Genomic DNA, 115,343 nt, shown 5'->3' with positions numbered 1-115,343 from the left:
AATATGTGAGTGGCTTGGAACTTGGAAGTGATGTAACAGTTGGTTATATTAGCGCTGGTCAGGAAAAATCTGCGGACGGTAAGATTATCAAATTGTCTAATGGAAAAAACGGAATAGGCATCACTCTCGTAGATCATACAGAGGTTCAAAGTTCGATTCCGATTGATTTTCAAACGGGAGATATTGGTGGTCCAAGTGCTGGTCTGATGTTTACACTTGCCATCTATACTCAACTCGCAGAGCCTGATTTACGTGATGGTCGAATTATTGCTGGTACGGGGACTATCGAGCAGGATGGAAAAGTAGGTGACATTGGTGGGGCTGATAAGAAGGTTATTTCAGCAGCTAAGTCAGGTGCAAGTATCTTTTTCGTACCAAATAATCCAGTTGATGTGGAAGTTTTGAAGGAAGATCCAAAGGCTAAAAACAACTATGAGGAAGCTAAAGAAGCTGCGGAGAAAGCAGGGTTGGATATTGAGGTAGTTCCTGTGAAAACTGTTCAAGAGGCTATTGATTATTTGAAGAAAACGAAGGGCGAGTAAATCGTCCTTTTTTGCTAGAGAATAATATTATAATTGTCAGAAATTTCTCCTAAATGGTAAAGTAGAAGAATTTCCAGATAAATCGTGTTATAATGATAAGGTTAAGTGTGAGAATTTAGATTCTGACCAGATAGATTATTAATCAAATGATTTTTACGTATGAAGATTTTATAAGATAGGAGGACAAATGAAAAAAGAAATTTCACCTGAGATGTATAACTATAATAAATACCCTGGTCCGAGTTTTGCTCGTGTCGGAGATAAGGTTGTATCTGAAAATATTGAATTGGACCTTTTGGAAGATTACAAGAATGCTTTTGACCAGACGATTTTTGGTCAACGTTTTTCACAACTCATGCTCAAGTTTGATTATATCGTGGGAGATTGGGGCAATGAGCAGCTGAGATTAAGGGGATTCTATACAGACGATAAAAATGTTAAATCAGACTTAAAAATCAGTCGCTTGGATGACTATTTGACGGAGTATTGTAATTTTGGTTGTGCTTATTTCGTCTTAGCCAATCCAAATCCACAAGACTTGCCTGCTGAGGAGGAGGATAGACCGCGTCGCAAGCGGAGTCGTTCTCGCAATCGGAACAGAAATCAGCAGCGGACGGAGCCTATTGCGCCAAAAGAAAACAAAAGTAATCGCAATGACCGTCAGAAAAAAGGGAAGCAGCAGAACAAACAGTCGGAACAGCGTCATTTTACTATGAAGAATGCTGGTGTTAAGGCGAGTCAAACGGAGCGTTCTCAAAAACGTGAGCGTAAGCAGAGCAAGCGTGAGATGAATGAAGTGAAGCGTAACTTTGTTATCCGCCAGAAATAGGGAGAAATATGAAACCATCAATTTATGCATTTAGTCAAGCCAATCTGGTTGATTGGATTTTAGAAAACGGAGAGAAGAAGTTCCGTGCCACTCAAATTTGGGAATGGCTTTACCGTTCTCGTGTCCAATCCTTTGCGGAAATGACCAACTTGCCAAAATCTTTGATTGAAAAGTTGGAAGAACATTTTGTAGTTAACCCGCTCAAACAACGGATTGTACAGGAGTCTAAGGACGGTACTATCAAATACCTCTTTGAACTGCCAGATGGCATGTTGATTGAGACAGTTCTCATGCACCAGCACTATGGCCTTTCTGTCTGTGTAACGACACAAGTTGGCTGTAATATCGGCTGTACATTCTGTGCCTCTGGTTTGATTCCGAAACAACGGGACTTGACCAGCGGTGAAATCGTGGCTCAGATTATGTTGGTACAGAAATACCTAGATGAGCGCAATCAGAATGAGCGTGTCAGCCATATCGTTGTGATGGGGATTGGTGAACCATTGGATAACTATGACAATGTTATGACCTTCCTACGTGTGGTCAATGATGATAAGGGCTTGGCAATCGGAGCTCGTCATATCACAGTGTCAACATCAGGTTTGGCACCGAAAATCCGTGATTTTGCTCGTGAGGGTGTTCAAGTTAACTTGGCAGTATCCCTTCACGCACCAAATAACGACCTTCGTTCCAGCATCATGCGGATCAACCGTCGCTATCCAATTGAAGTCTTGTTTGAAGCGATTGAAGACTATATCAAGGTGACCAACCGTCGTGTGACTTTTGAATACATCATGCTCAATGAGGTCAATGATGGAGTGGAACAAGCTCAGGAATTGGCTGACTTAACCAAGAACATCCGTAAATTGTCTTATATCAACTTGATTCCATACAATCCTGTAAGTGAGCATGACCAGTACAGCCGTTCAACTAGAGAACGGACCTTGGCTTTCTTTGATGTCTTGAAGAAAAACGGGGTCAACTGTGTCGTTCGTCAGGAACATGGTACAGATATCGATGCAGCTTGTGGTCAATTGCGTTCCAATACCCTCAAAAAGGACCGTGAAAAAGCGCGTGCTCGTATTGCAGCAGCCAAAGCCAAGGCAGGTATTGGAGCATGAGAACATTCTTCCAAGCAGATGGAAACTTGACCAAGCTAGGAAGACAGATTTGTAAGACCTTAGCTGGAGCCTATGCTCTGGCTATTGTTTTACTCTGTTTCCTACCTCAGTCTTGGTATCCTCAATACAAGGATTTCTCCACACCAGGAATTATTCAGATTGGACGGCTCTATCTTCTGCCTACCCCTTTCAACAGCATTGTCAATGGGGATAAGGTGGATAGTCTGGCGGACCTTGGCTGGATTTTCCTGCAGAACATCACCAATATTTTTCTGCTCTTTCCTCTTATTTTTCTTCTCTTATTCCTTCGGGAAGAATGGCGGAGCCTTCGAGCAGTTATTCGCTATAGTTTTTGTATGAGCTTGTTTATCGAGTCTACTCAGCTCTTGCTAGACCTGCTCATCGATGCGGGGCGAGTGTTTGAAGTGGATGACCTCTGGACCAATACTCTAGGCGGTGTCTTGGCTTATCTATTATTTACCTATCTTCAAAAAGGAATTGGCATCCTATTATCTAGAACAAGAGACGACAGATAGAAAGATAGGTGTAATTGAATGAATTTTCAAATTTTTTAGAAAATTTCAAAAAATCTATTGACAATCTTGAGTAGATACCGTATAATCTCTTTAAATCAGAAGAAGTAGTAAAGCAGAAGTCTTCAGGGAGCCTGTGGTGCTGAGAACAGGTGGCGGAGTTTTATGAAATGGGCTGATACCAAATGTAGGAAATACTTTCAAAATCGTTTTCTGGTTTACGTTTGGGTAAGTGAATTCGAAACAATGAGAATTCGGTCCGCACCCCTTATCGTGCATCTCCTTGTCAGAGGAGAAAGAGTTATGGATTTTCTAGTCGAATCCATAAGTGAGGTGGCACCGTGTCATTGACGCCCTCGCAGGTTGTTTTTTCCTGCGGGGGCTTTTTCATTGTCTTTGTAGATTGCTTTTATATTTTGTCACGATCAGCTTGTCTAACTTGATTTATGTCTGGCCTTGGTCTCTTATCAAAAAAGTAATCTATTTCGATGATGATAGATATTACGAGGTAAGCAATATGAAACGATGGCGTAGCAATTTTTAATAAATGATGGATGTTGTTAGTAGAAAAATCTCAGAATAAAGGAAATAGAAAGAGGGAATTATATGACAGAAAAAGGTTATTTTGGACAATTTGGTGGAAGTTTTGTACCAGAGCAAATTCAGGTTTTGTTGGATCAGTTGGAGGAAACGTTTGAACAGTACCGCAATGATCCAGAATTTTTGGCGGAATACCAAGCTTATCTGAAAGATTATGCTGGTCGTGAAACGCCATTGTATTTTGCGGAATCATTGACCAAGGAGCTTGGTGGAGCGAAAATTTATCTCAAACGGGAAGATTTGAATCACTTAGGTTCTCATAAGTTAAACAATGTGCTGGGGCAAATTTTGTTGGCAAAAAGAATGGGGAAAACTCGAGTGATTGCAGAAACTGGTGCTGGTCAACATGGGGTTGCGACTGCTGCTGTTGCGGCACGATTTGGTTTGGGCTGTGATATTTATATGGGGGCAGAAGATGTCAAACGCCAACGCCTTAATGTTTTCCGAATGGAGATGATGGGGGCGCGTGTTCATGCTGTAACGGATGGAACTCAAACCTTGAAAGAGGCCGTTGATGCGGCATTCGGTGCTTGGATGGCAGATTTAGATGCCTTCTATGTTTTGGGATCAGCAGTCGGTCCTCATCCCTATCCGACGATTGTCCATGAGTTTCAAAAGATTATTAGTCTAGAATCTCGCCGTCAGATTTTAGAAAAAGAAGGTCGTTTGCCAGACTACGTTATTGCCTGTGTGGGTGGCGGTTCCAATGCCATCGGTGCATTTTCTCAATATTTACCAGATGAGTCAGTCAAGCTTATCGGTGTAGAAGCTGCTGGTAAAGGTGTTGATACAGAGCTACATGCAGCGACTATGACTAAGGGAACAGTTGGTGTTGTTGACGGGATGAAGACAATCTCCCTCTTTGATGAAAATGGTGGAGTAGCACCTGTTTATTCCATTTCAGCAGGCTTGGACTATCCAGGTGTTGGCCCAGAACATGCCCACTATAAGGAAACTGGGCGTGTTAATTATGTCGCAGCAACAGATGATGAAGCTGTCAATGCTCTTTTAACACTTAGCCGTACAGAAGGAATTCTTCCAGCCATTGAATCTTCTCATGCGATTGCAGAAGCTATTCGATTAGCACCACAACTAGATAAAGATAAAATCATTATTATCAATGTATCCGGTCGAGGAGACAAGGATGTCGCAGCGATTGCGGATTATTTGGAGAGTAGATAAAAGAAATCCCCTGACGGTTGCATATCGTCAGGGGATGTTTGTTATTTCCAAAAATCATCAAAAATAGTAATTGGCAGGTGGCGTTTATGGGCTGTTTTGTTCCACCATCCTTCGATAATGGTTTGGGCTTGAGGGTCGATGGTTTTGCCTTCAAGATAGTCGTCGATTTGGTTATAGGTAACACCGAGAGCGACTTCGTCAGCAAGGCCAGGTTTGTCTTCTTCCAAGTCCGCAGTAGGAACTTTGAGGTAGAGTTTTTCATTTGCCCCCAGTTCAGCTAGAAGCTGTTTTCCTTGGCGTTTATTGAGGCGGAAGAGGGGGAGAATGTCTGCACCGCCGTCTCCGTGCTTGGTAAAGAAGCCAGTGATATTTTCAGCTGCATGGTCAGTTCCAATAACAGCCCCCTTGCGTTCACCAGCAACAGCATATTGGGCAATCATACGCATGCGGGCTTTAGCATTTCCCTTATTAAAATCAGACATAGTAAGCCCATTTGCATTGACTGCAGCCACCATTGCATCTGTTGATTCCTTGATGTTGATGGTTAAGCTGACATCTGGTTGAATAAAGGCTAGGGCTGCTTGGGCGTCAGACTCGTCAGCTTGCACACCGTAAGGGAGGCGGATAGCGATAAATTGATAAGAATCGTCACCTGTTTCCGCCCGCATTTCTTCCATAGTCAGCTGAGCCAAACGACCAGCCAAGGTCGAATCTTGTCCACCAGAAATCCCCAAGACATAGGTTTTCAAAAATGGGTGTTTTTTCAGGTAGTCTTTGAGAAAGTCGATGGAGCGACGGATTTCTTCTTTGGGGTCAATATGTGACTTGACACCTAATTCTTTGATGATTGTTTCCTGTAGGGTCATAACATACCTTTCTTAGATGGATTTGGTCTGAGTTTGTTTGCGAATACGATTGATGAGGTTCATCTTATTATCCCAAACATCTTGTGCCAAGTCGACTGGATAGAGCTGTGGGTTGAGCACACGTTTGTATTCATCCCAGAGCTTATCAAATTCTTGATTGGCATAGGTTTGAATTTCCGCTAGGCTTGGAAGTTTATAGACCTGTTTTCCTTTTTCGAAAATAGGAACTAGGAGAGGACGTGCATCAAAGTTCTCGATGGTTTTATTGATGTAGGTGTAAGTTGGATGGAACATATAGATATTATCCATCTGTGTGACGTCAGTGTCCGCAAAGGTGATGTAGTCCCCTTCTGATTTCCCTTTTTCTTTGGAGGTGATGCGCCAAACCTGTTTCTTACCAGGAGTGGAGACTTTTTCCGCATTAGAAGACAGCTTGATGGTGTCACGCATATTTCCATCTTCATCTTCGATGGATACAATCTTGTAGACAGCGCCCAAGGCAGGTTGGTCGTAGGCGGTGATGAGTTTGGTACCAACTCCCCAGACATCAATTTTTGCCTTTTGCATTTTGAGGTTGAGGATGGTATTTTCATCCAGGTCATTAGATGCGTAAATCTTCGCATCTGTAAAACCTGCATCATCTAATTGCTGACGAACTTTCTTGGAAATATAGGCCATATCGCCTGAATCAATCCGAACCCCTTTGAAGTTAATCTTATCTCCCATTTCTTTGGCAACCTTGATGGCTGCTGGAACACCAATACGAAGCGTATCATAGGTATCAACGAGGAAGACACAGTCATGATGGGTTTCAGCGTAGGCTTTGAAAGCCTTGTAATCATCTCCGTATGTTTGAACCAAGGCGTGGGCATGGGTACCAGCGACAGGGATGCCGAAGATTTTGCCAGCTCGAACATTGGAAGTCGCAGATGCTCCACCAATAAAGGCTGCTCGAGTCCCCCAGATAGCAGCATCCATTTCTTGGGCACGGCGAGTGCCAAATTCCATCAAAGGCTCATCTTCAATGACAGCCTTGATACGGCGAGCTTTTGTAGCAATCAGGGTTTGGTAGTTGACGATGTTTAAGAGGGCAGTTTCGATTAGTTGGCATTGTGCCAATGGTCCTTCGATTTGAAGAATGGGTTCGTTAGCGTAGACCAGGTCGCCCTCCTTAGCCGAACGGACAGTGAGAGTCATTTCCAATTGGGACAAGTAATCAAGGAAATCCTTAGGATAGCCTAATTCAGTCAAATAGTCAATATCTGTCTGGCTAAAGCTGAGATTGTTGAGGTAGTTTACAACGCGTTCCAAACCGGCAAATACAGCGTAGCCATTTTTAAAAGGTTGTGAACGGAAATAGACTTCGAATACAGCGTGTTTATTGTGGATGTTTTGGTCAAAATAGACCTGCATCATATTGATTTGATAAAGGTCGGTATGCAGGGTTAAACTGTCATCCTTAAATAGTGTCATAACGTTTCTCCTTTTGCCTTCCGATCAAGGAGGCACTCCAATTATTTTGATGGAGTTGAACTCTAATATGCCTTCTATTATAACAAAAAAATCGAGAAAAACTCGATTTAGATGCACAGAATGATAGGAATACTTGAAAGAAAAAGGAGTGGTACGTAGGGAATAGACTTGGGTTTGAAAATGGCGAAGACAAGAAGCCCTAGGAGGGAACTAATCTGGATAATCCAGAGGAGTTCTGTAAATCCACATATTAAGGCCAAACTTGCCAGATAGAGAAAGTCACCAGAACCAATACTGATTTGCCATTTTTCAGTCAGATAGGCCAAGAGTAAAAAGCCACAGAAGAGCCAGTTGAGCTGGGAGAGTACCAGAGCTATAAAAGTAAAAACAAGCCAAACAGCAAAAGGATATTCCTGATGTTTGATGTCGTAAATGGTCAAAACTAGTCCTGCCAAGATGAGAATGGTTTCGGTCAGGTTTAGGATTTGAAAATGGCAGAGCAGGACAACTAGACCAGCTAAGAATTCTAGTCCCAGATACCAATAAGGTATCTTCGCCTTGCAGTAACGGCATTTGGATTTTGTCGAAAGCTGGGATAGGACTGGAATTAAGTCCCAGGCCTTGAGCCGTCGCTTGCAGGCATTGCAGTGACTAGAGGGGGCGATAATGGACTGTTCAGGGAAACGGTCGATGACTAATCCCAAGAAGGAGCCGATAGAAGCTCCAAGGAAAAATAGAATAATTGTCTTCATACCTATTTATTCGTAAATGGAAGAAGAAAATGAGTAGATTTTAAAAAATTTTTTGAAGATGGAAAGTATGCTATACTAGATGTGATAGATTTTATGTATTGATGATAATTAGGAGAAAGTATGCTTAGACCTTTACACATGGCCCATGCCTTTTTAGATGAGATTTTAACTGACCAGGACCTAGCGGTCGATGCGACTATGGGAAATGGCCATGACACGCTATTTTTAGCCCAGAGAGCAGGAAAAGTTGTGGCCTTTGATATTCAGGAACAAGCCCTGACCACAACGGCTGAAAAACTAGAAAAAGCTGGCTTGACCAATGCCCAATTGGTTTTGACAGGACACGAAAACCTAGACCAGTATGTAGAGGAATGCAAGGCAGCGATTTTCAATCTGGGTTATCTACCTTCGGCGGATAAGTCAGTCATTACCCTGCCTGCAACCACCCTTCAGGCCATTGAGAAAGTCCTGGATAGATTGGTGGTTGGAGGTCGCTTGGCTATCATGATTTACTATGGTCACGAGGGTGGAGCTCTTGAGAAGGATGCAGTTTTAGACTTTATCAGCCAGTTAGACCAAACCGTCTTTACAGCCATGCTCTACAAACCGCTCAACCAAGTTAATACCCCACCATTTTTGGTCATGGTGGAACGATTAAAATCCAGCTCAAACTAGGGCTGGATTTGTTTTTTATAATACAGGCTTAATGAACAATCTTCCCTCACCCAAGTCAATCAATTCCACCTGATTGCCATAAAAATCGCTGAGGAGTTCAGGTGTCAGGATATCTTGTTTTGCTCCCTGTGCCAAGACTTTCCCATCTTTGAGCAGGAGGACATGGGTGAAATTGTCAGTGATTTCTTCAGCGTGATGGGTGACGTAGATAATGGCAGGAGCTGTTGGGAGCTGGCAGATGTGGTCGATGTGGTGGAGTAAGCGTTCGCGTGCCAAAAGGTCCAAGCCTACAGTAGCTTCGTCTAAAATCAAAATAGCCGGCTCTTCCATCAAACTTCGGGCGATCAGCAGGAGTTGGCGTTCTCCTTGTGACAAACTAGCATAGGTACGACCAATCAAGTGCTCGGCCTTAATGGTTTTGAGCATGTCTATGGCTTCATCCAAATCAGCTCGACCGTATTCACGGTAGAGGATGGAGGATTTGTACTTTCCAGTCAGGACAATCTGCTCAGCTGTCAAATCAATGGGAAATCGCTCTGCCAAAAAGGATCCGACCACACCAATCTTAGTGCGTAGGCTAGGAATATCTCCCTTACCAAATTCCACCCCCAGAACAGTCAGGTCACCAGATGTCTTCCAAAATTCAGCCATTAAAATACGAAGGAGGGTTGACTTTCCAGCTCCATTTAGCCCTAAAATAGCCCAACGCTCGCCTTTTCTAAATTCCCAGTTGATGTCTTCTAAAATAGTTTTACCTTGTCGTTTATAGTGGACATTCTTCATCGAAATAATCATAGTTGCTCTCCTATTCCTTTTGATTATTGTAACATAAACAGACATGAGGGACTAATTATAACAAGAAATATGTTAAATTTTAGAATTTGTGGTATAATGGAAATGTTATTAATTTTATTATAGGAGAACATCATGGAAGACCCTGGTAGTCAGACCATCTATTTACAATTGTTAATTTTATTCTTATTGACCCTGTTCAATGCCTTCTTTTCAGCCTCAGAAATGGCCCTTGTATCCCTCAATCGTTCTCGAGTGGAACAAAAGGCCGCAGACGGTGAGAAGAAATACATTCGCTTGCTTCAAGTTTTAGAGAATCCTAACAATTTTCTATCAACCATTCAGGTCGGTATTACCTTCATCTCCATCCTTTCAGGTGCCAGCTTGGCTAATGATTTGGGAGCTGTATTTGCCAAATGGATGGGGAATTCAACAACAGCGCAAACCGCAGGATACTGGCTTGCACTGGCTATGTTGACCTTCGTTTCAATCGTTCTTGGCGAATTGTACCCTAAGCGGATTGCCATGAATATGAAGGAAAATCTGGCAGTAGTCACTGCACCAGTGATTATTTTCCTTGGAAAAATTGTTAGTCCGTTCGTGTGGTTATTATCAGCTGCAACGAATCTTATCAGCCGTATTACTCCTATGAATTTTGATGATGCGGATGAGCAAATGACACGGGATGAAATTGAATATATTTTGACAAAGAGTGAGAAAACCTTAGATGCCGAAGAAATCGAAATGCTTCAAGGTGTGTTCTCTTTAGATGAGCTGATGGCACGTGAAGTAATGGTTCCCCGTACGGATGCTTTCATGGTGGATATTGAGGATGATACAGCAACCATCATGGCAGCTATCCTCAAGCAGAATTTTTCACGTATCCCTGTTTATGATGGCGATAAGGACAATATCATTGGTCTGATTCATACCAAGAAAATTTTGTCAGAAGCTTTCAGTAATGGCTTTGACAATCTCAACATCCGCCGAATTATGCAGGAGCCTCTCTTCGTTCCTGAAACGATTTTCGTGGATGATTTGTTGACATCGTTGAGAAATACCCAAAATCAAATGGCCATCTTGTTAGATGAGTATGGTGGAGTTGCAGGTCTCGTTACCTTGGAAGATTTGCTGGAAGAAATTGTCGGTGAAATTGATGACGAAACGGACAAGACAGAAATTTTTGTCCGAGAAATTGCTGACAACACCTATATCGTCCAAGGAAATATGACCTTAAATGACTTCAATGAGCATTTTGAGATGGAGTTGGAAAGTGATAACGTTGATACGATTGCTGGTTATTATCTAACAGGAGTCGGTACCATTCCGAGCCAAGACGAGAAAGTTTCCTTTGAAGTGGATAGTAAAGATCACCACCTGGTTCTTATTAACGATAAGGTAAAAAATGGTCGCGTAACAAAATTAAAACTCTTGATTACACCACTGGAGAAAGAAGAAACCGATAAGGACTAGGGCAACCTAGTCTTTTAGCTTTTTTCTTAAGGAAGGTGATAGTTATGAAAGAAAGTAAATGATAGAAGCGTTTTCATTTTTGTGGTATACTATTCATATTAAGTGATGAGGTTGAGATGATGACAGAAATTGATTATCGTAAGGTTACTGGATTGGTTCATTCCACAGAGAGTTTTGGTTCTGTTGATGGACCTGGTGTGCGTTTTGTGGTTTTTATGCAAGGCTGCCACATGCGGTGTCAGTATTGCCATAACCCAGATACTTGGGATTTGGTCAATCCTGTTGCAACAGAGAGGACTGCAGAAGATGTGCTCAATGAAGCCCTGCGTTTTCGTATGTTTTGGGGAAAAGAAGGTGGTATCACCGTTTCTGGTGGCGAGGCGACCATTCAGATAGATTTTTTGATTGCTCTCTTTACCTTGGCCAAAGAAAAAGGTATCCATACAACCTTGGATACCTGTGCTTTAACTTTCCGCTCGACTGAGCGTTATTTGGAAAAATACAATCGCTTGATGGAAGTAACAGACTTGGTGCTTTTGGATATTAAGGAGATTAATTCTGATCAGCATCGAATTGTTACTGGTCATAGTAATAAGACCATCTTAGAGTGCGCCCGTTACCTATCAGATATCGGCAAACCTGTATGGATTCGCCATGTCTTGGTGCCTGGCTTGACGGACAGAGATGAAGACTTGATTGAACTTGGTAAGTTTGTTAAAACATTAAAAAATGTCGAACGTTTTGAGGTACTACCTTATCACAATCTTGGTGAATTTAAGTGGCGTGAGCTTGGCAGACCCTATCCGCTAGAGGGGACTAAGCCCCCAACGAAGGCTCGAGTGGAAAATGCAAAGGCCTTGATGGAGACAGAGACCTATCAGGAGTACTTGAATAGAATTAAGGGATAATAGTGAGAGGTCGGAGATTGCTGCGAAAAAGATTTAATGTGTTAGGGACAAGTATCATATAGTCAAAAAATCTGAATGAGTTCATATCTCATTCAGATTTTTGTCTTTTATAGTTCGTCATCCTTAACTGCATTTAACCAATCGGCAGCAGCCTTGGCTGTGCTTTCGAGGGCCCCTTCTTTGAACGGTGATTGGAGGTTTGCAGCTTCAACCACTTGCAAGAAGGACTTGGTGCCACCCAAATCACAGATACGGATGTAGTCTTCCCAAGCATTTTCATCGTGATCTACCTGCGTGCGTTTCCAGAATTGGAGGGCACAAACTTGGGCCAAGGTATAGTCGATGTAGTAGAATGGACTAGCAAAGATATGACCTTGACGATACCAGAAGATACCGCGGTTGAGGGCTTCTGACTCGGAATAGTCACGGTCTGGCAAGTAGAGATCTTGGAGTTTTTTCCAAGTCGCCTTGCGTTCAGCTGGTGTCATCTCTGGATGTTCATAGACTTCGTGCTGGAAGTGATCCACCAAGACACCGTAAGGCAAGAAGAGAAGGGCACTTGCCAAGTGGGTGAATTTATATTTATCAACTTGTTCCTTGAAGAAACGGTCCATCCAAGGCCAGGTCATAAATTCCATAGACATGGAGTGGATTTCACAGGTTTCGTAGGTTGGCCAAACAACTTCTGGACTTTGAATCCAACGCGAACGATATACTTGGAAGGCGTGACCTGCTTCGTGGGTCAAGACATCAATATCACCGCTGGTTCCGTTGAAGTTGGAGAAGATGAATGGGCTCTTGAAGTCAGGGATATAGGTACAGTAGCCACCGCTGTTTTTACCTGGTTTTGCAACCAAGTCCAAGAGTTCATGCTCAATCATGAAATCGAAGAACTCGCCTGTTTCTGCGGACAATTCGCGGTACATGTCTTGGGCTTGGCTGACGATAAAGTCAGGGTCACCTTGTGGCACCGCATTGCCGTCTAGGAACTCAAGATTGAGGTCGTAATGTTTGAGGCTTGGTACCTGCAAGCGTTTGGCTTGGCGTTGACGCAGATTTTGTACAATTGGTACGATGTGTTTGAGGATTTCTTCACGGTACACCTTGACCATGTCACGATTGTAGTCGAAACGGTTCATCTTGAGGTAGCCGTATTCTACATAGTCCTTGAAGCCAAGTTTGTGGGCGATTTCCGTGCGGACCTTGACTAATTCATCGTAAACACGGTCAAAATCAGCTTCCTTGCTTTCAAAGAATGCAGTTGTGGCAGCAGAAGCAGCCTTGCGGACTTCACGGTCGGTTGATTGACCAAATGGTCCCATTTGTGCCAAATTGTAGGTCTGACCTTGGAAATCAATCTCTGCACCCGCAATCAGTTTGCTGTATTCATCAGATAATTCATTTTCTTTTTGCAGTAATGGAATGACGTCTGATGAGAAGGTTTTGAGCTTGTTCTCAGCCTGCATGAAGAAGGTTTGAGGCAAGATGTCAGACAACTCTTCCTTGTAAGGCGTCTGGACGATGACACGGTAGTAGTTGGTGGTCAATTCTTCAAAAAGTGGCGAATATTCATTCCAAAACTTGGTTTCTTCATTGTAGAACTCATCGTTCATATCGATGGTGTGGCGGATCATCCAGAGATTGTACTGGGTATCGACCAAGCTGAGCAATTTGGTAATATCTGCAACAAGTGTGCGAGTTGTTTCCAAGTCACTTGCTTGAGCTAACTGGTCGGTTAGGTCAGTAAATTGAGCCTTGATGGCTTCATAATCGGGACGGACATAGGTATAGTCTGAAAATTTCATAACTTTCTCCTTTTGCATTGTTACCTACTATCTTACTCTTTTTGAAAACGTTTGGCAAATCCTGACCCGTCCATGTTCACATTGGGCTTTGTTTATGGTAAAATATAGGAGATTATTAGAAAAAATGAGGTTGTAGACATGTCTAAATTTTTAGTTTTTGGTCACCAAAATCCTGATACAGATGCCATTGCATCATCATACGGCTGGGCTCACTTGGAGCGTGAAGTGTTTGGTCGTGATGCGGAAGCAGTTGCACTTGGAACACCAAATGAAGAAACAGCGTTTGCGCTAGACTATTTTGGTGTTACTGCACCGCGCGTGGTTGAGTCTGCTAAGGCAGAAGGCGTTAGCCAAGTCATCTTGACTGACCACAATGAATTCCAACAATCAATCGCAGACATCAAGGATGTGGAAGTAGCAGCTGTTATTGACCACCACCGTGTTGCAAACTTTGAAACGGCAAATCCATTGTACATGCGTTTGGAGCCAGTAGGTTCAGCATCTTCAATCGTTTATCGTGCCTTCAAAGAAAATGGTGTGACGCCTCCAAAAGAAGTAGCTGGACTTCTCCTATCAGGTTTGATTTCAGATACCCTCTTGCTTAAATCGCCAACCACTCATACAACAGATCCACAAGTAGCAGCTGAATTGGCTGAAATTGCTGGTGTGAACTTGGAAGAATACGGCTTGGCACTCTTGAAAGCAGGAACTAACCTTGCCAGCAAGTCGGCAGAAGAATTGATTGACATCGATGCCAAAACCTTTGGTTTGAACGGAAATGACGTGCGTGTAGCCCAAGTCAACACAGTGGACATTGCAGAAGTCTTGGAACGTCAAGCAGAAATCGAAGCAGCTATGACAGCAGCATCAGTAGCAAATGGCTACTCTGACTTTGTTTTGATGATTACAGACATCGTTAACTCAAACTCTGAAATCCTTGCCCTTGGAAGCAACATGGACAAGGTGGAAGCAGCCTTCAACTTTAAGTTGGAAAACAACCATGCCTTCCTTGCTGGTGCCGTTTCTCGTAAGAAGCAAGTGGTACCACAATTAACAGAAGCATTCAACGCATAAATACCTAGCACCTTCGGGTGCTTTTTTACTAAAGGAGAAACAATGTCCTATACAGTTAATTTCAAAGAAGTCGAAACGACAGGCTTAGAAACTAGTCCAGTCGCAGAAGTTTTGGCAGGTCTGCGTGCCAACGAAGCCCGCTATTTCTGGAACAAATACAAGCAGGAGTTCGTGGTCTATACACCAGAAGAGAAGCCTGAAATCCTGCCCTTCATCGAGAAGGTCCTGGCAGAGCGGGACATGGCTTTTTCCTACACTCCACTCAATGTAGCTCAGCTTGAGGTAGATGGCATTCTCTGGTCTTTTGTCTTTTATGACAATGGCCTGGCTGTCAATGTCCTTTATACGCTAGAAGAAGGAGGCAAACGAGCGGTCGGTTTCAAATTGTCAGACGGCATTGACATTCCCAAGGAATTTGAAGGCAAATTCAAGTTTGCCCGCCAACGCTCTAAACTAGCAGGCGAGATTCGTGGCACTTTTTTTGTTGTCAAGGGCGAGTATTTATAGGATGGCAAATCTGGGGAAACCCAGATTTTTTATATAATGACTTGACCTGGAGTGGACTTCAAAGTGTATAATAAGCGAAAACAAAGAAAGGAGCCTGGAATGAATATCAAAGAAGTTAGTGATGTAACAGGTCTATCAGCAGATACCATTCGCTACTATGAGCGGATAGGACTTATTCCCAAAATTGCAAGAAAATCTTCTGGAGTAAGGAACTTTTCGGAAAGTGATGTAGCCATTTTGGAATTTATCCGCTGTTTTAGGAGTGCTGGTATGTCTATTGAGCGCTTGATTGAGTATATGGGCTTGGTGCAGGCAGGAGATAGTACAGTGGAAGCTCGGATTGATTTACTAAAAGAAGAGCAGGAAGAACTGCGGTCACGCTTGTCGGAAATTCAGCAAGCTCTAGATCGTTTAGATTATAAAATAGAAAATTACCAGACTATATTAAGAGGCGCAGAGAATCAATTGTTCACAGACGGCGGTAGTTCATTCAAAAAAGGCAGAGGATAACTTCTCTGCCTTTATACTTCATTATTCATTTTTTCTTATAACTTGTTTGGGTTTAAATTTCTTCTTTAGCCCAATTTGAACCAAACGTAGTCCAAGAAAACCCGTCGCACTTGCCAATATGATGGCAACAAAAACAGGAATGCCTACGGATAGATAGACATAACTAGCGATGACTGTTATCAAACTAAAAAATGCGATATTAACAAAAAACAACAATTCCTTTAGACGTTCTTTATTGGTATTTTTTGCCTGATAGGTTTGAAAATTAGCCTTTTTCTCTTTCGGGATATACTCTTCGTACTGGTACTCATGGGACTGATAGTGTCTTAATGCCATATCGTCTCCTTTTCTGCTCCTTAAAGAGTACCATAACATTGCTGAATTTTTATGTCATTTATATTACAATAATGTTACAAGAGAAAAATTAGAAAAGTCTGAACATTAAAATACGGGTGGTCACTTATCAGATATTTCTCTTTTTGATATAATTATCTTTATGGAAAAAATTATCATTACAGCAACAGCTGAAAGTATTGAGCAGGTCAAAGAACTGCTTGCAGCAGGAGTTGACCGTATTTATGTTGGGGAAGAGGATCATGCCCTTCGCATCCCAACAAATTTTACCTATGATGAACTCAGGGAAATAGCAGAGCTAGTTCATAGCGCTGGGAAGGAATTGACGGTCGCTGCCAATGCCCTCATGCACCAAGATATGATGGACAATATCAAACCGTTTATGGAGCTAATGAGGGAAATCAAGGTTGATTATCTGGTTGTCGGAGATACTGGAATTTTCTATATCAATAAACGTGATGGCTACAATTTCAAGCTAATCTATGATACATCTGTCTTTGTGACTTCCAGCCGTCAGATTAACTTTTGGAAAGATCATGGAGCAGTAGAGGCTGTTTTGGCAAGAGAGATTCCATCAGAAGAACTCTTTGATATTGCTAAGAACTTGGAAATGCCAGCGGAAATCTTGGTCTACGGTGCCTCTGTTATTCATCATTCCAAGCGGACCTTGTTACAGAATTACTACAATTTTACAAAGGCTGATGAGACAGATTTGTCACGTGGACGCGGACTTTTCTTAGCTGAGCCGAGCGACCCAGATAGCCACTATTCTATCTTTGAGGACAAACATGGTACCCACATCTTTATTAACAATGACATTGATATGATGACCAAGCTGTCAGAATTAGATGAACATGGTTATCATAATTGGAAACTTGATGGTATCTATTGCCCTGGTCAGAACTTTGTTGAAATTGTTAAGCTTTTTGTTCAAGCAAGAGATTTGATTGAAAAAGGCGACTTCACTTATGATCAGGCCTTCCTTTTGGATGAACAGGTTCGCAAGCTCCATCCAGCTGAACGTGGTTTGGATACAGGCTTCTACGAATTTGACCGCAATAAGGTTAAATAACAATATTTATAGTAGAATTTATTTACTTTAACCTGGCAGAGTTAGCTCTGTCACTTACTATGTAAGGTCAGAGCACGAAAATGCCTTTGGGCGATATTCTAAACTCTGCACTAGGTCTCCACATGAAAAAATATCGTTTCATGTGGAAACCGTCGCAAATAGAGGAGATTTTACATGATGTCAAAAACATTAAAGCGTCCCGAGGTCTTGTCACCTGCTGGAACTTTGGAAAAATTAAAGGTTGCTATTGATTATGGTGCCGATGCTGTCTTTGTCGGCGGTCAGGCCTACGGTCTGCGTAGCCGAGCTGGTAACTTTACCATGGACGAGATGCGGGAAGGGATTGAATATGCCCACGCCCGTGGCGCCAAGGTCTATGTTGCTGCCAACATGGTGACCCACGAAGGCAATGAAGAAGGAGCAGGAGCCTGGTTCCGTGAATTGCGTGACATGGGCTTGGATGCCGTTATCGTATCTGACCCAGCCCTCATCGTTATCTGTGCTACTGAAGCGCCAGGCCTTGAAATCCACCTGTCTACCCAGGCTTCATCAACCAACTATGAGACCTTCGAGTTCTGGAAGGAATTGGGCTTGACTCGTGTCGTCCTGGCCCGCGAAGTGACCATGGAAGAGGTGGCTGAAATCCGTAAACGGACAGATGTTGAGATTGAGGCCTTTGTTCACGGAGCCATGTGTATTTCCTACTCAGGTCGCTGCGTTCTCTCCAACCACATGAGCAAACGCGATGCCAACCGTGGCGGATGTTCCCAGTCTTGCCGCTGGAAGTACAACCTCTACGACCTCCCATTTGGCGAAGAACGCCGTTCGATTAAGGGGGAAATACCAGAGGAGTTCTCTATGTCTGCGGTGGATATGTGTATGATCGACCATATCCCAGACATGATTGAAAATGGGGTTGATAGTCTGAAAATCGAAGGTCGAATGAAATCTGTCCATTACGTATCAACAGTGACCAACTGCTACAAGGCTGCGGTAGATGCTTATCTTGAAAGCCCAGAAAAGTTTGAAGCGATCAAGCAAGACCTGATTGATGAAATGTGGAAGGTTGCCCAACGGGAATTGGCGACAGGTTTCTACTATAGCCCACCGAGTGAAAATGAGCAACTCTTTGGAGCTCGCCGTAAGATTCCAGAATACAAATTCATCGCCGAAGTAGTGGCCTTTGATAAGGAAACCATGACAGCCACTATCCGCCAACGCAATGTCATCAACGAAGGTGACCAAGTGGAGTTCTACGGACCAGGTTTCCGTCATTTTGAAACCACTATTAAAGAGCTTCGTGATTCGACAGGTGAGAGGATTGACCGAGCCAATAAGCCAATGGAACTCTTGACGATCAAACTAGACCGCGAAATCTATCCTGGCGATATGATTCGTGCCTGTAAATCTGGCCTCATCAACCTCTACCAAGAGGACGGGCAATCCCTAACTATTCGTGCATAAACATAAAAAGGCTGAAATTTCAGCTTCAGAACGTAGATAAACTCTTAAAAATATAAAAATTGAAGAAGTTTGCGAAAGATAGCAAGTCATTAAACTCTTAGAAACATTGATATTTCGGTGTTTCTGAGAGTTTTTAATTTTCAATATAAAGAAAAAAGATTGAAGAAAATTGTCCAAAATGGACTTTTTCTTCAATCTGCAAGGCTGAAATTTCAGCCTTTTGTTTGTTGTTGAGAAGTCTTGATGCTATCTGGAACCAAGGTGACTTTATTGATGTCCTCGATTTTTATAATGCTGGTAACCTGACGTTTGAAATTTTTCATGATGATTCGTTGACGTTCCTTATCGTATTTGACAATATCGCCTGTAAAACTGCGGTCGTTGTAGATAACATGAATGGCGGCTTTCTTATAAAGGGCTAGTTCCAAATTATTTTTAATCTCTTCCTTGCTGTCAGGCTCAATGGTCTTAGGAGCTTTGCTATTGCCCAAAAAGATATTGACTTGCTCTAAAATGACTTCCAAAAATCTCTTCATGGCATTATCCTTTCAAACTTGGTATAATTATAGTAACGAATTTTCGCAAAAATGACAAGTTTTTTCGAATAAATAAGTGAAGGAGGTAACAAATGGCAGAATTTACATTTGAAATTGAAGAAAAACTCTTGGTGCTATCTGAAAATGAAAAGGGATGGACCAAGGAACTCAATCGTGTATCCTTTAATGGTGCACCGGCCAAGTATGACATCCGAACTTGGAGTCCCGACCATACCAAGATGGGTAAAGGAATCACGCTCAGCAATGAAGAATTCCAAGTTCTCTTGGATGCGTTTGCTAATAAATAAATGAAGGAAGCCTAAGAAAAATAGGCTTCTTTTTTGATAACAGGTTGCAATAAACGATGACATATCATGACTAGTGTAATTTTAGCTAAATCAGGAAGAATGAAAGGCAGAACAGTCCATCCGATAGTGTCAGTCCAACTGGCACCTGAAACTAGCTTAAATACAAAACAGCCTATAAGGAAGCAACTTGCAGTTCCTAGTAGGCAGGCTAGAAAAATTGTGACTGGTGAGGAGTCTGATTTAGTGAGGGCAGAAGTGATGATAGTGTAGAGTAGAAACCCCCATAGAAAGCCAGATGTCGGTCCTGTGAGTGCAGCAAAGCCACCAGAAAAACCAGCAAAAACAGGTAAACCGATAGCGCCAAGAACTAGATATAAGCTGACACTTGTAATTGCCTCCTTGGGTTTGTATAGACAAGCTACTAAGCCGATAGCTAGGGTTTGTAATGTAAATGGTACAGGCCCGATAGACAGACTGATTTGTGAAAGGGTGGAAATTAAGGCTGTTCCAATAGCGATATAAACAAGTGATTTGATAGAAGTTGTTTTCATCTGTTATCCTCTTAAAATTTTATGGTTAACAAAAATTATAGTGAGATTGGATAAGAAAGTCAATGCTCTTTCATCGGATGTAACAACTCTATAGGTGATTTTTATAACAGCTAATAAGAAACTTATATAGTAAAAAACAACAAATTATATGTAAAACAACCTATACTTATGCTAGAATAATAAAAAAAGAAAGTGAGAATTTCTATGACAGAATTACTTGATATTTACCGTACTCTTAAATCTAAAACTTGGGTAGACTTGACTCACCAAATCAATGAAAAGAGCCCGCATTTCCCTGCGCTACCAGCTCTCGAAAAGAAAGCCCTATTTACTCATAAGGATGGTTTCTTTGTCGAACAATTTACGGTTGTGGGGCAGTATGGAACCCATATTGATCCTCCGATTCATTTTGTAGAAGGAGGTCGTTATCTTGATGAGATTGATTTGAAAGATTTACTCCTGCCACTCTACGTTATTGATAAATCATCTGCTGTTATAGAAAATAATGACTATGAGATAACTAAGCAGGATATTTTAGACTTTGAGGCTGAATATGGTCCGATAGCGCCAGAATCTTTTGTTGCCTTTCGTTCGGATTGGTCAAAGCGCTGGCCTAGTCAAGATGCCATTCGTAATCTAGACGAAGATGGAGTTCAACGTACACCAGGATGGAGTCATGAAGCTCTAGAATATTTGATTGAAGAACGTCAGGTGAAAGCAGTTGGCCATGAAACATTGGATACCGATTCAGGAGTATCTGCAGCTAAACACGGAGGAAGTTTACCAGAAGAATACTATCTCCTATCAAAAGATATTTATCAGTTGGAAGTATTGGCAAACTTGGATCAGGTACCACCTACAGGCGCATTGATTTCAATCGCTTTTCCCCATTGGAAGAAGGCTTCGGGTTCACCAGTGCGAGCAATTGCTATATTACCATAAGAAAAAGTCCAGACAGTGCTGACCTTCATGTCTGGACTTTTTCAATTGAGTTAACGCATAGTAACAAATTCTTCAGAACCTGTCGGATGGATGGCGACAACGGCATCAAATTCTTCTTTTGTAGCTCCCATTTTGATAGCAACTGAGAATCCTTGAATCATTTCATCGACACCATAGCCAATGCCGTGCAGTCCAACGACTTTTTCATTTTCTCCCACAGTTACTAATTTAAACTTAGCCATTTGGCGATTATTTTCTAGGGCAGTGTACATAGAAGTAAAGGCTGAAGTATAGACTTTTACATTGTCCTGACCGTATTGGGCAATCGCTTCGTCCTCAGTTAGACCAACGGTTCCGATAGCGGGGTGAGAAAAGACGACAGTTGGGATGGTTGTGTAATCCATTTTTGCGGTTGGTTTATTGTTAAATAAACGTTCTGCCAAAAGGCGACCTGCCTTGATTGCAACGGGTGTTAATTCTTTTTCACCAGTCACATCACCGAGGGCATAGATGCCTGGTACAGCTGTTTCTTGGTATTCATTGACAGAAATATGTCCTGAAGAAGTAAGTTGAACACTAGTTGCTTCTAGGTTGAGTTTGTCAATATTTGGTTTACGTCCAATTGCCCAAAGGACCTTCTGAGCAATATGGTTACTACCGTCAGCAAAGTTAATCTGGATTTGTCCATCATCAGTTTTTTCAAGACTGACAGGAGTTTTCCCAGTATGGAGTGGAAGGTTGGTACGTTGCATTTCTTCCATCAAGGCATCAATAATGTAGGTATCAAAGCTACGAAGAGGGCGATTTCCACGAACAAAGAGGTCTGTTTGGACACCGAGTCCATGTAGGAGACCAGCCATTTCTACAGCGATATAACCAGCACCAATCACAGCCACAGAAGAAGGTAATTCTTCCCATGCAAAGACATCGTCAGATACAATCCCTAGCTCACTACCAGGAATAGCAGGGACTACCGGTTTGGCGCCAGTTGCGATAACAATGTGTTTTGCACGAATCAGCTCACCATTGACTTCAACTGTTTGATTATCCACAAAACGTGCGAAACCCTGGATAACTTCTACTCCGTTATTGTTAAAAGTATTACCGTAGGATGCGCGTGAACGCTCAATATAGGCTTCGCGATTTTTACGCAAGGTGGCAAAATCAAAGGTCACTTCTTGGCTAGTAAATCCATATTCAGGGCCATAGTGGTGAATGGCTTCAGCCACTTGAGAACCGTACCACATGATTTTTTTAGGAACACAGCCAAGGTTAACACAGGTTCCGCCAAGGTGGCTTCCTTCGATCACAGCAGCCTTAGCCCCATAGATAGCAGCACGGTTCATAGTAGCAATACCGCCGCTGCCTCCACCAATGGCAATAATATCAAATTCTTTCATGAGTTTTTCTCCTCTAAATGATAATTATCTTCATTCTATCGTTTTTTTACTTATCAATCAAAAATCCGCTACGTTCTCTTACAAAATTGTAAGTAGGAAAAATACCGAACTTTTTGTAAAATAATTAAGAAAACACTTGCAAAAAAACGTGTATTTGTGTATTATAAAGACAATACAAAATAAATATGTTTTGAATTAGAAAAGGAGTATCATATGTTAAAGACAAAGAAGGCTAAAATTGCTTTGTTCAGTGGTCTCAGTGTTGCGGCTGTCGCCTTAATTGGTGGTGCCTTGGTATTTGGAGGTGTATTAGGTGGTTCCTCACCGACTTCTACAGAGCAAGTTGCGACCAGTTTGACCTATACAGTAGCTAAAGAGGGCTCGATTGCTTCATCGACCTTATTGACAGGAACGATTTCTGCAGCAGATGAACAATACGTTTACTATGATCCTTCAAAAGGAGATTTGAGCGAGGTCTTAGTTGAGCCAGGAACTCAGGTTGAAGTAGGAACACCATTGATTCGCTATGATGCAACAGAATTGCAGTCTGCTTTGGATACTGCTGTTCGTGGGCGTGATAAGATTGGACGTCAGATTTATGATTTGAGAAACAATGGTCAGACTGTTCAAACAACGGGTGATGCTGCAACAGATGAAGCGGCAACAGCTGCAGCTCAACGTTCAGTAGATATGCAGTTGGCAGACTTGAATGATTCGTACGCAGATGCACAAGCTGCTGTGGATAAAGCGTATACAGCCTTGCAAGAAGCTACAGTTACAAGTACAGTAGCTGGTACGGTTGTTGAAGTAAATAAATCAGTTTCGAAGAGTTCAACTTCTAGTCAGACCGTTGTTCATATCGTCAACCAAGGTAGCCTACAAGTGACAGGAAATTTGACGGAATATGATTTGGCAAATATTGCAGTTGATCAAGAAGTAAAATTGACCAGCAAGGTATATCCTGATAAGTCTTGGACTGGAAAGATTACCTATATTTCAAATTATCCAGCAACAGATCAAACCGCAAGTGCAGTAGCAGGTGCAGGTGGTGGTTCAGGTGCCAAATATCCTTTCAAGGCTGCCTTGACCAGTGAATTGGGTGAATTGAAGCAAGGTTTTACTGTGAATATTGAAGTGGTCAATACTACCAACCATATTTTAATTCCTGTAACAGCAGTTGTACCAGAAGGCGATAAAAACTTTGTGTGGACCATTGTTGAAGGAAAAGCTAAAAAAGTGGAAGTAACGTTGGGAAATGCTGATGCTCTCAACCAAGAGGTGACAGGAGGTATTGCAGCAGGAGATCAGGTCATCACCATTCCAACTCCAGACCTTGAAGAAGGAAAAGAGGTTGAAGCCTATGAAGAACCAGCTAATTAGATTAACCAATATAAACAAATCCTATAAAAACGGTGACCAAGAACTTCGTGTCCTTAAAGATATAGATCTCGAGGTGGAAGAAGGTGAGTTTCTTGCTATTATGGGACCGTCTGGTTCAGGGAAATCAACCTTGATGAATATTATCGGTCTTTTAGATCGTTCCAGTTCAGGGAACTATTGGTTAGAAGGTGAAGAAGTCAGTCAACTGTCTGAGAAGAAATTAGCCTCCGTTCGTAATGACCAAATTGGTTTCGTCTTCCAACAATTCTTCCTGCTATCAAAACTCAATGCCCTTCAAAATGTTGAATTGCCTTTGATTTATGCAGGAGTTCCAGCCAATCAACGGAAAAAATTAGCTAAACGTTATTTGGAAAAAGTGGAGTTGGCTGAGCGGATGACTCACCTGCCATCTGAGCTATCAGGTGGACAGAAACAAAGGGTGGCTATTGCGCGTGCCTTGGTCAATACACCAGCTATTATCTTGGCGGATGAGCCAACAGGTGCCTTGGATACTAAAACAGGTGAGCAAATCATGGAACTCTTGACAGAGTTGAATAATGAAGGAAAGACCATTATCATGGTTACACACGAACCTGAAATTGCTGCCTATGCCAAACGTAAAATAGTCTTGCGTGACGGTGTCATTACAGAAGATAGTAGAAGGGAGGAGGTATAGATGGAAAACTGGAAATTTGCCCTCAAGTCTATCCTAGCCCATAAGATGCGTTCTCTTTTGACTATGTTAGGTATTATCATCGGTGTGGCCTCTGTTGTGATCATTGTAGCAATGGGAACAGGTATGTCTAAGAGTATTGAAAAGTCTCTGGCTGGTGATCAGAATAATGTTCAGGTCTACTTTACTCCCTTTGTTGGAACTGAAGAACGAACTCAGGGTGCATTTACGTACACAGTTCCTGGCGAGGCTTCTGAAGAACAGGAGCCAGATGTAACGGACACAATGTTAAAGGGGCTTTTGGAAATCGATGGGCTCAGTGGCTACTACATTAGTGCTTCAAGTACCTCTACTGTAGCAGCGGGCAATGCGCAAGCTGATAATGTCTTTATTACTGGTGTTAGTCAATCCTATTTTGACATAAAGGCATTAGAAATCTTGGCTGGCCGTCGTTTCACAGCTAACGATTACAGCCGATTTTCCCGTATTATCATGTTGGATGTTGCCTTGGCTGAGAAGCTTTTTGGTTCAACCGATGCAGCCCTCAACCAAATCGTCAATGTCAATGCCAATTCTTACCTTGTAGTTGGTGTTTACAAAGATCCCAAAGCAGGTACTTCCCTCTATGGTTTCAACTCAGGCGGAAATGCCATTATGACCAATACGCAACTAGCTGCTGAAATGGGTACCAAGGAAAATAGTGGCCTTTATGTCCATGTAGAAGATGTGAGTAGAGCTGCTGAGGTTGGTCAGGCTGCCGCAGCATACTTGACCAACATTACAGGTCTAAAGGAAGCCCGTTATGATATCTATGATATGTCAGCTATGTTAGATGATTTTAAGAACCAAATGTCAGGTGTCACTACGTTTATCGGTGCTGTTGCAGGAATTTCACTTCTTGTAGGTGGTATCGGTGTTATGAACATCATGTTGGTATCTGTGACTGAGCGGACACGTGAAATCGGTCTTCGTAAAGCTCTGGGGGCAACCCGAGGAAATATCTTGATGCAGTTCTTGATTGAAGCTATGGTCTTGACCACTTTAGGTGGAGCAATCGGTTTAGCTATCGCTCAAGCCATTGTGTTTATTCTCAACGCCACAAAGGTTATGGGAGAGATGACAGCTGAAATATCAATACCGGTTGTATTAGGAAGTTTAGCCTTTTCAGCAGCAGTCGGAATTGTCTTCGGCGTTCTTCCTGCTAATAAGGCTTCTAAGCTTGATCCAATTGAGGCATTACGTTACGAATAATATGATGAAACGATTAGGTTTTCCTAGTCGTTTTATTTTTTGAGCAAATCAATTGATTTTATCACTAGTTAGTGATAAAATAATACCATCAAATAAGTAAAATATGTAAAGGAGAACACATCATGGTAGAATTAGGTATTTCAACATTTGGTGAAACAACACCACTAGAAAAAACAGGTGAGACATACAGCCACGACGAGCGGATTCGTCAACTAGTCAAAGAGATCGAGCTAGCAGATGCGGTAGGGCTTGATGTCTATGGGATTGGAGAACATCACCGCGAAGATTTTGCGGTTTCTGCACCTGAGATTGTGCTGGCAGCTGGTGCCGTCAATACCAAGCATATCAAGCTAACATCAGCAGTTTCTATCCTTTCCTCCATGGACCCTGTAAGGCTCTATCAGCAGTATACCACCATTGACGCTTTGTCAAATGGCAGAGCGGAAATCATGGCGGGTCGTGGTTCCTTTACGGAGTCATTCCCCTTGTTTGGTTATGATCTCCATGACTATGAAGAACTCTTCGATGAAAAGTTGGATATGCTTTTGGAAATTGACAAGGAAACCAATCTCCAGTGGGATGGGCATTTTACCCAGTCAGTCGATAATAAGCCAGTCTATCCACGTCCTGTTCAGGAAGATTTTCCCATTTGGGTGGCAACAGGTGGTAATGTAGAATCCACTATCAAGATTGCTAAGAAAGGCTTGCCGATTGTGTATGCAGTCATTGGTGCAGGTGCCCATCGCTTTAAACCTTTAGTCGATGCTTATCGCAAGGTTGCCCGCAATTCAGGTCATGATCCAAAGAAAACGAAAGTTGCAGCCCATTCTTGGGGCTGGATTGCAGACGACCATGACAAGGCTGTGGAAGAATACTATCATCCAACCAAGGTAATTACGGACAATATCGCTAAAGACCGCCCACATTGGAGCGAGATGACCAAGGCGCAATATCTCTACTCTCTGACAGACGAAGGTGCAACCATCGTCGGAGATCCAAAACGAGTCGCTGAAAAAATTATCAAGACTATTGAAACACTTGACTTGGACCGTTTCTTCCTCCATCTCCCAACCGGCTCAATGCCACATGAAGATGTCCTCCGTGCTATCGAACTCTACGGAAAAGAAGTTGCGCCAATTGTCCGAGATTATTTTGCAAAAAAAGAAGAGAATCAGTCCCAAGACTGATGAGATAGTTGATAGGATGAGCTATACTATAGTCAATCCTAAATATTTTTCATAATCTCCTGAAAATCCTGACCATATGGTTGGGATTTTTTGCATGCAAAAACACTCTTGGAATTTCCAAGAGTGTTTTACGTATCGGTGTTAAACAGTTTGTAATTTTTATTTCATCATAGGGAGTGAAAAGGTCTAGTAGACCTTTTCAGCCAATCGCTAAGAAACTGGAGAGCGATTGGTACATTCTAGTGAAAACAATCCTAGCAAGCTACTCTTGCTTATTTCATCGTCGGAAATAGGAGTACGTCCCGAATAGTAGTGGTATCTGTCAGGAGCATGCAGAGGCGGTCGATACCGATTCCAAGTCCACCTGTTGGTGGCATACCGTATTCGAGGGCTTCGATGTAGTCGTAGTCAACGCCTGTCGCTTCGTCGTCACCGAGTTCTTTAGCTTTGGCTTGGGCTTCAAAGCGTTCCAATTGGTCGATTGGGTCGTTGAGCTCTGTAAAGGCGTTTCCGTATTCTTTGGTCATGATGAAGAGCTCGAAGCGGTCTGTGAAACGTGGGTCTTCATCGTTTTTCTTAGCCAGTGGAGATACGGCTACTGGGTGACCATAGACAAAGGTTGGTTGGATAAGAGTTGCTTCAACGTATTCTTCAAAGAAGCTGTTGATGATTTGCCCCACTTCTGTATGGTGTTTTTCCACAGGGACCTTGTGCTCAGCTGCAAGGGCTTTTGCTTCTTCGAAGCTCATCTCTTGCCAGAAGTCCACGCCAGTTTGTTCCTTAATGGCATCAACCATGTGGATACGCTTGAATGGCTCATGGATATTGATGACAGTATCCTGGTAAGTCACAGGGCCGTCGCCGACAACTGCCTTGGCAGTATGCTGGATAATGCCTTCTGTCAAGTCCATGATGTCCAAGTAATCCGCATAAGCTTGGTAGACCTCGATGGAAGTGAACTCAGGGTTGTGGGTCGCATCCATACCTTCGTTACGGAAGATACGGCCGATTTCATAAACGCGTTCCATACCGCCGACAATCAGGCGTTTGAGGTGGAGTTCTGTCGCGATACGAAGGACCATGTCAATGTTTTGGGCATTGTGGTGGGTGATGAATGGACGGGCTGCAGCACCACCAGCTTCGTTGTGAAGGACAGGTGTCTCCACTTCCAAGAAACCAAGTCCGTCAAGGTAACGGCGGATTTCTGAGATGATTTTTGAACGAGTCACAAAGCGATCAAAGCTCTCGCGGTTGGTAATCAAGTCCAAATAACGCTTGCGGTAGCGGGTCTCGATGTCTGTCAAACCGTGGAATTTTTCTGGCAATGGGCGGAGCGCTTTAGAAAGGTGAGTCAACTTGCGAGCATGGATAGACAACTCACCAACGTTTGTCTTGAAGACATCTCCCTCGACACCGATAAAGTCACCAAGGTCTGCTTTTTTGAAGATTTCATAATTTTCTTCGCCAACATCATCCTTACGAACGTAGATTTGAATCTGGCCTTCGCGGTCTTGAATGTGAGCAAAACCTGCCTTACCCTTACCACGCTTGGTCATGATACGACCTGCGATGATGGCTGTTTGCCCTAATTCTTCCAAGTCTTCTTTTGATTTGTCTTCGTACTGGGCCTTCAATTCAGCTGAATTTGCAGAACGCTCAAAACGTTTTCCAAATGGGTCAATGCCCTGTTCAGCAAGAGCCGTCATTTTCTCACGACGGACAATCTGTTGGTCATTTAATTCTTCAAAATGTTCAGTTGACATAAAAATTTTATTCCTCCAAAGTCTGTTCCTTCTATTTTATCATAGAATAGGTAAAAAATCAGCAAAAAAGAAAGCAAGAAACTGCTTTCTTAGTGAGATTTGTAGCGGGTATCATTCCAAGCCAGTTCGGTAAAGTGTTCAAAGTCTCTCGTTTCCAAAATGGAAATGGAAGCATTATCCAAACCACCTCGGTGACGCAGTTGGGCAGGTGGAAAACCAAGCAGGCGATGAATAGAGGCAGTTAGAAAGGCACCATGACTGACGATGAGGACTGTTTCCAGGTTTTCTTCTTGAAGAGACTGGATAAAATCGACCATTCTCTGTGTGACCTGATGGACAGATTCGGCATCAAAGACATCGTGTTTAAATCGTGCTAGATTATGTTTGAGTGCCCAGGCCTGTTTGGGGTAGATGGCACGAAAAATTGCCATCTTGCTTCCTTCTAGTCTTCCAAAATTCCATTCACGTAGTTGTGGCGTGGTTAGAACGATTTGGCAATGGTGATTGGCTTTGGCAATTTCTACGGCAGTGTTATGTGCGCGCTGCAAATCACTAGAATAAATAGCATCAAAGGGAATTTCAGCAAGGTATTTGCCGAGTTTTTCTAAATCCTGATAAGATTCGGGCAAGAGAGCTGAATCACCAGAATAGCCTTGAAAGCGCCCCTCCAAATTCCACTCGGTCTTTCCATGTCGGACAAAGTAGATTTTCAAGTTTAGTCCCTCCCCTCGATCAAATCAGCAAAGTCAGCTTTTACAAAATCAGCTAAAACCTGGCTATCAATTTTAATCGAGCGACCAATTTCACCAGCAGAGACAATCAAGTGACCGAGTTCAAGGGCAGATTGATCAATGTAAATTGGGAAATTATGCTTCTGACGAATACCCACGGGATTGTTGGCACCGTGAACATAGCCAGTTGTCTTTTCCAAGTCCTTTTGCGGAATCATGCTGACCTTTTTATTGCCAGAGATTTTGGCTAATTTTTTCTCAGACAGGTGCTCATTGATTGGCACGATTCCAATGACAGGTCCAGTTTTATCTCCAGTTAATACCAGTGTTTTGTAAATTTCGTGTTCTTCAATTCCTGGTGGAAGTTGACCTTCGAAAGCATTTAAAACAAGGCTATCATGATCGATCTTAGCCTTGTCTAATATTTGGTCCACCAAGGTTTTCTTTATTTTAACCTTTTTTGCCATTATTTATATTTTTCCTCAAGTTTACTCATCCAAAGGCCTAACCATGCTCCTAGTATAAATAGGACAATAGCAGCAATCCATGTAACAAAATTCGCGCCAGCATATGAAATTGACTCTTTATTACTTGCTTGTGGAATCAGAATCAAAAGAGTGGATGATGAGACGATACCAATAATAAAGTGATAAACACGTGAATGGTATACTTTCAGAGCGTGGTCCATTGCTTTTGAAAAGGCCACCATTGCAAGAACGCCACCGATTGCGATTGGTAGGAAGGTACCGAATAGATCAAGTGATTTGAAACCATTTAGCATTGGCGTGTAGATACCCAAAATCAATAGTAAGTTTGAAGGGCTGAGTCCAGGAACAAGTACCCCTAAAGCAATCAAGGCACCTGCCAAGACAAAACTTGCAAAGTTTGCTGGAAGTGTCCCGACAAGATCACTTAAATTGTAAAGTAGGAGACCAGAAACGACGAATGTCCCAATCAACCAAGCTAAATCAATGCTATCTCGTTTGCTCTTTTGAGTTGATTCTTTAAGCAGGCTAGGAATAGTTCCCACGATTGCTCCCGCAAAGGCCCACAAGACTGGGACTTGGAAATGTTGCAATAAATATTCAACAGGGAAAGAGAAGAGTGCGATTCCCAAAATTCCACCGATTCCTACAGGAACAAAATAAAGAAAGTTTTCTTTGAAATCTTTTCGAATATTTGCTAAAAATCCAATTAGTCGCTCATAAATTCCGAGGATAGCAGCGAGTACTCCCCCAGAGACACCAGGTAAGATAAAGCCGAGTGCGATAATCATACCTTTAATAATTCTTGAAATCCAAGAAGCCATAATTTCCTCCAAAATGTATTATAACGCTCCTATTATAGCATAAAGCAAGTAAAAATAATTAAAAAGACTGCCTGTTAGATAAAATCCAGCAGACAGTTTTGGTTAAAGATTGTAAAAACCTGGTCTTGCTCTATAGAGTAAAATGAGCAGAATAGAGGCAATTGCAGCGGAAGGAAGAATATAGCTGATATTGTAGGTAAAGGAATAGAACCAGACAGGCATACCATCTGGAGCGTAGTCTGCGTAGAAAATAATTCCTGATAAGAAGGTGGCTATCAATCGGATGCTTCCTCCTAGAAAACTAGCCAGAGTAATGATGAGAGTAGCATTTTTTAGATCTTTTTGTTTGGATAGGGTGGGTGCCACTAAACCTGCTAAACCAATTCCGGCGTAAGAAAGCGCGTAGTCAAGAAAAACTTGAAAAACGTTTAGGAAGTAGCCACCGTAGAAAAGTTGAATGGTTCCGACAATACCACCAGTAAGAACCCCCACCCCTAGTCCGTGGCGTAGAGCAAGCAGTAAGATTGGAAGCATGACTAAAGACACGGATCCACCTTGGGGCATTGTAAAGAGCGGGATTTTGTCAAAGACGAGGGCAATTGCAGAAAAGATAGCGACTTCGGCTAGGATGGGTAATTTTGATGTGGACATAAAAAGACTCCTTTGTAGATGGTCAACAAAGGAGTGTTTATAGCAGAGTATAGTATCATTCTATAAAGCACACAATTCCTACGCTAGTTTTAACTAGATCAGGTTCGAGGATTTCGCAGTTGCGATCTCAGCCGAAGCACTCCTTTGTGTATATGTAATTAGTGAAATTGTATCATTTTATTCGGGTGTTGTAAATAGTTTCTGATAAACTTCGTTAGGATCTTTGAGTGTAGTAATGAGGTTTAAATCCAAATGGTGTTCAAATCCGTTGACATACCCACGTGATGTGTACTGGTGGAGATCGTAATCCAAATCAGTATTTGGAGCGGCATTGTAGTAGCCAGAATCATCACCATATGTAGGAATCCAGACTGCATCGAATTTATCCACATTGATGCTATGGTCTTCCATGAAATAGGTTCCGACGTAAATTCCAATGTTTTTAGCACCGAGAGTTTCTAACTCTTTTCGAAAAGCCTCCACTCCAGCATTCATATCATCCATGGTATATTCTTCAACGTCTAACCAATAGAAGGTTGGCTTGTATTTATTTGCGGCCTTATAAAAGCTTCGAGCTTCCTCCTGCATGCTCTCAATACTATTTCCCGTGACATAGGCATAGACAGCAACAGGGATATTTCTTGCTTGGAATTCTTTAATATGGGTATCAAAGGATTTATCTAACCCGTTTTTATCAGTCGCTGTATTTTCGTTTTTAGTGTGTGATCCACTTTGAATACGAACGATTGCGCCAGAAATATTTTTGCTAAGAGTATCGTAGTCAATTTCAGAAGGTCTCTGCCAAGCAGAAACGTCGACGATAGGTTTCATTTCGAGCGCATTTGCAATGTAATAACTTGAGCTAGAATTTGTTGTTTTAGAACTTGTACTGGTGTTTGATTGTGTGACTGCGGGTTCGTTAGCTACCTCCGTCTTATTTACAGTATTTCCAGTCACCCCAGTGATGAAAATAAGAGCAAAGAAGGATAGGAAAAAACCAACAACAATCATCGGATTTAGTTTCTTTCTCATCTCCTCAATTCTACCGTAAAATCATGAAAAAATCAAAAAAATACAATTCAAGAAATAGTAAAAGATTATCTGAACTTGACATAATAAAGGGAATAAGGTAGGCTAAATTGGTATGCATGACAAAAGTGAAAAAGTAAGACGTGTTAGTCAGCTAGTTGTTCTGTCCTCTTTGACGATTGTTTTAAGGGTGGTTTTTGGTCCATTTCCAAATATAAAGCCTCTTACGGCTATTTTCCTCATTGTTCTGTCCTATTTCAGTTTGCTGGAGAGCTGGACATTGATGATACTAGCGATGGTAGGGAGTGGCTTGCTTTTTGGATTTGGAACAGTTGTTTTGTGGCAAGTTCTTAGTTTTGCTTTCATCCAATTTATATGGTGGTTGGCAATTGGTCCCTCTATCAAAAAAGAGAGCATTCCCTTGTGGCTACAGAGTCTTCTGGCGGGGATTCTTGTCTTTTTGTATGGGCTAACGATAAGTTTTTTATCTGCGACACAGTTTGGGATTTCCCCTATCGTCTTCTGGCTTAATGGTCTAGTCTTTGATAGTTTACACGCTGCTTCAACAGTTTTGTTTTATCCAATTATTGATTATATTTTTAGGAGATTTTATAAATGAAAAAAATTAGTCTTATGTTGACGGTTGTCTTCTCGCTCTTCTTGGCTGCTTGTACAAACACTACTGAGAAACAGAGCAACTCGGCTATCGAAGTCACTTTGCAGATTACAACCAAGGACAAAGAGAATCGTCAGGAAGTTACTGCGGAAGAAGGTGATAGTGTCATGGATGTGCTTAAAGAACATCATGACATTGTAGAAGACAATGGTTTGATAACAGAAATTGATGGTGTTAGCCAAGATGCGAGTACCAATACATACTGGATGTATAAAGTTAATGGCCAAATGGCTGATAAAGGGGCTAAAGACCTTATAGTTGCAAATGGGGATGAAATTGAATTTTATCTTGAAACATTTGAATAGATATGAAAGGCTTCGGCCTTTTTCTTGTTGACAAAAGTTAGTTCCGAATGTTTGCAGAGCAACTTAGAAAGTGATAAGTATTTTTATACAAAGTATGCTATAATAAGAGCTATACTCGAAGAAGGTTGGATAAGCAATGAAGATTGACAAACGCCAGTTGTTGAATTACTCCATACTGATTCCCTATCTCATCTTATCGGTGATTGGGTTGGTCATGGTCTATTCGACAACCAGTGCTACGCAAATTATTAATGGTGGAAATCCATTTAGAACAGTGATTAACCAGGCAGGATTCTGGATTGTCAGCTTGGTAGCAATCTATACGATTTATCGTATGAAATTAAGTTTTTTACGCAAGAAAGCCGTTATCTATTCGGTTATTTTGGTAGAAGTATTTCTGTTAGCTATTTCTCGGTTGTTTACTCCGATTAACGGGGCTCATGGCTGGATTCCTCTGCCGATCGCAGGAACCTTGCAGCCGGCCGAATATTTGAAATTAATTATCATTTGGTATCTGGCACATGAGTTTGCAAAACAACAGGCGGATATTCGGACTTATGACTATGTATCGTTGATTAAAGGAAGTTGGATTCCGAAAGAGTTTACAGATTGGCGGGTGGTCAGTCTGCTCCTCCTTGGTCTAGTTGCGACACTGCCAGACTTGGGGAATGCGACGATTATTGTGCTGATTATGGTCGTGATGATCAGTGTGAGTGGGATTGCCTATCGCTGGTTTTCAACAGCGGTTTTGGGAATTGTGGCCGCCTCAACAGTTATTCTAGGGACGATTCGTATTTTGGGTGTAGAAACGGTGGAAAAAATTCCGCTCTTTGGTTATATTGCTCGTCGTTTTGCGGCCTATTTTGATCCATTTGGTAATGCCACCAACTCAGGTCTTCAATTGACTCATTCTTACTATGCGATGAGTAACGGTGGATGGCTTGGACGTGGCTTGGGAAATTCGATTGAGAAAAAGGGGTATCTACCAGAGGCCCACACCGACTTTGCGTTTTCGATTGTCATTGAAGAACTCGGTTTTGTCGGAGCTAGTTTAATTCTAGCCTTATTGTTCTTTTTGATTATTCGAATTATTATTGTAGGCGTCCGTGCTCGTAGTCCATTTAATGCGATGATGGCACTTGGAATGGCAGGTATGCTTCTGATTCAAACATTTGTCAATATCGGAGGAATTTCAGGAATTATTCCTGCAACGGGGGTAACTTTCCCCTTCTTGTCACAGGGGGGATCGAGTCTTTTGATTATTTCCATCGGGATAGGGTTTGTTCTGAATATTGATGCTAGTGAAAAACGTCGATTAATTGAAGAAGAAATAGAGCGTACGCTAATTTAGAGATAGGAAAGAGGTAGGAGATGGCTATTCAAAAATTAGAAAACTATAACAACAAGGAAGCAATCCGTGAAGAAGTAACGATTCTAACATCTATTTTGGAAGAAGTAGCAGCTCAAATGATGCCTGCAGAGACTTTTGCTAAAATTGTAGAATTATCTCAATTGTCTCGTCAGGATGATTATCAGGCATTGATTGCTATTATCAGTCAGTTAAATAATGATGAACTAGCAGTTATTTCTAGATACTTTGCTGTTTTGCCACTTTTGATTAATATATCAGAAGATGTTGACTTGGCCTATGAAATCAATCACCAAAACAATATTGATCAAGATTATCTTGGTAAGATTTCAACAACAATTGATATGGTTTCCAAACAAGAAAATGCAGCTGAAATCCTTGAAAAGTTGAATGTTGTTCCAGTCTTGACAGCCCATCCTACTCAGGTTCAACGTCAGTCTATGCTTGATTTAACCAAGCATATTCATGAGTTGCTTCGTCGTTATCGCGATGTAAAATTGGGCTTGCTCAATAAAAACAAATGGGAAGATGAGCTCCGTTGTTACATTGAAATTATCATGCAGACGGATATGATTCGTGAGAAGAAGTTGAAAGTAACCAACGAAATCACAAACGTTATGGAGTATTACAATTCTTCCTTTATTAAGGCTGTCACTAAGTTGCAGCGGGAATACAAACGTTTGGCTGCTGAGAAAGGAATCGCCTTAAATAACCCTCGTCCAATTACAATGGGTATGTGGATTGGGGGAGACCGTGATGGAAATCCATTTGTTACTGCAGAGACCTTGAAGCTGTCAGCCTTGACTCAGTGTGAAGTCATTATGAATTATTACGATGAGCAACTCTATAAACTCTATCGGAATTTTTCGCTCTCAACTTCCATTGTGAATGTATCTACAGCGGTTAAGATGCTGGCGGATTTATCTGAAGATAGTTCTGTCTATCGTGAAAATGAGCCCTATCGTCGTGCTTTTCACTATATTCAGATGAAACTTGCAAATACAAGAGATTATCTAGTTCACAATAAGCCGTCAGATGTTCGCTATAGTAATGTAGCCGAGTTTAAAGCTGATTTATTAGCCATCAAACAATCTTTGATTGAAAATAAATCTATGGCGCTATTGAAAGGTGATTTTACAGAATTACTTGAAGCGGTTGAAGCGTTTGGTTTCTACCTAGCTAGTATCGATATGCGCCAAGACTCTTCTATTCATGAAGCGAGTGTTGCGGAACTATTGGCTTCTGCCCGTATCGTAGAAGACTACTCCAGTTTATCTGAGGAAGCTAAATGCCATGTTCTTTTGAAACAGTTGGAAACTGATCCACGCATTCTTTCTGCAACGCACATGCCAAAGTCAGAACAATTAGAAAAAGAATTGGCTATCTTTGCTGCTGCGCGTGAATTGAAAGATAAGCTAGGTGAGGAAATCATCAAGCAACATATTATTTCACACTCGGAGAGTGTTTCTGATTTGCTGGAATTAGCTGTCCTATTAAAAGAAGTTGGTCTAGTAGATGTCGATAATGCCCGTGTTCAGATTGTTCCACTTTTTGAGACAATCGAGGACTTAGATAATGCACCTGATACCATGCGACAATATCTGCAATTAGATTTAGCGAAACGTTGGATTGCAGGCAATAAATACTACCAAGAAATCATGCTTGGCTACTCAGATTCCAACAAGGATGGTGGCTACCTATCCTCCGGCTGGACACTCTACAAAGCACAGAATGAATTGACGCAAATTGGTCAAGACTACGGAGTAAACATCACCTTCTTCCATGGTCGTGGTGGTACTGTTGGTCGTGGTGGTGGTCCTTCCTACGATGCGATTACATCTCAGCCATTTGGTTCCATCAAGGACCGACTTCGTTTGACAGAACAAGGCGAAGTGATAGGCAATAAATACGGTAACAAGGACGCAGCCTACTATAATTTAGAAATGCTGGTATCTGCAACGCTTGACCGTATGGTCACACAAATGATTACCGATCCAAATGAAATCGATGGCTATCGCGAAACCATGGATGAAATTGTATCAGATAGCTATCGTATTTATAGAGATCTTGTGTTCAATAATCCACATTTTTATGATTATTTCTTTGCCGCTAGTCCAATTCGTGAAGTATCAAGCTTGAACATTGGCTCACGTCCAGCGGCTCGAAAAACTATCACAGAAATCGGTGGTTTGCGTGCGATTCCATGGGTATTCTCCTGGTCACAAAACCGTGTCATGTTGCCAGGTTGGTATGGAGTTGGTTCAAGTTTCAAACGCTTTATCGATAAGCATCCTGATAATTTGTCTAAGTTACAAAAAATGTACGAATCTTGGCCATTCTTCCGTTCACTTCTATCAAACGTGGATATGGTATTGTCTAAATCCAATATGAATATCGCATTTGAATATGCTAAAATGTGTGAAAGCGAAGAGGTACGAAATATCTTCCATGTCATTTTAGATGAATGGCAGTTGACCAAAGAAATCATTTTATCAATCGAGCAAAATGATGAGCTTTTAGCAGAACTACCGTTCCTAAAAGCCAGTCTTGATTATCGCATGCCTTATTTCAATGTGCTCAACTATATTCAGATTGAATTAATTCATCGTCTTCGTCGTGGAGAATTGAGCAAAGAACAAGAGAATCTCATTCATATTACCATCAATGGTGTGGCGACAGGTTTGCGCAACTCAGGTTAATACCACTACAAAACAACTTCTTCGGAGGTTGTTTTTTTCTATTCTAAAAATATATAATAATTATAAGAAAGCGTAACCAAACCATCCCTTATTCGTTTTATCAGTGAAAGGAGGAGATAAGTATCAAACTGGATCAATATGAAAAAGAAATTATTGGTATTGCAGAGGAGATTTCCTACTATCTGCAAAAATCAGGAGCCAGTCCAGCTGACAGTCAGGATATTGCCCAAGATGTATTGGTCAAATTGCTTGAATCTGATATTGTCCTTCCTTTCGAAAAACTAAGAGCTTGGCTTTACCGTTCTGCAGTTCGGGCCTACATTGACAAATACAGGAGAGACAAGCGCTACCATGAAATTTTACAAAAGGAGTTTTTTAGACCTGAAAATTTTTTGATCTATGACCAAGAAGGCTATGAGGAACTCTATCAAGCGGTGGAAGGTTTGCCCAGTAAGTACCAGCAGGTGATTGACCTCTATTATTTCCAAGATATGAGTATCAAGGAGATTGCGCATATTTTAGGTGCTGGTCAAAGTTGGGTGAAAATCAGCCTTTACCGCGGACGCAAGCAGTTGAGGAAAATGCTAGAAGAGAGAGGATATGACTATGAAGACTTTTGAAGAAGTGACAAAAAAGAGTAAGCGGAAGAATTTATGGAAGACAATAGGGCTATCATCGCTCATCGGCTTTATCTTATTATTGATTGGCGTTCAAACCGTAAAAATCATCGTCGGTGCACGAGAAGGTCGTGAGGTGTGGGAACAAACGATGTTAATGGAAATCGCCTATCCAAATATAAATCATGATGGCATTAAAATCCAAAGCACGAGTTATGTATCTGGAAAGCTCTACTTCGATTTGTACAAGGATTTAGACGGTGTTCCAATGGCTTTTGGTCAGCACGAAATTTACTATGACCTGTTTGATAGTCATTATGACTTTGCCCAGCATATACCTGGGAATACCTTCAAATACCTATATGATCATACAACCAATACCAAGGTACCCGTTTTTTACAATAAGAATCAGATTGTGTGGAGTGAGTCAGAGATTGCTAAAGAATTGCCATATCTAAGAGAAATGAGCGGTCAACTAGTAGAAGTGGCTATTTCCTTTGATAAGAAGTACAGCTTGGCAAAAATCAAGGAGATGATTCCTAGCAACCTCAAGCAAAATTGGTATTGGATAGGGACAGAAGGGAAACAAAATACCTATCACTATCGTCCAGAGCAACTTTTGGGATTAGAGCCAGAGGATATTCAACTGGTCTTTTCGGCCATGCCAGAAGACTATATGTCAGGTATGGACTATATGAAAGAGTTCTTAGAATCGGGAGATCAGGAGCGAGCACAGTACCTGGACATACCTGTGGATGACTTGCAGGCCTTTGTCGATAAGTTTGGTAACACCGACTTTACCAAACAAGAAGAGATTGATCAGTTGGAGTTCGCAGGCATTATCCTAACAGGAAAAGCAGAAGACTTTGCTCAGTTGGAAGGCAAGGACTGGATTTATTCTTCTAGTATTGGCGCGTCCATTCCTATTCAGCCTTATTATCAACTGTATCATTAAGTGAAAATAGTCAATATATTTTCAACACCTATAGCAAGAGGCTTGCCAGGGAGTCGTAGGATGACTGAACGGAGAAAGGTCTGTTGCAGTAGTCTCGTATTTGTGGCACCTTGTAGCTATGGTAACATCAATATTCCTACGGAAGTGAGGTGTTTTTAGTTGAGTAATAGGTTAAAATGGGATGATAAAAAAGGTTATGAGCGAAGCTAATAGCCCTTGCAGAACATGGATAAAATAAAAAACGATAGAAAATGCTTGCAATTCTGCTACAATTTGATAGAATAGTAAGGTAAAGTTAGACTGTATTGCCTACTGTCTATCTATAAAATATATTTTATTGGAGGCTTTTACCAAAATGGCAAAAGAAAAATACGATCGTAGTAAACCACACGTTAACATTGGTACAATTGGACACGTTGACCACGGTAAAACTACTTTGACAGCAGCTATCACAACTGTATTGGCACGTCGCTTGCCTTCATCAGTTAACCAACCTAAAGACTATGCGTCTATCGATGCTGCTCCAGAAGAGCGCGAGCGCGGTATCACTATCAACACTGCACACGTTGAGTACGAAACTGAAAAACGTCACTATGCTCACATCGACGCTCCAGGACACGCGGACTACGTTAAAAACATGATCACTGGTGCTGCTCAGATGGATGGTGCGATCCTTGTAGTAGCTTCAACTGACGGTCCAATGCCACAAACTCGTGAGCACATCCTTCTTTCACGTCAGGTTGGTGTTAAACACCTTATCGTCTTCATGAACAAAGTTGACTTGGTTGACGATGAAGAATTGCTTGAGTTGGTTGAAATGGAAATCCGTGACCTTCTTTCAGAATACGATTTCCCAGGTGATGATCTTCCAGTTATCCAAGGTTCAGCTCTTAAAGCTCTTGAAGGTGACTCTAAGTACGAAGACATCGTTATGGAATTGATGAACACTGTTGATGAGTACATTCCAGAACCAGAACGCGACACTGACAAACCATTGTTGCTTCCAGTCGAGGACGTATTCTCAATCACTGGTCGTGGTACTGTAGCTTCAGGACGTATCGACCGTGGTACTGTTCGTGTCAACGACGAAATCGAAATCGTTGGTCTTCAAGAAGAAAAATCAAAAGCAGTTGTTACTGGTGTTGAAATGTTCCGTAAACAACTTGACGAAGGTCTTGCCGGCGATAACGTTGGTGTGCTTCTTCGTGGTGTACAACGTGATGAAATCGAACGTGGTCAAGTTATCTCTAAACCAGGTTCTATCAACCCACACACTAAATTCAAAGGTGAAGTTTACATCCTTACTAAAGAAGAAGGTGGACGTCACACTCCATTCTTCGACAACTACCGTCCACAGTTCTACTTCCGTACAACTGACGTAACTGGTTCAATCAAATTGCCAGAAGGTACTGAAATGGTAATGCCTGGTGATAACGTTACTATCGACGTTGAATTGATCCACCCAATCGCCGTTGAACAAGGTACTACTTTCTCTATCCGTGAAGGTGGACGTACTGTTGGTTCAGGTATGGTTACAGAAATCGAAGCTTAATTCGATTGAGTTCCCAGAAATAACAATTATAGTCAGACAACTTAATTGTAACTCTCTACTTTCGGGTAGAGAGTTTTTCTGTAAGTATTCATAAAATGCACAGAAATTCTTTAATCTTCGCTGAGTTTATGCTATAATGGACCTTGTAAAATAAAAAAGAAGAGGTATGTGAAATGTCACGTAAACCAATCATTGCCGGTAACTGGAAAATGAATAAAAACCCTCAAGAAGCACAAGCTTTCGTTGAGGCGATTGCAGGAAAATTGCCTGCTGGCGACAAAATTGAAGCAGCTATCGCAGCTCCAGCTGTAGATTTGAACGCTCTTTTGTGGTTCGCTAAAGATTCTGAATTGAAAGTTGCTGCTCAAAACTGCTACTTTGAAGATGCAGGTGCCTTCACTGGTGAAACATCTCCAAAAGTATTGGCTGAAATGGGTGTTAACTATGTTGTTATCGGTCACTCAGAGCGTCGTGATTACTTCCACGAAACTGATGAAGATATTAATAAAAAAGCTCATGCAATCTTCCGTAACGGTTTGACTCCAATCATCTGTTGTGGTGAGTCACTTGAAACTTACGAAGCTGGTAAAGCAGTAGAATTTGTAGGTGCACAAGTTTCTGCAGCTTTGAAAGACTTGACTGCTGAACAAGTAGCATCACTTGTTATTGCTTATGAGCCAATCTGGGCAATCGGTACTGGTAAATCAGCTACTAAAGATGATGCACAAAACATGTGTAAAGCTGTTCGTGACGTTGTTGCTGCTGATTTCGGTCAAGAAGTTGCAGACAAGGTTCGTGTTCAATACGGTGGTTCTGTAAACCCATCAAACGTTGCTGAATACATGGCATGTCCAGACGTTGACGGTGCGCTTGTTGGTGGTGCATCACTTGAAGCAGAAAGTTTCTTGGCTTTGTTGAACTTTTAATATAGTCATTTAGTTTTTCTTTTATTACTTCGACGTAAGAGGAAACTCCGTTTCCTTATTTCCAACTTCACACACTCCAATGGATTGTGTGAACTCGCTTTGCCGTACTCTGCAGGGGTGACTTGCTCCGCAAGTACTATCTCCAACCTTGCACAGTCACTCGACTGTACAAGCTGTCTGCAGCTATTGAAGCGAACTTACTTCGCCTTATCTCCAACCTCCAAAGGTTCCCCAAACCTTTGGAGCGAGTACTAAAAGTAAACTAAAAGACTATAATAAAAAGCATCGGCTTTTGAATCCGATGCTTTTTTTGCTATTTTAAGAGGTTATTTCAGTACCCATTCTCTCAGAGCGTGGGCTACACCGCTCTCATCATTTGACTTCGTAATGTATTTGGCGATTTTCTTCAGTTCAGGATTTCCGTTTTCCATGACAACAGGATTACCAACAACTTCCAACATTGGACGGTCATTTTCTTGGTCACCGATGGCCATAGTTTGATCCATTGTTAGTCCAAGCTTCTCAGCTAGATGAATGATAGCTTGTCCCTTGTTAACAGTTTTAGGGGTGATTTCCAAATAAAATGGTGCTGATTTTGCTACGTTGTATTTTTCAGTCAAGCTGGTCGGTAGAAGTGGAATAGCAGCATCAAGAATTTCTGGCTCATCAACCATCATTGTTTTGATGATTTCCTTGTTAGCCATTTCTTCTGGAGTGCGATAGAAAATGGGTGCACTTACTAGTGTTGATTCGTAAATGGTGTATTTACCGATGTTACGGTTGGCAGTATAGATACCTTCCTTGGTGCTGGCATGCATTGGGAGCTTGAGTTTACGGGCGGCAGATTCGATGTCGAGATAATCCTCATAAGTCAAGGTATCTTTGACAATATCCTCGCCAGTTGCTGCATCTTGGACTAAGCCACCGTTAAAAGTGATGACGTAGTCACCTGCTTCTGTAAGATTGAGTTCTTCTAAAATTGCTTGAACACCGGAAATGGGGCGACCAGTAGCAATAACAATTTTAACGCCTGCTTTTTTTGCTTCTTGGATTGCTGAATGTACTTCAGCTGTAATTTGGTGTTGACTATTTAGTAGTGTACCATCAATATCGATGGCGACAAGTTTAATGCTCATTTGATTCTCCAATTATAAAATGATCGTTATGTATATGGCTGTTAAAATCAGCTATTTGAGGTGCGAAAATCCCTGTTTCTTCTAACATTTCTTTTGGGAAATAGAAACGGCTATCGCCGTGGATTGTGCCTGATAGGGAGTGAACAATTGGTGATAGAGAGGATAGTTCTACCAAGGTTTCATCTTTGCGATAAATCTCAATTTGAGTCCGTTTCTTTTCTGCATTCGGACGGTAAATGTCATACGGCAAATCGAAGTTGTGGTGAATAGCAGTATAGTATTCTGGGTCAAACCCGACATCTGAGACCAGGCTACGCAGGCGGTCCAAAGCTTCCTCTTCTTCGGCCTTGAAAGTGATGGATTTGAGCACTTTCCTATTGATATAGCGCTGGGCTAAGTCAGATAAAATACGATCTGGTCCATCTATCCATGATTGAAAGTAAGTATTCATAACTCCATCATCCAGACTGAGGTAGTCGGTTAGACGGATACGATGCTCAAAAAAAGGTAATAGCCGAGGTGAAGTTCGTGCAAAAAACTCCTGTTCACTAGTATATAGTAGTTTGGCACGATTGAGTAAATTCTGCAATAGGACTTCCATAGAGCGGCTTGCTGGATGAAAATAGACTTGCATGTACATCTGGTAGCGGCTGAGAACGTAGTCTTCTACTGCATGCATACCAGATTCTTTGAAAGCAATTCCATTTTCTGTCGGGCGAATGACACGTAATATCCTAGTTAGGTCAAATTCACCATAGTTCGCTCCTGTGAAGTAGGAATCTCGTAATAGATAATCCATTCGGTCAACATCAATCTGGCTCGAAATGAGTTGAACGACCTGTTTATTTGGATAGGTGTGTTTGATAACACTAGCAACCTTGTCTGGAAACTCAGGCGAAACTTGTTTCAACAGAGCATTGATTTCCGTTTCTGGACTAGTAATAATAGCACAGGTCATTTCCTCATGGTCTGTATCAAATAGACGCTCGAAGGTATGAGAATAGGCTCCGTGTCCGACATCATGGAGTAGCGCAGCAACCATGGTCAGTAGGGACTCATTTGTATCCCAGATTTGTGGATACTTGTCTTCAAATTTTTGAGTAATCCGTCTGGCGATTTCGTAGGCGCCAAGGCAGTGCGAAAAGCGGCTATGCTCGCCACCATGGAAGGTATAGGAAGTAGTCCCTAGTTGCTTGATGCGGCGTAGTCGCTGAAATTCTTTTGTATTGATAAGTTTATAAATCAGCTCATGATCAACATGTACATAGTTATGAACTGGATCGCGAAATACTTTTTCTATCATAGTTTTATTATAACAAAAAAGGGAGATAAATTCCTGATTTTTCTAAAATACAAGGATATTGCTATGTATCCAAAGGAATCTTTTGGTATAATGGAGAAATGAATAATCAAATTATCTTATTAACTATTCAGGTCTTTATTATAGCCCTGATTCTTTGGATGCTTTACACAATTCTATTCTATGCTAAAAAGCACGATATTTCTCTAAAAGAGAAATTTTGGACAGGATTTGGTATCGGTTATGTTACTGATTTGCTAGACACCTTGGGGATTGGAACCTTTGCAACGACAACCACTATGTTTAAACTGACAAAGTTGGTGGAAGACGATCGTAAAATTCCTGCGACCATGACAACGGCGCACATCATACCAGTCTTAGTAGAGGCGCTATTGTTTATTACGATAGTTGAGGTTGACATGGTCACTCTGATTGCTATGGCAGTAGCGGCATTTACGGGTGCCTTTGTTGGTGCCAAGGTAACTCAAAAATGGGATACAAAGAAAGTTCAACGAATTCTTGGGATTTTGCTAATTATTGCAGCCTGTTTCATGGTCTATCGCATGATTACTAACCCTGGCGCAGATCTTACCAATGAAGTAAAGGGCTTAACTGGTTGGAAACTGGCTGTTGGTATTGCCTTTGATTTTATGGTGGGAATGCTGATGAGTATGGGGCTGGGTAACTATGCTCCTGAGTTAATCTTCTTCTCATTGATGGGAATTAGTCCAGCAGTTGCTCTTCCGGTCATGATGTTGAATGCTGCTATGATTATGACAGCTGGTGCCAAGCAGTTTATCCAATCAGGACGAGTAAATTGGCCAGGAGTTCCAGGAATCATTGTCGGTGGGGTGCTGGGTGTTTTGACAGCCGCTTTCTTCTTATCAAATTTGGATATTAATAATTTAAAAATTTTGGTAGTCTTCATTGCAGCGTATACAGGCTTTACTCTGCTTCGTTCTTCCTTTGTTACTAGGATTAAAAAATAGTAGGAGGACCTATGGATATTTATTTACGAAATGAAATTGATCTGGACGGGCAGATTGAGGTAGTGGATCAGCAATTTCAAGTGGAAGTCAAGGAAAAAGACGGCAATCTCTATCTTATTTATAGTAACGATGAAGCTGAAAAAGTTGTCATAAAATGTGACGAAGAAGAGTTAGTGATGACACGCTTTTCCACTCCGAAGTCTATTATGCGATTCATTTCTGGTAAAGAAGCTATTGTGACCATTCCTACACCGTTAGGAATCCAGCATTTTGTGACCGATACAAAACATTACCAATTAAACCGTTCGGATCAAAGTGTCCAGTTGCAATATGAATTAAAGGGATTGGAGAACCAGCAAGGTTTTGCTTCCTATGATTTGGAAATCTCGTGGAAATAATCTCTTGTTTCCAGAAAAATATTCTTGAATTTCTCGGGATTTTTGATATAATAGTTAACAAATCGAGGGAGTAGCTAGCGGAAATTTCCGTGATATTGTCGTCAATCCGACTTGTTTCCGGCAATATATTAAATAGCGAGACTTGTTTTAATAAGACAGGTCTCTTTTTTATTTGTTAGGTAAAAAAGAGACCGAGAAGGAGAAGGAAATTGTCAAAAGAACAAAAACGCGATTTGTTTTATACACAGAGCGAAGAGCAAGTATTGTCAAGCATGGGGTCTTCTTTGGACGGTTTGTCTAGTGATGAGGCAAGCAAACGTCTAGCAGACTACGGTCGTAACGAATTGGATGAGGGTGAAAAACGCACACTCTTAGCTAAATTTTTGGATCAGTTCAAAGACTTGATGATTATCATTTTGATTGCAGCAGCAATCTTGACGGTGATTACAGAAGGTTCACACGGTTTGACAGATGCCATTATCATCTTGGCCGTGGTTATCTTGAACGCTGCTTTTGGTGTTTATCAAGAAGGGCAAGCTGAGGCAGCCATTGAGGCGCTAAAAAACATGTCAAGCCCAGTTGCGCGTGCGCTTCGTGACAATCATGTAGTCGAGGTTGATTCTAAAGACTTGGTGCCAGGTGATATCGTTCTTCTTGAAGCAGGGGACGTTGTTCCAGCAGATATGCGTTTGTTGGAAGCTAACTCTTTGAAAATCGAAGAAGCGGCTCTGACTGGTGAATCTGTTCCTGTCGATAAGGACTTGAGCAAGGAATTGGCAGAAGATGCACCGATTGGTGACCGTGTCAACATGGCTTACCAAAACTCAAACGTTACTTACGGCCGTGGTCTTGGTGTGGTTACAAACACAGGTATGTACACGGAAGTTGGTCACATCGCAGGCATGCTTGCCAATGCAGATGAGACGGATACACCATTGAAACAAAACTTGCACCAGTTATCAAAAGTCTTGACATATGCAGTTCTTGTAATTGCTGCGGTAACGATGGCTGTTTCGGTATTTGTACGTGGAGAAGGTATCTTACCTGCTCTTATGACATCTGTAGCCCTTGCGGTTGCGGCCATTCCTGAAGGTTTGCCAGCTATTGTTACAGTGGTTCTTTCGCTTGGTACACAGGTCTTGGCTAAGCGTAACTCGATTATCCGTAAGTTGCCTGCTGTTGAAACACTTGGTTCAACTGAAATCATCGCATCAGATAAGACTGGTACCTTGACTATGAACCAGATGACTGTTGAAAAAGTTTATACAAACGGTCAATTGGTGGATGCTAAAGAAGCTTTGGATGCAAGCAATACCACGCTTCGTGTTATGAACTTTGCCAACGATACTAAGGTTGACCCAACTGGTAAATTAATTGGTGACCCAACTGAAACGGCTCTTGTTCAATTTGGTTTGGACCAAAACTTTGACGTTCGTGAAGTCTTGGTTTCTGAGCCTCGTGTGGCAGAATTGCCATTTGATTCAACACGTAAATTGATGTCAACCATTCATCAGCAAGCTGCTGGAAACTTCTTCGTAGCTGTTAAAGGTGCACCAGACCAATTGCTCAAACGTGTAACGCAAATTGAAGAAAACGGTACAATCCGTCCGATTACCGATGCGGATAAACAAGCTATTCTTGCAACTAACAAAGAGTTGGCTAAACAAGCCCTTCGTGTCTTGATGATGGCATACAAGTATGTTGATGCTATTCCTGAATTGGAATCTGACATTGTTGAAAACGACCTTGTCTTCTCAGGTTTGGTTGGTATGATTGACCCTGAGCGTCCTGAAGCAGCGGAAGCTGTTCGTGTCGCTAAGGAAGCGGGTATCCGTCCGATCATGATTACAGGTGACCACCAAGATACAGCTGAGGCAATTGCAAAACGTCTTGGTATCATCGATCCAAACGATACAGAAGACCATGTATTTACAGGTGCAGAGCTCAACGAATTGACGGATGAAGAGTTCCAGAAAGTCTTCAAGCAATATTCTGTATATGCTCGTGTATCTCCAGAACACAAGGTTCGTATCGTTAAGGCTTGGCAAAATGATGGTAAGGTTGTTGCCATGACTGGTGACGGTGTTAACGATGCGCCATCACTGAAGACAGCCGACATCGGTATCGGTATGGGTATCACAGGTACGGAAGTTTCGAAAGGTGCTTCTGATATGGTCCTTGCAGATGACAACTTTGCGACTATTATCGTAGCGGTAGAAGAAGGACGTAAGGTCTTCTCAAACATCCAAAAAACCATCCAATATCTCTTGTCAGCTAACACTGCTGAAGTATTGTGTATCTTCCTTGCTACCCTCTTTGGTTGGGACGTATTGGAGCCAGTTCATCTTCTTTGGATTAACTTGGTAACAGATACACTTCCAGCGATTGCCCTTGGTGTTGAACCTGCTGAGCCAGGTGTGATGCAGCACAAACCTCGTGGTCGTAACTCAAGCTTCTTCTCAGGTGGTGTCTTGAGCTCTATTGTCTATCAGGGTATTCTACAAACAGCATTGGTACTTGGTGTCTATGGTTTTGCACTGCTTTACCCAGAACACAGTACTTATGAAGAAATCCATGCAGATGCCTTGACAATGGCCTATGTTACTCTTGGATTGATTCAGTTGGTACATGCCTTCAACGTTAAGTCTGTCTACCAATCTATCTTTACCGTTGGTCCATTCAAGAACAAGCTCTTTAACTGGTCTATCGTAGCAGCCTTCTTGCTCTTGATGGCGACTGTTGTGATTCCAGGATTCAATACCTTCTTCAAGGTATCTATCTTGACACCAACTCAATGGATGGTAACAGTAATTGGTTCAGGTCTCATGGTTGTTGTTGTAGAAATTGTTAAATTTGTTCAACGTAAGTTGGGCTTGGATGAAAAAGCTATCTAATATAGTTATTCAGCTTATCTTTTATTACTTCGTTAACTCGCCTTGGGAGTGGGAAAGAACTCAACCAAGATAAAAAGAGTTCGTCTTCCCACCCCCGCACAGTTGATTAGGCCAGATTTGGAGTGCAAAACACGAACAAATCTGCCAATCAACCACTGCGCTGAGATGTTGACACGAACTCTGAGTAGTGGTTCTGGGCTTTTTGCCCAGCCTCCTGCGACTCGTTGCCTTGTACTAAAAGCAAACTGAAGACTATATCATTTGAAAAAGCTCAGATTTAGTGGTCTGAGCTTTTTTCTGTACTGATAATGTATTTTGGGAAGATTACTTGCCCCAAAAATGTAAAGATTAGAGATGTAGCAAGTAGGATTATCTTTATCATCGTAGAAAATTGGAAAAAGATGACAATTGGAAGGATAGCCAAGCTGAAATAGTAGAGGGTGAAGTACTTACTGTTTTCTATTATTTGAACCCTATCGCCGTCTTTAACCTGAATGCTTGATTTTTTATCCCCTCGAATGCTTAGTGTAACAGATGATTGTGTAATTGGTAAGCTTAGAATTTTACCTTGAGTAACTGTCCCAGCAATTTTTCCATCTACCAGGAGTGGAAGTTTTTGGGAGGATAGTTGTTTGATAGGTTTTGGATAATGAATAATAACTCTCATATGAACCTCCTTGTAATCTAGTTTCATTATAGCAAAAAAAGAAAATATGTAAACGATTTCTGATACTGTTTTCCCCTGCAGGCTTGCTTGAAGAATAAGAAACTGCTATAATTTTGAAGAGGTAGGAGTTTATATGAATTATCTTCAGAATTATATTTTAAGTAAAAGCAGTTATTTGCCATCTGATAAGTTATTCATTCTGCAAAAAGAACTAGAAGATTTAGATGATGAGGCTTTAAACGTTCTTATGATGGTTGAGATGCGTCAACCTCTTGTCGCTCTTATTTTGGCTATTTTCTTCGGTGAGTTTGGTGTTGACCGTTTTTATGTCGGGAATAAAGAATTGGGATTTGCCAAGCTGATTGCTTTTGCAGTATCTTTTGTTACGCTATTTATCTTGATTGGGTTCTTGTTATTTTTGGGACTTTATTTGTGGAAGTTTATTGATTGCTTCTTAATCATGCGAGCATGTAAGGAGGCGAACTTTGAGCGTTTGATGCTACAAATCCATCAATATAAGGCTTTTCAGCATAGCAATCAGACATTTTAAGTAAGATATTTTTGTGAATAAGGGGAGGCTTGGTATTGTCTTCCTTTTCTGTTTTTTAGCAGGATGTAAAGTACTTGTAATATGGAACGAGCTTTGTCACAGAAGTGACATTTTATGGAACAGCATTTATGATATAATGATAAAATATGCTAGTTGAGAGGAGAATTTCTATGCAGACAAAGAAAATGAGTATGTTTTTATTTTTTGCCTATCTCCTTTTACTTACTTGGATGATTGTCTTTAAGATGGACTTGAGCATCTTATATGGACGCTATGGTTATGCTAGTATAAACTTAATTCCGTTTGCAGGAACAGCAGTCTATGATGGAGTGCTGGATTTTCCAGAAATTCTATTTAATATTGTAAGTTTTATTCCCTTTGGTATTTATATGGAAATGCTATTTCGCAAGGCATCGTGGGTGGCTAATCTATGTTTGATTATGTTAGTGAGTCTCTGCTTTGAGGTTCTGCAATATCTTCTTTTACTTGGAGTTGCAGATATAACTGATTTACTGGCTAACGGCTTAGGGGGAGCAATCGGTATTAATGTCATGTATGTCTTGACCAGTATTTGGCGGGAGAAGGCCTATGTTCGTATGAATATTTTTTGTTTTGCGCTAACGTTTTTTGTTATATTAATAACTTATTTAGCTATGTAGGTCTTGCTAAATATATCCAAAGTTTGCTAAAATGAATATAATGAATATTAAGGAAGAGATTATTAAATTATCTCAGGAAATCGGAATTTCGAAGATTGGTTTTACAACGGCTGATGATTTTGCTTATTTGGAGAAATCACTTCGTGCTAGTCAGGAAGAGGGGCGTTCGTCAGGATTTGAACATAAGAACATTGAAGAACGTATCCGTCCCAAACTGTCGTTAGAATCTGCCAAAACCATCATTTCTATCGCGGTAGCTTATCCTCGACATTTGCCTGTCAAACCGCATAAAACTCAGTTCAAACGAGGTAAAATAACGCCAAATTCCTGGGGCTTGGACTACCACTATGTCATACAGGACAAGCTAGAACGTTTGGCTCGTGGGATTGAGCAGTTGACGGATGGCTTGGAATATAAGGCTATGGTGGACACGGGTGCCTTGGTGGATACTGCTGTTGCCAGAAGGGCAGGTATTGGTTTTATTGGGAAGAATGGGTTGGTTATCTCTAAGGAATTTGGTTCCTACATGTTCTTAGGAGAATTAGTGACGAATCTGGAAATTGAACCAGACCAACCTGTGGATTATGACTGTGGCGATTGCAATCGTTGTGTTTCGGCCTGTCCAACTTCTTGTTTATTAGGGGATACGACCATGAATGCCCGTCGTTGCCTGTCTTTTCAGACACAAGATAAGGGTATGATGGACTTGGAGTTTCGTAAGAAAATCAAGACGGTCATCTATGGTTGTGATATTTGCCAGATTTGTTGTCCTTACAACAAGGGAATTTCCAGTCCACCTGTGGTGGAGATCGACCCTGATTTGGCTGAGCCTGAGCTGATTCCATTCTTGGACTTGTCAAATGGGCAATTCAAGGAAAAATTTGGCATGATTGCTGGTTCTTGGCGGGGGAAAAATATTCTCCAGCGCAATGCCATCATAGCCTTGGCTAATAGTAATGATCGCTCTGCTATTCCCAAACTCTTAGAAATCATCGATAAAAAACAAAATCCGGTCCACATGGCGACGGCTATCTGGGCCTTGGGGCAATTGGTCAAACAGCCTAATGAAGAAATGGTAGACTTTATCGCAGGTATTTCATCAGACAATGATGATGTCATAGCGGAGCAAGCCGCCTTTCTCAACATGGTCAAGGACTTGCAAATGTGATATAATAAAGAGATGAATAAAAAATGAGGTGTATATGGATACAGCAGAAATTCGCCAAAAGATTGAAGAACTTGGCAAAAAATTAACTTCTTTTAGGGGGTCTCTTTGACTTAGAAGGTCTGGAAGAAGAGATTGCCATTCTTGAGAACAAGATGACGGAGCCAGATTTCTGGAATGATAATTTGGCAGCCCAGAAGACGTCTCAGGAGTTGAATGAATTAAAAAATACTTATGGAAATTTCCATCAGATGTTGGATTTATATGATGAATCCGAAATTTTGCTAGACTTTCTAGCAGAAGATGAGTCTGTTCGGGATGAACTGGTTGAGAAGTTGGCAGAATTGGACAAAGCCATGACTGCCTACGAGATGACCTTGCTCTTGTCGGAACCCTATGATCACAATAACGCTATCTTGGAAATCCATCCAGGTTCGGGTGGTACCGAGGCACAAGACTGGGGTGAAATGCTTCTGCGGATGTATCAGCGTTATGGAAATGCCAAAGGTTTTACAGTAGAAACATTGGATTATCAAGCTGGTGATGAGGCAGGTATTAAGTCCGTGACTCTAAGCTTTACTGGTCCAAACGCCTATGGTTTGCTTAAGTCAGAAATGGGTGTTCACCGTTTGGTGCGTATCTCACCATTTGACTCAGCTAAGCGTCGTCATACTTCCTTTACATCTGTAGAGGTCATGCCTGAGTTGGACGATACCATTGAAATTGAAATCCGAGATGATGAAGTGAAAATGGATACCTTCCGCTCAGGTGGTGCTGGTGGACAGAACGTCAACAAGGTCTCAACTGGTGTTCGTTTGACCCACATTCCAACAGGTATTGTCACTCAGTCTACTGTTGACCGTACTCAGTATGGAAACCGAGACCGTGCCATGAAACTCTTGCAAGCTAAATTGTATCAATTGGAGCAAGAGAAAAAAGCGGCAGAGGTCGACTCGCTCAAGGGTGATAAGAAAGAGATTACGTGGGGAAGCCAGATTCGTTCCTATGTCTTTACACCCTATACAATGGTAAAAGATCATCGTACTGGTTATGAGGTGGCTCAAGTCGATAAGGTTATGGACGGAGACTTGGACGGCTTTATAGATGCTTATTTAAAATGGCGAATTAGCTAAGAACCTGTATTTACAAGTGAGGTGCTTGTATAATAAGAGATCGTTTTTCGCTCACCAAGGAAGTTTTTTGATAGAATACTGACTGTATTTTGAAAAAACGTTCTCAAATCTAAAGAAAGGACTGTCTAAGACAGGAAATCCTATGGGAATAATAGAAATGAAAGACGTTTCCAAGAAATATGGAAACGGAACGACTGCCCTTCGCGGAGTATCAGTCAATGTTGAAGCGGGAGAATTTGCCTACATTGTAGGTCCTTCTGGTGCAGGTAAGTCAACCTTTATCAAACTCTTGTATCGGGAGGAAAAGCTCGATAAGGGGAGTCTAAAGGTTGGTAAGTTTGACCTTGCAAAAATTAAAAAGAGAGATGTTCCTCTTCTACGTCGTAGTGTAGGAGTGGTTTTCCAAGACTACAAACTCTTACCTAAAAAGACTGTCTTTGAAAATATTGCTTATGCGATGGAAGTTATCGGTGAGAAACCACGGAATATCAAGAAACGTGTAATGGAAGTTTTAGATTTGGTTGGTTTGAAGCACAAGATTCGTTCTTTCCCAAATGAACTTTCAGGTGGTGAGCAACAGCGTATTGCTATTGCCCGTGCCATTGTAAATAATCCTAAAGTATTGATTGCTGATGAACCAACTGGTAACTTGGACCCTGAAAACTCTTGGGAAATCATGAATCTATTGGAGCGAATCAATTTGCAGGGGACAACGGTTCTTATGGCAACTCATAACAGCCAGATTGTTAATACCCTCCGCCATCGGGTAATCGCGATCGAAGACGGTCGAGTAGTACGGGATGAAGAACAAGGAGAGTATGGATACGATGATTAGACGATTTTTTAGACACTTTATTGAATCATTGAAGAGTTTGAAGCGAAATGGTTGGATGACAATTGCAGCTATTTCATCTGTAGCTATTACTCTTACTTTGGTTGGTCTATTTGCTTCAGTTATTTTAAACACAGCAAAGCTTGCTTCGGATTTGGAGCAGAATGTACGCATCAATGTATACTTGAGAGCGAACTCAACTGATCAAGCTGAGACGATTGTGAACGAAGCAGGAGAGACGGTAGCTAATCCAGATTATCAAAAGGTGTATAATCAGATTACAGCCTTAGAAAATGTACAATCTGTTACTTATTCAAGTAAGGATGAACAGTTGCAGAAATTAACAGCTACCTTGGGAGACACTTGGAACTTATTCCAAGGAGATGCCAATCCACTTTACGATGCTTATATCATTGATACGACAGATCCAAATTATGTTAAATCTGTGGCTGCAGAAATTGCAAAAATTGATGGTGTTACAGAGGTTCGAGATGGTGAAGTAGAGACAGAGCGCATTTTCAAGTTGGCTGATTTAGTTCGGACTTGGGGATTGGCAGCGACTGGTTTGTTGCTCTTTACTGCGGTCTTCTTGATTTCCAATACCATTCGAATTACTATTATTTCTCGTAGCCGTGAAATTCAGATTATGCGTCTGGTTGGTGCTAAAAACAGTTATATTCGTGGACCATTCCTCTGGGAAGGTGCCTGGGTAGGGTTCCTCGGAGCTATTTTACCTTCTGTTTTAGTCTATTCTCTTTATAAGATGATCTATACTTCAGTAAATGCTAGTCTTGCTAGTCAAGATTTGTCTCTGATTAGTATGAATGTCTTTGTTCCAGGAATGATTGGCGCACTTTTTGTAATTGGTATTATTATTGGTTCCTTGGGATCAGTCATTTCCATGAACCGCTACTTAAAAATTTAATAGACAAGCTACATGTAAAAAGGTCTGCACAATAATGAGGCAGACCTTTTTGTTATGGATGTCTATGGTGAGAAGATTCGTTCATCTCTTGCTTAATAGCACAGTCGCAGGAGCAATCTCCGCAGGATCCTTTTCCTTTGATGAGACTGCGAATAGCAAGAGAAAATAAGATGACGATGATAAGAAAGAGGATAAGAGTAGGCATTAATATTCTCCTTTTTCTAATGTTTTTAGCGTGACGATTGGAAGGGTATTGGCTGGTTTTTTCACTAGGCTGTAGATGGCTATGATAATTAGAAAGATAGCGATAAATGTCCAGACGGTTGGTAATTGTCCGTAGATAAGTACAAGACCAATCTGATAGATAACCAAACTACTTGCATAGGCTAAACCTGTTTGGAAACCGATAGCAATCCATGTCCACTTGGCTTCTCCCATTTCACGGTGAATGGCACCAATAGCCGCAAAACAAGGGGCACAGAGGAGATTGAATACTAGGAAGGAATAGGCTGACAATGCTGTATAGTCTTGTTGTAAAAGCCCCCAGAGTTCGGGATTTTCTTCGGTTGTTTCTCCTAATTTATAGAGGATACCAAAGGTGGCAATGACGGTTTCCTTGGCTAAGAGACCTGTAATGGCTGCAACAGTTGCTCGCCAATTTCCGAAACCAAGTGGGGCAAAGAGGAGAGAAAAACTGCGTCCAATGGAGGCTAAGATACTCTCATCTGTTTCTACCATTTGTAAAGACCAATTATAGGAACTACTGAACCAAATAATGATGTTGGTCACAAATATAATGGTACCAGCTCGTTTGATAAAACTAAGTGCTTTATCGAATGCATACCGGAGAACCGTACTGAGTTTCGGTAAGTGATAAGATGGTAATTCCATGATAAAGGGGCTTGCGACTCCACCGAGCTGCTTGGTCTTTTTTAGTGCCATTCCGGATAGGACGATGGCGGCCATACCGACAAAATAGGCGCTTGGAGCAATCCAAGGATTGTCAGGAAAGAAAGCACCGGCTACCAGCGAAATGATAGGAAGTTTGGCAGAACAGGGCATGAAGGTTGCTGTCATAATGGTAATTTTTCGGTCCTGTTCATTTTCAATAGTCCGACTTGCCATGACTCCAGGAACGCCACAGCCTGTGGAAATCAACATGGGAATAAAGGATTTGCCTGATAGACCAAAACGTCTAAAAATCCTATCCATGACAAAGGCGATGCGACTCATATAGCCGATGTCTTCCAAGATTCCCAAGCAGACGAAGAGGACGAAAATTTGTGGTACAAAACCGAGAATGGCTCCGCATCCTGCAATAATGCCATCAAGGACCAGAGATTGTAGCCAGCCAGCGATTTCAAATCGATCTAGATTTTCCTGAATAAGGCCTGGAACAAGCTCTCCGAAGAGGACATCATTCACCCAGTCTGTCCCCATTGTGCCAACCGTTTGAATAGACAGGAAGTAGGTCAGCCACATGACTGCCGCAAAGATAGGGAGGGCAAGAAAACGATTGGTAACAAGTCGGTCTATGTTATCAGACAGGTTAAAAGCCTTATCGCTGTCTTTTGTGACCAGTTCTGTGATTTTCTCGATAAATTGGTAGCGTTGATTGACGATAATGGCTTCCATATCGTCTGCGTAAATTTTTTCCAAAATGGCAATGATTTCGGTCAAATCAAGCATGTCTTGTGCATTGAGTTGCAATTGATCTAGAATGACTTGATCTTGTTCGAGTAGCTTAATGGCGTAGAAGCGTTTTTGATGATTTGGGATGGAATCCGATAATAGGTCAATAACTTGGGCGAGACCGGCTTCAAATTGCTTATCATACTGAGGATAGATTGGCTCGGCTTGCTGATTGGTAATTTTTTCTACTTCATGGAGGAGCTGGGATATACCTAGCTTTTTTAGTGCACTGATAGGCTGTACAGGAACTCCCAGTTGATAGGAGAGTTGGTCGCTGTTTATTGAGCGACCTTGACTTTTCAGGGCGTCTGTCATATTGAGGGCGATAACAGTAGGAAGGCCCATTTCTAATAACTGCAAGGTCAGATAGAGATTTCGCTCCAAGTTTGTTGCATCAAGGACGTTGAGGATAGCAGCTGGTTGGTCCGCTATCAAATAATCTCTGGCAACCCGTTCTTCTGGTGTGTAGGGAGATAGTGAGTAGATACCTGGTAAATCTTGAATTAGTAAATGTTTTCGCTTTTTGATTGTTCCAGATTTTCTTTCAACGGTGACTCCAGGCCAGTTACCAACATGTTGGTTGGTTCCTGTTAGGAGGTTGAAAAGAGTTGTTTTTCCGCTATTTGGATTTCCTGCAAGGGCGATGTGTTTTGTCATTTCTTCACCTCGCTTGTGATTTGAACACCAATCATTTGCGCTTCGGATTTGCGTAGTGTCAGCTCGTATCCTCTCAAGGTAATTTCGATTGGATCTCCCAGGGGCGCGACTTTTTTGAGAAATAGCTGCGTGTTCTTTGTAAGTCCCATATCCATGAGGCGACGACGGAGTGCACCTGTTGCATAGATGTCCATGACCTTAGCTGAACTACCAATAGGTGCCTCAGATAGATTGATTATTTCCGTAGCTGACTTTTCTATTAAAACCAGAGATTCAATAATTTCTCTGTCTAGGGCTAGACGGCTTGCCTTGACTTGGAAAATAGCATTGGTCTTGGTTTTTGAAATGATGCGAATCTCTTCTCCGACTTTCAAACCTAAGTGCGCTAAGTGTTTACGAATATCATCTTGCGTTAGACAATCTTTGACTAAATAAGATTGTCCAACTTGAAGGTTTTGCAGTTTCATATCGTTTCCTTTGTGATTTTTATAACAATAGTATAGCACAATTCCTTAAAAGTGTCAGATAATTTTTAGGAATGACTTATTTTCGGACTTGTTTTCTCTTTATTTTTTTCCATATTTCCAAAAAATCCATTGACTTTTTTTAGAGATATGATATACTAGTCAAGTACTGCTGGTTTAGCTCAGTCGGTAGAGCGCATCCATGGTAAGGATGAGGTCGCCGGTTCAATCCCGGCAACTAGCATCGAATACTATCGAAAGACCTTGTTTGACAAGGTTTTTTCTTATTTTTGTCCTAAATTCGCCCCAATTGTCAAAAAATCCCTTGACATGAATGTTTATTGTGGTAGAATAGGGCTTAGAAATATGAAAGGAGTAAAACAAATGAACAAGCAACTTGTCATGCAGCAAGCTATTTTTTATCATACACTCCTTTCTAAGCAGGAAAACAGGGCTCATTGATAAACTTATGAAGTTTTTCGTGGGCTATATTTTGAAACATTGAGACAATCAAGCACTGTGGTTATGGTGTGATAAAAATTGTCGACTATGTTCAAGAGCTGGTCTATTTTTGTGGACTTACGCAAGCCTAGGTGGAGTGAGATGCTTCCCTGGGCTTTTTTGTGCGCTTAGAAAGGTAAGGTCTATCAACTGTTGCTCATTGAATATAGTCTTTTAGTTTACTTTTAGTACTAGGCAACGAGCCGCAGGCATAACTAGAGTTAGGCAAGGCGAGTTAACGAAGTAATAAAAGAAAAACTAAATGACGATAAAGTGGCAAATGATAGGTTATAGATTTGTAAAGGAGATATATGTTTCGATTAATTTTTGACTACATCAAGCGTCATAAGTGGCTCTATCTATTGGTTGCTGTGACCTTGATTATTTATGACGCCACACTTTTGCTACCAACGCAAATCATACAGCGGATGGTCGATATACTGACCAAGAATGAATTGACTCAGGCCATATTGGTTCAGGAGATGACCTTATTGTTGTTGGTAACAGTGCTGAACTATGCAACAGCCTTCATTTGGCATCTGAAATTATTTCAGGCATCTGTCAACTTCAAGTTTGACATGCAGCAACGTGCCTTTAAAAAATTAGTGACCATGCGGACTCCATTTTATGAAAAATTCCGCTCAGGAGATGTCATGACTCGTTTTTCAACAGATGTAGATGGTCTGATGGAGATGGTGGGTTACGGTCTTATGATTGTCGTCTATGCAGGCGGTATGTTGGCTTTTATCATTCCCACGATGTTCTTTATTGATTGGAAAATTTCGCTAGTAGCTTTACTGCCGATGCTGTTCATGACACTATGTATATTTTTTATCGGGAGAAAACAAGATAAGGCGATTGATGCTAATAGGGAAGCTGTAGCCCAGCTCAATAATGAAGTTTTGGAGGTCATCGAAGGCATTCGAGTGACTAGGGCTTATAGTAAAAAAGCAACCCAAAAGGCTCAATTTCAAGCTCGTACCAAGCAATTGGCTCAGGGTGGGGATCGCATCACTTCCTTGCAATCATTGTATAATCCATTAGCCACAGTCTGTTTGGGATTATCTACTATTTTCGTGCTTCTCATGGGGGCACAAGCCGTGAAAGCAGGGCAACTGACCTTGGGACAAGTAATTGCCCTTCAATTGTATGTTGGTTCGCTTTTAGAGCCGTTTTGGACACTAGCAGATTTCATCCTTGTTTATCAGACTGGTAAGACATCTTTCGAAAAACTACAAGAGTTGATTGAGACGGGTGATGATTTGGAGGCTGATGGTTCTAAGGAAATTGCAGAGCTGTCTAGTATTTCCTTCAAAAATTATAGCTTTAGTTATCCACAGGCAGAAAGAGCCAGCCTACAGGACATCAATTGGACACTGAAAGCAGGGCAAACTGTAGGTATCGTTGGGAAGACTGGTTCGGGAAAAACGACCTTGGTTCGCCAATTCTTACGCCAGTATCCGATTGGTCAGGGAAATTTTTTCATCAATCATCAATCTGTTTTAGACTTTAAACGTTCTAGTATAGAGGAAAAAATTGGCTACGTTCCACAAGAACACATTTTGTTTTCAAGGTCTGTTGGAGAAAATATTGCCCTTGGGAAAGTAGCTAGTAGCTCTGAGGAGATTGAACAAGCCATTGCCACAGCAGCTTTTAGTCAAGATTTAAAACGGATGAGTGATGGTCTTGATACCATGATTGGTGAGCGTGGTGTGTCTATTTCTGGCGGTCAGAAACAACGGATTTCCATCGCCCGTGCTTTCCTGCGAGAGCCAGATTTGCTAATTCTAGATGATTCTTTGTCGGCAGTGGATGCTCGGACAGAACGCCAGATTATCCAAAATATTCAAAAAGAACGTGCAGGCAAAACCAATGTCATCGTGACCCATCGTCTATCTGCTGTCAACCATGCAGACTGGGTACTAGTCTTGGATGAGGGGCGTATCGTTGAGGAAGGGCGTCCAGCTGATTTGCTTGCCCAAAGAGGTTGGTACTATGAACAATACCAACGACAACAAAGCCAGGAAGGAGGAGAGTAATGACTATTTTAGGTTTTTTATTAAAACAAATCGGTCGTGTCAAGTGGCTATTTATAGTAGCTGTCGGCTTCTATCTATTGGCTTCGACCATGGTGCGATTGGCTCCTCTGCTGATTCAGCAGGCGATTGATGGACCGATTACGGATTTAAGCAAGGGGTTGCCCTTTGATGAAGCTGTTTTCTTAAACCAGTCAGTTCAATACATGGGAATGATTATTCTGGGAGCTATTGGCTTCTACCTATCTATGCGTTTACTCATGCATTGTGCCAATCGTATTGCTGAAAATCTACGTAATCAAGCCTACGATGTTATGCAACGGTTGCCTATTTCTTATTTTGATGATAAGCCCGCTGGAAAAATTGCAACTAGAATTGTCAATGATACAGAAACCCTGCGGACACAATTTTATGGGACCTTAGTTAATGCCTTTAACAATATTGTTCGTTTGCTCTTTACATACGGTGTCCTATTTTACATGAATAGGAGTCTCGGTTGGCTGATGTTACTTTTAATACCACTCTATATCGGCATTCAATTTGCTTACAAGAAAATGACAGACAAGCCAATGAAGGATTTTTATGATGCAAGGAGTGACGTCAATACGCAGGTGAATGAGACCATGAATGGTGCAAGTTTGATTCAACTTTTTGGACAAGAGGAGCGCATCATGAGAGAATTTGAAGTGACTGCTGACAAGATGCGTCGGGCAGATAATAAGATTATCTGGGCCCAGTCTCTTGCCACGTGGAATCTGAGTGGTTTTCTGCAAAATTTGGTCATTGCTGCGATTTTAACGGTAGTCGGCTATCAGTTTCTTGCGGGACAGGATGGAGTTACAGCTGGGAAACTCTTTGTTTATGTCAACTATATCGAAGGAGTCTTCATTGCTTTGGGAGCGCTGGTTCAACAGTTCCCAAATATGCTTCGCTCTTTTGAAACAGGTAAGCGTCTCATGGCCCTTCTAGAAGAAGAGGTGGAGGACGACTGTGATCGTATTTTGGAAGTTGAACAAGGGCAGGTCGTGTTTGAACATGTGAACTTTAGCTATGAAGAAAACAGACCAGTTTTGAAAGATATTACCATTCGAGCAGAAAAAGGAGAAACAGTTGCTCTGGTTGGGCATACTGGGTCTGGTAAGTCTTCTATTATGAACCTCCTCTATCGTTTCTATGATCCACAGGAGGGACGTGTACTGATTGATGGGAAAAACATCCGTGATTATTCCCGTGAAAGCCTGCGCAGTCACATGGGGATTGTTTTGCAAGATCCCTATCTCTTTACAGGGACGATTGCCAGCAATGTTTCCATGAATGAAGAGGAAGCAGATAGAACAAGAATCCTGCAGGCGCTAGAAAAAGTTGGTGCAGGGCCTATGCTATCTCGCTTAGAGAAAGGGATTGATGAACCAGTTGTTGAGAAGGGAGCGGCCTTTTCAAGTGGGGAACGTCAGTTGATTGCCTTTGCGCGGACACTCTACTCTGATCCTAAAATTCTGATATTGGATGAAGCAACTTCTCATATTGATACGGAGACGGAAGAAATTATCCAACATGCCATGGAAGTGGTAAAAGAAGGTCGGACAACCTTTATTATTGCTCACCGACTTTCTACCATTCAAAATGCAGACCAGATTCTTGTCTTAGATCAAGGTCGAATTATTGAACATGGGAAACATGAAGAATTGGTTGCACGTGGTGGAGTATATGCTCAAATGCATGAGATTCAAGCAAAGGTGTAATAAGTAGTTAAAAATTCCAAGCTTTGGCTGGAATTTTTTGCTATAATTGACTCATGAAAGCCTTAATTTTTGATGTAGATGATACGCTTTATGACCAGATTCAACCGTTTGAACGTGCTTTGGAAAGACATATTGAAGTAGCAAGGGAGCAAATTGAACCACTCTACCTTTCCTTTCGCAGATATGCGGATGAAGTATTTGAAGTGACAGCAACTGGGAAGATGAGTCTGAAAGACAGTCATATTTATCGGATGAAACACGCTTTGGCAGATTTTGGGTATCAGGTGTCTGATGCAACAGCCTTAGCTATTCAAATAGATTATGATTATTTTCAAGGGCAGATAGAGCTCAGTCCAGTGTTTCCAGAAATATTTTCGTGGTGCCAGGCGCAAGGAGTTGCAATGGGGATTATTACGAATGGACCTTATAGGCATCAGTTGAGAAAGATACGTACGATGGGATTAGTTAATTGGTTTGAGCTAGAACATGTCCTTATTTCTGGACAAGTTGGTATCACAAAGCCAAATCCTGCTATTTTTCAACTAATGGAAGAACGTTTGGGGATGTCAGGCGAAGATATTTGTTATCTAGGGGATTCGTTTGAAAATGATGTGGTAGGAGCGAAAGCTGCGAATTGGAAGGCAATTTGGTTTAATCATAGAAAGAGAGTAGAGCCAGTAGCTCCGTATCAGGCAGATAAAGTTGTGACAGCTTGGAATGAACTGGTCGAAGTTATCCAGTCTTTCTAGTGGTTTCTGCAAGGGATTATCAATTTTTTATAGGTGTGATAGGTAAAATATATTAGCAGGATACCTGTCCTTATGATAGTATAAAATGTAAGCATAGAAGTATAGGTGTGAATCCAAGCAGATTTTTATTCCTACTCTATGAAATTTTTTGAAATGGAGTTACCTATGACACAAGTTTTCTTTCCTATCCATATTCTAGAGACTGTTAGTCCAGAATTACGAGAAAACCTTGCGACGGTCAAGAGAAATAACGGGGGCTATATTCCTAATCTCATCGGTCTATTAGCTAATTCTCCTACAGCCTTGGAAACTTATCAAACTGTTGGAGGAATTAACCGTCGCAACAGTTTATAGTCATTTAGTTTTAAAATAGTATTCCAAAGAATACTCAACCGATTGAAATCTCCTCAATAACTCAGCTACTTTTCTTTTCAAGCCAGCCCAGAATCGTTCAATTGGGTTAAGTTCAGGGGAATAAGGTGGAAGCGGAAGAAAATAGTGTCCCTTAGCTAGTGCAAGCTCATCTAGTTGTTTCTTGGGATGAAAAGCTGCATTATCCATAATGATGACATGGGGTTCTGTCAAGGATGGCAATAGCTGCTCCTGATACCACTTGATAAATAATTCCGCTGTCATCGTTCCATGATAAAGCAAGGGGGCTATAATTTTAGAACCAGTTTGACCAGCTACTACCGAAATTCTTTCGAATCTGCGTCCACTTACCTTGTCGTATACTTTCTCCCCTCGAGGTGCTCTAGCTTTGTGACGATAAAGATAAGTATCAATGCCAGTCTCATCAATGTAAACAATAGGGGTGTTTGGAAAGCAGGCTAAAACATCAAGATAGCGTCTCACCTTTTCGCTATCTTGTTCTTTATAGGTTGTGGTCTTTTTTTAAAGTGATGTTCAGTTTTTTTAAGGCAGCCCAAACTGAGGGAATACTACAGTCAAAATGCTCTGCAATTTCCCTTAAGAAAGCATCTGGATGTTCCTTGACATAGGCTTCCAAGCGGTCAAGCGGAAGTTTGCGAGGACTACGAGCTCGTGGTTTACGATTCAGATGTCCTTCATTTTTCAGCTGTGTCTCCCAACGGTACAAGGTATCGGTTCCAATACCAAATAGGTCACAGGTTTCCTTTTTTGTGTGTCCTGATTGGACATAGGCAATAACGCGTTTTCTAAAATCAATTCCGTAAGTCATAAGTCTATTTTATCATACATCAAATAAAAACTAAACAACTATAACAGCAACTGAACGCGAAGTGGTACAGATTACAGCAGCAGTTGCTAATGGGTGCGGTTTCTGTGTAGCTGGGCATACGGCTATTTCAATCAAGCAGATTAAAATGCCAGACGAAATTTTACAGGCCCTTCGTCAGGGAACACCAATCGAGGCTGATGCGAAATTGGATACATTAGCTCGATTTACTCTGGCTGTTATTCATGAAAAAGGTAAGGTTGGACAGCCCTTGCTAGAAGAATTTTTCCAAGCAGGCTATACAGCAGAAAATGCCTTGGATGTGGTACTGGGAGTTAGTCTTGCAACTCTTTGCAACTATGCAAACAATTTGATTAACACACCAATCAATCCCGAATTGCAACCCTATGCCCTTTAGAGCCGATATTCACAGTTCACAACTTCTTACCATATGAAACTAGATCAGTTAGAGTGATGCTCTGGCTGATTTTTTGTATGGTAATACTCTTCGAAAATCAAAATTATCCGTTGTCAACTTGCCTAGATGAACTTGAGTTCTATCGTCGGCTTCGTTTCCTAGGCTACTTTTGATTTTCATTGAGTATAAAACTAGTTTTAAGAACAGAAAATATTTTAGAAACTAGTTTCAAAATTGTTGGTTTTTGTAAAAAGTAAGAAAGTAGATTTTATGTATAAAAAACTATTGAAAAAAAATAAATATATTATATAATGACATTGTAAGCGCTATCTCGGATCCGATAATAGAAAGGAGAATGGAATGGCTACCATTAGCAAGGCAGTCCTAAAGGAACAAATAAAAGATGGCTTGATCATTTCTTGCCAGGCTTTACCAGGTGAACCTCTCTATCGGGAGGAAGGGGGCATAATGCCCTTACTGGTTAAAGCAGCAGAAGAGGCAGGAGCAGTTGGAATTCGAGCAAATAGTGTTCGAGATATAAAAGAAATCAAGGAAGTAACCGATTTACCAATTATTGGAATTATCAAAAGAGATTATCCTCCACAGGAACCTTTTATAACTGCGACAATGAGGGAAGTTGATGAACTGGCAGCCTTAGATATTGAAGTGATTGCCTTGGATTGTACCAAGCGAGAACGGTATGATGGGCTCACAATCGTAGACTTCATCAAACAAATAAAGGAAAAATATCCAAACCAACTCTTTATGGCAGATATTTCAACCTATGAAGAGGGGATAACGGCCTATGAGGCTGGCATTGATTTCGTTGGGACAACTCTTTCTGGCTACACTTCATATAGCCGACAGGAAGATGGTCCAGATATTGAATTGGTTGATCGACTCTGTCGAGCAGGTATTGATGTCATCGCTGAAGGAAAAATTCATTATCCGGATCAAGTCAAAACCATCCATGATCTAGGTGTTGCAGGTATCGTTGTTGGCGGGGCTATTACCCGACCAAAAGAAATAGCAGAGCGGTTTATCCGAGTGTTGAAACAATAAATAAGTAGTCTAAGCACCCATTGGGGTAAGCAAAATAATAAAAAAAGGAGAAGAATGATGAAGAAAATCATACATTCGTTGTTAGCTGGTGTGGCAGTTTTGTCACTTGCAGCATGTAGTGGTGGTAGCAGTAATACAACTGCTGAGAAGACAGCTGATTCTAGTGCTTCTGGCAAGACAGAAATCACTTGGTGGGCCTTCCCAGTCTTCACTCAAGAAAATACAGAAGACGGTGTTGGTACCTATGAGCAAAAAATTATTGCTGCTTTTGAGGAAGCTAACCCAGACATCACTGTAAAACTGGAAACCATCGATTTTACATCTGGACCAGAAAAAATCACGACTGCTATTGAAGCAGGGACTGCTCCAGATGTCCTCTTCGATGCACCTGGTCGTATCATTACCTACGGAAAAAATGGCAAATTGGCTGAATTGAACGATCTCTTCACAGATGAATTTGTCAAAGATGTGAACAATGATAACATTATTCAAGCATCTAAGGCTGGTGATACTGCCTACATGTACCCACTCAGCTCTGCACCATTCTACATGGCCTTTAACAAAGCCATGCTAGAAGACGCAGGTGTTCTTGATCTTGTCAAAGATGGCTGGACTACTGACGACTTTGAAAAAGTGATCAAAGCCTTGAAAGACAAGGGTTACAACCCAGGTTCCCTCTTCTCTAACGGTCAGGGTGGAGACCAAGGTACTCGTGCCTTCTTGGCAAACCTCTATAGCGGAAGCATCACTGACGAAGGCGTAACCAAATATACAACTGACTCAGAGCAAATGATTAAGGCTTTGTCTAAGGCAGCTAGCTGGATTAAAGATGGCTATTTGATGAATGGTTCTCAATATGCAGGTGGCGACGACATTCAAAACTTTGCAAACGGCCAAACCTCTTACACTATCCTTTGGGGTCCTGCGCAAAATGGTATCCAAGGACAATTGCTAGAAGCTTCAAAAGTTGAAGTGCTTGAAGTACCATTCCCATCTGAAGATGGGAAAGCAGCTCTTGAGTACCTTGTAAACGGCTTTGCAGTCTTCAATAATGGCGACGAAGCACGCGTAGCAGCAGCTAAGAAATTCATCCAGTTCATCGCAGATGATAAAGAATGGGGTCCTAAGAACGTTGTTCGTACAGGAGCATTCCCAGTTCGTACATCATTTGGTGCCCTTTATGATGATGAACGTATGGCTATGATTGATAAGTGGACTCAATACTACTCTCCATATTACAACACCATTGACGGTTTTGCTGAAATGAGAACTCTTTGGTTCCCAATGCTTCAAGCTGTATCAAATGGCGAAAAAGAAGCAGAACCAGCTTTGAAAGAATTCACTGAGCAAGCAAACGCAACGATTAAATAAATGAATTGAATGAGGCTCCTTTTCTCTGTCAGTTTCCTACAAAGATATAGAAAGGGAGCCATTCCTTTTATGCTTTATGAAAATCAACAACTATTTTTTCAGTAGGTATTTTGATTTTCATTGAGAATGATTACGAATAGAATTGAGGTGTTCTCGGTGCAGATAAATAAGATTAGAATGCGGGAGACCATTGTATCCTATACATTCTTAGCTCCTATTCTCATTTTCTTCACTATTTTTGTACTTGCTCCAATGATTATGGGATTTGTCACCAGTTTCTTCAACTATACGATGACAGATTTTAGCTTTGTTGGGCTGGATAACTATGTACGGATGTTTAATGATCCGATTTTTATCAAATCTTTGATTAACACGTTGATTATCGTGGTTGGGTCGGTACCAGTCGTTGTCTTCTTTTCAGTCTTTGTTGCTTCACAGACCTATGAAAAGAATGTCATCGCTCGCTCTTTCTACCGTGCGGTTTTCTTCCTACCTGTTGTAACGGGTTCAGTTGCTGTAACGGTCGTTTGGAAATGGATCTACGATCCACTGTCAGGTATTTTGAACTTTGTCTTGAAATCTGGTGGAATCATCGACCAGAACATCAGCTGGCTGGGGGATAAGCAATGGGCCTTGTTAGCCATTATCATTATCCTTTTGACAACTTCAGTTGGTCAGCCTATTATTCTTTACATTGCAGCTCTGGGAAATATTGATAATTCCTTGGTAGAAGCAGCGCGTGTGGATGGTGCCAATGAACATCAGGTTTTCTGGCAAATCAAATGGCCAAGCCTCTTGCCAACAACTCTTTATATTGCAGTTATTACAACCATTAACTCTTTCCAATGTTTTGCCCTCATTCAGCTATTGACTTCAGGTGGCCCAAACTATTCGACTTCGACCCTCATGTACTACTTGTACGAAAAAGCCTTTAAGTTGTCTGAATATGGTTATGCAAATACCATGGGTGTTTTCCTAGCAGTCATGATTGCCTTGATTTCCTTTGCCCAATTCAAGATTTTGGGTAATGATGTGGAGTACTAGAAAGGAGGAGACCATGAAAAAGAAAAACATTACGCCTTTTGGTGTTATTTCAACCATTATTTTGCTCTTGTTGACTATCCTTTTCATCTTTCCTTTCTATTGGATTATGACAGGGGCCTTTAAGTCACAACCGCATACTATTGTCATTCCACCTCAGTGGTGGCCAACCCAGCCAACACTGGAAAACTTTACCAAGTTGACGGTACAAAACCCTGCCTTGCAATGGCTATGGAACTCCGTCTTCATTTCCTTGGCAACCATGATTTTGGTGTGTTCAACTTCCTCACTAGCAGGTTATGTTTTGGCTAAGAAACGTTTCTACGGTCAGCGGATTTTGTTCTCTATCTTCATCGCGGCTATGGCTTTGCCGAAACAGGTTGTTCTTGTGCCTCTTGTTCGGATTATCAACTTTATGGGGATTCACGATACGCTAGCTGCGGTTATTCTGCCGCTTGTTGGTTGGCCATTCGGTGTTTTCTTGATGAAACAATTCTCAGAAAATATCCCAACAGAGCTCTTGGAATCGGCTAAGATTGACGGTTGTGGCGAGCTATCCACTTTCTGGAATGTTGCCTTTCCAATTGTCAAACCTGGCTTTGCTGCCTTGGCCATTTTCACCTTCATCAACTCATGGAACGACTACTTCATGCAATTGGTTATGCTGACTTCACGTCAGAACTTGACCATTTCGCTGGGTGTTGCGACCATGCAGGCTGAAATGGCAACTAACTATGGAGTTATCATGGCTGGTGCTGCTATGGCTGCTGTCCCAATTGTTACCGTCTTCCTTGTCTTCCAAAAATCCTTTACACAGGGTATTACTATGGGGGCTGTTAAGGGATAAGTTCATGGAGAAAGTTGCATGATTTACGATCATATTGAACATGTTAGGCACTATAAGGGCCTGCATCCTAACTTGGATCTTGCCTTGGCTGTTCTGGAAAAGGGAGATTTTCGAGAGCAGGAGCTAGGCAAGTATGAAGTTGCAGGTCAGAATGTTTATTATTTCCTCCAAGAAAATACCCTCTCTGAGGAGTTTAAGGAGGAATTTGAATACCACCGTTCTTATGCGGATATTCATTTTGTCATCAGTGGTCAGGAACAAATTTCCTATGGTTGCCGTCTGGTTGGAGAGGATACTGGATTTGACCAGGCAGGTGATATCGGTTTTGTTCCCAGTGAAAAACGGATGGATTGTCTACTAGATGGGAATTACTTTGCTATTTTCCTACCTGGGGAAGTTCATCAGCCAAACCAATGGGCAGGTGGTACCAAGACTGTCCGCAAGTGTGTGTTTAAAGTCTTAGTAGATGACTAAGTCCTTTATAAAATAGAAAGGGGGAAGATGAGGATGAAAGGAAAGGGTGGTAGAACGCTGGTTCAGTCCCTATTTGATGTCCATCATCCGGCTTGGCAACTGGTAGAGAAAATCTTCGATTTAATGCTCTTAAATAGCTTAACTGTTTTGGCAAGTCTCCCTCTTTTTACCTTGGGAATTGCCAAACTTGCCCTTCAGGCTAGTTTATGGGACATGCATGAAGAGGGGAAAATCAAGGTCTGGTCGACCTACTGGGGGCATTTTCGTCGCCAGTGGAAACAGGGTCTAGTCTTGTCATTGGTAGAAATTGGGCTAACGACATGTTGCCTTTTGGACCTCTATCTAATCTGGGGGCAGGCTGGTCTAGCCTTTGATAGTTTCCGTGCAAGCTGCATTGCCATCTTGCTCTTTAGCCAGTTGCTCTGGGTTTATATTTATCCTCTAGCGAGTCGTTTTCAGCTTCAAATGAAAGACTTGTTTTTGCATGGGATTTTCTACCTTGGGACTATGTTATCTCTGACCTTTGTGGTCAGTCTTGTCTTCCTCTTCTTGGTTGCTGTCCTCTTCTATTCAGACCTCACTCTCTTGATTGGTCTGGTTAGTTTCCTATTTTTTGCCTATGCTGGCCTATCCTTTCTATTTATTAGAGAATTTGGGTCACGATTACAATCGTTAAAAAGGAATTAGAATGAAAGATTTATCGAAATATCATGGAATTATTCCAGCCTTTTATGCCTGTTATGATGAGGCTGGTGACATTAGTTCAGAGCGTGTAAAAGCTCTGGTTCAGTATTTCATTGACAAGGGTGTTCAAGGGCTTTATGTCAATGGTTCGTCTGGCGAATGCATTTACCAAAGTGTGGCAGACCGCAAGCAAATTCTTGAAGCGGTTATGGAGGTTGCCAAGGGCAAATTGACCATCATTAACCATGTGGCCTGCAACAATTTGAAGGACAGTGTGGAGCTAGCGCGCCATTCGGAAGAATTGGGTGTCGATGCCATTGCAGCTATTCCACCGATCTATTTCCGTTTGCCTGAGTACAGCATCGCAGCTTACTGGAACGGCATTAGTGCAGCTGCACCAAATACAGATTTCATCATCTACAATATTCCGCAACTGGCAGGTGTGTCCTTGACACCAAGTCTCTATAAGGAAATGTTGAAAAATCCACGAGTGGTCGGAGTGAAGAATTCTTCTATGCCGGTTCAGGATATTGATACCTTTGTTAGTTTAGGCGGTGAAGATTATGTGGTCTTCAATGGTCCAGATGAGCAATTTCTTGGCGGTCGCCTCATGGGGGCGAAGGGAGGAATTGGTGGTACCTATGGTGCCATGCCAGAACTCTTCCTACGACTTAATCAGTTGATTGCTGACAAGGACTTGGAAACAGCCCGTCAATTACAGGCAACCATCAATACTATCATTGGTAAATTGGTGTCTGGTCATGGTCATATGTATGCTGTCATCAAGGAAGTTATCCGTATCAATGATGGCTTGGACATTGGCTCTGTTCGGGAACCTCTAACTGCCTTAACAGAAGCAGACCTTTCCATTGCTCAAGAAGCAGCTCAGTTGATTCGGGATGCCAAGGAAAGATTTGGTGCCTAGGAGGTGTCTATGAAAACCTATCTTGCTATTGATATCGGCGGAACCCAGATAAAATATGGCCGCCTAGATGCAGCAGGTCAGATTCTAGAAAGTTACAAGATGGATACGGAAGCTCACAAGGGCGGTCCGCATATCCTTGCAACAGTCAAAAATCTAGTAGCAGATTTTCATGCTCAATCTCCACTTTCAGGTGTAGCCATTTCTTCAGCAGGGATGGTCGATCCTGAAAAGGGAGAGATTTTCTATTCGGGACCGCAGATTCCAAACTACGCTGGAACCCAATTCAAGTCTGAAATTGAAACAAGTTTCGGAATTCCTTGTGAGATTGAAAATGATGTTAACTGTGCAGGGCTGGCAGAAGGGATTTCAGGCGCTGGTCAAGATTGCCAGATTAGTCTTTGTTTGACAATTGGTACAGGTATTGGTGGTTGCTTGCTGGTGGACGGTCAAATCTTCCACGGATTTAGCAATTCGGCCTGTGAGGTCGGCTACCTACCTCTTGCTGAGGGGGCTTTCCAAGATATAGCTTCTACCACAGCCCTGATTCAACACGTGGCAGACTTGCATGGTGATTCTGTGTCTGAATGGGATGGTTATCGAATTTTTGAAGAGGCTAAGGCTGGAAATCGCAAGTGTCAAGCTGCTATCCATCAGTTGTTAGATTACTTGGGGAAAGGAATTGCCACTATTTGTTATGTTACCAATCCCGAAATCGTTATTTTAGGTGGAGGCATTATGGCACAGAAAGAATACCTGGGTCCAATTTTGCAGGAATCCTTAAAACGCCATCTGTTACCAAGTTTGGTTGAGCATACCAAATTAGCCTTTGCAGAGCATGAGAATGCGGCTGGCATGCTGGGTGCCTTTTATCATTTCCAGCAGAAGCAAGGTCTGGGTTAGGAGGAACTATGATTGATACAATGTCTCTGCAGGAAATGGAGTCTTATCTTGGCAGACAGGAAGTCCCAACAGATTTTGATCAGTTTTGGCAAGGTCATCTTGCCAGTTTACCAGACTTACCAGATTTTGAATTAGTGGAGAAAGAGGTCGGTCTAGAAGGGGTTGCTTGTTTCGAGTTGACCTTTATAGGTCAAGGAGGCTCAAAGATTTTTTCTAAAGTCATTTTTCCGAAAAAAGAAGAAAAAATACCAGTCCTCTTTTATTTCCATGGTTACCAAGGTCAAGGTCCAGACTGGTCAGAATTGCTGAAATACACAGCCGTCGGGATTGGCGTTGTAGCAATGGATGTCAGAGGGCAGGCAGGTCGCTCTCAAGATTTGGGTTGCTTTGAGGGAATAACCGTCAAGGGGCAGGTGATTAGAGGGATGGTCCAAGGTCCAAATCATCTCTTTTATAAGGATGTTTACTTGGATGTTTACCAGTTAATTCGTCTTGTGTCAGGATTTGAAGAGGTTGATGCCAATCGCTTGATGAGTTATGGAGCTTCTCAGGGAGGAGCCCTAGCCTTGATTGCAGCAGCCCTCTATCCAAATTTGTCTAAGACTGTCTCTATTTATCCCTTCCTATCCGATTTTAAGCGGGTATTGGAATTGGGCAACAATAGTGAGGCCTACGATGAACTTTTCCGTTATTTCAAATATTCAGACCCATTTCATGAGACTGAGTCAAAAATGTTGGATACACTATCCTATATCGACATTAAAAATTTTGCTAGCATGATAAAATGTCCTGTTGCTATGGTGACTGGTTTGGAAGACAGTGTTTGTCCACCCTCTACTCAATTTGCGGTTTACAATCGTTTGCAGGTAGAGAAGCAAATGAAAATCTTACCAGATTATGGACATGATGCTATGCATGTAAAGGTCAATGACTATGTCTATGATTATTTAATTGGGACAAGTTTTTTGTAATCCCAATTTGTAACATTAAGCTAGATAGAAAAGCTATCTATGTTAGTCTTAGATAAACGACTACATTTGTCTAAAATAAACTAACATAAATGACCTATATCCGTGAACCACAAATGAACTTGTGATGATAGTGACATACTACTAATAATGCACGAAGCGTGAGCGTTATGACGGACTCGATGTTGTTGATTTCATTAAGCAAATCAAGGAAAAATACCCCGAACAACTTTTTATGGCAGATATTTCAACCATTAAGGAAGGATTAACTGCTTATGAAGCAGGCATCGATTTTGTTGGGACGGGGTATACATCCTATAGTAGGCAGGAGGAGGGACCAGATATTGAATTGGTTAACTGCTTGTTCCGAGCAGGTATTGATGTGATAGCGGAAGGGAAAATACACTATCCTGACCAAGTAAAAATTATTCATGATTTAGGTGTGGCAGGAATCGTTGTAGGTGGTGCAATCACGCGTCCAAAGGAAATCGCAGAGCGGTTTATTAGTGCTTTACATAAATAATAAATAGGTTATAGAAAGGAATGGAGTATGAATTTTAAGAAGTTTTCTCAGCTAGGGCAGGCCTTTATGTTGCCAATCTCAATTTTGCCTGTTGCTGGTCTCTTACTGGGAATTGGAGGCGCCTTATCAAATAGTAATGCTGTAGCACAATTTCCTGTATTGGATCAAGCGTGGTTGCAAGCTGTATTCACTATCATGAGTACGGCAGGTAGTGCTGTATTTGCAAATCTAGCACTCATTTTTGCTATTGGTGTTGCTGTCGGATTAGCGGATGCAGATAAGGGGACAGCCGGACTATCCGCAGGTGTTGCATACCTTATTTATACCGCTACAATTAGTGGCTTTCTAACTCTTTTTGCAGAGGAAGGAGCAAGTATTGATACTGGAGTTTTGGGCGCTTTAGCGATTGGTATCACTGTAGCAACTTTACACAATAAATACCGAAAAATTGAATTACCAGCCTTTCTTGGTTTCTTCGGAGGCTCTCGCTTTATTCCAATTATTTCATCATTTGCAGCAATTGCGATTGGCTCCATTTTTTATATAATTTGGCCACCGATTCAGAATTTGTTAGTTGATTTTGGTAAGGCAATCGCAGAGATGGGAAGTTTTGGAACCTTCTTATATGGTTTTGGATTACGTTTGACAGGTGCCTTTGGCTTGCACCATACCATCTATCCAATGTTTTGGTATACTTCATTAGGTGGAAGTGAAGTGGTAGCAGGTGAGACAATCCAAGGTGCGCAAAATATTTTCTTTGCTCAATTAGCAGATGCGAACCATACAGGCTTATTTACTTATGGAACTCGATTTTTTGCTGGTCGATTTGCAACGATGATTTTTGGTCTACCAGCATCTTGTTTGGCTATGTATCACGCAATTCCTAAGGAAAATCGTAAGAAGGTTGGCAGTTTTTATTCAAGTAGTGCATTAACTTCTCTATTGACAGGAATTACTGAACCAATCGAATTTTCTTTCTTGTTTGTTGCTCCATGGCTATATGTTGTTCACGCATTTTTAGATGGACTATCATTCTTAGTTGCGGATCTCCTGCAAATTCGTATTGGGAACTCATTTTCTGGTGGGCTTATTGATTACTTGATTTTTGGTGTTTTCCAAGGAAATGACAAAACCAATTGGATTTACGTGATTCCTGTTGGCTTGCTTTGGGCAGCAGTTTATTATCTAGTTTTCAAATTTTTAGTAACCAAATTTCACGTGCTAGTTCCTGGTATGGAAAGCAGTGATCAAGCATCGCATTCTGAAAAAGTTTTATCAAACGGTTCTAGTCTTCGTGATAATGCAATTGCTATCATCGGTGCTCTTGGTGGAGCAGATAATATTGAGAATGTGACTGCCTGTGCAACTCGATTAAGAGTATCGCTCAGAAATAGTGGTCTTGTGGATAAGGGAGTTATTCAGTCTATAGGTGCAACGGCTGTTTTGGATGTAAAAGGAGGAATACAGGCTATTTTCGGAGGTAAGGCTATTCTGTATAGCCAAGAAATCAATCAAATTCTTGGTCTTGAAGAATAGAGTTAGATTTAAGCGAATTAAAAGCATTCAAACTGTACCTATCGGGTATTTTTGAATGCTTTTTGTCTTATTAAGAGTGTTGTGAAATAGAAAGATGGATGAATTATTCTCTAATAGTTTGCTTGAAAATATTCTCTTTTTTCTCCTTGTCAATAGCCAAAAAATAGGCGTAGATAATATCTAGCATGATGAGCAGGGGAATTTGGGGTGAAATACGATTGCCATAATTAAGGTGTCGTACAGAGGCAACAGGAATAATTTGGTCATAAGGTGCTTGTTGAAAAAATTTTGTCGTCAAGAGGGCAGTTGGTATTCCTTTTTGACTCGCAAGGAGCAAGTGTTCCATGACTTCCTCGGTTTGTCCAGACAAAGAAAGGCCGATAACCAGGCAGCAAGTATCCAAAATATTGGTTGTCCAGATGAGATTGTTTTTATCAGTAATAGCATCACAAACCACACCAAGTCTTGTAAATCGAGACTTGATTTCCATGGCAACCAAACCAGAACTGCCAATTCCGTAGAAATAGACACGCTTACTGCTGTCAATCAGTTTGGCAATCTCTTCTAATTTTTCCTCATCTACCAGTTTATTGGTAGCAGTTAGAATTTCTTCATAGTCTACCAAGACCTTTTTTGTTAAGCTGCGCTGCAATTTTTCAAAATGATGGTCCAGGTATTCTTGGTTATTCTGAAAGGCAAAGACAAATTCTCGATAACCGGAAAAACCACATTTTTTAGCAAATCGGGTCAGAGCAGATGGAGAAATGTGGAGTTGTGAGATGATATATTCTTGGCTAAGGTCAGCGCTTGCAGGGTCTAACTGAGTGAAATAACTGGCAATTTGTTTTTCTAATTTTGTCATCTGGTCCAGATGAGACTCAATGATGGCTGTTATATGTTTTGGAGTTTGTAACATGTTGCATACCTCTGTTAGCTTCTGAGGATATTATATCATTAAAAAAACCTCATTGATAGGTTTTATGATATAATGGAATCGTAAAAGGAATGTAAGATTATGTATATAGAAATGATTGATGAAACGGGGCAGGTTTCTGCTCAAATGCAGGAGCAGATTACAGAATTGCTCCAGTTTGCTGCCGAAAAAATTGGCAAGCAAAATAAGGAAATGGCTGTGACCTTTGTGGACAATAAGCGTGTCCATGAGGTTAACTTGGAGTACCGAGGAATTGACCGTCCCACAGACGTTGTCAGCCTAGAATATAAGCCAGAGTCGGAGATTGTTTTTGATGAGGAAGACTTGCTGGACAATCCGGAATTGGCTGAAATGATGGAAGATTTCGATGCCTATATTGGTGAATTGTATATTTCTATCGATAAGGCGCGTGAGCAAGCTGAAGATTATGGTCATAGCTACGAGCGCGAAATGGGCTTTTTAGCTGTACACGGTTTTCTACATATCAATGGCTATGATCATTATACGCCAGAAGAAGAAGCAGAAATGTTTGGTTTACAAGAAGAAATTTTGACGGCTTATGGACTTACAAGAGAATAATTCAAAAAATCGCTGGAAAAACCGAGAATTGATTGCTAGTCTAGAATTTGCAGTAACAGGTTTGTTGACGGCATTCAAGGAAGAACGCAATATGAAGAAGCACCTTGCTTCAGCTGTCCTTGTTGTGCTTGCGGGGCTTATTTTCCAAGTATCTGTGACAGAATGGCTCTTCCTCTTGCTCAGTATTAGTCTGGTTATCGCTTTTGAAATTGTGAATTCGGCTATTGAGAATGTGGTGGATTTGGCGTCAGACTATCATTTTTCTATGTTGGCAAAGAATGCAAAAGATATGGCAGCAGGGGCAGTCTTATTTGTGTCAGGCTTTGCCTTGCTGACAGGATTGATTATCTTTGTGCCGAAAATTTGGGACTTTATTTTTTAGAATATAAGGAGAATACATGACATTTAAGTCAGGTTTTGTGGCGATTTTAGGTCGTCCAAACGTTGGGAAATCAACCTTTCTCAACTATGTAATGGGGCAAAAAATTGCCATCATGAGCGACAAGGCTCAAACAACCCGTAACAAGATTATGGGGATTTATACGACAGAAGAAGAGCAGATTGTCTTCATTGACACACCAGGAATCCACAAGCCTAAGACGGCCTTGGGTGACTTTATGGTGGAATCTGCCTATAGCACCCTTCGTGAAGTGGATACGGTCCTCTTTATGGTGCCAGCCGATGAAAAACGAGGCAAGGGTGACGACATGATTATGGAACGCCTCAAACAAGCCAAGGTTCCAGTCATTTTAGTGGTTAACAAGATTGACAAGGTTCATCCAGACCAGCTTTTGGAACAGATTGATGATTTCCGTCAACAGATGGACTTCAAGGAAATTGTGCCTATTTCTGCTACCCAAGGCAACAATGTAAACCGCCTCATGGAAATTCTCAAGGAAAATCTGGACGAAGGTTTCCAATATTTCCCTGCGGACCAAATCACTGACCACCCAGAACGTTTCTTGGTATCTGAGATGATTCGGGAGAAGGTTCTACACCTGACTCGTGAGGAAATTCCGCACTCTGTGGCAGTTGTCATCGAATCTATGAAACGCGATGAATTTACCGACAAGGTCCATATCCGAGCGACGATTATGGTAGAGCGTGATAGCCAGAAAGGCATCATCATCGGCAAGCAAGGAGCCATGCTCAAGAAAATCGGCTCCATGGCCCGTCGTGATATTGAATTGATGTTGGGCGACAAAGTCTTCCTCGAAACCTGGGTCAAAGTCAAGAAAAACTGGCGTGACAAAAAACTAGACCTCGCCGATTTTGGTTATAATGAGAAAGAGTATTAAAAACAATAGAGCGAAGCGGTCCAGAGGACATGATCGACGTTTCGCACATCATTCGACCATAATGATGTGAGAAACTAGTAAGTCGCCTAGGCAATTCTGCTGGGAATTGCCGTAAGTTGAGTAGCTTTTTAAAGCACTCAACTTTGGCGAGTTGAACCCGAGCTTGAAAATAATAGAGCGAGGCAGTCCGGGGGAGTGAAACAGTCTGGGAATAGACTGTTTCAGCAGGTCACTTAGAAATGTTAAAGTGACCATGTGAAGACCCAAGCCAAGAAATTGGAGAGCGAGGTAGTCCGGGGGAGTGAAACAGTCTAGGAATAGACTGTTTCAGCTGGTCACCTAGAAATGCGAAAGTGACCATGTGAAAACCCTAGCCTAGAAATTGGAAGGCGAGGTAGTCTGGGATAGGCTGTCTAAGTCAATCACTTAGAAATAGCAAGCAGAAAAGCCGAAAGGCTTTTACTGCGTTATGGAGATAACTTTTCATTTATTTTGTAAACTTATTAGAAAGGACGAGTGTTTGCGTACTTGAAAAGGTAGTTTGTTGCACTATTTAAGGCTAGTGTCAACATCTCAGCACAGTGGTTGATTGGCAGATTTGTTCGTGTTCCACACTCCAAATCTGACCTAATCAACTGTGTGGGGGAGGGAAGACGAACTCTTCTAGGATTGTTCGAGTTCTTTCCCTCTCCCAAATAGATAGAGTTCCTTGTGTGCAAGTCACACAGCGTCGCTCTCCTTTTATCTTGTTATCATTATTTAGAAAGGAAAGCCGATTAGGTGATGTAATTGAACACGCCTACGACTCTTCGAAAAAAGACAACCGTGACCTAGGTGCCGAAGCACCGTCAGTCAGGTTTCTATTTTTCTTTGAGTCGCTTAACGGCTTAGTATCTTAGTATGCCCGAATTGCCTGAGGTTGAGACGGTTCGTCGTGGTTTGAATCGGTTGGTTAAGGGAAAGGTTATTTCCAAGGTGGAGGTGACCTACGCTCCTATGATTAAGACTGGTGTGGATGCCTTCTGTCAGGACTTGCTTGGTCAGGAGATTTTAGATGTGGACCGTCGTGGCAAGTATCTCTTGATTTACCTGACGGACCATGTCCTCATTTCCCACTTGCGGATGGAAGGTAAGTATAATTTCTTTCCTGACCAGGTGCCTGCCAACAAGCATTTCCATGCCTTTTTTACTTTTTCAGATGGCTCGATCTTGGTTTATCAGGATGTCCGCAAGTTTGGCACAATGGAACTGCTGAGCAAGGCAGATGTGGATGCCTATTTTATCAGTAGAAAAATTGGTCCTGAGCCGACGGAGGAAGATTTTGACTTAGAAGAATTTGCCAAAAAGCTAGCTAAGTCGAGAAAGCCCATTAAGTCGCATCTTTTGGACCAGTCTTTGGTGGCTGGTTTGGGCAATATTTATGTCGATGAGGTCTTGTTCAAGGCACAAGTTCATCCTGCTCAAGCAAGTAATCAGCTATCGGCAGAGCAGGTGGCAGACCTCCGTCAAGCCACCATAGAAGTTCTGCAATTGGGTATCGAAAAAGGAGGCTCAACCATTCGGACTTACAAAAATGCCTTGGGCATGGATGGGACTATGCAGGATTATTTACAAGTTTATGGAAAGACAGGACAGGCTTGTCCCCGTTGCCAGACAGAGATTGTCAAAATCCAGTTGGGCGGACGGGGAACACATTTCTGTCCCAAGTGTCAGGTGAAAAATGACTAAAGTTATCGGTTTAACAGGCGGTATCGCCTCTGGAAAATCAACGGTCACAGCTTTTTTGCGAGAACAGGGCTATCCAGTCATCGATGCGGATGCGGTCGTGCATGAGTTGCAGGCCAAAGGTGGCAAGCTCTATCAGATTTTGCTGAAAGAATTTGGTCAAGACATCCTATCAGATGATGGAAATTTAGATAGGTTCAAACTGGGCCAGGCTGTTTTTGCGGATAGCAAGTTGCGGGCTCGTTTGTCTGTCTTGCAGGACCAGATTATCAGGCAAGAATTGTTGGCTAGAAGGGATACTCTCAAGCAGACCGAAGATGTAATTTTCATGGATATTCCCCTGCTCTACGAGGCTGATTATAGCGGGGAAGTAAATGAAGTCTGGCTAGTTTATGTCGATAGAGCGCAGCAGTTGGAACGGCTTATGAAACGTAATGGCTTAGCTGTTCAAGATGCGGAAAATCGGCTGGCAGCTCAGCTTTCTTTAGAGGAAAAACGGTCGCAAGCCCAGGTGGTGATTGATAATAGCGGAGCGGTTGAGGCGACCTTAGCACAGGTTGCGCAACTTTTGGAGGAATTAAAGGATGGACGACGGTAGTAGTTATTGGAAGCAGAATTTGAAGGTGGCTTGGTTGGGAAATTTCCTAACAGGGACGAGTTTTACCTTGGTTATGCCTTTTATCTCGGTTTTTGTGGAAGAGTTGGGGGTGGGCCCTGGACAGGTAGAATATTATGCGGGACTTGCAGTGTCTGTTAATGCCCTTGCGGCAGCCTTGATGGCACCTATTTGGGGGAGTTTGGCGGACCGTTACGGTCGCAAGCCTATGATGGTGCGGGCTGCTTTTGCGATGATTTTTACTATGGGTGGTATGGCCTTTGTACCAAATATTTTTTGGTTGCTTGCCTTACGTGTCCTAAATGGGGTATTTACAGGGTACATTCCTAATGCGACTGCCTTGATTGCCAGTCAGGTTCCAAAGGATAAGACGGGGTATGCTCTGGGGACCTTATCAACAGGTGCGGTAGCGGGTAATTTGATTGGTCCGACCCTAGGTGGTATCTTAGCAGAGATGTTTGGCGTACATACGGTATTTTTGCTGGTGGGACTTCTTTATGCTATCGTTGTGTTACTGACCGTTTTCTATATTCGAGAGGATTTTGTTCCAATCAAAAAAGGCGAAGAGATGTCGGTTAAAGAGGTATTTGAGCAGGTGAAAGATCGGCAGATGCTGGTTGGGCTTTTTGTGACTTCTATGATTATTATTGCAGCTGCTCAGGCTGTTGTTCCTATATTGACTCTCTACGTGCGGCATTTGGGACAGACAGATAATCTGTTATTTGTTGCTGGTTTTATCATTTCCTTGCCTGGTATGGCATCGCTAGTGACATCAGGTCATTTAGGGAAAATTGGTGATCGTATTGGCAATCATCGCCTTCTATTAATTGCTTTGACTTACAGTCTGTTGATTAATGTTTTCTGTGTTTTTGCAGAAAATCCTTTCCAGCTTGGTTTGTTGCGATTCATGTATGGTTTTGGGACAGGAGCATTGTTGCCTTCGGTCAATTCTCTTTTGACCAAGTTGACCCCAAAAGAAGGGATTTCAAGGATATTTTCCTACAACCAACTCTTTAATAATCTAGGTTCTGTTGTTGGTCCCATGATGGGGTCTGCGGTGGCTGCTCACATGGGTTATGACTGGGTTTTCTATCTGTCGAGCGGACTTGTCCTCTTTAACCTTATCTGGTCTTTGACCAATTTTAGAAACTATTTGAAAGTAAGGGATGTTTAGTGAGAGTTAAAATCAATTTACAATGTTCAGAATGTGGTAGTAAGAACTACTTGACTAGCAAAAACGCCAAGACTCATCCAGATAAGATTGAAGTCCTTAAATACTGCCCAAAAGAGAGAAAAGTAACCCTCCACCTTGAAACTAAGTAGGTTTTATGGTATAATGTCATAAGTTATTGTAGAAAGTGAAAAAAATATGTATCAAGCATTATTAGCAATTCTGTTGATTTTATCTGTTATTTTGATTGTAGTGATTTTTATTCAACCGGCTAAAAACCAGTCTAGCAACGTCTTTGACTCTTCTAGTGGAGCCTTATTTGAACGTACAAAGGCCCGTGGTTTTGAAGCGGTCATGCAACGCATTACAGCTATTCTTGTTTTTCTTTGGATGCTGGATGCGCTGGCACTTGTTATCATTTCAAGTAAGTAGATAAATCAGACTGGGACTTGTTCTTGGTCTATTTTTTTAGTAAAGGTAAGATGAAAAACGAAATTATTAACTATATTAAAGAAGTTGGTCCTGTGACCATGGATCAGCTGGCAGATCAGTTTGGAGCCAGTTCTGCTAAGAGCTTCACAGACTTGGTCAAGCTGGTGTCTAGCATGGAAGGTAGCCGTCAACTTGTCTTTGATCAAGCAGGTCGAATCGCTCTTCCTGCTCCAAAAATCTCCAAAAACAAGGTGACCTTGCAGGGTATTTTCCGTGCCCACAAGTCAGGCTTTGGTTTTGTGACCATTGATGAGGAGGAAGATGACCTCTTTGTCAGCCGTGACGATGTCAACTTCGCTATCGAGGGTGACCGAGTGGAAGTGGCGATCAAGAAAGTGGCGGACAGGCTCAAGGGGACGGCTGCGGAAGCAGAAGTCATTGATATTTTAGAACATAGCCTGAAAACTGCGGTGGGCTTGATTGTTTTTGATGAAGACAAGCCAGAATATGCAGGCTACATCAAGTCTAAAAACCAGAAAATCGCTCAGAAGATTTACATCAAGAAGTCACCTCTGGTATTGACCGGAACGGAAATCCTCAAAGTCGATATTGAAGCCTATCCCAACAAGAAACGGGACCACTTTGTTGCGACCATTCGGGACGTGGTGGGCCACAAGGACGATGTGGGAATCGATGTCTTGGAAGTTTTGGAATCCATGGACATCGTGTCGGAGTTTCCGGATGAAGTCTTGGCGGAGGCCAATCGAGTGCCAGAAAGTCCGTCTGAGAAGGATTTTGAAGGACGCTTGGATCTGCGAGATGAAATCATCTTCACTATTGACGGTGCGGATGCCAAGGACTTGGACGATGCGGTCCATATCAAGCAACTCAAGAACGGCAATCTGGAGCTGGGTGTCCATATCGCTGATGTCAGCTACTATGTGACCGAAGGTTCAGCCTTGGATCAGGAAGCTGTCAAGCGTGGGACTTCTGTCTATGTGACCGACCGTGTGGTGCCAATGCTGCCAGAACGTTTGTCAAATGGTATTTGTTCCCTTAATCCAAATGTGGATCGCCTGACCCAGTCGGCTATTATGGAAATTGACCGTAAGGGCAAGGTGGTCAAGCACTGGATTGGTCAGACGGTCATCAAAACGACCTTCCGCATGACCTATTCCGATGTCAATGATATGATTGCGGGCAATCAGGAAAAGTTGGACAAATACAAGGCAATCGTGCCAAGTGTGGACCTCATGGTCAAACTCCATGAGACGCTGGAAGCCATGCGGTACAAGCGTGGGGCTCTCAACTTTGATACAGCTGAAGCTAAAATCATCGTCAACAAGGACGGGCTGCCAGTCGATATTCAACTGCGTCAGCGGGGGATTGCCGAGCGGATGATTGAGTCCTTCATGCTGGCTGCCAATGAGTGCGTTGCTGAGCATTTTGCCAAGTTGGACCTGCCTTTCATCTATCGGATCCACGAGGAGCCTAAGTCGGACAAGTTGCAGAAGTTCATCGACTATGCGACCAGCTTTGGTCTGACGGTCTATGGTACGGCCAGCTCTATCAGCCAGGACGCCCTTCAGGATCTCATGGAGCGGGTCAAGGATGAACCTTATGCCGATGTCCTCAACATGATGTTGCTTCGCTCCATGCAGCAGGCGCGCTACTCGGAGCACAACCACGGCCACTACGGACTGGGTGCGGAGTTTTACACCCACTTCACCAGTCCTATCCGCCGCTATCCTGACCTGCTGGTTCACCGTATGGTGCGGGAATATGGTCACAATCCTGCGGAAAAAGCAGAGCATTTTGAGCAGGTCATTCCTGAGCTTGCCAAGTCTTCGTCCAGTTTAGAACGCCGTGCTATTGAGGCAGAGCGGGAAGTCGAAGCTATGAAGAAGGCAGAGTTCATGCAAGAATTTGTTGGGCATGAGTTTGACGGTGTCGTGTCTAGTGTGGTCAAGTTTGGACTCTTTGTAGAGTTGCCAAATACAGTTGAAGGTCTAATCCATGTCACCAACCTCAACGAATACTACCAGTTCCACGAGCGGACTCTGACCTTGCAGGGTGAGAAATCTGGTCGTGTCTTCCGTGTCGGTCAGCCAATTCGTATCAAGCTAACGCGGGCGGACAAGATGACAGGGGAAATTGATTTTGCCCACGTGCCGTCCGAGCTGGATATCGTAGAAAAGGCTTTGAAAGCTAAGCGGAGAACTGCTAGTCACTCCAACCGTGATCGTGATGATCGGTCAGGGCGAGGACGGGGCAAGCACCACAAACAAGAAGCTGCTGGTCGCGACAGCGGACGTCACAAGTCTGGGAAAGACCACAAGTCAAAAAGCGGCAAAAAAGACAAGAAAAAGAAACCATTTTACAAAGAAGTGGCTAAAAAGAACAAGAAGAAAAGGAGATAGGCATGGCTAAGGGTGAGGGCAATGTAATTGCACAGAATAAAAAAGCCCGCCACGACTATACCATTGTCGATACAGTGGAGGCGGGGATAGTTCTGACGGGGACGGAGATTAAGTCGATTCGTGCTGGGCGGATCAACCTCAAGGACGGCTTTGCCCAGATCAAGCAGGGCGAGGCTTGGTTGGTCAATGTCCATATCGCTCCCTATGATGAGGGTAATATCTGGAACCAGGAGCCAACGCGGACCCGCAAGCTCCTCTTACGAAAGAAGCAGATTGAGTCCTTGGGCAATGAGGTCAAGGGAACGGGGATGACCCTGGTGCCCCTCAAGGTCTATATCAAGGACGGCTTTGCCAAGGTCTTGATTGGGCTTGCCAAAGGTAAGCACGATTACGACAAGCGAGAGTCCATCAAACGCCGTGAGCAAGACCGTGATATTAAGCGGACCATGAAGGCGATCAATAGTCGCTAAGACCGGGAGAAATCCTGGTCTTTTTTGATTTTCATTGAGTATCAGTCACAAATTTCAGACATTTTCTGATTTTTATGGTTGAACACGTGTAATACGTATGGTATAATAATCTTGTCAGGAGGTAAAAGCGCTATGCCTATGACACAAAAAGAAATGGTTAAGCTACTTACCGCCCATGGTTGGACAAAGACCAAAGGTGGTAAGGGGTCGCACGTTAAACTTGAAAAAGCAGGCGAGCGACCTATAACCATTCCCCACGGTGAAATTAACAAATACACCGAAAGGGGTATCAAAAAGCAAGCAGGGCTGTTATAACAACAGTCTACCGCTTGTTTTCTTTTGGAGGTAAACTATGCTTGTCACTTATCCAGCTTTATTTTATTATGATGATACAGACGGAGCTAACGCCCCTTACTTTGTAACTTTCCCTGATTTTGAGCATTCAGCAACTCAGGGCGAAGATATGGCAGACGCTATGGCAATGGCTAGCGATTGGTTAGGCATGAACTTAGCTGATTATATCGAAAATGGAAGAGACATTCCTACCCCGTCTTCTATAAACACTTTGTCATTAGTAGATAATAACCCCTTCCGTAATGAGGATTTTGAGATGGTTTACGATTCTAGCAAGTCTTTTATCTCCATGGTGATGGTGGACGTTGCAAGGTATTTGGGCAGTCAAGAGCCAGTAAAGAAAACACTCACTATCCCACGCTGGGCGGACACTCTAGGACGTGAACTAGGATTGAATTTCTCACAGACCCTCACGGATGCAATTGCAGATAAAAAAATTCATGCTTAACACTTGCTTCTGTTATTGCAAATGCTGAAACTGGACCTTTCTACTCCCGTTGAGCATTAGTAGTTCTAATGAGTGGGATGGTTCCGTTTTTATCTTTCTATAAATTATACGAAAACCCCCAGACAGTTCAGAGACTATCTGGGGCTTTCTTTTGTATTATACTCAATGAAAATCAAAATCAGGCTAGGCGACGCAGGTGCAGATAGAACTGAAGTTCATCAAATCAAGTCAACAACGGCTGAGTTTGATTTTCGAAGAGTATTAATCCACCGTCACCATTGCTTTAATGGTTTTGCGGTTGGCCATATCCTTGTAGGCTTGGTCGATATTGTCCAGGCTGTAAGTTTGGGTGAAAACTCGACCTGGGTTGATGTCGCCTTTGAGAACAGCATCGAGCAAAATTTCCTTATCATAGGTTGTGACAGAAGCAGAGCCACCACCGATAATGATATTTTGAGCAAAAGTTGAGCCAAGGGCGTGGTTGTTGTAGTGTGGCACACCAACAAAACCGATGCGACCGCCATTATGAAGAACACCGAGGGCTTGGTCAATAGAGGCTTCTGTACCAACACATTCGAGGGCAGCATCCGCTCCACCACCAAGAATTTCACGGACTTTGGCAATGCCTTCTTCACCACGTTCTGCTACGATGGCAGTAGCCCCTGATTCCAAAGCCATTTGCTGGCGATCTGCGTGACGACTCATCATGATAATCTGAGAAGCTCCGCGCATTTTTGCAGCAATTACAGCACATTGACCCACTGCACCATCACCGATGACAACAACCTTGTCACCAGGTTTGACATCTGCAACACGCGCAGCATGGTAGCCTGTTGGCATAACATCTGCCAGAGTCAAGAGAGATTTGATCATGCCTTCTGAGTAGTCGCTTGGCTGACCAGGAATTTTGACCAAGGCCCAGTTACCATAGTGGAAACGAATGTATTGAGACTGGTAGTTGTTGCCCCAGTTGGTGTAGCCAGGATGGTTGTCACAAGTACCGTCAAAACCAGCACGACAGGCATCACAGTGTCCGCAACCATGTGTAAATGGGACGATAACGAAGTCACCAGGAACAAGTGTTGTAATGTCTTCGCCTACCTCTTCAACGATACCGATGGCTTCATGTCCAGAGTTTGTGTCACCGTGGTCATGGTGAATATCCTCACCGTAGCCCCAAAGGTCTGACCCACAGACACAGGCCCGCACGACCTTGATAATGACATCATCCTTAGCTTGAAGGCTTGGTTTTTCGATTTCTGCAACGGTCATCTTACCGGCTTTTTCATAAATAGCTGCTTTCATGTTTTTTACACTTTTACTTTGTCAGTAAATATCCTTTCTGATTGAAATAGTCTTTCAGTTTGCTTTTAGTACTAGGCAACGAGTTGAAGGCAGTACTGGAGTACGGCAAAACGAGTTAACGACGTAATAAAAGATAAACTGAAAGACTATAAGAACTATTATACACCTTGGAGTCAACTCCAAGTCAAGTAAAAAATAGGTTTGAATTCATATTTCCTTTGTGATAGACTAGAACTACTATTGACTAGAAGGAGAAATAATGACGGTTTTAGTTCCTTACAAACGCATGCCCATTTGGAATCAGGATACGGTTCCCCAGCATTTTTTGACCAAGCATAATACCAAGGTGGGGACTTGGGCCAAAATCAAGGTCTTGAAGGGCCAACTCAAGTTTGAGCCGATTTCAGATGATAATGAGATTTTGGGAGAATATGTTTATGGTCCGATAGATGATATTCCCTTTGTGGAGCCACAGGCTTGGCATCGAGTGACCCTGTTGACAGAAGATACGGAGTTTTTCTTGGAATTTTTCTGTCAGCCGGAGGATTATTTTGCCAAAAAATATGCCTACACACGGACGCATTCGGAAGTCTTGGAGGCTTTGAAAATCATCGAGCCCTGCAAGGTTTTGGATTTGGGTTGTGGACATGGCAGGAACAGTCTTTATTTGGCCCAGCAGGGATTTGAGGTAACGGCAGTGGATAAGCATGTGCCGAGTATCCAGACACTCTTGCAGGTCAAGGAAGCAGAGGATTTGGATCTGCAAGCTGGGACCTATGACATCAATTCAGCCAGTCTGGAGCAGGACTACGATTGGATTATCTCGACTGTGGTATTTATGTTCTTGGAGAGGGATCGTGTGCCAGCCATTATACGCAATATGCAGGAGCAGACACGGCCGGGTGGCTATAACTTGATCGTGGCGGCTATGGATACGGAGGATGCACCCTGTCCGATGAATTTCTCCTTTACCTTCGGAGCTGGTGAGTTGAAGGAATACTACCGTGACTGGGAATTGGTCAAGTACAATGAAGACTTTGGTCAGCTCCATAAGCGTGACGAACATGGTAATTTCCTCAAGATGCGGTTTGCGACCATGTTGGCTAGAAAAAATGTGTAAAATAGCTCTGAAAACACTTTCAAGGCAGGTGCTTTTGCGTTACAATATATGTGCAAATGGGTATTTTATTATATGAAAGGAGAGAGTCTTATGAAAAAGACTTTAGTTCGCATTGCAGCATTTCTCATGCTGGTGTGCATGCTCCCTGCCCAAATTGTTCAAGCCTGTTCAGGCTTTATCATTGGGAAAGGGTTGACAACGGATGGTTCTATCCTTTATGGTAGAACGGAAGATTATCCCTATCCACCAGATAATGGAGCGCACAATAAAAATTATATTGTGGTTCCAGCAGCAACTTATGCTGAGGGAGATATGTTGGTGGATGAGACATTTGGTTTTACAGCACCACATTTGGCAAATGAGTTCAAGTATACCTCTACGCCTGATGCGGCGCGTGGGGATGGTTCAAATGGTAATTATGGGGCGCACGGTTTTAACGAAAAAGGCGTATCCATGACTGCTACTGTAACAGCTATTCCAAATGCTAAAGTCTTGGCAGTTGATCCTCTAGTTGAAGCTGGAGGGCTGGGAGAACCAATTTTGATTGATTATGTTCTTCCTAGGGTTACTAGTGCGCGTGAAGGTGTTGAGCTGATTGCAAAGACAATCGATGAAAAAGGCTCAGCAGAAGGGAATATTGTTATTATTGCTGACAAAAATGAAGTTTGGTACATGGAAATTTTGTCAGGACACCAATACGTAGCCATCAAGTTCCCTGAAGACAAGTATGCAATTTTTGCCAATACCTACTATCTAGGTCATGTTGATTTAACAGACACAGAAAATGTCATTGCCTCTGCAAATGTAGAAACGGTAGCCAAACAAGCAGATAATTATGTGACAGTTGATGGGCAGTTCCATATCGCTAAATCATACGGTCCTGCAACTTATGCTGAAGCAGACCGTTCCCGTGTGTATGCAGGTATTAAATTGATGGATCCAGCATCGCCTGTAACCTATGAAGATGCTGTGTATGATTTGCTACGTCAGCCAACAGATTCAAGTCGTCGCTTTAGTTTACAAGACACCTTTGCCTTACAACGTAACCGTTTTGAACATCTTCCAGAATTTCGTCCAGACGATGAAGCGGGCAAGGTAAAACAAGGGGATAACGGTGCGAATGACCAAGCAACAGATGCAACGTATAAATACGCTCTTGGTAATGAAAATGTCATTGATGCTCACGTTTATCAAATAAAAGAAAGTTTGCCGTCTGCCTTTGGAGGGATTGTTTGGTTGGGACTTGGTCAGACTAGAAATACACCATATGTACCATTCTATGGACTTGTAACAGATACTTATGAAGCATTTAAAAATCGCTCAGCTTCTTATGATACCAATTCATGGTATTGGACAGTACAAAATATTGATAAGATGGCCATCTCACACCCAGAGTTATTTGGTACATCGATTCAAGAAAAATGGATTGCTCTTGAAAGTGAATGGATTGCTGCGCAGGCAGCTCTTGATGCTCAATATGCTGGACTTTCAGAAGATGCAGCCGTAGCTCTGGCTCCAACTGTAACCGAGGAAACCTTGGCTCGTTCAGCAGAGATTTTTGCCCAACTAAAAGCTGTTGAAGCTGAAATGATGGCAAAAATTGAAGCAGCAACAACTCCGTCATCCAGCAGCACCGACTCATCAAGTAGTACTGAACCATCCACTAGTACTGAACCATCGACCAGCACTGAGCCATCATCAAGTGGTACCGAAACTTCAACCAGTACTTCAAGCAGTACAAGTCAGTCTACAAGTGCTTCTGACACAGGAGGAGCTACGGATACTTCCTCATCAAGCGGAACAGTAGTGTCTTCTGATAAGAAAGTAACACCTACCAATAAAAAAGGTAAATCAAGTCTTCCTAGTACAGGTGAGCAAGTCAGCATCTTATTGGTGGCGCTAGGTGTTGCAGGAATTTTAACAGCTATTTTTCTTCATCGGAAAAAATCCGGTAAAGAATAAATGAATATGTAAAAGTAGGTTGGATTGATTTCAATCTACTTTTTTGAAACAATTTTGTTTACAAATGTAGTCAAATCGTGTATAATGTGATTACAAATGTAGTCAAAGGAGAAGGATATGAAACAAGCTACCTATCCCGTTACAGGCATGACCTGTGCTTCCTGTGCCATAACAGTTGAAAAGGCTGTTGGTAAATTAGCAGGAGTAGAAGAAGCCAGTGTCAATCTAGCGACTGAAAAATTGAGTGTTATCTACGATGAAAAGCTTTTGGGACTAGAGGATATTCGTCAGGCAGTTGAAAAGGCGGGTTATCAGCTAGTCGATAACTTGGTGACCGAGTCTTATGACATTTCAGGCATGACCTGTGCTTCCTGTGCCATGACGGTTGAAAAAGCTCTGGGCAAACTAGAGGGTGTAGAAGAAGTCAGTGTTAATCTAGCAACAGAAAAGGCGACTATCCGTTATAGCCGTGATTTGCAAAATCCAGCTAGTCTTGAAAAAGCAGTTGAGCAGGCAGGCTATCAGCTAATCAGACCAGAAGATGTAGAAGAGACGGTGGACAAGGGACCAAGCAAGGAAAACAGTCTTTTGAAACGATTTGTCTGGTCAGCAGTCTTTACACTTCCTTTGCTCTATATTGCTATGGGGCCAATGTTGCCTTGGGGCGGTCTCCCATTACCAGCCTTGCTCCATCAACCGCTAGTCTATGCGGTCAGCCAAGTCATCTTGCTCATCCCTGTCCTTTATATCGGACGCAGTTTTTTCCAAAAAGGCTTTAAAACTCTCTTGCAAGGCCATCCCAATATGGATTCCTTGATTGCTGTTGGGACAGGGGCAGCCTTGGTTCAAGGTCTTTTGATGATTGCTTTTCTTCTGATGGGGAAAGAAGTAGCCATGCACGGTCACCATCCAGAACTGTATTTTGAATCAGCTGCCGTTATCTTGACCTTGATTACCCTTGGAAAATATTTTGAAGCTAGGTCCAACGGTCAGACTTCTGAGGCCATTAAGAAGTTGATGAATCTGGCTCCCAAGACTGCCCAGGTCCTACGAAATGGGCAGGAAATGCAAGTACCGATTGAAGATGTGGTGGTCGGTGACCAGGTCATTGTTCGCCCAGGTCAGCAGATTCCTGTTGACGGTCAAGTTCTAGATGGCCAGACACGTGTGGACGAATCCATGCTGACGGGTGAGAGCCTGCCAGTGAAGAAGGCTCTAGGCGATACTGTTTTTGGCGGTACCCTTAACCAACAAGGTGCCATTACCATGCAGGCTACCAAGGTTGGCCGTGATACGACTCTGGCACAGATTATTCGCTTGGTAGAAGAGGCTCAAGGGTCTAAGGCCCCCATTGCCAAAATGGCTGACCAAGTATCTGCCGTCTTTGTGCCAGTTGTCATGGGCTTGGCTTTCTTGTCGGGTCTTGCTTGGTACTTCCTCGGTCAAGAATCATGGATTTTTTCCCTTAGTATTATCATCGCCGTCTTGGTCATCGCCTGCCCTTGTGCTTTGGGTCTGGCAACTCCGACGGCTATCATGGTTGGGACTGGAAAAGGGGCAGAAAACGGTCTTCTGTACAAGTCTGGTCAAGCTATTGAAACCCTACAAGCTGTGAATACCATTGTCTTCGACAAGACTGGGACCATTACTGAGGGCAAACCTCAGGTGACAGATGTTCATCTCTTGTCTACGAAAAATCGTGAGCAGGTCCTCCAGCTGGCAGCTAGTAGCGAGCAATTTTCCGAGCATCCCTTGGCTCAGGCTCTCCTGCAAGCTGCTCAGACAGAAGAGATTGCTCTCTTGCCCGCCACCGATTTTCAGGCTCTTTCTGGCCGTGGTCTTTCGGTGACAATAGCAGAGCAGACCATCTATCTGGGAAATGAACGGTTGATGCGGGAACAGGGAATTGATGTTTCCAAAGGGCGTGCAGTTGCGGAGGCATTTGCCCATCAAGCCAAGACGCCTGTTTTTCTAGCTAGCCAGCAAGAATTACTAGCAGTCATTGCCATTGCTGATAAAGTAAAAGAGACCAGCCGTCAGGCTGTCCAGGCTCTGCAAGCTATGGGATTAGAAGTTGTCATGCTGACAGGGGACAATGAAAAAACTGCCCAGGCCATTTCCAAGGAAGTCGGCATTGAGCAGGTGGTCAGTCAGGTCCTGCCAGATGACAAGGCCAACCAAGTCAAGCTCTTGCAAGAACAGGGCAAGACAGTCGCCATGGTGGGGGATGGCATCAACGATGCCCCAGCCCTAGCTCAAGCCCATGTGGGTCTGGCTATTGGTTCAGGGACTGATATTGCCATTGAGTCTGCCAACATTGTTCTCATGCATAGTGACATTTTGGATGTGGTCAAGGCTGTTAAACTCAGCCAGGCAACCATGCGGACCATCAAACAAAATCTTTTCTGGGCCTTTGCCTACAATGTGATTGGCATTCCAATCGCCATGGGGCTCTTACATGTATTTGGTGGTCCTCTGCTCAATCCTATGTTTGCAGGTGCAGCCATGGCCCTCAGTTCAGTGTCAGTCGTCTTGAACGCTCTGCGATTGAAAAGGGTAAAAATGTAGAAAAAAAGATTTAAGAGAGAAGTATCTGTTCAAATGATGCTTCCATCTTAAATCTTTTTATTTTTTAGGCTTCAGTTCTTCTTCATGGTCTTTTATCCACTGCTTGATTTGAAGGAGCAAGGGGAGAAATTCTTTACCTAGAGGGGTTAAGCGATAGAAAACCTTGTACCCTTGTGAAGCTTGTCCGATTTTTTCAACCAAGTTTATCTCGATGAGAGCCTTGAGATTTTGGTTGAGTACTTTTCGGGATACGTGACCAATTTCTCGCTCTAATAAGGCGAAATGTTTTTCTCCTTCTGCCAATGCTAGGATGATGGCGACGGCCCATTTTCCAAGTAATGGAAGGGCGAGTCCACGTAAAGGATGCTGTTCTGTCATAGGAACCTCAAAGTAACTTCTATTTTTCTTCTTGTAACTATTATATACTAAAATTGTATTTTTACAGAAAATAGTGTGGAATTTACAAATTACCAATAAAGGAGTTAACCGATGAAACATCATTTCTTTTCATTTTTCCCGTTTGAATTTGAAGTAACAAGGGTGCTCTGGTATGCACCCTATGGAGGAGCAGACTATGCAGAAGTTGCACGAATTTGTGAAAAAATCAAAGCAGGAAAGGCAGAATCTTGGTATAAAGAATGGTCAGATTTTGGACATCATTTGATAGAGGAAGTAAACCAGAATCGGTCAGATATTTCTAAAGGTAGGGCCTATTTGAGGGCTAGCCGGTATTTCCAAGCGGCAGAATTTTTCTTACATCCGACTGATAAACGAAAACTGGATGCTTATGAAAAATCCGTTGCCTATTTTTATCGAGGCTTGGATTTGTTGTCTATTCCCTACGAACAATACCCTGTCCAATATCAAGGCAAAACCCTGCGAACCCTCCTGTTTAAACCTCAAAATGGTAGCCCTAAGGGGACCTTCTTTGTCTGCGGAGGTTTCGATGCCCTACTGGAGGAATTATATTTCACATCCGTCGTTCCTGCCCTAGAACAAGGTTATCAAGTTATTCTTTTTGAAGGACCTGGTCAGTCCCATCTTATTCGCTATGAAAATTGTCCCTTCACTGCCGATTGGGCAAGTGTCTGCCAAGCAGTGGTGGACGACTATGGTAAACGAGGTCAAGTATGTTTGCCAACTATTGGTTTGGGAATTTCTTTAGGAGGGCTTTTGATGGCGCGTGCAGTATCTGCTAGACCGAAACTATTTGATAAGGTCGTTCTGTTTAACTATTTTCCAAGTCTGATTGAATCGTTTAAGATTTCAATTCCTAAGTTTTTACATCCTTATGTAGTGAAGGGCTTTCCGGACTTGTTGGAAAAGGTAATAGAGAAATACATTTCAAGGCAATTCTTCCTAAACTGGCAGCTAAATGGGTCTTTGGCGCGGATAACTTGAATGACTTGCTTAGGAAGGCGAATGAATTTACAGAAGTGACGTTTACAACAGACGGGCTCATATTTTTGTCGGAAGGTGACAATTACTATGATTATCATATGGGGCTAGAATTTTTTAATCAACTACCGAGTAACAACAAGCAACTGGTCGTCTTTCATCGCGATAGTGTTTCCTCATGGCATTGTCAGAACGGTGCCTCCTTCGCGACGAATGACCACATGTTTGATTGGGTAATAAGAAGACGCTTGGAAGATGAAAAGAGCCTGAAAATATAAATACCAGTCAAAAAACTGGTATTTTTCGTCATAAACGCTTACAATAGATATATTAAGTGCAAGGGAGATGTTTATGACAACCTTTATTGGAAAACCAGTGACCTTGGTAGGTCCACGTTTGCAAGTGGGAGATACTGCCCCTGATTTTGTGCTCATGGCCAATGACTTGAGCCTGAAAAGTTTGAAGGACTTTGGCAAGCAGACCAAGGTCATCAGTGTGGTGCCTTCTATTGACACAGGGATTTGCGATACCCAGACCCGTCGCTTCAATCAGGAACTGGCTGACCGTGACAATACGGTTGTCGTGACGATTTCAGCAGACCTGCCTTTTGCCCAAAAACGCTGGTGTGGTGCTGCAGGTTTGGAAGATGCCATCACCCTGTCTGACTACTATGATCATGCCTTTGGTAAATCCTACGGTGTACTTATGCGAGAGTGGAATTTGCTGGCGCGTGCGGTCTTTGTCCTCAATGCCGACAACCAAATCACCTACTTGGAATACTTGAACAATGTCAATGAACATCCAGATTATGATGCGGCTTTAGAGGCTGTTAAATAAAGATAGAACGGTGCCTGAAAAGGTATCGTTTTTTTAACGTTTAATTTATCCTGCTAGAAGTTTATTGTGAAGATACAGTGTGATAAGAGGGGATGTTCATGATTTAGGATGAAACGAAGAGATAACATACATATTCTGATATAGATTTTATAAATAATGTGCAAATGGATATTTTTATTGTCTTTAAAATTCATAAGTGTTAGAATAGTTATATAATACGAGTGAGGTAACAACGATGAGTATACAATTAGGCTCTAGGTTAAAACAAAAAAGAAAAGAGATGAAATTATCTCAAAAAGAATTGGCAGAAGGTATTTGTAAACAAGGTCAAATTAGTAGAATTGAGAGTGGTGCTTATACTCCAGGCTCTGAATTGCTTTTTGAATTATCAAAAAAACTAAATGTTTCGATGAATTACTTTTTTGAAGACACTGTTTCTGAGCAGAAAGAGGAGTTAGCAGAATTCAAAACTGTTGTACGAAATTTCTTAGTCCATAGAGACTACCAAGGACTACGATATGTTTATGAATTGGAGTCTAATAATAAACATCGTTTATCGGTAGCAAATCAATTATACTTAGAGTGGATAGGTGGATTAGTCGATTTTTATTTTTATGATAAAAAGAAGGAAGCTATATCTAAAATGGAATATCTACTTGAACAATTGGAGAGTTCTAATTTATTTTTTTTACAAGTATCAAATACACTCCTAAATTTTTATTTTGATGTTAATGATGAAGAATTATTTGATGTACAATTTGAAAGACTGACAGAAAAAACGGATAATTTCCAACCTATCACGATTGAAGAATTGGAATTAAAAATTAAACTTCAATATAACATTTCACGTTACCTGTGGCTAAAGAAGGATTACATCCAAGCTATAGCTAGCATCACAAAGGCCATCGAATTTTGTAGGTCACACAGAAGCTATTATTCCTTACCCGATTTATTTTGTTTACTAGGTAATGTCCATGAAGAACTTGGAAATACAGAGAGTGCGAAACAACATTTTCGTCAGGCATATTTTTTATATAAATTGGATGCTAATCGACAAATGGAATTGAATCTGGAGCGATATATAGAAGAAGACAAAATCTAGGAATCCCAATGACCTAAAGATTGGCAAGAGTTGATAGTAGATAAGTATATATTTAAACGCAGGGAATCAGCCAATTTGCTAACATGATTTCTGCGTTTTTAATTTGCAAAATTCTTTTAATTATACCACCAGAAATACATATTTGAATATAATTTTAAAAAATACGAATTCTTTATTTTAAAAATTGACAAGATAAAAGAGTTATGATAAACTATAAATGAAAGGGGTTACAAAATCCTGCCATGAGAAAATTGAAAATGAGAGAAAAAACAAAAATAACAGCTGGTCAAATTTGTCTATACTATTGGTATGGAATCGGTTTCCTTTGCTGGGATTAGTTTACATGGTTCCGTTCACCAAATAATTTAATAACTTGACTGGTCGATAGTTTGTCACTTTTCTATCGACTTTTCTTTTTAGGAGGTTGTTATGGAAAATACATTATTAAATGTTACGGCAGTATCCAAAACTTACGGAAAGCAAAAAGTTCTAGACAATATTAGTTTTGATATTAACTGTGGAGAAATTTGTGGTCTAGTGGGAGAAAATGGTGCTGGCAAGACTACCTTAATCCGAATTCTTGCAGGATTGATTTCGAGTAATTCTGGAGAAATAAGCGGTTTAGAGAGTCAAGCTGTTTCCTGTATAGTAGAGTCACCTGCTCTATATCCCCATTTATCTGCAGGCGACAATCTTCGTGTTCAAATGATTGGTTTAGGAATCGGAACGGATAAAGACAAAGTCAAAAATCTTTTACGTATGGTTGGACTTGAGGGTGTAGATTCTAAGAAAAAAGTGAAAGATTTTTCTCTTGGAATGAAGCAACGTTTAGCAATAGCCTTGGCTATCTGTGATTGGCCCAAACTACTTATATTAGATGAGCCAATAAACGGTCTGGACCCTGTGGGTATTAAGGAAATTCGTGAGATTCTTCTGCTTTTGAAAAATGAATATCGTATGACCATTCTAGTTTCAAGCCATATCTTGTCTGAATTAGACTTAGTCGTTGACAAGTATATCATCATGAGCAAAGGAAAAGTGTTGCAAATAATACAAAAAGATGCCTTGCAAAACTTACTTCAAACCAAACGTATTGTTAGAGTGGATAAGGAGCATGAAGCACTTGAAGTGTTACTTTCCGAGGGAATTGAGGCGATAGTGACCGAAGAAGGAATTGAGCTTTCAGAAATTGGGAAATCAACTAGCTGGATTATTGATTGTTTACGGAAAAATGAGATTCAAATCGAGGAAATCATTAAATTTCAACCGAGTTTTGAATCCTATTATCTATCTTTGATTGCAAGAGAGGAGGTTCCACATGTTCCATAAAGTGAAAGCAGACTTTTATAGGGTATGGAAAGAAAGAAGTTTATTTTTTCCAGTCTCTCTGGTGATTCTTTTAGGAGTACTCTTCGCTTATCTGATGAGAGAAACTGATGGACAAGGAGGTATTACCATTATTTTATCTTCAGTGGCAGGGTTTATTCCTCTATTCTTCTCAAGTGCTTGTAATCTAGTTTGGGGAGAAGAATTTACCAATCGCACCATAAACCATGCAATCATAAAAAGTTCCTCTCGTTTTTCAGTTTACCTTTATAAATTGTTTGAAACCTTGTCCCTGTGTTTTGCATATACACTTTTACTGTTTGTTACAGTAATTGTATGTAGAATTTTTTTGAATGGACAAGTAGATGTGAGTGAATCATTTGACCTGCTTATTAAACAATTGCCATTTCATCTCTGTTTTTCGCTACTATGTCTGTTCATTTTTCAGTATGTAGATAAGATTTATCAAGCCTACCTTATTTATACCATGATTGTCTTGATGTTTGATAATTTAGTTTCGTATGTTACAACAAGTCTTTTGGCAAATGATGTCTTTTCTCATTTCTTTCTATTTAATCAGGTAAAGTTAATCACTAATCAAACAGAATTTTTTACTCCGTCTAGTCTTATTGCATTGATATTTAGCGTTGTCTATTTATTGAGTTCGTACTTACTTTTTTCTAGTAGGGAGTTTAAATAGTTTAAGGAGGGCACTTGTAATGAAAAAAATAATTCCATTTTTCATTTTAATCATTACTTTTTTAGGAGTAGCGATTTACCTAAGTTTAGAGAGTGACAAAACAGATGTAGAGATTGCTAAGTCTTGGACTGTAACAAGCAAAGAAATTAATACTATTGAAATCTATGGTAGCGAACAACCTTTTGAACTTGAAATTGTGGAGACTGACAATGAGGTGACGATGATTAGTTTGACAGGGAAAATTTCTGAAACAGCAATGTCAACACTTGAGAAGGCGGATATAGGTACAAATGATGCTTATATACCATTGAGTAAAAAGGGTTTTAAGTTAGTTACCGTCGCAAGTGGGAAGAGTAGTTTAAAAGCAAAAATTGAATTGGCAAAAGGTGCTACATTTAAAGAAGTTTATGTTGATACATGGAATGGTACTGTAGATATTACTCTGCCTCGAAGTTACGATGGAGGATATGATGTCAAGTTGAATAGTGGGGCAAAGTTACTAGAAGTTCCTGAAGAAGGAGCTAATAAGGCAAGTATTCTCAAAATAGATGCCTATGCCGATGTTAGCATCAGAAAGGGTGATTAAGATGATTACTCATCATAAACAGGTTTCTATGTTGGATTGTGGCTTGGCTTGTATCAAGACGGTCTTGTCTCATTATGATATATTTCCAGAGAATATTGACACAATTTTTGATGTAAAAAATGATCAAGGTATGTCCTTATTAGATATTGAAGAGACTTTGAGTCAATTCCATATAGAATCTGATTCATTTCAAGTGGAGCAAGTGGAGAAATTAAAACAACTAGAATTCCCAGCTATTGCAGTTGTAAATAGAGGCGGGTTATCGCACTATATTGTCTTACTGGGCTATAATGAAGGTTCTTTCACTATATCTGACCCCGAGCAAGTATCTTTTACTCATATAAGTTTTAATGACTTATTATCGCAATTTTCAGGAATTGTTCTAATACCAACTGGAAATAAAAAGACATTGCCAAAGTTCGAAAGTATCATCAAAAATGGAGATAAGGTAGATTTATATCGTAAGTTTATTGGAACTATACCTAGAGCACAGAAAATCACTTTGTGGTGCTATGGTATTCTAAAGCTTGTCTTACCTATTATGATGTCATTGGTGCTTCAATTTATAGTTGGTAATATTTTTTCGATGCCTATTAGTAATCAAATTTTCATTGTTGTAATTGTTTTATGCAGTTTATTAATTTTCAAATTGATTTCCAGCTTAGAGATAAAATTAAAAACTGAAATTGAAAACAAGCTCATGAGAGAGGTCTTATATGACTACTATGTCGATAAAATAGAGAAATTTGACACGACTAAAAATTATGATTATGTTATGGGATATTTTTGGAATTTATTATCTTCTATTTCAGGTATTTTTCAAAAATTCTATCTGAATATTTATATTTCAATATTATTGTTTTCCCTTGGAATATTAGGATTTCTTGATTTTAAAATTTTTTTGGTGACACTTGTATCGCTTGCTTTTCTTTTTATCTATAACAGGTATCGGTTGATAGAAGTTGAAAATAATCAACGTAACATGGTTACTAAAAGTTCAAATTTCACCTATTTGGTAGAAAGTTCTTTAGATGGTATTTATGATATTTTAACCTTTGATAAATCTGATGATTTTAAGGAGGAATTTGAACGTAGAATTGATGAGTTATTGCAAGTAAAATTAGATTCAGCTGTGTTAAACACAGAAATTACTATATCTGTCCAACTATTTACAGTTTTTACAACTAGTTTTCTATTATTGTCTTCACATTTATATTTTACAAGCTCATCCATACTAGTTTTTTCCAATATTGTATTATTGCTATTGTTACTATCAACTATTTTACAACCCCTTCTAACTAATTTGGTCTCTTACTACAAGTCAAAATATTCACTAGATTTTATTACTTTTGAAAACGCAATGATTGAGAAAGAAGTGGAAAATCAAAGTATTGATATTGATACAATTGAAACAATTGAATTAAAACAATTGTCTATCAAATTTGATGAAAAAGTTGTTTTTCAAAACTTATCCTTTACAATGGAAAAAGGAAATATTTATTTGATAGAAGGAGATAATGGGGCGGGTAAATCGACATTGATAAAAGTGTTGCAAGGTATTCTAAGTCCTACATCAGGTGAATTATGTTTAAATGAGAAAACGTTTGGGACTTTAAAACATACAGATATAACACAATATGTTAGTAGTTACTCAAACGAATATAGATTGTTTGCTGGAACAGTGATGCATAATATGTACTTTGATTTATTTACAAATTCTCATATAAATAAATTTGATTTTAATAGATTTTTAGGATTACACCATAATTATCAAGTAAATTCTCAAGGGAAAAATTTATCTTTGGGTCAGCAACAACGATTATTGATACTGAGAGCCTTGGTCCAAAAAAATAAGCAGGTTTTTGTATTTGATGAGCCAACTAGTAATTTAGATGAGCAATCTAGAAAAGAATTCATACAGATGCTATTAGAATTAAAAGAATCAGGAAAAATAATTTGTATCGTTTCACATGACAAAAATTTACAGTCTATTGCAACAGATACTATATGTCTAAGTAGGTAGTATTTGATTGCATTTGTTCAAATTCATCCAGTTCGATGTAGAATACTTGGACAATGTCAACGAACATCCCGACTATGATGCGGCTTTGCAAGCTGTCAAATAATAAATTAAACGGTGTCTGAACAGGCATCGTTTTTTGCTTTCAAAAAACCACCCTAATCAGAGTGGCTTATTTTCGTTTATACTTTTCTAGGATTTTAGCAGTTGCTAATCGGATAACAGCCAGATAGAAAACGGTCACACCAGCCATTTCTAGCAGGAGTTTCTGCAACTGCTTCCCTACTGTTATGGTAGACTGAGGATTTGTGCCAATCAGAATGGGATAATGTTCTTGGAAGGTAAATTGGAACTGATGTGCAAATAGAAGTAGCATGAACAGGATGAGGGCATAGATAGTAACTTGGAGGAGAAGAGCAAGTAAGGTCAGGCTAGAGGCATATTGACCAGGGGATAGTCCGTTGATAAAGAGGAGACCACGATGTTTGGAGAGGTCGGTCAGCAGGAGCCAGACTAAGAGACAGCAGATGACGAGAGGAATCATATAGTTACTAGCTGGAAGAAATTGTAACAAGGTCAGATAAAAATCCTTGGGAGCAGTAGGGTAGTGAAAGGTCAGAGTTTGCTCTAAAACTTTTTTATAGACTGTGATACGTTCTGCCAGTTCGCTGTTTGTAAAATGATTGATATTGTGCCCCTTTGCCTCCCAGTTTTGCATGGTCTGGTAGAGTTCTAACTCCGTTTCCAAGACCTCCTGACTTTTTCCTTGGATATGTTCCTTTTCTAAGTAGGTGGTCGTCAGTTCCAAGAGTTTTTTATAATAATCCAGGCTTTCCTGGTCTAAGGCTTGGGCTTTCTTATCGTCAGCATACAAGACAATTTCAGCTTCTTTTTTGACTTGTATGATACGGGTTCGATCCTCAAAGCGCAGGTTTTCGGCTTCTAGGACATTCCGATAGGACAGAGCAAGTGGGATAAGAGCCACAGTGGTCATGAGGGCTAGAAAAATAGCATTACGTTTCAGTCGTAGAATGAAAAGGAGCAGTAGATTCATGGTCAAGCCTCCCTATTCAAATAGTTCTTTATAGATTTCTTCGGACTGGTGCTCCTGAACGCTAATATCCAATATTTCCACCTGACAAGTCATGAGCTGGTCTAGATAGAAATGCAGACTGTGAATACTCGTGTCTACCTGTATGCTATCATTGGTCAAAGTCAGTCCCTCCACTTGCCCAAGTTTCTGATAAACTGTCTGATTGTCACTAGTCTGAATGGCATATTGTCGCCCGACCTGTTCCAGTTTCCACTCAATGATTTTTCCCTGTTTGAGAAAGAGGAGTTGGTCGGTTAGTTGGTCCACTTCGTTTAATTGGTGGGAAGACACGATAATGGTTGAACCATTTTTGGCTAGTTTCTGGAGTAGCTTTCGGGTCTGGATGTAACTGGTCGGGTCCAAGCCGTTCAAGGGTTCATCCAAAAGCATGACCTGGGGCTTGTTCATAATACCGATAGCCAGCAGGAGATGTTGCTTCATTCCCAGGGAATAATTTTTGACAGGGATCTTCACATAATCACGGATGCCGATTTCTTGGATGACTTCCTCAATCCGTTCTTTTGGTAAATCTTGGATAGTCTGGACCAATCGCAAATGCTCCAGCCCAGTCAATTCAGGGTAGAGGACACGGTTGTCCTGCAGGTAGGCAAAGGTTTGGTAGACAGTTGGATTATCGTGCTTTTTGCCATTTATTGAAATCTCTCCCGAATCAACGGTTTGCAGGTTGGCAATGCAGTCTAGGAGGGTTGTCTTTCCAGAACCGTTTGGTCCAATCAAGGCCCAGATTCCAGGCTCCACCAGTTCTAGGTTTAGCTGGTCTAGTATCTTCTTTTTCCCGTAGGATTTGCACAAATTGTGAATGGATAATCGCATGGTTAGACCTCACTTTTTCTTGTCAGGAGATAGAATTGCAGGCAATAGATGAGCAGGTTACTGATGAGAAGAACCGTAAAGACTTTTGGAATGCTATATCCTGTTAATTGATGGTAGATGATAGCACTTCCGTCCGCCAGATTGCCTGCCTTCCATAGGCTAAATGGATTGAAGATATGGGGATAGAAGTTGGCAGAGATGACAAGTCCTAGTGTGACAACCAGTCCAGCCAGTCCATTTTTTAAGACTCTAGCCAAGGTCTGTGCCACTCCCAGCAAAAATAGAAGGTAGAGATAGTGCATGCCATAGGCCAGCAAGATGACTTGGTAAATAGGTTTGATAGCTGTTTGGATCAGGCTGAAATCAATTCCCTTACTGATATAGGTGGTGACGGGATAGATCCAGCTACTATTGCCATTTAGCAAAAAAGCGATGAGAAACTGGCTAAGATAGAAGGTGAGAAAAAGAGCAGTATATAGTACCAGAAAGGCTAGATACTTGTTTCGCGTAATCTGACTCCTAGTCAGCCCTAGGGTCTGTAAAAGGCGAATCTGCCGGCTGGTTCCCTGCTGGTCTTTGATGAAAAAATTGGTGAAAGCTAGGAGAAAGAGAGGAAGGGTGATGACCAGGCCTAGCTGTTTTTGACCCTGCCAGATTTCATGACTGGTTCCTTTTAAGGCCTGCTGGCCCAGGCTCTTGACGATTTCTCTATCTGTTGGTGTTTTGGGATGTTCAAAGGCTGTTAGGTAAAGCTCAGATGGAAAGGCTGATGGTATCTCTTTTTCTAGCAGATACTTGGACATCAAGAAGGTATTTTCGATGGTTTGTGGGGTAAATTCATAGCTTCGGTAGGAAAGGCTGATATACTGTCCATCCTTCTGATAGTGCTGGATATTTTTCTTATAAAAATAGGTCCAGTCCTCCTGTTTGACCGCCTCAATCTCCTTTTGGTGGTTGGCAATATAGTCTGTAAAGAATGTTTTTTCAGCCTGATAATCTTCTTCGCTGAGAGTTTGATTCTGATACTGTGTTTCCAAATCTTGTATGATATTTTCAAAATTTCGGATAGACTGTTCATAGTTCTGGATGACCTTTAATTTGGCTTGCTGATTGTGGTAGCCTGCTAGAAGGGAACTAGACAGGATAGCAATCAACAAGACCAAGATAGCGACCAAGTTTTTCTTGCTACGGAAAAATAGCTTTCCTTCAATTTGAAACATAGATACCTCCAGGGGAGAAATGGCGACGGATAGATGTATAAATGTGTTATTTTCTATAATTATAATATCAACACAAATATAAATCAAGGAATTCTACAAAGGACTTGAATATTTTTGTCTAATTTGATATACTAAATTTATCAAAAACAAGGAGGGTCTTTTATGGAAAAGACACAGATTATTCAAGACGTTTTGGCCCTCATTCAAAACTTGAATCAGGCCTTTCAAGCAGATAAAGTAGGAACAGCTGATGAGCAACGGTTCCAACATAATTTGACTGAGACGATACGCATATTGTCGGAGGCCAAGTCGGTCAGCAATTCAGAACTGATTGCGATTGAGAAGTTCTACCGTTCGACCAGTTTTTTGGTTGGACTGGGCGATCTGCGGTTGAGTGAGACTAGCAGGCAGGCTTGGAAGGCCTTTGATTGTTACTACTACCAAACGATCAGAGAAGAGTTGAAACTCTATGGTGGCTCTGCTATTGCCCAAGTATAATAGATAATCAGAGAGGGTGAGAATCCCTCTTTTGTGCTATAATAAGTAGTAAGAATACAGTTGTTAGGAAGAGAAGAAGCGAGGTGTGTCATGTCCTACATCCAAGTAAAGAATTCGTCGAAATACTATCAAATGGGGGATGCGACCATTGTGGCCAATGACGGCGTGTCTTTTGAGATTGAAAAGGGGGAGCTGGTCATCATTCTTGGCTCATCGGGTGCGGGCAAATCCACTCTGCTCAATATTTTAGGTGGCATGGATAGCAATGACGAGGGGGAGGTTTGGATTGACGGTGTGGATATTGCCAAGCTTTCCAGTCATGAACTGACCAATTATCGTAGAGATGATGTAGGTTTTGTCTTTCAATTTTATAACTTGGTTGCCAATCTGACCGCCAAGGAAAATGTGGAACTGGCTGCAGAAATCGTCAAGGATGCCTTGGATGCCGAGGAGGTCTTGGAACAGGTCGGACTCGGTCACCGAATCAATAATTTCCCTGCCCAGCTTTCAGGTGGTGAGCAACAACGGGTTGCCATTGCCCGTGCTGTTGCCAAAAAGCCTAAAATTTTGCTTTGCGATGAACCGACAGGTGCTCTGGACTACCAAACAGGTAAGCAGGTCTTGCAAATCCTACAAGATATGTCCCGCAAGCAAGGAGCTACGGTGATTATCGTTACCCATAATAGCTCTTTGGCACCTATTGCAGATAGAGTCATTCGAATGCGGGATGCCCGTGTGCACTCTGTTGAGCTGAACGCAGATCCGCAGGATATTGCTAGTCTAGAATATTAGTGGGTGACATGATGAAAAAGAAAATCTACTGGAAGGATATGAGGCAATCTCTGCTTTCTTCCAAGGGACGTTTTTTATCCATTTTTAGCCTGATGATGCTAGGAGCTCTAGCTTTGACAGGTCTGAAAGTAACAGCTCCCAATATGGAAAAGACGGCCCAAGCCTATATAGCCAGTCATCGAACGATGGATTTGGCGGTAATTTCAGGTCTGGGACTTAGTCAAGCTGACCTTGACGAATTAGAGACGATAGAAGGTGCTACTCTTGAAGCGGGCTACTTTAAAGATGTGGTTACTAATGAAGGACAGACTGCAATTCGGTTGTTTTCAGGACCCAAGACCCTATCGACCTATAAGCTAGTAGCAGGGGAATTGCCCAGTCAAAAGGGGCAAATTGCTCTGTCTCCTTCCTTACAAGAAAGCTATCAAATAGGAGATCCATTTCAAGTAACCGAGCCTGATAAGGATGGCACCATCCTGACCCAAACGACCTTTACCGTTGTCGGTTTTGTGGCTTCGGCGGAAATTTGGGACAATGAAACCATGGGCATGGCCGCAAGTGGAGATGGTCAGTTGACAGGCTATGGAGTTGTTGCAGAGGATGTTTTTCAATCGGAAGTCTTTACCATTGCTAGAATTATCTATGATGATTTGGCAAATTTGCCTTACTACAGTCAGGCCTATCAGGAGAAACTGGACCAACATCAAGAAGAGCTAGAAAAGTTATTGGCAGATAATGATGAACAGCGGTTGGAATCCATTCAAGTAGAAGGGCAGACGGAAATTTCCCAAGGAGAAAAAGAAATTGCTCAAGCTCAATCTCAGCTGGATCAAGCGGCAGAAGATTTGGCCTCTGGGCAGGAACAAGTTGCAAGCAGTCGCAGTGAATTTGCGCGTGGACGGGCTAAGCTTTTACAATCAGAGGAAGAATTACGAGCTGTCCTTGCCCAATTGTTGCAAACCAAGTTTCAATTGGATGAAAGTAAAAAAGAGCTGGATAGTCGCAAGGCCAAGCTAGACCAGACGGCTTCATTTCTAGAAGGAAACCAAGAGTATTTGGACCAAACGGTTCAGCGTTTAGATACGGCAAAAGTTGAATTGGATAGGCAAAATGCCCAGCTCAGTCAAACGGCTTCTCAAATTTCAACTGGTCGTGCCAACTGGTACCAAAACCAACAAAGTTTAAATCAGCTGATTGCCAATCAAGTTCAAGCTGGCCAAACCTTATCTGACTATCCTGACTTATTGGCTAGACAGGAAGCCTTGGACGCAGAAAAAGCTCGCTTAGATCAACTTGAAGCTAACTATGAGCAAGCCAACCAAGACTATATCAATAATTATGATTATTACCAATCAAAGGTTGCAGAATATGAAGCAAGCCTAGCGGACTATCAATCATGGAATCAGGAATACCAGACTGGTTTGGCCCACTATCAGGCTGGTTTAGCTCAGTATGAGCAAGGTCTGGCAGCCTATCAAAAGGGCGTTTCAGATTATGAATGGGGTGTCAGTCAGTTGGTATCTTCTGACTTGAAACTGCGTCAAGAAGAATTGCGATTGGAAGAAGCAGACAAGGAATTAGCTCAGGCTCAATCCCAATTATCAGAAAAACAAGCGGAAGCCAACCAAGAAATCAGCCAAGCCCAAACAGAGATTGCCCAGGCCAAATCTGACTTGAGCAAATTAGAAAAATCTCCCTATCAGATTTACAGTCGGACCAGCCTCCCCGGTGGAGATGGCTACACCACCTATAGCAATGCGACCAAGTCCATTGCGGCAGTAGGCAATGTCTTTCCAGTAGTTCTCTATCTGGTCGCAGCTCTAGTTACCTTTACCACTATGGCCCGATTTGTTGATGAAGAGAGGACCCAGTCAGGGCTCTTCAAGGCACTTGGCTATACCAATGGTCAGATTATGGGCAAGTTCATTCTTTATGGACTAGCTGCCGGTCTCCTTGGTACCTTTGTTGGCATACTGATGGGGAATCTTGTCCTATCTCCTATCATTTCAAGCATTATCACCCAGACCACAGTCATCGGGTCTGCCCAGCTCCACTTTTATCCACTTTGGACAGGTCTGGCCCTCTTGCTTTCTTTGATTTCCTCCGTTCTTCCAGCTTATCTGGTAGCTCGGAGAGAATTGACAGAGAAGCCAGCCCAGCTCCTGCTTCCTAAACCTCCAGCTGCTGGCTCTAGCATTTGGCTGGAAAAATGGCCAGCCATCTGGTCTCGCCTGAGCTTTACCCACAAGGTGACTGCCCGAAACATCTTCCGCTACAAGCTCCGCATGCTCATGACCATCTTTGGTGTGGCAGGGACAGTCGCCCTCCTCTTTGGCGGTCTGGGCATACGTTCCTCTATCTCAGGTGTTGTCCAACGGCAGTTTGGGGAGCTGATCCACTATGATATGTTGGTAGTGGAAAATAGCAGAGCAGAGGAGAAGGATTTAGATGATTTAACAGATTTTCTCCAGTCAAATCAAGTTGGTCAATCCTTGCCAGTGGCTTTTGAACAAGTCCATCAAACAGTGGAGACAAATGGCCAAAGAAAGAATGTATCAATCAGCCTCTTTATTTCAGACCGTCAGGATCTAGGAAATCTAGTCAGTCTTGAAACATCAACAGGTCAGCCTATTCAACTGAGTGGCAGGGGTATTGTCCTTACAGAAAAACTCGCAGCAATCTACGGTGTGACAGGTGGAGACAAGCTATCACTGACCTTGGAGGATAAGGAAGTGCAGGTCAGGGTTGCTGCTGTGGCGGATATGTATGCAGGACACTTTATCTATATGACTAGAGGCTATTATGAGCAAGTGACGGGCAAGCAAAAGACTGCTAATGCCTATCTGATAGAGCTGAAAGATGACCAGACCAGCCATGTTCAAACGATTTCTAGCCAGTTATTGGCCATGCCAGCGGTCAGAAGTCTGGTGCAAAATACCTCCCTCATGTCCATGCTGACCACTATTGCAGGCTCACTACAGACCATTATGACTATCTTGGTGGTCTTGTCTATCCTGCTTGGTCTGGTTATCCTCTACAACCTGACCATCATCAATATGTCAGAACGGATTCGAGAACTTTCGACCATAAAAGTTCTGGGCTTTCATAATAAGGAAGTGACCCTCTATATTTATCGGGAAACTATTGTCCTTTCCTTGATTGGTATGGGAGTTGGGCTGATTGGCGGTATTTATCTCCACAAGCTCCTTCTTGCCATGATTGGTTCAGATAGCATTCGTTTCAATCCAGCAGTCGGTCTGGAAGTTTATGCCATTCCAATTCTAGCCATTATCGGAATTCTAGCCGCCCTTGGTATCTATGTAAATCATCACCTGAGAAAGGTGGATATGTTGGAGGCCTTGAAGTCGGTTGATTAAAACAGTCTGGGAATAGACTGTTTTAACCCGAGCCTTGAAATGGGAGAGCGAGGCACAGTCTGGGAATAGACTGTTTTAACCCGAGCCTTGAAATGGGAGAGCGAGGCACAGTCTGGGTTTGGAAGGAATTTTAAAAAGAGAACGACAGTCTTGCGATTCAAAAATCCTAGTGTATCTAGGATTTTTCTGTAAACACAAGTCTATAAGTATGCTATAATCATCTCATGAAAAAAATAAGTGATTTAGGATTAACAGGTCGGAAATTAGTTGGAGAAGGTCTGATTTTAGTCTTCATCGGTATTGGATTTTTAATTTCTGGTTGGCAATTTCCAGGACTGATTCTTCGATTTGTTCACGCAGGTTTATTCTTTTTGGCTTTATATGAATTAAGCATGATATTTTTCAGAAAGAAGAAATCGAGTGAAAGTGTGCTTGCCCTAGTGGGAAAAGCAGTATTATTTGGCATTTTGGCAAGTATTGATTTGGCTATTCAAATTCCTCTCTATTTTGCAGCTATTTTTATAGGGATTTACCAGCTTTTTACGGCAGTCATTAATTTCATTACTTTCTATCTATATAGAAAAGATGGGGTGCAGCCACGGATTCGTTTTTTGATTGACGGAGTTTGGCTATCCCTGTTAGGCATCGCCTCTCTCTTCGTATCAGGCACACAGCTAGTTGTTCAAACAATTGTCATCGGTGGGTATCTGGTCTTGTACGGACTAACTAATCTGCGTGATGGCTTCTTGTTTGAAGAGGCTATTGAGCAACAAAATCTTAAGCGCCATGTCCGTTTGCCCCTACCTTTATTTTTAGCAGCTTTGATTCCTCGTATGACCCTGCAAAAAGTCAATGATTACTTGGCGGATAATAAGGGACAAACGGCTCAATCTATCTATAACCGCCACAAAGAAATTGCGGAGCTTCCAGCATTAGAAGTCTTTGTACACGTTGGAGAAGAAGGGTTCGGAGCAGTTGGGCATGTTGATTTGAGTTACAAAGGGCAGGTCTACGGTTTTGGTTCATACGATGTCCTGTCAGAGCGTTTGGGTGGTGCAATTGGTGACGGAGTTTTGTTTAAAGCTGAGCGTCAGGCCTACATTGATTTTTGTAACCAAGAAGGAATGACTATGTTGGGCTATCAATTGGCATTGAGTTCTGAGCAGGAAAAAGCGGTAGAAACGCGACTAGCTGAAATAGAAGGTTTACTGCTTCCATGGCAACCAAGTGCGGAAAAGGTCTCTAGAAGGCCAGACGGCCAGCCTATCGAAATGTATGCCTACCGCATGAAAGAGGCAATTGGGGCAGCTCTTTTCAAATTTAAAAAATCAAAATTCAAAACCTACTTTGTCCTCTCAACCAACTGCGTCCTTTTGGCTGATTCAGTAATCGGTCAAGCAGGAACAGATGTCCTAGGCTTGCGCGGTTTCATTGCTCCAGGAACCTACCAATCTTACCTAGATCAAGAATATGAAAAACCACATAGTTTAGTAGTCGCAAAGAACATTTATTATCGAAAAGAGAAATCCTAGTCACTGACTGGGATTTTCTATTATTTCAGCCCTCCCTAGTCCACTAAAACATACGTTTCATGCTATAATAGAGACATGAAAAAAAATAAATTATTATTAATCGATGGCTCTTCGGTAGCCTTCCGTGCTTTCTTTGCACTTTATAATCAAATTGATCGTTTTAAGAGTCCGACAGGTCTTCACACCAATGCTATCTACGGCTTCAATCTCATGCTAGACCACATGATGAAGCGGATTGAACCGACCCATATTCTCGTGGCTTTTGATGCTGGGAAGACCACTTTCCGTACGGAGATGTATGCAGACTATAAGGCAGGTCGTGCCAAGACTCCAGACGAATTCCGTGAGCAGTTTCCTTTTATCCGTCAGATGTTGGATGCCATGGGGGTCAAGCACTATGAGCTAGCTCAGTACGAGGCAGACGATATTATCGGTACCTTGGACAAAATGGCAGAGCGGACAGACATTCCTTTCGATGTGACCATTGTCAGCGGTGACAAGGACTTGATCCAGCTGACTGATGAGAACACCGTAGTCGAAATTTCCAAGAAAGGCGTAGCCGAATTCGAAGAATTTACCCCAGCCTACCTCATGGAAAAAATGGGTATCACCCCCGCTCAGTTTATCGACCTCAAGGCCCTCATGGGCGATAAGTCCGATAACATCCCTGGCGTGACCAAAATCGGTGAAAAAACAGGCCTCAAACTCCTGATTGAACATGGGTCACTGGACGGCATTTACGAAAATATCGACAGCATGAAGGCTTCTAAGATGAAGGAAAACCTGATTGCTGATAAGGAGAAGGCCTTCCTATCTCGTACACTTGCTACCATTGATACTCAGGCACCAATCGAAATTGGTCTGGATGACATTGTTTATCAAGGCCCTAAGGTAGATGAACTGGGACAATTTTATGATGACATGGGCTTCAAGCAATTAAGGGCTCAGTTAGGTACGACCAGCTCGCAAGAGGAAGCGGTACTCGATTTCCAAATCGTAACGGAAATCAGCCCCGCTATGCTCGAAAAAGACCAGTTTTTCTATTTTGAAATCTTGGGTGAAAATTATCACCGAGAGGATTTGGTTGGTTTAGCTTGGGGGGATAAGGAGAAAATCTATGTCGGAGGGCCTGAGCTACTTGATAGTCCAGTCTTGCGTGACTTTTTAGAAAACCAAACCATAAAAACCTATGACTTTAAGCGTGGAAAAGTGCTTCTCGACCGAAAAGAGATTACGCTACCTCCAGCTACTTTCGATAGCCGTCTAGCCAAATACTTGCTTTCCACCGTTGAGGACAACTCCCTAACAACCATTGCCAACCTCTATGGTCAGACCAGTCTTGTTCCAGATGAGGCAGTTTATGGCAAGGGTGCTAAGTTAGACTTGCCAGAACGCGAGGTCTTTTTCCCACACTTGGCACGTAAGGTTCAGGTTTTGATTGAGACAGAAGAGCCGATGTTGACCAAATTAGAAGAAAATCAGCAATTAGATCTTTTGTTTGACATGGAGTTGCCACTGGCAAATGTTTTAGCCAAGATGGAAATTGCTGGTATTAAAGTGGAAGCTGAGACTCTCAAAACTATGCAATCTGAAAACGAAGTTTTGATTGACCAGTTGACCAAGGAAATCTATGAACTAGCTGGTCAGGAATTTAATATCAATTCGCCTAAGCAGCTTGGGACCATTCTCTTTGAAGATATGGGCCTACCGTTGGAATATACCAAGAAGACCAAGACAGGCTATTCAACAGCAGTGGATGTCTTAGAACGCTTAGCGCCAATTGCACCAGTTGTTTCAAAAATCTTGGAATACCGTCAGATTACCAAGCTTCAATCAACTTATGTAGTCGGCTTGCAGGATGCCATTTTAGAAGATGGTAAGATCCATACCCGCTATGTACAGGATTTGACACAAACAGGTCGCCTATCTTCGACGGACCCTAACTTGCAGAATATTCCTGTTCGTCTAGAACAAGGGCGCTTGATTCGTAAGGCATTTGTGCCATCGCTTGAAAATAGTGTCCTTTTAGCATCGGACTATTCACAGATTGAATTGCGCGTCTTGGCTCATATTTCTCAGGACCAGCATTTGATTGAGGCCTTCCAGCAAGGTGCAGATATTCATACTTCGACAGCTATGCGGGTCTTCGGTATCGAAAAAGCTGAGGATGTGACACCAAATGATCGTCGGAATGCCAAGGCTGTAAACTTCGGTGTCGTCTATGGTATTTCAGATTTCGGTCTATCCAATAACTTGGGGATTACACGTAAGGAAGCTAAAGCCTATATCGATACCTATTTTGAACGCTTCCCAGGAATTAAGAATTACATGGAAACCATTGTTCGTGAGGCACGTGATAAGGGTTATGTAGAGACGATTTACAAACGCCGTCGTGAATTACCAGATATAAACTCTCGCAATTTCAATGTCCGTAATTTTGCGGAACGAACAGCCATCAACTCACCAATTCAAGGTTCGGCCGCAGATATTCTCAAAGTAGCCATGATTAATCTTGACAAGGCTTTGACTGAAGCAGGTCTTGCGACACGTATGTTATTGCAAGTACACGATGAGATTGTTTTGGAAGTCCCAGTGGCAGAGCTAGAAACGGTAAAAGCTATGGTAAAAGAGACCATGGAATCGGCGATTAGCCTGTCTGTACCATTGATTGCGGATGAAAATGAGGGACCGACATGGTATGAAGCTAAGTAAGAAAGGAAGAGTATGAAAAAAATAGTTCTTTGTATTGGTCTATGTAGTCTTCTGCTCGCAGGTTGCGGAAAAACATCGCAGAAGGCAGAGAAAACACCAGCTTCTTCAGGGGAAGAGTTTTCAACCACTTTACCGATTTTGCAAGAAAAGCAGGATACTACGAACGAACAGTTCAATGTGTTAGCAAATGCAGAGCTTGTAGCTGTTAATAGTACACCACCTGCTGACGAAACACAAAAAGGCCACAAGATTTATGCGGCCAATAATGGTGTTGCTGAAAAAGATGAAAATGGGAATATCAAGGAATATTTCCGTTATTATGATGTGCCATCTACTTGGACAATTAATGCAGAAAATACTCAGGATGAGACAGTCGCTGCAGTCTATGATGTTAAAGAAGGTTCCAGCAATTACATGGTCCAACTCTATAATATCAATGCTTTTAATCAGTCTCCATTGGAAGACGGTCGCAATATGATGCCGGAGGAATTAGAAGCACGGATGGTTGAAACAAATCATTCTTTCAGTGAAAAGATGGTTGTCACAATCAATGGTCAGGAATGGCAGGTTGGGCGACAGTTATTAACAGATCAAAAATTAGCTCGTCTGACTTTTTATCGGATGGAATCGACAGCTGCTTATGATGACTCCGTGGTTGTTGGTTCAATCTATTATTCCTTAGAACCAGGAGATGATAAAAAGCGTACCAATCTTAAAAAGGTTATCGGCCAAGTTAAGGATGTTGTGTACCAAATTGCTAAAAAATAATCAGGATAAACAAGCTAAGTTAGTATAGTCTTTTAGTTTACTTTTAGTACTAGGCAACGAGCCGCAGGCATAACTGGAGTTAGGCAAGGCGAGTTAACGAAGTAATAAAAGAAATACTAAATGACGATAACTAGTTAGATTATTCTAGATGAACTGACAAGATTATGTTATAGTGTTCTCTATTCATTAAGCTTTTATTGATTCTAACATTTAATATACATTAAAGGAGGTCTCTATGTCTTATTCCTTCCAAAATCCTAGTCAGGACATTATCTTTGACTATTTGAAAAATGCTAAGACTATTGCGGTGGTCGGTTTGTCTAGTCGAGAAGAGACAGCAGCCTACCGCGTTTCCAAGCTCATGCAGGAAGCGGGCTATAAAATTATTCCAGTTAATCCCAAGGCTGCTGGTGGGACTATTTTAGGCGAGTTGGTCTATAGTAGTCTAGCAGAGATTGACCAACCTATTGATATTGTAGATGTTTTCCGTAGAAGTGAATTTTTACCAGAGGTAGCACAGGAATTTATCCAGTCGAACGCCAAAGTTTTCTGGGCTCAACTTGGTTTAGAAAGTCAAGAAGCAGAAAAACTGTTGCGTCAGGCAGGTCGTAACGATATTGTCATGAATAAATGTATCAAGATTGAATATCTTGAAATGAAAGAACAATACTAATAAGTCGGGTTATATTTATCCGACTTTTTTTTATCGAAAAAGCAGCTCAATGAACCATTGAACTGCTGGATGACTCTAAGTGAGGAACGCTTAGAATTGGAACAAATTACTACACATGGCGTAAAAATAGAAAGGAAGAAATCTGCTCTAATGCTAAGCAGGCTAAAATAGTCCTTTGTCGCTCCTCAGTCATAGTATAACACAATCCAAATGTTTGTACCAATTATTACTATATTTTTTTCTTAAATATCAACATAAAAAGCGTGTATAAAAATAAGAGCATATATCGCTCTTATTTTTATACGTAACTCATTTTCTTAGCCTGATCATCTAAAATTTCTTCATGAAAGTGCATTTGGGCAGCATAGTGATACGGCCATACATATAAACCTGCCAATCCAAATGTAATAATGACAAGAAGGAACCAGCCAATGAAGGATAAATCAAGTGTAAAGCGTTTAAACTTGTAACCTTTCATCAACTTTCGACTAGACCGAATGATTGAAAAGGCACTTGTATATTCTTCGCGTTCCAATTGTTCAAACAAGATATATTCTATCTGTGAGTAAGCATAGATTTGTGGAATATAGAGAGCCAACCCTAAAAGCATAAGTAGGATACCTCCCATGGCCATTAGCCCCAGTATGGCAAGGATTTCCATAGGAAGCGCATTAGGATCCAAGGTTTGACTGGATGCAGCTATAATCGTAATCATCGTTCCAGCACCGATAAGTAGACCGATACCAAGGTAAAACAGGAGTCCCCAAAGGAAGAGCAAGAAACTTTTTAAAATGTAGGTTCGAAAGATTTTCCAGAAATCTTTATGATTGAAAATCATCAGCGCATCTTTAAATGATGTGGAAGTTTTTACCCCTTTGATAAGATGAAATATAGTGCATATAATGGATAAGTGCAGCAGTCCTAATAGCAATCCGTAAAATATTGGAAACAAGGAGGTAGAAATAAAGTAGCTAGGACTAGCAAGTTCCTCAGCCGACACTCCAGCAAGGCTATTGCGAGAGAAAGAAATTAACTGAACGATAACAGAAATAGTGACGGGGATGACGGCCACTTGATAGATATCAGGTGTCTCGTTTAGTGTTTGGCGAGCCCGCTCACGTATATTAGAAATTGTAAACATCTACATAACCTCCTTACCCAACATTGTAACATAATTCTAGATGACAAGCTAGGCTTTTTTTGATAGACTGGAAGGTGCTGTGGTAATTTGTCAGTTTGTTGTGATGTGCCTGTCTATTTACTATTAAATAAGTAGAAGACAAGGTAAATATCGCTGAAATAAGCGAGAACATTTAAGACATTCTGATGGATTAGACCATGCAAGATTAAGAAACTGTATTCACAGTAAAGTGCTTTTATGTGTGATATGAAAGAGCTGAACTGTGAATACAGAACTAATATCCTAGGACTGTTTTTCCTAGCGGGAGGTAAATAAAACATGACAGATGTTCCAATCAAGTATCGCTTGATTAAGAAAGAAAAGCACACAGGTGCACGTTTGGGCGAAATCATTACCCCACACGGGACCTTTCCAACCCCCATGTTTATGCCAGTTGGAACTCAGGCAACGGTAAAAACCATGTCACCTGAAGAATTGAAGGCGATGGGTTCAGGAATTATTCTATCCAATACCTATCATTTGTGGCTTCGTCCAGGTGACGAATTGGTGGCGCGTGCAGGTGGTTTGCACAAGTTTATGAATTGGGATCAACCGATTCTGACTGACTCTGGTGGTTTCCAGGTTTATTCTTTGGCGGATAGTCGCAATATCTCAGAAGAAGGTGTGACCTTCAAAAACCATCTCAATGGTAGTAAGATGTTCCTGTCACCTGAAAAAGCTATCTCTATTCAGAACAATCTTGGCTCTGACATTATGATGAGTTTTGATGAGTGTCCGCAGTTCTACCAGCCTTATGATTATGTAAAAAAATCCATCGAAAGAACAAGTCGTTGGGCAGAACGTGGTCTCAAGGCTCACCGTCGTCCGCATGACCAAGGCTTATTTGGTATTGTACAGGGTGCTGGTTTTGAAGATCTTCGTCGCCAATCAGCTCATGATTTGGTTAGCATGGATTTTCCAGGATACTCTATTGGAGGATTGGCTGTTGGTGAGACACACGATGAAATGAATGCTGTACTGGACTTCACGACACCTCTTTTACCGGAGAATAAACCACGCTATCTTATGGGTGTTGGAGCACCAGATAGCTTGATTGATGGCGTAATTCGTGGGGTTGATATGTTTGACTGTGTATTACCAACACGTATTGCGCGTAATGGAACCTGTATGACCAGTCGTGGACGTCTTGTAGTGAAAAATGCTCAGTTCGCTGAGGACTTTACACCGTTAGATCCAGAGTGCGATTGCTACACATGTAAAAACTATACACGTGCGTATCTCCGCCATTTACTTAAGGCCGACGAGACATTTGGTATTCGTTTGACAAGTTATCACAATCTCTACTTCTTGATTAATTTGATGAAGAATGTCCGTCAAGCAATCATGGATGACAACCTTTTGGAATTCCGTCAAGACTTTATGGAAAAATACGGTTACGGTAAAAATGGACGTAATTTTTAGATAAAACAGCCTTCTTTGTGGACTTATCCTTGTTCTCATACTCAATGAAAATCAAAATCAGACTAGCTCCAAAGGTTTGGGGAACCTTTGGAA

The 115,343-nt window shown here is 41.7% G+C and carries 109 protein-coding genes, 1 tRNA gene, 3 pseudogenes and 1 riboswitch (1 of these 114 running past the window's edge); of the genes and pseudogenes, 84 read left to right on the top strand and 29 right to left on the bottom strand.

The window, feature by feature from the left end:
* The 5 genes from SST62_RS0103715 to trpB form a co-directional block, all read left to right on the top strand.
* On the top strand, positions 1-542 hold the 3' portion of the coding sequence (locus SST62_RS0103715; RefSeq protein WP_029186342.1) for a SepM family pheromone-processing serine protease. Its footprint begins 508 nt before the window's first position; 542 of the gene's 1,050 nt are visible here — the last part of the coding sequence; its start codon lies beyond the left edge, outside the window; it ends in the stop codon at positions 540-542.
* 187 nt (positions 543-729) lie between these two features.
* Positions 730-1,371 (top strand): YutD family protein, encoded by a 642-nt coding sequence (locus SST62_RS0103710; protein WP_014638483.1) that lies wholly within the window; start codon positions 730-732, stop codon positions 1,369-1,371.
* 8 nt (positions 1,372-1,379) lie between these two features.
* On the top strand, positions 1,380-2,492 hold the full coding sequence (gene rlmN, locus SST62_RS0103705; protein ID WP_029186341.1) for a 23S rRNA (adenine(2503)-C(2))-methyltransferase RlmN: 1,113 nt from the start codon (positions 1,380-1,382) through the stop codon (positions 2,490-2,492).
* Positions 2,489-3,028 carry a VanZ family protein gene (locus SST62_RS0103700; RefSeq protein ID WP_029186340.1) on the top strand — a complete coding sequence of 180 codons (540 nt, stop codon included), beginning with the start codon at positions 2,489-2,491 and terminating at the stop codon, positions 3,026-3,028. Before rlmN ends, SST62_RS0103700 begins: the two co-directional genes overlap by 4 nt.
* Positions 3,029-3,631: 603 nt before the next feature.
* Positions 3,632-4,807: a tryptophan synthase subunit beta gene (gene trpB / locus SST62_RS0103690; RefSeq protein ID WP_029186339.1), complete on the top strand. Its 1,176-nt coding sequence runs from the start codon at positions 3,632-3,634 to the stop codon at positions 4,805-4,807.
* A gap of 41 nt (positions 4,808-4,848) precedes the next feature.
* On the opposite strand, the gene nadE is transcribed toward trpB, so the two are convergent.
* From nadE to SST62_RS0103675, 3 genes are all read right to left on the bottom strand, one after another.
* Positions 4,849-5,673: an ammonia-dependent NAD(+) synthetase gene (gene nadE, locus SST62_RS0103685; protein WP_029179797.1), complete on the bottom strand. Its 825-nt coding sequence runs from the start codon at positions 5,671-5,673 to the stop codon at positions 4,849-4,851.
* Positions 5,674-5,685: 12 nt separating this feature from the next.
* Complete coding sequence (locus SST62_RS0103680) at positions 5,686-7,146, bottom strand: nicotinate phosphoribosyltransferase (protein ID WP_029186338.1); 1,461 nt, start codon at positions 7,144-7,146, stop codon at positions 5,686-5,688.
* A 107-nt stretch (positions 7,147-7,253) separates the two neighbouring features.
* Entirely contained in the window at positions 7,254-7,898 is a 645-nt protein-coding gene (locus SST62_RS0103675; protein WP_029186337.1) for a prepilin peptidase, read from the bottom strand.
* Positions 7,899-8,018: 120 nt separating this feature from the next.
* Between SST62_RS0103675 and SST62_RS0103670 the strand changes: the two genes are divergently transcribed.
* Positions 8,019-8,573, top strand: a complete 555-nt coding sequence (locus SST62_RS0103670; protein WP_024390096.1) for a tRNA (mnm(5)s(2)U34)-methyltransferase — start codon at positions 8,019-8,021, stop codon at positions 8,571-8,573.
* A gap of 15 nt (positions 8,574-8,588) precedes the next feature.
* Here SST62_RS0103670 and SST62_RS0103665 read toward each other — a convergent pair whose 3' ends face one another.
* On the bottom strand, positions 8,589-9,368 hold the full coding sequence (locus tag SST62_RS0103665) for an ABC transporter ATP-binding protein (protein WP_029186336.1): 780 nt from the start codon (positions 9,366-9,368) through the stop codon (positions 8,589-8,591).
* A gap of 132 nt (positions 9,369-9,500) precedes the next feature.
* Between SST62_RS0103665 and SST62_RS0103660 the strand changes: the two genes are divergently transcribed.
* Together SST62_RS0103660 and pflA are read left to right on the top strand one after the other, a co-directional pair.
* Positions 9,501-10,838, top strand: coding sequence for a hemolysin family protein (locus SST62_RS0103660; RefSeq protein ID WP_002942867.1), 1,338 nt, complete (start codon positions 9,501-9,503; stop codon positions 10,836-10,838).
* A 116-nt stretch (positions 10,839-10,954) separates the two neighbouring features.
* Entirely contained in the window at positions 10,955-11,746 is a 792-nt protein-coding gene (pflA, locus tag SST62_RS0103655) for a pyruvate formate-lyase-activating protein (RefSeq protein ID WP_029186335.1), read from the top strand.
* Between the two features lie 107 nt (positions 11,747-11,853).
* Here pflA and SST62_RS0103650 read toward each other — a convergent pair whose 3' ends face one another.
* A complete protein-coding gene (locus tag SST62_RS0103650) occupies positions 11,854-13,551 on the bottom strand; it encodes a M3 family oligoendopeptidase (protein ID WP_029186334.1) in 1,698 nt (565 codons plus the stop codon).
* A gap of 138 nt (positions 13,552-13,689) precedes the next feature.
* Here SST62_RS0103650 and SST62_RS0103645 point away from each other — a divergent pair, with 138 nt between their 5' ends.
* The 3 genes from SST62_RS0103645 to nmlR all read left to right on the top strand — a co-directional run bounded on the left by SST62_RS0103645 (position 13,690) and on the right by nmlR (position 15,642).
* Positions 13,690-14,625 carry a manganese-dependent inorganic pyrophosphatase gene (locus SST62_RS0103645; RefSeq protein ID WP_029186333.1) on the top strand — a complete coding sequence of 312 codons (936 nt, stop codon included), beginning with the start codon at positions 13,690-13,692 and terminating at the stop codon, positions 14,623-14,625.
* Between the two features lie 42 nt (positions 14,626-14,667).
* Positions 14,668-15,132, top strand: a complete 465-nt coding sequence (locus SST62_RS0103640) for a hypothetical protein (protein WP_029186332.1) — start codon at positions 14,668-14,670, stop codon at positions 15,130-15,132.
* A 99-nt stretch (positions 15,133-15,231) separates the two neighbouring features.
* Positions 15,232-15,642, top strand: coding sequence for a stress response transcriptional regulator NmlR (nmlR, locus tag SST62_RS0103635; RefSeq protein ID WP_002942889.1), 411 nt, complete (start codon positions 15,232-15,234; stop codon positions 15,640-15,642).
* Positions 15,643-15,663: 21 nt separating this feature from the next.
* Here the strand turns inward: nmlR and SST62_RS0103630 are convergent, their stop codons facing one another.
* Positions 15,664-15,978, bottom strand: coding sequence for a DUF3270 domain-containing protein (locus SST62_RS0103630; RefSeq protein WP_002938687.1), 315 nt, complete (start codon positions 15,976-15,978; stop codon positions 15,664-15,666).
* Between the two features lie 160 nt (positions 15,979-16,138).
* Here SST62_RS0103630 and SST62_RS0103625 point away from each other — a divergent pair, with 160 nt between their 5' ends.
* Together SST62_RS0103625 and SST62_RS0103620 are read left to right on the top strand one after the other, a co-directional pair.
* A complete protein-coding gene (locus SST62_RS0103625; RefSeq protein WP_002942891.1) occupies positions 16,139-17,068 on the top strand; it encodes a peptidase U32 family protein in 930 nt (309 codons plus the stop codon).
* A 177-nt stretch (positions 17,069-17,245) separates the two neighbouring features.
* Entirely contained in the window at positions 17,246-18,532 is a 1,287-nt protein-coding gene (locus SST62_RS0103620; RefSeq protein ID WP_024375878.1) for a peptidase U32 family protein, read from the top strand.
* Positions 18,533-18,744: 212 nt separating this feature from the next.
* Here the strand turns inward: SST62_RS0103620 and SST62_RS0103615 are convergent, their stop codons facing one another.
* Positions 18,745-19,068 carry a hypothetical protein gene (locus SST62_RS0103615; RefSeq protein WP_029186331.1) on the bottom strand — a complete coding sequence of 108 codons (324 nt, stop codon included), beginning with the start codon at positions 19,066-19,068 and terminating at the stop codon, positions 18,745-18,747.
* Positions 19,069-19,160: 92 nt separating this feature from the next.
* On the opposite strand from SST62_RS0103615, the gene SST62_RS0103610 reads away from it, so the two are divergent.
* Positions 19,161-19,376, top strand: a complete 216-nt coding sequence (locus SST62_RS0103610; RefSeq protein WP_024384626.1) for a YdbC family protein — start codon at positions 19,161-19,163, stop codon at positions 19,374-19,376.
* 11 nt (positions 19,377-19,387) lie between these two features.
* Here SST62_RS0103610 and SST62_RS0103605 read toward each other — a convergent pair whose 3' ends face one another.
* Entirely contained in the window at positions 19,388-19,927 is a 540-nt protein-coding gene (locus SST62_RS0103605) for a biotin transporter BioY (RefSeq protein WP_029186330.1), read from the bottom strand.
* 204 nt (positions 19,928-20,131) lie between these two features.
* Here SST62_RS0103605 and SST62_RS0103600 point away from each other — a divergent pair, with 204 nt between their 5' ends.
* On the top strand, positions 20,132-20,869 hold the full coding sequence (locus SST62_RS0103600; protein ID WP_029186329.1) for a cyclase family protein: 738 nt from the start codon (positions 20,132-20,134) through the stop codon (positions 20,867-20,869).
* A gap of 50 nt (positions 20,870-20,919) precedes the next feature.
* On the opposite strand, the gene gorA is transcribed toward SST62_RS0103600, so the two are convergent.
* Positions 20,920-22,269 (bottom strand): glutathione-disulfide reductase, encoded by a 1,350-nt coding sequence (gene gorA / locus SST62_RS0103595; RefSeq protein WP_029186328.1) that lies wholly within the window; start codon positions 22,267-22,269, stop codon positions 20,920-20,922.
* Between the two features lie 213 nt (positions 22,270-22,482).
* Here gorA and SST62_RS0103590 point away from each other — a divergent pair, with 213 nt between their 5' ends.
* The 4 genes from SST62_RS0103590 to SST62_RS0103575 all read left to right on the top strand — a co-directional run bounded on the left by SST62_RS0103590 (position 22,483) and on the right by SST62_RS0103575 (position 26,760).
* A complete protein-coding gene (locus tag SST62_RS0103590; RefSeq protein WP_029186327.1) occupies positions 22,483-23,649 on the top strand; it encodes an efflux RND transporter periplasmic adaptor subunit in 1,167 nt (388 codons plus the stop codon).
* A complete protein-coding gene (locus SST62_RS0103585) occupies positions 23,630-24,325 on the top strand; it encodes an ABC transporter ATP-binding protein (protein ID WP_029172991.1) in 696 nt (231 codons plus the stop codon). The genes SST62_RS0103590 and SST62_RS0103585 overlap by 20 nt, the downstream gene beginning before the upstream one ends.
* Positions 24,326-25,573 (top strand): ABC transporter permease, encoded by a 1,248-nt coding sequence (locus SST62_RS0103580; protein WP_029186326.1) that lies wholly within the window; start codon positions 24,326-24,328, stop codon positions 25,571-25,573.
* Positions 25,574-25,695: 122 nt separating this feature from the next.
* On the top strand, positions 25,696-26,760 hold the full coding sequence (locus SST62_RS0103575; RefSeq protein WP_029186325.1) for an LLM class flavin-dependent oxidoreductase: 1,065 nt from the start codon (positions 25,696-25,698) through the stop codon (positions 26,758-26,760).
* Between the two features lie 272 nt (positions 26,761-27,032).
* Here the strand turns inward: SST62_RS0103575 and lysS are convergent, their stop codons facing one another.
* The 6 genes from lysS to SST62_RS0103545 all read right to left on the bottom strand — a co-directional run bounded on the left by lysS (position 27,033) and on the right by SST62_RS0103545 (position 32,246).
* Positions 27,033-28,523 (bottom strand): lysine--tRNA ligase, encoded by a 1,491-nt coding sequence (gene lysS, locus SST62_RS0103570; protein ID WP_029186324.1) that lies wholly within the window; start codon positions 28,521-28,523, stop codon positions 27,033-27,035.
* 89 nt (positions 28,524-28,612) lie between these two features.
* Entirely contained in the window at positions 28,613-29,236 is a 624-nt protein-coding gene (locus SST62_RS0103565) for a histidine phosphatase family protein (RefSeq protein WP_029186323.1), read from the bottom strand.
* A gap of 2 nt (positions 29,237-29,238) precedes the next feature.
* Positions 29,239-29,721 (bottom strand): aminoacyl-tRNA deacylase, encoded by a 483-nt coding sequence (locus SST62_RS0103560; protein ID WP_029186322.1) that lies wholly within the window; start codon positions 29,719-29,721, stop codon positions 29,239-29,241.
* Entirely contained in the window at positions 29,721-30,563 is an 843-nt protein-coding gene (locus SST62_RS0103555) for a DUF368 domain-containing protein (RefSeq protein ID WP_024406696.1), read from the bottom strand. The genes SST62_RS0103560 and SST62_RS0103555 overlap by 1 nt, the downstream gene beginning before the upstream one ends.
* A 102-nt stretch (positions 30,564-30,665) precedes the next feature.
* Positions 30,666-31,214, bottom strand: coding sequence for an energy-coupled thiamine transporter ThiT (gene thiT / locus SST62_RS0103550; protein WP_029186321.1), 549 nt, complete (start codon positions 31,212-31,214; stop codon positions 30,666-30,668).
* A gap of 58 nt (positions 31,215-31,272) precedes the next feature.
* Positions 31,273-31,368, bottom strand: a riboswitch (TPP riboswitch).
* Between the two features lie 23 nt (positions 31,369-31,391).
* Positions 31,392-32,246, bottom strand: coding sequence for a glycoside hydrolase family 25 protein (locus SST62_RS0103545; protein ID WP_024384638.1), 855 nt, complete (start codon positions 32,244-32,246; stop codon positions 31,392-31,394).
* 112 nt (positions 32,247-32,358) lie between these two features.
* On the opposite strand from SST62_RS0103545, the gene SST62_RS0103540 reads away from it, so the two are divergent.
* The 8 genes from SST62_RS0103540 (at position 32,359) to tpiA (ending at position 41,342) form a co-directional block, all read left to right on the top strand.
* Positions 32,359-32,862: a hypothetical protein gene (locus SST62_RS0103540; RefSeq protein WP_024406699.1), complete on the top strand. Its 504-nt coding sequence runs from the start codon at positions 32,359-32,361 to the stop codon at positions 32,860-32,862.
* Complete coding sequence (locus tag SST62_RS0103535) at positions 32,859-33,224, top strand: DUF4430 domain-containing protein (protein ID WP_029186320.1); 366 nt, start codon at positions 32,859-32,861, stop codon at positions 33,222-33,224. Before SST62_RS0103540 ends, SST62_RS0103535 begins: the two co-directional genes overlap by 4 nt.
* Before the next feature lie 136 nt (positions 33,225-33,360).
* Entirely contained in the window at positions 33,361-34,575 is a 1,215-nt protein-coding gene (gene ftsW, locus SST62_RS0103530; protein WP_029186319.1) for a cell division peptidoglycan polymerase FtsW, read from the top strand.
* Between the two features lie 20 nt (positions 34,576-34,595).
* Entirely contained in the window at positions 34,596-37,292 is a 2,697-nt protein-coding gene (gene ppc / locus SST62_RS0103525; RefSeq protein ID WP_029186318.1) for a phosphoenolpyruvate carboxylase, read from the top strand.
* A gap of 116 nt (positions 37,293-37,408) precedes the next feature.
* Complete coding sequence (locus SST62_RS0103520) at positions 37,409-37,912, top strand: RNA polymerase sigma factor (RefSeq protein WP_029186317.1); 504 nt, start codon at positions 37,409-37,411, stop codon at positions 37,910-37,912.
* Complete coding sequence (locus SST62_RS0103515) at positions 37,893-38,864, top strand: anti-sigma factor (protein ID WP_029186316.1); 972 nt, start codon at positions 37,893-37,895, stop codon at positions 38,862-38,864. The genes SST62_RS0103520 and SST62_RS0103515 overlap by 20 nt, the downstream gene beginning before the upstream one ends.
* A 355-nt stretch (positions 38,865-39,219) precedes the next feature.
* On the top strand, positions 39,220-40,416 hold the full coding sequence (gene tuf, locus SST62_RS0103510) for an elongation factor Tu (RefSeq protein ID WP_012775011.1): 1,197 nt from the start codon (positions 39,220-39,222) through the stop codon (positions 40,414-40,416).
* Between the two features lie 173 nt (positions 40,417-40,589).
* Positions 40,590-41,342, top strand: a complete 753-nt coding sequence (gene tpiA, locus SST62_RS0103505) for a triose-phosphate isomerase (protein ID WP_004298713.1) — start codon at positions 40,590-40,592, stop codon at positions 41,340-41,342.
* A gap of 326 nt (positions 41,343-41,668) precedes the next feature.
* On the opposite strand, the gene yidA is transcribed toward tpiA, so the two are convergent.
* Together yidA and SST62_RS0103495 are read right to left on the bottom strand one after the other, a co-directional pair.
* Positions 41,669-42,478, bottom strand: a complete 810-nt coding sequence (gene yidA / locus SST62_RS0103500) for a sugar-phosphatase (RefSeq protein WP_029186315.1) — start codon at positions 42,476-42,478, stop codon at positions 41,669-41,671.
* A complete protein-coding gene (locus SST62_RS0103495; RefSeq protein WP_029186314.1) occupies positions 42,468-43,781 on the bottom strand; it encodes an HD domain-containing protein in 1,314 nt (437 codons plus the stop codon). Before SST62_RS0103495 ends, yidA begins: the two co-directional genes overlap by 11 nt.
* Positions 43,782-43,879: 98 nt before the next feature.
* Here SST62_RS0103495 and SST62_RS0103490 point away from each other — a divergent pair, with 98 nt between their 5' ends.
* The 3 genes from SST62_RS0103490 (at position 43,880) to SST62_RS0103480 (ending at position 48,059) form a co-directional block, all read left to right on the top strand.
* Complete coding sequence (locus SST62_RS0103490) at positions 43,880-44,767, top strand: sulfite exporter TauE/SafE family protein (protein WP_029186313.1); 888 nt, start codon at positions 43,880-43,882, stop codon at positions 44,765-44,767.
* Between the two features lie 11 nt (positions 44,768-44,778).
* Entirely contained in the window at positions 44,779-45,165 is a 387-nt protein-coding gene (locus tag SST62_RS0103485; protein ID WP_029186312.1) for a DUF1934 domain-containing protein, read from the top strand.
* Between the two features lie 209 nt (positions 45,166-45,374).
* On the top strand, positions 45,375-48,059 hold the full coding sequence (locus tag SST62_RS0103480; RefSeq protein WP_029186311.1) for a cation-translocating P-type ATPase: 2,685 nt from the start codon (positions 45,375-45,377) through the stop codon (positions 48,057-48,059).
* Between the two features lie 277 nt (positions 48,060-48,336).
* Here the strand turns inward: SST62_RS0103480 and SST62_RS0103475 are convergent, their stop codons facing one another.
* The gene (locus SST62_RS0103475; protein ID WP_029942538.1) at positions 48,337-48,726 is read right to left on the bottom strand and encodes a hypothetical protein; all 390 of its coding nucleotides are present in this window, start codon (positions 48,724-48,726) and stop codon (positions 48,337-48,339) included.
* A 133-nt stretch (positions 48,727-48,859) separates the two neighbouring features.
* Between SST62_RS0103475 and SST62_RS0103470 the strand changes: the two genes are divergently transcribed.
* The 6 genes from SST62_RS0103470 to ftsX all read left to right on the top strand — a co-directional run bounded on the left by SST62_RS0103470 (position 48,860) and on the right by ftsX (position 53,990).
* Entirely contained in the window at positions 48,860-49,276 is a 417-nt protein-coding gene (locus tag SST62_RS0103470) for a TM2 domain-containing protein (protein WP_004298733.1), read from the top strand.
* 170 nt (positions 49,277-49,446) lie between these two features.
* Positions 49,447-49,935 (top strand): VanZ family protein, encoded by a 489-nt coding sequence (locus SST62_RS0103465; protein WP_024406710.1) that lies wholly within the window; start codon positions 49,447-49,449, stop codon positions 49,933-49,935.
* Positions 49,936-49,975: 40 nt separating this feature from the next.
* Complete coding sequence (gene queG, locus SST62_RS0103460; protein ID WP_029186310.1) at positions 49,976-51,103, top strand: tRNA epoxyqueuosine(34) reductase QueG; 1,128 nt, start codon at positions 49,976-49,978, stop codon at positions 51,101-51,103.
* A gap of 34 nt (positions 51,104-51,137) precedes the next feature.
* Positions 51,138-52,233, top strand: a protein-coding gene (gene prfB / locus SST62_RS0103455; protein ID WP_105135597.1) for a peptide chain release factor 2 whose coding sequence is annotated in 2 segments (ribosomal slippage) — positions 51,138-51,209 and positions 51,211-52,233 — 1,095 coding nt in all. Because the reading frame shifts where the segments join, the coding sequence is not laid out codon by codon here.
* A gap of 142 nt (positions 52,234-52,375) precedes the next feature.
* Complete coding sequence (gene ftsE / locus SST62_RS0103450; protein ID WP_023369634.1) at positions 52,376-53,068, top strand: cell division ATP-binding protein FtsE; 693 nt, start codon at positions 52,376-52,378, stop codon at positions 53,066-53,068.
* Positions 53,061-53,990, top strand: coding sequence for a permease-like cell division protein FtsX (gene ftsX, locus SST62_RS0103445; RefSeq protein ID WP_029186309.1), 930 nt, complete (start codon positions 53,061-53,063; stop codon positions 53,988-53,990). The genes ftsE and ftsX overlap by 8 nt, the downstream gene beginning before the upstream one ends.
* 204 nt (positions 53,991-54,194) lie before the next feature.
* Here ftsX and feoB read toward each other — a convergent pair whose 3' ends face one another.
* The gene (gene feoB / locus SST62_RS0103435) at positions 54,195-56,339 is read right to left on the bottom strand and encodes a ferrous iron transport protein B (protein WP_029186308.1); all 2,145 of its coding nucleotides are present in this window, start codon (positions 56,337-56,339) and stop codon (positions 54,195-54,197) included.
* Complete coding sequence (locus SST62_RS0103430) at positions 56,336-56,806, bottom strand: FeoA family protein (protein ID WP_014637631.1); 471 nt, start codon at positions 56,804-56,806, stop codon at positions 56,336-56,338. Before SST62_RS0103430 ends, feoB begins: the two co-directional genes overlap by 4 nt.
* Before the next feature lie 168 nt (positions 56,807-56,974).
* Here SST62_RS0103430 and SST62_RS0103425 point away from each other — a divergent pair.
* The 5 genes and pseudogenes from SST62_RS0103425 to SST62_RS0103400 form a co-directional block, all read left to right on the top strand.
* A tRNA-Thr gene (locus tag SST62_RS0103425) sits at positions 56,975-57,047 on the top strand.
* 568 nt (positions 57,048-57,615) lie between these two features.
* Positions 57,616-59,343 carry an ABC transporter ATP-binding protein gene (locus SST62_RS0103415; RefSeq protein ID WP_029186307.1) on the top strand — a complete coding sequence of 576 codons (1,728 nt, stop codon included), beginning with the start codon at positions 57,616-57,618 and terminating at the stop codon, positions 59,341-59,343.
* Entirely contained in the window at positions 59,343-61,082 is a 1,740-nt protein-coding gene (locus tag SST62_RS0103410; RefSeq protein WP_029186306.1) for an ABC transporter ATP-binding protein, read from the top strand. Before SST62_RS0103415 ends, SST62_RS0103410 begins: the two co-directional genes overlap by 1 nt.
* Before the next feature lie 53 nt (positions 61,083-61,135).
* Positions 61,136-61,831 (top strand): HAD family hydrolase, encoded by a 696-nt coding sequence (locus tag SST62_RS0103405; RefSeq protein WP_029186305.1) that lies wholly within the window; start codon positions 61,136-61,138, stop codon positions 61,829-61,831.
* Between the two features lie 165 nt (positions 61,832-61,996).
* Positions 61,997-62,182, top strand: a pseudogene (locus SST62_RS0103400) (carboxymuconolactone decarboxylase family protein); the annotation flags it as partial.
* A gap of 3 nt (positions 62,183-62,185) precedes the next feature.
* On the opposite strand, the gene SST62_RS1000000113055 reads toward SST62_RS0103400, so the two are convergent.
* On the bottom strand, positions 62,186-62,686 hold the full coding sequence (locus SST62_RS1000000113055) for an IS630 family transposase (protein WP_029186303.1): 501 nt from the start codon (positions 62,684-62,686) through the stop codon (positions 62,186-62,188).
* Positions 62,687-62,705: 19 nt separating this feature from the next.
* Positions 62,706-63,032 (bottom strand): IS630 transposase-related protein, encoded by a 327-nt coding sequence (locus SST62_RS1000000113050; RefSeq protein ID WP_024378845.1) that lies wholly within the window; start codon positions 63,030-63,032, stop codon positions 62,706-62,708.
* A 46-nt stretch (positions 63,033-63,078) separates the two neighbouring features.
* Between SST62_RS1000000113050 and SST62_RS0103385 the strand changes: the two are divergent.
* From SST62_RS0103385 to SST62_RS0103330, 12 genes and pseudogenes are all read left to right on the top strand, one after another.
* Positions 63,079-63,447: pseudogene (locus tag SST62_RS0103385) on the top strand (carboxymuconolactone decarboxylase family protein); the annotation flags it as partial.
* A gap of 360 nt (positions 63,448-63,807) precedes the next feature.
* Entirely contained in the window at positions 63,808-64,509 is a 702-nt protein-coding gene (locus tag SST62_RS0103380; protein WP_029186301.1) for an N-acetylmannosamine-6-phosphate 2-epimerase, read from the top strand.
* 57 nt (positions 64,510-64,566) lie between these two features.
* Complete coding sequence (locus SST62_RS0103375; RefSeq protein WP_029186300.1) at positions 64,567-65,880, top strand: ABC transporter substrate-binding protein; 1,314 nt, start codon at positions 64,567-64,569, stop codon at positions 65,878-65,880.
* Between the two features lie 156 nt (positions 65,881-66,036).
* Entirely contained in the window at positions 66,037-66,924 is an 888-nt protein-coding gene (locus SST62_RS0103370; RefSeq protein ID WP_029186299.1) for a carbohydrate ABC transporter permease, read from the top strand.
* A 13-nt stretch (positions 66,925-66,937) separates the two neighbouring features.
* Positions 66,938-67,768: a carbohydrate ABC transporter permease gene (locus SST62_RS0103365; protein WP_029186298.1), complete on the top strand. Its 831-nt coding sequence runs from the start codon at positions 66,938-66,940 to the stop codon at positions 67,766-67,768.
* 18 nt (positions 67,769-67,786) lie between these two features.
* The gene (locus SST62_RS0103360) at positions 67,787-68,242 is read left to right on the top strand and encodes a YhcH/YjgK/YiaL family protein (protein WP_029186297.1); all 456 of its coding nucleotides are present in this window, start codon (positions 67,787-67,789) and stop codon (positions 68,240-68,242) included.
* A 27-nt stretch (positions 68,243-68,269) separates the two neighbouring features.
* Positions 68,270-68,929 (top strand): YesL family protein, encoded by a 660-nt coding sequence (locus SST62_RS0103355; RefSeq protein WP_079267411.1) that lies wholly within the window; start codon positions 68,270-68,272, stop codon positions 68,927-68,929.
* 1 nt (position 68,930) lies between these two features.
* The gene (locus tag SST62_RS0103350) at positions 68,931-69,851 is read left to right on the top strand and encodes a dihydrodipicolinate synthase family protein (protein ID WP_029186295.1); all 921 of its coding nucleotides are present in this window, start codon (positions 68,931-68,933) and stop codon (positions 69,849-69,851) included.
* A 9-nt stretch (positions 69,852-69,860) separates the two neighbouring features.
* Positions 69,861-70,751: an ROK family protein gene (locus tag SST62_RS0103345; protein ID WP_029186294.1), complete on the top strand. Its 891-nt coding sequence runs from the start codon at positions 69,861-69,863 to the stop codon at positions 70,749-70,751.
* A gap of 8 nt (positions 70,752-70,759) precedes the next feature.
* On the top strand, positions 70,760-71,722 hold the full coding sequence (locus SST62_RS0103340; RefSeq protein ID WP_029186293.1) for an acetylxylan esterase: 963 nt from the start codon (positions 70,760-70,762) through the stop codon (positions 71,720-71,722).
* Positions 71,723-71,870: 148 nt separating this feature from the next.
* Positions 71,871-72,242: pseudogene (locus SST62_RS0103335) on the top strand (N-acetylmannosamine-6-phosphate 2-epimerase); the annotation flags it as partial.
* Positions 72,243-72,269: 27 nt separating this feature from the next.
* Positions 72,270-73,778: a PTS transporter subunit EIIC gene (locus SST62_RS0103330; RefSeq protein ID WP_029186292.1), complete on the top strand. Its 1,509-nt coding sequence runs from the start codon at positions 72,270-72,272 to the stop codon at positions 73,776-73,778.
* A 103-nt stretch (positions 73,779-73,881) separates the two neighbouring features.
* On the opposite strand, the gene SST62_RS0103325 is transcribed toward SST62_RS0103330, so the two are convergent.
* Positions 73,882-74,694 carry a MurR/RpiR family transcriptional regulator gene (locus SST62_RS0103325; protein ID WP_029186291.1) on the bottom strand — a complete coding sequence of 271 codons (813 nt, stop codon included), beginning with the start codon at positions 74,692-74,694 and terminating at the stop codon, positions 73,882-73,884.
* A 99-nt stretch (positions 74,695-74,793) separates the two neighbouring features.
* Between SST62_RS0103325 and ybeY the strand changes: the two genes are divergently transcribed.
* The 12 genes from ybeY (at position 74,794) to SST62_RS0103270 (ending at position 84,225) form a co-directional block, all read left to right on the top strand.
* Positions 74,794-75,291, top strand: a complete 498-nt coding sequence (gene ybeY, locus SST62_RS0103320; RefSeq protein WP_002935749.1) for an rRNA maturation RNase YbeY — start codon at positions 74,794-74,796, stop codon at positions 75,289-75,291.
* Positions 75,272-75,673 (top strand): diacylglycerol kinase family protein, encoded by a 402-nt coding sequence (locus tag SST62_RS0103315; protein ID WP_012027339.1) that lies wholly within the window; start codon positions 75,272-75,274, stop codon positions 75,671-75,673. Before ybeY ends, SST62_RS0103315 begins: the two co-directional genes overlap by 20 nt.
* A 16-nt stretch (positions 75,674-75,689) precedes the next feature.
* Complete coding sequence (gene era / locus SST62_RS0103310) at positions 75,690-76,589, top strand: GTPase Era (RefSeq protein WP_002935752.1); 900 nt, start codon at positions 75,690-75,692, stop codon at positions 76,587-76,589.
* 900 nt (positions 76,590-77,489) lie between these two features.
* Entirely contained in the window at positions 77,490-78,317 is an 828-nt protein-coding gene (gene mutM / locus SST62_RS0103305) for a DNA-formamidopyrimidine glycosylase (protein WP_029174202.1), read from the top strand.
* Positions 78,310-78,912 (top strand): dephospho-CoA kinase, encoded by a 603-nt coding sequence (gene coaE, locus SST62_RS0103300; RefSeq protein WP_029174203.1) that lies wholly within the window; start codon positions 78,310-78,312, stop codon positions 78,910-78,912. The genes mutM and coaE overlap by 8 nt, the downstream gene beginning before the upstream one ends.
* On the top strand, positions 78,899-80,104 hold the full coding sequence (locus SST62_RS0103295) for a multidrug efflux MFS transporter (protein ID WP_029186290.1): 1,206 nt from the start codon (positions 78,899-78,901) through the stop codon (positions 80,102-80,104). Before coaE ends, SST62_RS0103295 begins: the two co-directional genes overlap by 14 nt.
* Entirely contained in the window at positions 80,104-80,253 is a 150-nt protein-coding gene (gene rpmG, locus SST62_RS01000000111425) for a 50S ribosomal protein L33 (RefSeq protein WP_012775228.1), read from the top strand. Before SST62_RS0103295 ends, rpmG begins: the two co-directional genes overlap by 1 nt.
* 46 nt (positions 80,254-80,299) lie before the next feature.
* Positions 80,300-80,533 (top strand): preprotein translocase subunit SecG, encoded by a 234-nt coding sequence (gene secG, locus SST62_RS0103290; protein WP_002935768.1) that lies wholly within the window; start codon positions 80,300-80,302, stop codon positions 80,531-80,533.
* Positions 80,534-80,583: 50 nt separating this feature from the next.
* Positions 80,584-82,953: a ribonuclease R gene (gene rnr / locus SST62_RS0103285; protein ID WP_029186289.1), complete on the top strand. Its 2,370-nt coding sequence runs from the start codon at positions 80,584-80,586 to the stop codon at positions 82,951-82,953.
* A 2-nt stretch (positions 82,954-82,955) separates the two neighbouring features.
* The gene (gene smpB, locus SST62_RS0103280) at positions 82,956-83,423 is read left to right on the top strand and encodes an SsrA-binding protein SmpB (protein WP_029186288.1); all 468 of its coding nucleotides are present in this window, start codon (positions 82,956-82,958) and stop codon (positions 83,421-83,423) included.
* Positions 83,424-83,555: 132 nt separating this feature from the next.
* Entirely contained in the window at positions 83,556-83,738 is a 183-nt protein-coding gene (locus SST62_RS0103275) for a type II toxin-antitoxin system HicA family toxin (RefSeq protein WP_014637653.1), read from the top strand.
* Positions 83,739-83,775: 37 nt separating this feature from the next.
* A complete protein-coding gene (locus SST62_RS0103270; protein WP_029186287.1) occupies positions 83,776-84,225 on the top strand; it encodes a type II toxin-antitoxin system HicB family antitoxin in 450 nt (149 codons plus the stop codon).
* A gap of 261 nt (positions 84,226-84,486) precedes the next feature.
* On the opposite strand, the gene SST62_RS0103265 is transcribed toward SST62_RS0103270, so the two are convergent.
* Positions 84,487-85,530, bottom strand: coding sequence for a zinc-binding dehydrogenase (locus SST62_RS0103265; protein ID WP_029186286.1), 1,044 nt, complete (start codon positions 85,528-85,530; stop codon positions 84,487-84,489).
* Positions 85,531-85,789: 259 nt separating this feature from the next.
* On the opposite strand from SST62_RS0103265, the gene tehB reads away from it, so the two are divergent.
* The 3 genes from tehB to SST62_RS0103250 all read left to right on the top strand — a co-directional run bounded on the left by tehB (position 85,790) and on the right by SST62_RS0103250 (position 91,180).
* Positions 85,790-86,650 carry an SAM-dependent methyltransferase TehB gene (gene tehB, locus SST62_RS0103260; protein WP_029186285.1) on the top strand — a complete coding sequence of 287 codons (861 nt, stop codon included), beginning with the start codon at positions 85,790-85,792 and terminating at the stop codon, positions 86,648-86,650.
* A 90-nt stretch (positions 86,651-86,740) separates the two neighbouring features.
* Positions 86,741-88,612, top strand: a complete 1,872-nt coding sequence (locus SST62_RS0103255) for a C69 family dipeptidase (RefSeq protein WP_029186284.1) — start codon at positions 86,741-86,743, stop codon at positions 88,610-88,612.
* 117 nt (positions 88,613-88,729) lie between these two features.
* Positions 88,730-91,180 (top strand): heavy metal translocating P-type ATPase, encoded by a 2,451-nt coding sequence (locus SST62_RS0103250; protein WP_029186283.1) that lies wholly within the window; start codon positions 88,730-88,732, stop codon positions 91,178-91,180.
* 57 nt (positions 91,181-91,237) lie between these two features.
* On the opposite strand, the gene SST62_RS0103245 is transcribed toward SST62_RS0103250, so the two are convergent.
* The gene (locus SST62_RS0103245; protein WP_029186282.1) at positions 91,238-91,558 is read right to left on the bottom strand and encodes a winged helix-turn-helix transcriptional regulator; all 321 of its coding nucleotides are present in this window, start codon (positions 91,556-91,558) and stop codon (positions 91,238-91,240) included.
* Positions 91,559-91,669: 111 nt separating this feature from the next.
* On the opposite strand from SST62_RS0103245, the gene SST62_RS01000000111420 reads away from it, so the two are divergent.
* From SST62_RS01000000111420 to SST62_RS0103210, 8 genes are all read left to right on the top strand, one after another.
* Positions 91,670-92,581: an esterase FrsA gene (locus SST62_RS01000000111420; RefSeq protein WP_228376836.1), complete on the top strand. Its 912-nt coding sequence runs from the start codon at positions 91,670-91,672 to the stop codon at positions 92,579-92,581.
* Positions 92,582-92,679: 98 nt separating this feature from the next.
* Entirely contained in the window at positions 92,680-92,856 is a 177-nt protein-coding gene (locus SST62_RS1000000112855; protein ID WP_228376835.1) for a hypothetical protein, read from the top strand.
* Positions 92,857-92,929: 73 nt separating this feature from the next.
* On the top strand, positions 92,930-93,415 hold the full coding sequence (gene tpx, locus SST62_RS0103235) for a thiol peroxidase (protein ID WP_029186281.1): 486 nt from the start codon (positions 92,930-92,932) through the stop codon (positions 93,413-93,415).
* A 235-nt stretch (positions 93,416-93,650) separates the two neighbouring features.
* Positions 93,651-94,517 (top strand): helix-turn-helix domain-containing protein, encoded by an 867-nt coding sequence (locus SST62_RS0103230; protein WP_029186280.1) that lies wholly within the window; start codon positions 93,651-93,653, stop codon positions 94,515-94,517.
* A gap of 429 nt (positions 94,518-94,946) precedes the next feature.
* A complete protein-coding gene (locus tag SST62_RS0103225; RefSeq protein ID WP_029186279.1) occupies positions 94,947-95,846 on the top strand; it encodes an ATP-binding cassette domain-containing protein in 900 nt (299 codons plus the stop codon).
* Positions 95,836-96,543 carry an ABC transporter permease gene (locus SST62_RS0103220; RefSeq protein ID WP_029186278.1) on the top strand — a complete coding sequence of 236 codons (708 nt, stop codon included), beginning with the start codon at positions 95,836-95,838 and terminating at the stop codon, positions 96,541-96,543. Before SST62_RS0103225 ends, SST62_RS0103220 begins: the two co-directional genes overlap by 11 nt.
* A gap of 19 nt (positions 96,544-96,562) precedes the next feature.
* Positions 96,563-97,129, top strand: a complete 567-nt coding sequence (locus SST62_RS0103215) for a hypothetical protein (RefSeq protein WP_029942530.1) — start codon at positions 96,563-96,565, stop codon at positions 97,127-97,129.
* Complete coding sequence (locus SST62_RS0103210) at positions 97,098-99,152, top strand: ATP-binding cassette domain-containing protein (RefSeq protein WP_029186277.1); 2,055 nt, start codon at positions 97,098-97,100, stop codon at positions 99,150-99,152. The genes SST62_RS0103215 and SST62_RS0103210 overlap by 32 nt, the downstream gene beginning before the upstream one ends.
* A 169-nt stretch (positions 99,153-99,321) precedes the next feature.
* Here SST62_RS0103210 and SST62_RS0103205 read toward each other — a convergent pair whose 3' ends face one another.
* The 3 genes from SST62_RS0103205 to SST62_RS0103195 are packed head-to-tail and all read right to left on the bottom strand — an operon-like array spanning position 99,322 to position 102,296.
* Entirely contained in the window at positions 99,322-100,203 is an 882-nt protein-coding gene (locus tag SST62_RS0103205; protein WP_029186276.1) for a hypothetical protein, read from the bottom strand.
* Positions 100,204-100,215: 12 nt separating this feature from the next.
* On the bottom strand, positions 100,216-101,076 hold the full coding sequence (locus tag SST62_RS0103200) for an ABC transporter ATP-binding protein (protein WP_029186275.1): 861 nt from the start codon (positions 101,074-101,076) through the stop codon (positions 100,216-100,218).
* 2 nt (positions 101,077-101,078) lie between these two features.
* The gene (locus SST62_RS0103195) at positions 101,079-102,296 is read right to left on the bottom strand and encodes a hypothetical protein (protein WP_029186274.1); all 1,218 of its coding nucleotides are present in this window, start codon (positions 102,294-102,296) and stop codon (positions 101,079-101,081) included.
* 162 nt (positions 102,297-102,458) lie between these two features.
* On the opposite strand from SST62_RS0103195, the gene SST62_RS0103190 reads away from it, so the two are divergent.
* The 7 genes from SST62_RS0103190 to SST62_RS0103160 all read left to right on the top strand — a co-directional run bounded on the left by SST62_RS0103190 (position 102,459) and on the right by SST62_RS0103160 (position 112,648).
* Positions 102,459-102,794 carry a hypothetical protein gene (locus tag SST62_RS0103190; RefSeq protein WP_029186273.1) on the top strand — a complete coding sequence of 112 codons (336 nt, stop codon included), beginning with the start codon at positions 102,459-102,461 and terminating at the stop codon, positions 102,792-102,794.
* Between the two features lie 90 nt (positions 102,795-102,884).
* Positions 102,885-103,586 (top strand): ABC transporter ATP-binding protein, encoded by a 702-nt coding sequence (locus SST62_RS0103185; protein WP_029186272.1) that lies wholly within the window; start codon positions 102,885-102,887, stop codon positions 103,584-103,586.
* Positions 103,587-103,597: 11 nt separating this feature from the next.
* The gene (locus SST62_RS0103180; RefSeq protein ID WP_029942527.1) at positions 103,598-106,963 is read left to right on the top strand and encodes an FtsX-like permease family protein; all 3,366 of its coding nucleotides are present in this window, start codon (positions 103,598-103,600) and stop codon (positions 106,961-106,963) included.
* A gap of 224 nt (positions 106,964-107,187) precedes the next feature.
* A complete protein-coding gene (locus SST62_RS0103175; RefSeq protein ID WP_029186270.1) occupies positions 107,188-108,495 on the top strand; it encodes a hypothetical protein in 1,308 nt (435 codons plus the stop codon).
* A gap of 75 nt (positions 108,496-108,570) precedes the next feature.
* Positions 108,571-111,207 (top strand): DNA polymerase I, encoded by a 2,637-nt coding sequence (gene polA / locus SST62_RS0103170; protein WP_029186269.1) that lies wholly within the window; start codon positions 108,571-108,573, stop codon positions 111,205-111,207.
* A gap of 12 nt (positions 111,208-111,219) precedes the next feature.
* The gene (locus SST62_RS0103165; protein WP_029186268.1) at positions 111,220-111,975 is read left to right on the top strand and encodes a hypothetical protein; all 756 of its coding nucleotides are present in this window, start codon (positions 111,220-111,222) and stop codon (positions 111,973-111,975) included.
* Positions 111,976-112,210: 235 nt separating this feature from the next.
* Entirely contained in the window at positions 112,211-112,648 is a 438-nt protein-coding gene (locus SST62_RS0103160; RefSeq protein ID WP_014636445.1) for a CoA-binding protein, read from the top strand.
* A 298-nt stretch (positions 112,649-112,946) separates the two neighbouring features.
* Here SST62_RS0103160 and SST62_RS0103155 read toward each other — a convergent pair whose 3' ends face one another.
* Positions 112,947-113,789 carry a DUF975 family protein gene (locus SST62_RS0103155; protein WP_029186267.1) on the bottom strand — a complete coding sequence of 281 codons (843 nt, stop codon included), beginning with the start codon at positions 113,787-113,789 and terminating at the stop codon, positions 112,947-112,949.
* 318 nt (positions 113,790-114,107) lie between these two features.
* Here SST62_RS0103155 and tgt point away from each other — a divergent pair, with 318 nt between their 5' ends.
* The gene (gene tgt / locus SST62_RS0103150; RefSeq protein WP_002935810.1) at positions 114,108-115,250 is read left to right on the top strand and encodes a tRNA guanosine(34) transglycosylase Tgt; all 1,143 of its coding nucleotides are present in this window, start codon (positions 114,108-114,110) and stop codon (positions 115,248-115,250) included.
* Positions 115,251-115,343 lie beyond the last annotated feature (93 nt).

This window comes from Streptococcus suis YS56, assembly GCF_000440115.1.
Lineage (GTDB): Bacteria > Bacillota > Bacilli > Lactobacillales > Streptococcaceae > Streptococcus > Streptococcus suis_L.
The sequence above is the reverse complement of the archived record's forward strand: the minus strand, read 5'-3'. Positions and strand labels throughout refer to the sequence as shown.

What these genes read in the sequence shown, in the direction of transcription:
- SST62_RS0103360 (WP_029186297.1), top strand. Translation starts at nt 67,787, where the DNA reads ATGATTTACGATCATATTGAACATGTTAGGCACTATAAGGGCCTGCAT.
- SST62_RS0103660 (WP_002942867.1), top strand. Translation starts at nt 9,501, where the DNA reads ATGGAAGACCCTGGTAGTCAGACCATCTATTTACAATTGTTAATTTTA.
- SST62_RS0103205 (WP_029186276.1), bottom strand. Translation starts at nt 100,203, where the DNA reads ATGAATCTACTGCTCCTTTTCATTCTACGACTGAAACGTAATGCTATT.
- SST62_RS0103645 (WP_029186333.1), top strand. Translation starts at nt 13,690, where the DNA reads ATGTCTAAATTTTTAGTTTTTGGTCACCAAAATCCTGATACAGATGCC.
- SST62_RS0103580 (WP_029186326.1), top strand. Translation starts at nt 24,326, where the DNA reads ATGGAAAACTGGAAATTTGCCCTCAAGTCTATCCTAGCCCATAAGATG.
- SST62_RS1000000112855 (WP_228376835.1), top strand. Translation starts at nt 92,680, where the DNA reads ATGGGGCTAGAATTTTTTAATCAACTACCGAGTAACAACAAGCAACTG.
- queG (WP_029186310.1), top strand. Translation starts at nt 49,976, where the DNA reads ATGAATATTAAGGAAGAGATTATTAAATTATCTCAGGAAATCGGAATT.
- SST62_RS0103380 (WP_029186301.1), top strand. Translation starts at nt 63,808, where the DNA reads ATGGCTACCATTAGCAAGGCAGTCCTAAAGGAACAAATAAAAGATGGC.
- SST62_RS0103220 (WP_029186278.1), top strand. Translation starts at nt 95,836, where the DNA reads ATGTTCCATAAAGTGAAAGCAGACTTTTATAGGGTATGGAAAGAAAGA.
- smpB (WP_029186288.1), top strand. Translation starts at nt 82,956, where the DNA reads ATGGCTAAGGGTGAGGGCAATGTAATTGCACAGAATAAAAAAGCCCGC.
- SST62_RS0103345 (WP_029186294.1), top strand. Translation starts at nt 69,861, where the DNA reads ATGAAAACCTATCTTGCTATTGATATCGGCGGAACCCAGATAAAATAT.
- SST62_RS0103215 (WP_029942530.1), top strand. Translation starts at nt 96,563, where the DNA reads ATGAAAAAAATAATTCCATTTTTCATTTTAATCATTACTTTTTTAGGA.
- polA (WP_029186269.1), top strand. Translation starts at nt 108,571, where the DNA reads ATGAAAAAAAATAAATTATTATTAATCGATGGCTCTTCGGTAGCCTTC.
- SST62_RS0103545 (WP_024384638.1), bottom strand. Translation starts at nt 32,246, where the DNA reads ATGAGAAAGAAACTAAATCCGATGATTGTTGTTGGTTTTTTCCTATCC.
- tehB (WP_029186285.1), top strand. Translation starts at nt 85,790, where the DNA reads ATGACGGTTTTAGTTCCTTACAAACGCATGCCCATTTGGAATCAGGAT.
- SST62_RS0103490 (WP_029186313.1), top strand. Translation starts at nt 43,880, where the DNA reads ATGAATAATCAAATTATCTTATTAACTATTCAGGTCTTTATTATAGCC.
- SST62_RS1000000113050 (WP_024378845.1), bottom strand. Translation starts at nt 63,032, where the DNA reads ATGACTTACGGAATTGATTTTAGAAAACGCGTTATTGCCTATGTCCAA.
- SST62_RS0103585 (WP_029172991.1), top strand. Translation starts at nt 23,630, where the DNA reads ATGAAGAACCAGCTAATTAGATTAACCAATATAAACAAATCCTATAAA.
- SST62_RS0103350 (WP_029186295.1), top strand. Translation starts at nt 68,931, where the DNA reads ATGAAAGATTTATCGAAATATCATGGAATTATTCCAGCCTTTTATGCC.
- SST62_RS0103650 (WP_029186334.1), bottom strand. Translation starts at nt 13,551, where the DNA reads ATGAAATTTTCAGACTATACCTATGTCCGTCCCGATTATGAAGCCATC.
- SST62_RS0103410 (WP_029186306.1), top strand. Translation starts at nt 59,343, where the DNA reads ATGACTATTTTAGGTTTTTTATTAAAACAAATCGGTCGTGTCAAGTGG.
- SST62_RS01000000111420 (WP_228376836.1), top strand. Translation starts at nt 91,670, where the DNA reads ATGAAACATCATTTCTTTTCATTTTTCCCGTTTGAATTTGAAGTAACA.
- tgt (WP_002935810.1), top strand. Translation starts at nt 114,108, where the DNA reads ATGACAGATGTTCCAATCAAGTATCGCTTGATTAAGAAAGAAAAGCAC.
- SST62_RS0103330 (WP_029186292.1), top strand. Translation starts at nt 72,270, where the DNA reads ATGAATTTTAAGAAGTTTTCTCAGCTAGGGCAGGCCTTTATGTTGCCA.
- ftsX (WP_029186309.1), top strand. Translation starts at nt 53,061, where the DNA reads ATGATTAGACGATTTTTTAGACACTTTATTGAATCATTGAAGAGTTTG.
- SST62_RS0103275 (WP_014637653.1), top strand. Translation starts at nt 83,556, where the DNA reads ATGCCTATGACACAAAAAGAAATGGTTAAGCTACTTACCGCCCATGGT.
- SST62_RS0103340 (WP_029186293.1), top strand. Translation starts at nt 70,760, where the DNA reads ATGATTGATACAATGTCTCTGCAGGAAATGGAGTCTTATCTTGGCAGA.
- SST62_RS0103265 (WP_029186286.1), bottom strand. Translation starts at nt 85,530, where the DNA reads ATGAAAGCAGCTATTTATGAAAAAGCCGGTAAGATGACCGTTGCAGAA.
- coaE (WP_029174203.1), top strand. Translation starts at nt 78,310, where the DNA reads ATGACTAAAGTTATCGGTTTAACAGGCGGTATCGCCTCTGGAAAATCA.
- SST62_RS0103495 (WP_029186314.1), bottom strand. Translation starts at nt 43,781, where the DNA reads ATGATAGAAAAAGTATTTCGCGATCCAGTTCATAACTATGTACATGTT.
- era (WP_002935752.1), top strand. Translation starts at nt 75,690, where the DNA reads ATGACATTTAAGTCAGGTTTTGTGGCGATTTTAGGTCGTCCAAACGTT.
- SST62_RS0103590 (WP_029186327.1), top strand. Translation starts at nt 22,483, where the DNA reads ATGTTAAAGACAAAGAAGGCTAAAATTGCTTTGTTCAGTGGTCTCAGT.
- SST62_RS0103575 (WP_029186325.1), top strand. Translation starts at nt 25,696, where the DNA reads ATGGTAGAATTAGGTATTTCAACATTTGGTGAAACAACACCACTAGAA.
- SST62_RS0103665 (WP_029186336.1), bottom strand. Translation starts at nt 9,368, where the DNA reads ATGATTATTTCGATGAAGAATGTCCACTATAAACGACAAGGTAAAACT.
- mutM (WP_029174202.1), top strand. Translation starts at nt 77,490, where the DNA reads ATGCCCGAATTGCCTGAGGTTGAGACGGTTCGTCGTGGTTTGAATCGG.
- secG (WP_002935768.1), top strand. Translation starts at nt 80,300, where the DNA reads ATGTATCAAGCATTATTAGCAATTCTGTTGATTTTATCTGTTATTTTG.
- ybeY (WP_002935749.1), top strand. Translation starts at nt 74,794, where the DNA reads ATGTATATAGAAATGATTGATGAAACGGGGCAGGTTTCTGCTCAAATG.
- feoB (WP_029186308.1), bottom strand. Translation starts at nt 56,339, where the DNA reads ATGACAAAACACATCGCCCTTGCAGGAAATCCAAATAGCGGAAAAACA.
- nmlR (WP_002942889.1), top strand. Translation starts at nt 15,232, where the DNA reads ATGAATATCAAAGAAGTTAGTGATGTAACAGGTCTATCAGCAGATACC.
- SST62_RS0103225 (WP_029186279.1), top strand. Translation starts at nt 94,947, where the DNA reads ATGGAAAATACATTATTAAATGTTACGGCAGTATCCAAAACTTACGGA.
- SST62_RS0103185 (WP_029186272.1), top strand. Translation starts at nt 102,885, where the DNA reads ATGTCCTACATCCAAGTAAAGAATTCGTCGAAATACTATCAAATGGGG.
- SST62_RS0103710 (WP_014638483.1), top strand. Translation starts at nt 730, where the DNA reads ATGAAAAAAGAAATTTCACCTGAGATGTATAACTATAATAAATACCCT.
- SST62_RS0103180 (WP_029942527.1), top strand. Translation starts at nt 103,598, where the DNA reads ATGAAAAAGAAAATCTACTGGAAGGATATGAGGCAATCTCTGCTTTCT.
- SST62_RS0103600 (WP_029186329.1), top strand. Translation starts at nt 20,132, where the DNA reads ATGACAGAATTACTTGATATTTACCGTACTCTTAAATCTAAAACTTGG.
- ftsW (WP_029186319.1), top strand. Translation starts at nt 33,361, where the DNA reads ATGAAGATTGACAAACGCCAGTTGTTGAATTACTCCATACTGATTCCC.
- SST62_RS0103255 (WP_029186284.1), top strand. Translation starts at nt 86,741, where the DNA reads ATGAAAAAGACTTTAGTTCGCATTGCAGCATTTCTCATGCTGGTGTGC.
- SST62_RS0103195 (WP_029186274.1), bottom strand. Translation starts at nt 102,296, where the DNA reads ATGTTTCAAATTGAAGGAAAGCTATTTTTCCGTAGCAAGAAAAACTTG.
- SST62_RS0103610 (WP_024384626.1), top strand. Translation starts at nt 19,161, where the DNA reads ATGGCAGAATTTACATTTGAAATTGAAGAAAAACTCTTGGTGCTATCT.
- SST62_RS0103430 (WP_014637631.1), bottom strand. Translation starts at nt 56,806, where the DNA reads ATGAAACTGCAAAACCTTCAAGTTGGACAATCTTATTTAGTCAAAGAT.
- SST62_RS0103250 (WP_029186283.1), top strand. Translation starts at nt 88,730, where the DNA reads ATGAAACAAGCTACCTATCCCGTTACAGGCATGACCTGTGCTTCCTGT.
- SST62_RS0103160 (WP_014636445.1), top strand. Translation starts at nt 112,211, where the DNA reads ATGTCTTATTCCTTCCAAAATCCTAGTCAGGACATTATCTTTGACTAT.
- ppc (WP_029186318.1), top strand. Translation starts at nt 34,596, where the DNA reads ATGGCTATTCAAAAATTAGAAAACTATAACAACAAGGAAGCAATCCGT.
- SST62_RS0103630 (WP_002938687.1), bottom strand. Translation starts at nt 15,978, where the DNA reads ATGGCATTAAGACACTATCAGTCCCATGAGTACCAGTACGAAGAGTAT.
- SST62_RS0103535 (WP_029186320.1), top strand. Translation starts at nt 32,859, where the DNA reads ATGAAAAAAATTAGTCTTATGTTGACGGTTGTCTTCTCGCTCTTCTTG.
- tpiA (WP_004298713.1), top strand. Translation starts at nt 40,590, where the DNA reads ATGTCACGTAAACCAATCATTGCCGGTAACTGGAAAATGAATAAAAAC.
- nadE (WP_029179797.1), bottom strand. Translation starts at nt 5,673, where the DNA reads ATGACCCTACAGGAAACAATCATCAAAGAATTAGGTGTCAAGTCACAT.
- SST62_RS0103210 (WP_029186277.1), top strand. Translation starts at nt 97,098, where the DNA reads ATGCCGATGTTAGCATCAGAAAGGGTGATTAAGATGATTACTCATCAT.
- SST62_RS0103680 (WP_029186338.1), bottom strand. Translation starts at nt 7,146, where the DNA reads ATGACACTATTTAAGGATGACAGTTTAACCCTGCATACCGACCTTTAT.
- SST62_RS0103375 (WP_029186300.1), top strand. Translation starts at nt 64,567, where the DNA reads ATGAAGAAAATCATACATTCGTTGTTAGCTGGTGTGGCAGTTTTGTCA.
- SST62_RS0103625 (WP_002942891.1), top strand. Translation starts at nt 16,139, where the DNA reads ATGGAAAAAATTATCATTACAGCAACAGCTGAAAGTATTGAGCAGGTC.
- SST62_RS0103295 (WP_029186290.1), top strand. Translation starts at nt 78,899, where the DNA reads ATGGACGACGGTAGTAGTTATTGGAAGCAGAATTTGAAGGTGGCTTGG.
- SST62_RS0103555 (WP_024406696.1), bottom strand. Translation starts at nt 30,563, where the DNA reads ATGGCTTCTTGGATTTCAAGAATTATTAAAGGTATGATTATCGCACTC.
- SST62_RS0103670 (WP_024390096.1), top strand. Translation starts at nt 8,019, where the DNA reads ATGCTTAGACCTTTACACATGGCCCATGCCTTTTTAGATGAGATTTTA.
- thiT (WP_029186321.1), bottom strand. Translation starts at nt 31,214, where the DNA reads ATGTCCACATCAAAATTACCCATCCTAGCCGAAGTCGCTATCTTTTCT.
- SST62_RS0103485 (WP_029186312.1), top strand. Translation starts at nt 44,779, where the DNA reads ATGGATATTTATTTACGAAATGAAATTGATCTGGACGGGCAGATTGAG.
- SST62_RS0103230 (WP_029186280.1), top strand. Translation starts at nt 93,651, where the DNA reads ATGAGTATACAATTAGGCTCTAGGTTAAAACAAAAAAGAAAAGAGATG.
- SST62_RS0103245 (WP_029186282.1), bottom strand. Translation starts at nt 91,558, where the DNA reads ATGACAGAACAGCATCCTTTACGTGGACTCGCCCTTCCATTACTTGGA.
- rnr (WP_029186289.1), top strand. Translation starts at nt 80,584, where the DNA reads ATGAAAAACGAAATTATTAACTATATTAAAGAAGTTGGTCCTGTGACC.
- SST62_RS0103560 (WP_029186322.1), bottom strand. Translation starts at nt 29,721, where the DNA reads ATGGCAAAAAAGGTTAAAATAAAGAAAACCTTGGTGGACCAAATATTA.
- SST62_RS0103515 (WP_029186316.1), top strand. Translation starts at nt 37,893, where the DNA reads ATGACTATGAAGACTTTTGAAGAAGTGACAAAAAAGAGTAAGCGGAAG.
- rlmN (WP_029186341.1), top strand. Translation starts at nt 1,380, where the DNA reads ATGAAACCATCAATTTATGCATTTAGTCAAGCCAATCTGGTTGATTGG.
- pflA (WP_029186335.1), top strand. Translation starts at nt 10,955, where the DNA reads ATGATGACAGAAATTGATTATCGTAAGGTTACTGGATTGGTTCATTCC.
- SST62_RS0103365 (WP_029186298.1), top strand. Translation starts at nt 66,938, where the DNA reads ATGAAAAAGAAAAACATTACGCCTTTTGGTGTTATTTCAACCATTATT.
- SST62_RS0103675 (WP_029186337.1), bottom strand. Translation starts at nt 7,898, where the DNA reads ATGAAGACAATTATTCTATTTTTCCTTGGAGCTTCTATCGGCTCCTTC.
- SST62_RS0103270 (WP_029186287.1), top strand. Translation starts at nt 83,776, where the DNA reads ATGCTTGTCACTTATCCAGCTTTATTTTATTATGATGATACAGACGGA.
- gorA (WP_029186328.1), bottom strand. Translation starts at nt 22,269, where the DNA reads ATGAAAGAATTTGATATTATTGCCATTGGTGGAGGCAGCGGCGGTATT.
- ftsE (WP_023369634.1), top strand. Translation starts at nt 52,376, where the DNA reads ATGGGAATAATAGAAATGAAAGACGTTTCCAAGAAATATGGAAACGGA.
- SST62_RS0103605 (WP_029186330.1), bottom strand. Translation starts at nt 19,927, where the DNA reads ATGAAAACAACTTCTATCAAATCACTTGTTTATATCGCTATTGGAACA.
- SST62_RS0103615 (WP_029186331.1), bottom strand. Translation starts at nt 19,068, where the DNA reads ATGAAGAGATTTTTGGAAGTCATTTTAGAGCAAGTCAATATCTTTTTG.
- SST62_RS0103355 (WP_079267411.1), top strand. Translation starts at nt 68,270, where the DNA reads ATGAGGATGAAAGGAAAGGGTGGTAGAACGCTGGTTCAGTCCCTATTT.
- SST62_RS0103315 (WP_012027339.1), top strand. Translation starts at nt 75,272, where the DNA reads ATGGACTTACAAGAGAATAATTCAAAAAATCGCTGGAAAAACCGAGAA.
- SST62_RS0103475 (WP_029942538.1), bottom strand. Translation starts at nt 48,726, where the DNA reads ATGAGAGTTATTATTCATTATCCAAAACCTATCAAACAACTATCCTCC.
- SST62_RS0103200 (WP_029186275.1), bottom strand. Translation starts at nt 101,076, where the DNA reads ATGCGATTATCCATTCACAATTTGTGCAAATCCTACGGGAAAAAGAAG.
- SST62_RS0103640 (WP_029186332.1), top strand. Translation starts at nt 14,668, where the DNA reads ATGTCCTATACAGTTAATTTCAAAGAAGTCGAAACGACAGGCTTAGAA.
- tuf (WP_012775011.1), top strand. Translation starts at nt 39,220, where the DNA reads ATGGCAAAAGAAAAATACGATCGTAGTAAACCACACGTTAACATTGGT.
- SST62_RS0103465 (WP_024406710.1), top strand. Translation starts at nt 49,447, where the DNA reads ATGCAGACAAAGAAAATGAGTATGTTTTTATTTTTTGCCTATCTCCTT.
- SST62_RS0103325 (WP_029186291.1), bottom strand. Translation starts at nt 74,694, where the DNA reads ATGTTACAAACTCCAAAACATATAACAGCCATCATTGAGTCTCATCTG.
- SST62_RS0103175 (WP_029186270.1), top strand. Translation starts at nt 107,188, where the DNA reads ATGAAAAAAATAAGTGATTTAGGATTAACAGGTCGGAAATTAGTTGGA.
- SST62_RS0103700 (WP_029186340.1), top strand. Translation starts at nt 2,489, where the DNA reads ATGAGAACATTCTTCCAAGCAGATGGAAACTTGACCAAGCTAGGAAGA.
- lysS (WP_029186324.1), bottom strand. Translation starts at nt 28,523, where the DNA reads ATGTCAACTGAACATTTTGAAGAATTAAATGACCAACAGATTGTCCGT.
- tpx (WP_029186281.1), top strand. Translation starts at nt 92,930, where the DNA reads ATGACAACCTTTATTGGAAAACCAGTGACCTTGGTAGGTCCACGTTTG.
- SST62_RS0103165 (WP_029186268.1), top strand. Translation starts at nt 111,220, where the DNA reads ATGAAAAAAATAGTTCTTTGTATTGGTCTATGTAGTCTTCTGCTCGCA.
- SST62_RS0103155 (WP_029186267.1), bottom strand. Translation starts at nt 113,789, where the DNA reads ATGTTTACAATTTCTAATATACGTGAGCGGGCTCGCCAAACACTAAAC.
- SST62_RS0103540 (WP_024406699.1), top strand. Translation starts at nt 32,359, where the DNA reads ATGCATGACAAAAGTGAAAAAGTAAGACGTGTTAGTCAGCTAGTTGTT.
- SST62_RS0103415 (WP_029186307.1), top strand. Translation starts at nt 57,616, where the DNA reads ATGTTTCGATTAATTTTTGACTACATCAAGCGTCATAAGTGGCTCTAT.
- SST62_RS0103190 (WP_029186273.1), top strand. Translation starts at nt 102,459, where the DNA reads ATGGAAAAGACACAGATTATTCAAGACGTTTTGGCCCTCATTCAAAAC.
- SST62_RS0103620 (WP_024375878.1), top strand. Translation starts at nt 17,246, where the DNA reads ATGTCAAAAACATTAAAGCGTCCCGAGGTCTTGTCACCTGCTGGAACT.
- yidA (WP_029186315.1), bottom strand. Translation starts at nt 42,478, where the DNA reads ATGAGCATTAAACTTGTCGCCATCGATATTGATGGTACACTACTAAAT.
- SST62_RS0103470 (WP_004298733.1), top strand. Translation starts at nt 48,860, where the DNA reads ATGAATTATCTTCAGAATTATATTTTAAGTAAAAGCAGTTATTTGCCA.
- SST62_RS0103405 (WP_029186305.1), top strand. Translation starts at nt 61,136, where the DNA reads ATGAAAGCCTTAATTTTTGATGTAGATGATACGCTTTATGACCAGATT.
- trpB (WP_029186339.1), top strand. Translation starts at nt 3,632, where the DNA reads ATGACAGAAAAAGGTTATTTTGGACAATTTGGTGGAAGTTTTGTACCA.